This window comes from Janthinobacterium sp., from assembly GCF_031995485.1.
Lineage (GTDB): Bacteria > Pseudomonadota > Gammaproteobacteria > Burkholderiales > Burkholderiaceae_D > Janthinobacterium.
Map to the genome: position 1 here is coordinate 1 of NZ_DAMAGB010000013.1, position 94,249 is coordinate 94,249.

A 94,249-nucleotide genomic window follows, 5' to 3' on the forward strand; every position below is an offset into this window, starting at 1 on the left:
ATTGTCGCCATCGTGGCCGTCGTCGCCGCCGCGAGCCTGAACAGGGCGAAGGCGCCGGAAGTCGCCAGCACCCCAACGCCGGTGGCGGCCAGCGCCAATGCCGCTGCTGCCGCCTCTGCGACACATGTGGTCCATGTCAGCGCCAGGCGCCTGAGCGCCGAAGAAAAAGCCGTGCTGTAACAGCGCATGAAGAACTGGACCAGAACCATCATCGGCCTGCTCGCGGCGTGGTCCGCACTGCCCTTCACCGCGCAGGCACAGGTCGACCTGACAACGCTCGATCGCGACATGGCCGGCCCCCGGGCGCAGGTACTGGTGCTGGGCACCATGCACCTGAACGCCATGCCGGCCGGTTTCAATCCGGCGGCGCTCGACGGCGTGCTTGACCGGCTGGCGGCATTCAGGCCCGGCATCATCACGATCGAAATGGAGTCCGGCGAAGAGTGCGATCTGGCGGCGCGGCACCCGGCAAAATACGGCGCCGACTATTGCGCATCGACCGCACTGGCGCAGGCCGCCACCGGGCTCGATGTGCCGGCCGCGCTGGCCGAAGTGGACAAGATCCTCAAGGCATGGCCTGCACAGGCCACGCCAGCGCAGCGGCGCCGCCTGGCGGCACTGTTCCTGGCGGCGAACGACGTGGCCTCGGCCTATGTGCAATGGCTGCAGCTGCCTGAAGCCGAGCGCCGCGCCGGCGACTGCCTGGATAGCGCGCTGGTGGAAAAACTCGCGCAACTGGCAACGCGCAACAACGAGAATTACCAGCTGGCGGCACGCCTGTCCGCGCGCCTGGGCTTGCCGCGCGTGCACGCCATCGACAACCATACGGGCGACCGCATGGATATCGCCGATATCAAGCCCTTCGTGCAGGCGATCGAGGCGGCGTGGGCTGCCGGCGGCGCGGCATTGGAGGACAGCGAAAAACGGCAGGACGCGCTGCGCCATGCACCGGACTTGCTGCCGCTGTATCGCCAGCTCAACAGCCCCGCCAGCCTGCAGATGTACGCCGAGGCCAATGTCAGCGCGGCCATGCGCGCCAGATCGCCGCAAGGCTATCCGCAGATGTGGGTAGCGGGCTGGGAAATCCGCAACCTGCGCATGGTGGCCAATATCCGCGAAACGTTCCGCGAACAGCCGGGCGCGCGCGTGCTGTCGATCGTCGGCGTGTCGCACAAGCCGTGGTTCGATGGCTGGCTGGGCCAGTTGCAGGGCGTGGATGTGGTCGACGTGGCGCAGGTCCTGAAGTAACGCTACTGGCGCATTTCCGCCAGCGCCCAGCGTACTTCGCTGGCCACTTCCGGATCCGTATCATCGAGGTGCCGTTGCAGCATGGGGATGGCGGTGGCAGCCTGCAGATCGCCGAGCGCATGCGCGGCGCGGGTGCGCACCACGGCGTGCGGCTCATTCAGCATGGCGATCATCGGCGCCAGCCAGCGCCTCTCTTCCATGTCGCCCAGGGCGCCCACCGCTTCGGCGCGCACCGCCGCATCGGGATCGGCCAGCAGCGCGGCGACGGCCGGCGCCGTTTCAGCAAAACGCATTTCGCTCAGGGCCCAGGCGGCAAGCTGGCGCACCACGGGCCGGGAATCGCGCAGCGCCAGCATCAGCGGCGGGATCGCGGCGCGCTGGCGGAACGACTCCACCTGCACCGCATGGCGCAGCGTGAAATCCTGTGCGCGCATGGCATGGGCCAGCTGGGTGAAGTTCGGGTTGTCCAGCGCTGCCAGCATCGCCATCGGGTCGTCGCTCGCCGTGCTGGCGGCCGGCAGCAGGCTGTCCGGCCACAGCACCGGTTCGCCGCGCAGCGTCAGGCTGCCCAGTGCGCACAGCAGCATCAGCGTCGCCAGCGCGCCGCCCCACCATTGCAAGGCTGTCACGCGCCCGCGCGGCCGATGCGCTGCCAGCAGCGCTGCGATACGCGCGCGCAGCATGGCGCCGTGGCTGGCGATATGGTTTTCAGCCAGCCCTGCGGTTCCCGCAGCACCGCCGCCGAAGGCCTGGCGCGACACCGTCAGCAAGGTGTGTGCATAGTGCGATGGCGTGCTGCCCGCCGCCAGCACGGCGTCATCGGCGGCGCATTCCGTGTCGTGTTCCAGCGTGCGCAGCAGGCCGTACATCAGCGGGTGCCACCAGTACAGGGCGAGCAGCACGCGCGCCAGCATCAGCATCGGCCAGTCGCGTGCGCGGACATGGGCCAGCTCGTGGGCCAGCACGGCGCGTGCATCGGCAGTCTCGATGCTGTGCCGGTCCAGCACGATGACGGGATGCCGCCAGCCCCAGCTGTACGGAGAGGAGGCCGTATCGGACGCCAGCAGGGCGACCTGCCGGCGCGGCCCGCACGTGCGCTGCAGATTGTGCAGCGCAGTCGTCCATGCCGGAGCCGCCACGGCCCGCGCGGCGACGGCTTCCCGGCGCAGTTGCAGCAGGTTCAGCGCCAGGCGCAGCAGATGGCACAGCACACCGGTCGCATACACGGCCAGCAGCGCGCGCCCCAGCTGGGTGGCGCGCGAGGGCAGGGCCACGGCGTCGTCAAGCAGGGGCACGTCGGCCGTCGTCACGCCGGCGGGTATCGCCAGCGGCGGGTCGAACAGGGCAGAGACGGCCAATGGCGCGCGCAGCGAGATCGGGGGCAGCGACAGCCAGAACAGGGGCATCAGCAGCAGCGCCACCAGGCCGCAGCGCGTGGCAAACACGCGCCGCGCCGCCGATGCTCCGACCAGCAGCCGCAGCACGCACAGCAACAGCAGCACCGTCACGCCATGCTTGAGCAGAAGCTGCGCCAGATCGGTTCCCGCCATCAGCGCCCTTCCTTGCGCGCCTTTGCAATCATCGCTTCGAGGTCATCGAGTTCCTGCGAACTGAGTTTGCCGGACATGCCGAGCAAGGCCGTGGCGGCGCTGGCCTTGGAGTTGTTGAAGAAGGTGCCGACCAGTTTTTTCAATGCCGATTCGCGCACCTGCGCCTGCGGCGCCACGGCGCTGTACAGATAGCGCTGGCCATCGACGCGATGCTGGAGCAGGCCCTTCGCTTCCAGCCGCCCCAGCATGGCGCGCACGGCCGAGTTGCTCAGGTCCGGTCCCAGCGCTGCCTGGATCTGCGCCGCGGTGGCTTCCTGCATTTGGTACACGCACTCGGCGACCTGCCGCTCGCGCGGCGCCAGGTCTTCCAGGCCGGGCATGGCGGCTGCGGTATCAATCGGAGGCGATTTTTTTGTCATGGTTGTGTCAATGCTTGCTGTGCTGATAAAAGATGCTGGCGGTAGCCGGCCATGGCCTGCTCGCGCGCGCCGCCAGCCTGTCCGAGCGCAATCGCCCGTTCGAACTGGCGCTGCGCTTCTGCCGGACGGCCCAGCGCCAGCAAGGCTTCGCCATGGCTGTCCGCCGCGTTGTGGGACTGCGCCCAGGCCTGGCTATTGTACGCCAGCACCAGCGCCGCCAATGCAGGCTGTTTGGCCTTGCCCAGCAAATCAAACCCCAGCGTATTGATCTCGGCTTCATTCAACTGGCTGGCTTTCAACGCTGCCGCGACACGGCTGGCGGCAGCGTCCTGCTGCTGCTTGCCCAGCAGGGCGGCGCCCAGTTCCAGCTCGCCCATCAGTGTCTGCCTTGCCTGCGCCCTGGCCACGCGCGCCGCATTCTGCGTGGCCGACGCCATGACCTGGCCGATGGCGGCGATCACCAGTTCCGGTTCCTGCATCTGGATGCCATGGCCGCTGTTGGGCGTGTAAACATGCGCGCCGCTGGAGAACTGCGTCATGAAGGCGGCATGGCGCTCGCGCTTGATCTTGATGGCCTCCGGGGTCTCCTGGAAAAAGTCCGAACCGGCGCGCGACTGCACCGAGGTGATCAGTACCGCCGGCACGTCGGGCAGCTCGGGCGTGGCCGGCAGCCGGCCCGCATCCAGGATTTTCTGGATCGTCTGCAGTTCGCCCTGCCATTTGGGTGGAATGCTGGCGGCAAGCATGCGTTGGTCCTGCTGCACGCGGGTCGCATCGACACGCTTGAGCACCGTCTCCAGGCCTTCGTCGGCCGGATCGACGAAGACCAGACCGGCTACCCGTTGCGGATGGGTAGCCGCAAAATGGCGGATCAAAAAGCCGCCGTAGGAGTGGCCGACCAGGATCAGCGGACCTGCCACCTTGCGCTGGCTGAGTACTTCGGCCAGTTCGGCCGCGCTCTGCTCCATGCTGAGCGGCTGCGCGCGGGCCGGCGATTGGCCGTAGCCGGCGCGCGAATAAACCAGCACTGCCGCCTGTTTCGCGATCTGCGGCGCCACCTTGCGCCACACCGACTGGTCGCTGGCAAAGCCTGCCTCGAACACCACGGTGTATGGCCCATCGCCGGCCTGCGCCACCTGCAGCTGGTGCTGGCCAACGCTGACCATGCCGTCGAAATCGGCAGCCGCAGCCGACGTTGTCAAAGCCGCTGCAGACAGCAGGCTGGCCAGTTTCCACTTCCATGCGAACGAGAACATAATTTCCTTGTCGGTTGTGATTGCTACAAATGTAGCATGCCACATTTGTAGCACCCCCGCAAGAAATAGTTGGCCATGACATTCCATCGTGTCAGTTTGTATCCTGTCCCGCCTTTTGCGCGTTTTGTCGCAATCCGGTGGTGATGGCGCGGTGATGCGTCTACAGTTCAATCATCGCAACACACAACCACCACCCGAAAGGACACATCATGAACATCGCCAAAAACATGGAAGCCATCGTCGTTGCCATCATCGCCATCGCCGCTGCCACCAGCCTGGCTACCGCTTCGGTACCAGCGTCGCGCAGCGCGCCAGCGGTCATCGCGGCCAGTGCCGATGCGCTCACCACCCACGTTGTCTACGTCAGCGCCAAGCGCCTGAGCGCAGAAGAAAAAGCCGCACTGTAAGCGCGGCCATGCAATGCAGGCGGCAACAGCAGTGACAGCAGCAGCACACCGCAATAGCTCATCACCGGCATCCGGAACGGGCGGCGCCCCCGGTTCTCTCCAGCCCTGGTGACAACAGCGTCAAAAAGGCCGATGATCGTGTTTTCCACGACAGCCGCGCCAGTGCCATGCCACCTTTGACGATCAGCACCGACAAGACGGAACTCGACGTTCCGGCCATCCACCATTTCCTCAGTACCCAATCGACCTGGGCCATCGGCATTCCGCTGGCCACCGTACAGCGCGCGATCGACCATTCGCTGTGCTTTGGCGGCTTTGTGGACGCACGCCAGGTGGCGTTCGCCCGCGTGGTGACCGACTGCGCCACGTTTGCCTACCTGGTCGATGTGTATGTACTCGATGACTATCGCGGCAGGGGCTACGGCAGGCAGCTGATGGATGCCGTGATGGCGCATCCCGACCTGCAGGGCCTGCGCCGCTTCATGCTGGCCACCAGCACGGCGCACGGACTGTATGCGCAGTATGGCTTTACGGCACCGCTGCGGCCGGCGTCGCTGAGGGAAAAATATGTGGCGGATATTTACCTGCGCTGAGGTGCGCGATGACTGCTGTCATGGCAGCTGCACCCGCGCCTGCCACTGACAACCGTTCCATCGCGGCGTTGGGTATTCTGTTCCGCGATTTTCGCATTTGGTCGCAATCCGGTGGCGATGGCGCGGTGACGAGCCTAAAGTTCAATCATCGCAGCACACAACCCACCACCCAAAGGACAGATCATGAACATCGCCAAAAACATGGAAGCCATCTTCGTCGCCATCGTCGCCATCGCCGCTGCCACCAGCCTGGCTACCGCCGCCGTACCGAAGTTCCGCGCCGCACCGGCAACCATGGTAGCCAGTTCCGATGCGGTGACCACCCACGTCGTCTACGTCAGCGCCAGGCGCCTGAGCGCCGCAGAAAAAGCCGCGCTGTAAGCGTGGTGGCACGATGCAAGTGACAGTAACGGCAGTAACGGCAGTAACAGCAGCAAGCAGCAGAACCCCATCACCGACAACCAGAACGGGCGGCGCCCCCGGTTCTTTCCAGCCCTGGTGATACCAGCAGGCCAGTCTTCCCTCCGCTCATCCTCTTCCGTTTGCCGACGCAAGCGCAGATAGTCACACTTTCGGTGGCGATCCCCATTCCCAATTGTTGCAATGCGGCACTTTTTAACGGGTATATAATCTTGCGCCACATGCCTGTACACAGCATGTACTTCAACATGAAGTCTCACTCACATCAAAGGAATCTTCGTGCATCGTTCGCTTATCAGCGCCGCCTGCTGCGCCCTGTTTGCCCTGTCCGCCCCCTCGCTGCATGCCCAGCAAGTGCCGAATGCCGCCGCTGCCGCACCGGTAGCCGCATCGACGCTCGTTTCGGGCATCGACATGGCCACCCTCGATACGGCTGTTCGTCCCCAGGACGATTTCTACGGCTACGTCAACGGCATCTGGACCCGCAGCACCGAGATCCCGGCCGACAAATCGGTCTGGGGCACGTATATCGAATTGCGCGAAATCGCGCAGGGCCAGCTGCGGGCGCTGATCGAGGCGACGCTGAAAAATCCCGGCAAGGCCGGCAGCGAGACCCACAAGATCGCCGACCTGTACACCAGCTTCATGAACCAGAAGGCACGCGATGCCGCCGGCTTCAAGCCGCTGCACGTTGAACTGGGGCGCGTGGCCGCCATCAAGGACAAGAAGGACCTGCCGGCGCTGTTCGCCTATTTGCAGCGCAGCGGCATCCAGACCGCGTTCTCGGCCGGCGTTGCGCCCGATGCGCAGGATCCGGAAAACTACACCGTCAACGTCAGCCAGTCGGGCCTGGGCCTGCCGGACCGCGACTATTACCTGAAGGACGACGACGCCAAACTGGTGGCCGTGCGCGCCAAATACCTGAAGCATATCGAGACCATGCTGGCCATGAGCGGCGACAAGGCAGCCGCCGCGCACGCGGCCCAGGTGCTCGACATCGAAACGCGCCTGGCCGCGGCGCAATGGACGCGCGTGCAGATGCGCGATCCGGTCAAGTCGTACAACCGCGTCGCCTTCGACAAGTTCGGCGAGCTGGCGCCGGCGTTTGACTGGCAGGCGTATTTTGCCGCTGCCGGTTTTGCGCCGAAAGCCGCGTCGGCGGTGGTGCGCCAGCCGGGTTTCCTGACCGGTTTTTCCGAGGCCGTGGCCGCGATGCCGCTGGAATCCTGGAAGAGCTACCTGAACTGGCGCATCGTCGAAAGCTATGGCTCTTTCCTCGACAGCGCCAGCGTCAAGGAGCGCTTTGCCTTCGAAGGCACCGTGCTGCGCGGCGTGCCGCAAAGCGAACCGCAGTGGCAGCTGGCGCTGCGCTTTACCGACAACGCCATCAGCGACGCCGTCGGCAAGCGCTATGTGGAAACGTACCTGCCGCCGGAAACCAAGCCGCGCGTGATGGCCATGTTCAATAACTTCGTGGCCTCGTTCAAGGAAGGTATCGACAAGCTCGATTGGATGAGCCCGGAGACCAAAAAAGAAGCCCAGCTCAAGCTGGCCGGCCTCAAACCCAAGATCGCCTACCCTGAAACATGGCGCGACTACAGCAGCATGAAGACCCGGCCGAACGACCTGATCGCCAACGTGCGCGCGGCGCGCGCGTGGGGTCGCCAGAACAATCTGGACAAGCTGGGCAAGCCGGTCGACCGCGACGAATGGTCGATGACGCCGCAAACCGTCAACGCCAGCTACAGCCCGGCCTTGAATTCCATCACGATTCCGGCCGCCATCCTGCAGCCGCCGTTCTTCAACGTGAAGGCCGAGGACGCGGTCAACTACGGCCTGCTCGGCATCACTTTCGGCCATGAGATCAGCCATGCGTTCGACGACTCCGGCAGCCAGTATGACGCCCACGGCCGCCTGCGCAACTGGTGGACCGCCGAAGACCGCACCGCCTTCAAGGCGCGCGCCGCCGGCCTGGTCAAGCAGTACGGCGCCTACAGCCCGGTACCCGGCTACTACATCAACGGCGAGCTGACGCTGGGCGAGAACATCGGCGACAACTCCGGCCTGTCGCTGACCTACAACGCCTACCAGCGCTCGCTGGGCGGCAAGCCGTCGCCGGTGATCGACGGCCTGACCGGCGAGCAGCGTTTGTACATCGGCTTCGCGCAGAAATGGCGCGCCAAGCTGCGTCCGGAAGCGGCCATCGCGCAGATCAAGAGCGACCCGCATTCGCCCGGCGAATTCCGCGCCAAGGGCACCGTGATGAACCAGCCAGGTTTCTATGAGGCGTTCGACATCAAGCCGGGCGACGGCATGTATCTGCCGCCGGAGCAGCGCGTGATCATGTGGTAAGGGTGTAAAGATGGCTTTAAGGCCGTCAAGTTAAGCTGGCTCAACCCGAAAGGCGAAAGTGCCAGGGTCGGACCCTGAGGGTCCGACCCCAGTCCTTGCTTTTGGGGTGAAAGGGACGCTAAGTTGATGGCGGGAGAAGCACGCCGTGCTGCTCCCGCAGATGGCGCGCCAGATGCCGGCCATGTCCGGCGGCGATCACCTGCGCGGCAGTCGGCAGGTACCTGTCCACTATGCCTTCCATCAGATGGCAGGCATCCTCGAACGGCACGCTGCAGTGCGGACACGCCAGCCGCTCATCATCAGATAAATAAGCGCTCTCCATCCTGCCGGTATCCGCCAGATCGACATACCACGTCTCGCACTCGTAGCACTGCACCGAAAGATGGCCGCAGGCGGGGCAGCGCAGGAAGATCAGGTCTTCATCGCCGCAGCAGCTGAAGTTGGCGTAGTCGACATCGCTGTCGGTCAGCAGATCAGGATTAATGGGCTTGATATGAGCCATGGTCATGTCTCCTGCAGTCGCTGCAAGCTTCCTTCAAATGGGCCCTCATTGCCACTGCATCAAGCAAGGCGGTATCAGCAACAGCAGTGCCAGCACCAGGTAGATCAGCTGCAGCGGGATCATCCACCTGGCCCAGGTAATCCACGGCACGCGTGCCAGCGCCAGCACGCCGACGGTGATGCCGGAGGTGGGGATCATCGGCGTGGTGAATTCGCCGAACTGGAATGCCAGGATGGCCGTCTGGCGCGTCACGCCCACGAGATCCGCCAGCGGCGCCATGATCGGCATGGTCAGCGCTGCCTGGCCGCTGCCGGAGTGGATGAAGAAGTTGATCACCGACTGCATGAAGAACATCTTCTGGGCGGCGAACACGGGGCTGGACGAGGCCACCAGCGGCGTGAGCGCATGCAGCATGGTGTCGATGATCTGCGCGTCGCGCGCGAGGATCATGGTGGCGCGGGCGAGCGCAATCACCAGCGCCACGCCGACCATGTCGCGCGCGCCCTGCACGAAGGCGGCGACCAGGCTGTCGGCATCGAGCCGCCCCACCAGGCCCACCACGATGGCCATGACCAGAAACAGGGCGGCGATTTCATCGATGAACCAGTCGTACTTGACCACGCCCACCACCATCGTCAACAGCGTGCCCAGGAAGATCCACAGCACCGCGCGGTGCGTGCCCGTCATGCCGGCAAAGCTGTCCAGGTCCATCGTGTGCTCGCTGCGCTTTTCGATATCGAGCTGGTAGGTGGGGCTTTTTTCGGGATGGCGCTTGATGCGCGCCGCATACCACATCAGGAACACGATGCTGACCGCGGTGGCGATGGTCCAGACGATCAGGCGGTAGCCGATGCCGGAAAAGATCGGCACGCCGGCAATGCCCTGTGCGATGCCGACATTGAAGGGGTTCAGGAAGGCGGCGGAAAAGCCCACCTGCGAGCCGAGGAACGGAATCGACACGCCGGTGATCGTGTCGTAGCCCAGCGCAAGCGCCAGCGGCACGAAGATCAAAATGAACGGGATCGCTTCCTCGTTCATGCCGAAGGTGGCGCCGCCGAGCGAAAACATGGTGAAGAAGACGGGAATGATGGCGGCGCGCACGAAGCGCGAACTGGTGTGGGCCTTGGCGATGGCCTTGATCAGCGAGTCGAACGCCTCGGTTTTCTGCAGCACCGAAAAGGCGCCGCCGACGATCAATACAAAGCCGATGATCAGGCTGGCGTCGACAAAGCCCTTGATGGGCGACATCATCAGCGCGGCCAGGCCCTGCGGCTTGTTGGCGACATAGTGAAACGTGCCGGGGATGATCAGCTGCTTGCCGTTGACCAGCTGCGTGTCGAATTTGCCGCCCGGGACCAGCCAGGTGGCCAGCGCGATCATGGCCAGGATGCCGCACAACAGGACAAAAGTATTGGGCAGCTTGAACGATTTTTTCATGGAGGTTTTCTTCTTATTGGCTCAGCAGGCTGCCGCCGCGGTAGGCCACGCTGCCGGCTACCTTGCCGACGTTCATGCCGCGCAGGACGTGGCGGTGCGCGCTGCGCGCAAAGAACACGCCGGCCACCGTGCAGCGCAGGGTGGTGGTGTCGCCGCTGACCGGGTCGATCAGGTCGGCGACGGCGTCGCCGGCCGCCAGCGTGTCGCCCATTTCGCGCAGGTACACCAGCACGCCAGCATGGGGTGCCAGGATCGGTTCCACGCCGGCCAGCGGCGTCGGCACGCATTGCGGCGCAGGCAGGTCGTCGGCCGCGCCGGGAATGTCCAATACCCCTTCGATGGCGAGAAAACGCAGCAGGGCATTCGCGTCGCGTTCGGCCAGCCCATAGTCGACCTGCACTTCGCCGCGCAATTCCACCGTCACCGACAGGCAGGCGGCCGGTATCGGATAGCGGCCCTGGAAGTGCGCGTCCAGGTCCCACCACAGGCGGCTGCACGCTTCGTCGAACGGCTCTTCGCCGGCCGCCAGCTCCAGCAAGACTGCGCGTGCACCCAGCAGGGCCGTCAATGGCGCCAGCTGCGCGGCCAGCGGCGTGCCGGTGTACAGGTGCAGCGCGGCCTCATTGTCGCAATGCAGGTCGAGCACGATGTCGGCGTCGATCGCCATGCCGAGCAGGGTTTTTTTCAGGGTTTCGGCATCGGTGCGCGGCTCCCACGAGGCGACAGAGGCGCGCGCCTGCTGGCGGATCAGCGCCACGTTGGCCGCCGTGTCCGGCCCCAGCTGGCCGTCGAGCGTGGTTTTCAGCTCATCGGCCACATGGCGGTAGGCGCGGTTGAAGTTGATGCCGGTCGACAGGTCGAAACGGCCGAACGGCGCGCCGTGGATGGCCTGCGCCAGGCCGATCGGATTGGCGGCCGGCACCAAGATGATTTCGCCATGGATCTTGCCGGCAGCTTCCAGCGCCAGCAGTTCGCGCCGCAGGAATTGCGACACCAGCATGCCCGGCACTTCGTCCGCATGCAGGGCGGCCTGGATATACACTTTTTTTCCACTGCGGCTGCTGGCAGCGTCGATACCGAAGTGAAAACTGCTGAGTTGATAGGCAACGCTGGCGTGCGGCGTGGAGATGGGATGCTGGCGAACTTGCATGATGATGCGCTCCAAAACGGGGCAGAATGGGTGGATTTTGGTCGATTATGTAGCATTATTTTCACTAAGTAAATAAATGAAAATCCTTTTACAAAAATTCATTGAGTTTTGTTTTTGATATGAGTACAGTGGATTCCAGCAGCCGTTTTTCGAACCTGGTTCGACAGGCGCTGCATGTCACTACATGCAAAATCACAGGCCGCCAGCACCATGAAGTCAACCGCCAGTCCTGCCTCCAGCGTCCCCGGCGTGCATGCGCCGGATGCGGCGTTTGCGCAGTCTGTGCTGGGGCAGACGCTGATGCGCGTGCTGGCCAGCGGCTCGGCGTCGCACCGGCAGATCGCCGACTATTTGCTGCGCAACCAGCTGCGCGTCACGGCGCTGGGCATCGAGGAGCTGGCCGACAGCTGCCAGGTATCGACCGCCACCATCAGCCGCTTTGCGCGCGATATCGGCCAGAAGAATTATTCGGCCATGCGCGGCGCCATGGCCGAAACGCTGCAGTCGCTGTTGCAGCCGGTCGACAAGCTGCGCCACACCATCGCACATCGCGCGCGCGCCACCTCGCCCGTCACGCAAAGCCTGGAATATGCCGCCGCCAATATCGCCGCCACGGCCGATGGCCTGTCGCTGGCGCAGATGCAGGCGGTGGTACAGCGCCTGACGCGCGCCAAGGTCGTGTATGTGATGGGTTTTGGCCTGTCGGCCAACCTGGCCGGCATGCTGGTGCAGCATCTGCAGCCATTCTGCCCGCATGTGGTGGAAGTGGTGGGCATCGGCGGCTCGGAAGTGGCGGCCGGCCACCTGGTCAACCTGACGGCGCACGATGTGCTGGTGGTGATCTCGTTCCCGCGCTATACGCTCGACTGCATCGGCCTGGCCAGCTTCGCGCGCGACCGTGGCGCCCATATCGTGGCGCTGACCGATTCGCCGGCCTCGCCGCTGGCCGAACTGGCCGACCAGGCGCTGTATGCGCAAAGCACCCATCCCGTCTTGCCCAGCAGCGCCAGCACGGCGCTGGCCATGATCGAGGCGCTGGCGGTGGCGCTGATGGTGTCGAACAAGGGCAATGTCGAAAAGGCCGCGCGCCTGAGCGATGTCATTGCCGCCTATCTGTATGGCGGCGAACATGGCGTGCAGGGCCCCAGGAAATCCGCAGTAAAGCAGGGCAACAGCAGTGCAAAAAAAAAGCAGTCCATATAAAAAATCAGGGTTACCACCATTGGGAGCATACATATGCAAGTAGAACATCAAGGCAAGCGCAGCCTGCCGCGCGAATCCGAGCTGGCACGCTCGGTGCGCCTGGCGCTGGGCATGCTGGGCGTGACGGCGGCGCTGGGAATGCTGGGCACCAACGCACTGGCGCAAACGCTGGAAAACGACATCGATCCGGCCTTGCGCCGCGTGGAAATCACCGGCTCGGCCATCAAGCGGCTCGAATCGGAAACCGCGCTGCCGGTGCAGGTGATCACGCGCGCCGATATCGAAAAGGCCGGCGTGACGACGGCGGCCGAACTGATGGCGCGCGTGTCGGCCAACGTGGGCGGCCTGACCGATGGCGCCAGCATCAACGTGGGCGGCGACCAGCGCGGCTTCAACAGCGCCAACCTGCGCGGCGTGGGCACCTCGTCGACGCTGGTGCTGCTCAATGGCCGGCGCATGGCCAACTTCGCCTCGCCCGGCGACGACACGGGGGTGGACCTGAACAATATTCCGGCCGCCGCGCTGCAGCGCGTGGAAGTGCTGCTCGACGGCGCCTCCGCGCTGTACGGCACCGACGCCATCGGCGGCGTGATCAACTTCATCACGCGCAAGGATTACCAGGGCGTGGACCTGAACGTGTATGGCAGCCGCACCGACGAAGGCGGCGCCGGCAAGCGCACGGCCAGCATCACGGCCGGCTTCGGCAATGTGGAGACTGACGGCTACAATGTGTTCGCCGTGCTGGACTTGCAGAAGACCGACCGCCTCAGCACCTCGCAGCGCAAGTTCATCCCGAACCTGCAGATACCGCAGCGCCTCGGCCACTTGCTGTCGAGCTTTACCAGCCCGGCCAATATCCGCCTGACCAGCGCCCAGCGCACGCACCTGCAGGACAACGGCTTTTTGCTCAACGGCCAGCCGGTCACGAACCGCCAGATCAACTTCGCGATCCCGAACTGCGCGCCGCCGGCCAATCTGTACCTGCCGAACGGCACCGGCGGCGTCGATGGCTGTACCTATGACTACATGGGCGACACCGAGCTGTATCCGAAGTCGGACAAGCAGAACCTGCTCACGCGCGGCGTGTTCAAGATCAACAACGATCACCAGCTGTATGCGGAAGCGGCATTGAGCCGCTCGCGCACCTATTACGTGGGCTCGTCGGCGCGCGTAATCGGCTATCTCGATGCGAGCCGCGTTCCCCAGCTGGCCAATGCCGGTTTCGATACCGCGCTCGACGAGGACGGCGAACCGGTGGGCAGCGAACTGGAACTGCGCATGCGCCTCAATGAAGCGGGCATGCGCACCAGCGAGCTGACCAGCGAAAGCCAGCGCTATGTGGTGGGCGCCACCGGCACCGTGGCCGGCTGGGACTACGACGTGGGCCTGAACCACAGCGTCAACGTGGTCAAGGACCGCGACACGCACGGCTATGTGCTGTACGACCAGCTGCTCGAAGGCATCGCGGACGGCCGCATCAATCCGTTCGGCCCGTCCAGTGCGGAAGGCAAGGCACTGCTCGACAGCATCCAGGTCAACGACGAAGTGCGCCATGCGCGCGGCACCATGGATTCGCTCGACTTCAAGGTCTCGCGCGCCTTGACCGCGATGGGTGGCGGCGACCTGGCGCTGGCGGTGGGTGGCGAAGTGCGGCGCGAGCGCACCGAGTTTCGTCCTTCGGCGCTGCTGATGAGCGACAATATCAACAACGACGCGGCGCCCGAAGGCGGCGTGGCCACCAGCGACAGCCGCAACGTGCAGGCCATCTACAGCGAGCTGCTGCTGCCGTTCACCAAGCAGTGGCAGGCGCAATTGTCCGGCCGCTACGACCATTACCAGCAGGTGGGCGGCGCCCTGAGTCCGAAGATCGGTCTCACCTTCATGCCGAACAAGCAGGTGCTGATGCGCGCCTCGGCCGGCAAGGGCTTCCGCGCGCCGTCGATGTCGGACCTGCACCGTCCTACCGTCTACAGCAGCACGGCGACCCTGCCCGATCCGGTCTACTGCGCCGAAGAAGGCAATGACTATTCCGTCTGCGCCGACAACTGGGATACGCGGCGCTACAGCAACGACAAGCTCAAACCAGAGCGCAGCCGCCAGTTTTCGGCCGGCCTGGTGCTCGAACCGAGCAAGAACTGGACCTTCAGTGCGGATTACTGGAACATCAAGCGCACCAACCTGATCAGCGAGATCGGCGACGATATCATCCTGGCCAACCTGGAAAAATACGGCGAGCTGGTGCACCGCGATGAAGATGGCCTGATCGACTATATCGAACTGCGCAAGGAAAACCGCGGCGCGCAGAAAGCCTCGGGCATCGACCTGACGGCGGACCTGCACGGCGTGAAAACGGCGTGGGGACGTTTTGGCGGGCACCTGAGCGGCACCTATGTGCTGGCCTCGAAAATCCAGACCAGCCCTGGCGACTCGTATATCAGCAATCTCAATACCTTCGTCACCGACGGCGTGGTGCAGCGCTGGCGCCATACGATCACCCTGGACTGGGACCTGGGTCCGTACTCGGCCAGCCTGTCGAACACCTATTCGACCGGCTACCGCGACCAGAACTCGGCCATCAATATCGATGATGGCAGCGTGGTGGCGGCCAACCGGGTCAAGGCCTACACGATCTGGGACATGTCCGGCGCCTATGCCGTCAGCAAGCAGTTCAAGCTGCGCGCGGGCATACAGAATCTGTTCAACACCAGCCCGCCCTATTCGAATCAGGCGTATTTCTTTATCTCGGGCTATGATCCGAGTTATACGGATCCGCGCGGCCGGCGTTTTTATGCCAGCGCAAACTACAGTTTCAAATAACAAGGCAGTTGCAGTTTGCGGCGCGCGTGCTGCGCGCGCCGTTTTCCAGGCATTTGAAAGGCATCATGAAACCCATCGCAATCCCGTTTCAAAAAATGTGCACCGCCTTTGTGCTGACGGTGGCGCTGGCCGTCACCGGCATGCAGGCCGTGCTGGCCGCCCCCGCGCCAGCCGTCCCCGCCAATGCACCGCAAGGCACGCTGGTGATCATCGGCGGCGGCCTGCGCGCCGACAATGCGGAAGTGTGGCAGCGCATCGTCGATCTGGCCGGCGGCAAGGGCGCGCGCATCGCCGTGATGGCGTCCGCTTCGATCAATCCCGAAAAATCGGGCGCCAGCATCATGGCCAAGCTCAATCAGTATGGCGCCGATGCCTTCTTTGTGCCGCTGGGCGTGAAGCTGGCCAACAGCGACTACCGCAAGGCGGCCGAAGATCCGGCCATCGTCACCCAGATCAAGTCGGCCAGCGGTATCTATTTTGCCGGCGGCGACCAGGGCCGCATCACGCAGGCGCTGCTGCGCCCGGACGGCAGCCGCACGGCGGCACTGGAGGCCATCTGGTCGGTGTACCGCAATGGCGGCGTGATCGCCGGTTCCAGCGCGGGCGCCGCCATCATGAGCACCACCATGTTCTACGACGCGCGCCCGGTGCTCGACATGCTGAAAATGGGGGTGACGGACGGCCGCGAGATCGCGCCGGGCCTCGGCTTTATCGGCAGCGACGTGTTTGTCGACCAGCACTTGCTGGTGCGCGGACGCTTTGCGCGCATGATTCCCGTGATGCTGAAAAAGGGCTATCACATCGGCCTTGGCATCGATGAAAACAGCGCCATGATCGTCGACGCCAAACGTGAAGTGGAAGTGATCGGCTACAGCGGCGCGCTGCTGATCGACCTGTCCGGCGCCATCAGCGACCGTGGCGTGAAGAACTTCAATATCAGCAATGCGGCCATCAGCTACCTGGACCGGGGCGACAAATTCAATCTGATCACCAAGGCATTCACGCCGTCGCCGGACAAGGCCGACAACAAGCTCGATCCGAACCAGCCCGACATGCGCGAACCGGTGTTTACCAACGATATCCTGGGCAATAACGCGGTGCTCGACCTGATGGGCAACCTGATCGACAACGCCCAGCAGGAAGCGATCGGCATCGCCTTCGGCAATCCGCGCGACCCGTATCCAGACCTCGGTTTCGAGTTCAGGTTCAGCAAGACCGTCAACAGCGTTGGCTACAGCTCGACCGAAGCGGAAGCCTATTCGGTGCTGAAGCTGCGCCTCGATATCCGTCCGATCCAGCTGCGCCAGCCTTTGTACCGCTACAAATAAGACTCAGGATATAGCGAGGGTATCGAGCAGTTCCATCAGCCTGGCGGTCTCGATCGGCTTGACGAAGTGATGGTCGAAGCCGGCCGCGCTGGCCTCCTGCCTGGCCTGCTCGTCGCCATAGCCGGTAATCGCCACCAGCACCGCGCCGGCCAGCTTTGGTACGGCGCGGATCTGGCGCGCCAGCGCATAGCCGTCCAGGTCGGGCAGGCCGATATCGAGCAGGAAGACATCGGGCGGCGCCGCCTGCGCGCGTTCGATGACCTCCAGCGCATGGTGTTCGATGGCCACCTGGTGCCCCGTGGTCTCCAGGAACATGGCCAGCATCTCGGCCGCATCGACGTTATCGTCGACTACCATCACCTGAAGCGCCGCCCAGCCGGCTGCGCGCTCCTGCCTGGCTGCCGCCTGCAAGGCAGTTCGCTCCTCCTCTTCCTGCAGATGCGGCAGGCAAATCGTGAAGCGGCTGCCCAGGCCCAGGCCATCGCTGCAGGCCGCTACCTCGCCACCATGCAGCTCCACCAGGCTTTTCACCAGCGCCAGGCCGATCCCCAGGCCACCTTGCGAGCGGTCGGTTTCGCGCTCGGCCTGCACGAACAGGTCGAACGCGTGTTCGAGCACCCTGGCCGTCATGCCGATGCCGTTGTCGATCACGGCCAGCCGGACATGCTCGCCATCGACATCGAGATTGAGCGCTATATCGCCGCCATGCGGCGTGTACTTGGCTGCGTTGTTGAGCAGGTTGGCGACGACCTGCACCAGCCGTTTCGGGTCGCCCGAAACCAGCGCCGAGGCGGCCGGCGTCTGCACGGTCAGGCGGTGGCCGCGGCTTTCGATCAGCGGGCGCACCTGCTCGATCGCGTCGGCCATCACGCGCTTGATATCGGTGCGCACTTTAACCAGCGGTATCATGCCGCGCGTGACGCGCGACACATCGAGCAGGTCGTCGATCAGGCCACTGATATGGCGCACCTGGCGGCCGATCACGGCGCTGGCCTGCTGCACCCGGGCCGGGTCGGTGCTGGCCAGCTGCAGCAGGTTGGCCGCCGCCGAAATCGGCGCCAGCGGATTGCGCAATTCATGCGCCAGCATGGCCAGGAATTCGTCCTTGCGCCGGTCCGCTTCGCGCAGCGCCTGTTCGGTGCGCGTGCGCTCGCTCACGTCGCGAAACATCAGCGCGACCTTTTTGTCGGCCGCCGGCCCGACGCGGATGGCGTAGACGTCGAACCAGCGGTTCATCGGCTCCGAGCCTTCCATGAAGCGGATCGGTTCGCCCGTCAGCCCCACCTTGCCGTAGATCTGGAACCAGCGCTCCTCCAGGTTCGGCACCAGTTGCCTGGCGGTCTTGCCGAGCGCGTCGACCAGGCCGGTCTGCCGTTCGAACGCCGGATTGACTTCCAAAAACAGGTAGTCGACGGGCGCGCCGGCGTCGTCGACGATAATCTGGATCACTGCCAGCCCTTCGTCCATCGAATCGATCACCGCCGCATACGATTGCTTCATGCCTTCGCGAATGCGGATTTCCTCGGTGACGTCGGTGCAGACTACCAGCACGCCCTGCACCCGATCTTCGTCCTGTATCGGGCTGTAGCCGTAGGTCCAGTACACATCTTCGTGCTTGCCGTGGCGGATCACGGGCACCAGCGCATTTTCATGCCAGGTCGCACCCTTGCCGGCCATGACGTAGTCGATCTCGGGACCGATGATGTGCCAGGCCTCGGTCCAGCAGTCGCGTCCGCGCTGGCCCAGGGCCGCCTGCTGGCGCTCCGGTCCCAGCGTGCGCCGGTAGGCGTCGTTGTAGAACTGGTACAAGTCGTCGTCCCACCAGATGAACATCGGGTGATTGCTGGTCAACAGCAGGCGCAGCGTCGATTTGAGCAGCGACGGCCAGTGTTCGGGCACGCCCATTGGGTGGGAGGCCCAGTCGTGCTGGCGCATCAGCGCACCCATGTCGCCGCCGCCGTCGAGAAAGCCGGGCAGGGGTGAGGTATTCAACAAGTCCGTTTGCTTCACATCATTACCTTTCAGTATCAAACGGCCTGAAACCGGGCCATCGCCCTGCAATTGTAGCAAGCTCTTCAATCAAAACCGCCGCCTTTGTCGCTACAATGTGCCGCAGCGAACGATTGCCGTTTGCCGTGTCCAACTCCGTCTTCAGGAATGCCATGCAGCCCACTTTCATCCGATCTTTCCTCTCCGCGCTGGCGCTGGCCGCCTGCATCGTTCCCGCAGCGCAGGCGGCGCAGCCGGCCACCATGCGCCTCGACTACCAGCACAGCGGCAATGTGCTGGGCGAGCACTATGCGGTCGAGCGCGTGCTGGTCGAGCCCTTGCCGTGGCCGGGCAATATGGCGCGCACCGTCGACGACAGCAACCGTGGCGTGAACATGGTGGAAGTGGTCGACATCAAGACGGGCAAGCTGCTGTATTCGCGCGGCTTTTCCACCATCTTCGGCGAATGGAGCAGTACCGACGAAGCGAAAACCACCACCCGCGCGTTCCAGGAATCGGTGCGCTTTCCGCAGCCCGAGCAGCCGGTGCGCGTGCGCATATTGAAGCGCGACGAGCGCGGCCTGTTTTCCATCGTCTGGTCCACCGATGTCGACCCGAAGGCGCAGGACGTGATCCGCCAGCAGCCGTCGGCACCCGTCAGGCCGATCCCGATCCGCGTCAGCGGCGCCTCGCCCGACAAGGTCGATCTGCTGATCCTGGGCGACGGCTATACGGCGGCCGAAATGGGCAAGTTTGAAGCAACGGCGCGCAAGCTGGCCGACCATCTGTTTACCGTCTCGCCATTCCGCGAGCGGGCGCAGGACTTCAATGTGTGGGCCATGGCCGCGCCGACCCGGGAGTCGGGCGTGTCGCGTCCTTCGACCGGCGTGCATCACGCCTCGCCGCTGGGCACGCGCTACGATATTTTCGGCAGCGAGCGCTATGTACTGACCACCGACAACCGTGCGCTGCGCGACCTGGCGCAGTATGCCCCATATGAATTCATCGAAATCCTCGTCAACAACGACACCTATGGCGGCGGCGGCATCTTCGGCCAGTTCAGTACGGCGGCGGCCAATAACGACTGGGCCAACTACCTGTTCGTGCACGAATTCGGCCACCATTTTGCGGGCCTGGCCGACGAGTACTACACTTCGCCGGTGGCCTACCAGTCGAATGGCGAACGCCAGGAACCGTGGGAGCCAAACGCCACCGCGCTGCGCGACCCGGCCAGGCTGAAATGGAAAAGCCATGTGAAGGCCGGCACGCCGCTACCCACGCCATGGCCCAAGGAAGTCTATGACGAGCATGCACGCGAATACCAGAAGCAACGCGCCGCCCTGCGCGCGGCCAACCGCCCGGAAAGCGAAATGAGCGCGCTGTTCAAAGCCGACCTGGCGCACACGGAGCAGCTGTTTTCCAAGGCGCCGCAGCGCCATGCGGTGGGCGCGTTCGAAGGCGCCAACTACGAATCGACCGGCTACTACCGCCCCGAGATGCAGTGCATCATGTTCGACCGCAGCGAGACCTTCTGCTCGGTCTGCCAGGACGGCATCAGCACCATTATCGACCTGTATGCCGGCACACCGAAGCGCTGAGCCGCCATGAAAAAAATACTGATAATCGCGATTGTCGCCCTGATCGCCGTGTATGCCATCAAGCGCATGGTGGTGGACCCGTACTTGTGGAAAAAAGCGATTGCCACGCCTGAACATGCGTTGAAACTGGGGAGCTTTGTGTTCAGCAAGCGCCGCGGGCATAACGGCAGCCAGAGCATGGAAAATCAGTATTTCGTATTCAAGGTCACCGAAATCCACGGCGACCATGTGCGCCTTGCCGTGATTCGAAAAATGCAGCAGGGCGAGGAAATTGTCAGTGGCGAGTTTGCCACCACCAAACAGGGATATGCGCAGTTGAAAGACACGGTCAGGAGCCTGCAGATCACGGGCATATCGCGCGACGATCTGTTCAGCCGCAGTCGCAGCCACGATGGTAGCCCCTATAAACTCGATGCTTACTTGCTGGAGAAATATCCGGCGCTAAACACATCGCGCTATTATTTCGAGGATGTTCCCGAAAACCAGCGCAATCGCCCGGTGCCGGAAGATCAGATGGAGCGCATGGAGTATTTCACCCTGGTCTATTCAAGAAAGGAAATCGTCGAACACGGCAGGCTGGTGGCATGGATACTGAATAACAGCCCGGAGCCTGAATTGTCGAATATATCGGAAGACATCGATCTGATACTCAATTAGTGCGTTGGACAGTGCGCCGCACAATAGGCGCACTGTCATGGCACGGTCATGGTATTGCGGTAGAATTTGATTCAGATCAATGTTGCATTGCCGCAAACGCCGTTATAGTTGCCCCGTATCAAGGTATCTTGACCGTGCGCACCATGCCTTCCGGACGCACCGTCAAGCTGTTGCCAATTTTTGGAACCCAGACGGAAAAGCCACAGACATGAAGATGCACGACAGCGCGCCTGGCGCGTTCGACCAACTCAATCCCCACACGCCCATTTTGCTGCCGTATGCCTGCATCGGCAGCGTCACCCTGGCTACCTGTGCCCGCAAGCTCAATACCGGCGCCCCGCGCTGCATCAGCGCCGCCACGCCGTGGCCGGCGCTGCTGCCGCAGCGACCGTGAGGGCAGGCATATGACACAGCCACTATTCGGTTTGCAGGGAAAACGCGGCCTGGTGGTCGGCATCGCCAATGACCAGAGCATCGCCTGGGGCTGCGCGCGGTCCTTGCGTGCGGCCGGTGCGGATCTGGCGCTGACCTGGCTGAACGACAAGGCGCGCCCGCATGTGGAGCCGCTGGCGCAGCAGCTGGGTGCGGCCATCACGGCGCCGCTCGACGTGTCCGTGCCGGGCCAGCTTGACGCGCTGTTCGCGCAGATCGAACGGCAGTGGGGCGGCCTCGATTTCCTGGTGCACTCGATCGCGTTTGCGCCGAAACAGGACCTGCACGGCCGCGTGACGGACAGCTCGGCCGACGGTTTTGCGCAGGCGATGGATATCTCGTGCCACTCGTTCATGCGCATGGCGAAACTGGCCGAGCCGCTGATGAAACAGGGCGGCAGCCTGATGGCGATGACCTACCTTGGCGCCGAAGAGGTGATCGCCGATTACGGCCTGATGGGTCCCGTCAAAGCCGCGCTGGAAGCGTCGGTGCGCTACCTGGCGGCCGAACTCGGTCCGGCCGGCATCCGCGTCAATGCGATTTCACCGGGGCCGCTGGCCACGCGGGCCGCCTCCGGCATCGCCCATTTCGACCGCCTGCTGGCCGACGCCGAAGCGCGCTCGCCGATGCGCCGCCTGGCCAGCATCGATGACGTCGGCGCCCTGTGCGCCTTCCTGGCCGGCGACGGCGCACGCTCGATCACGGGCGGCACGCTGTATGTCGACGGCGGCTACAACATCCTCAACTAATCGATTGCAGCAGCATCTGCCTGGCCAGCTGGCCGGGCACGGCAATGTCAAGCAACGCTGAAAGCATCAATAAAGGATACCCATGAAAACACCAGCCTCACCATTTTTCGCCACCGGTGGCGTGCCTTCGCTGGGCATGCTGGGCGACTACGCGCGCGACTCGTGGCAGCGCATCGTGCTGTACGCGGACGTGATGCGCAAGCGCGGCAACCAGTACCAGGAACACCTGGTCGAAGACATACCGAACGTGCTCGATTTTCCGGCCGCCATCGTGATGACGGGCGCGGACCTGCCGCGCCCCGTCAACTATGGCCTGGTGCGCATCCTGGCGCCGGACCTGCCCGAACCCGATCCATCGAAACGCCCGTTCGTGGTGGTCGATCCGCGCGCCGGCCACGGTCCCGGCATCGGCGGCTTCAAGCCCGAGAGCGAGATCGGCGTGGCGCTGCGCGCCGGCCATCCGTGCTACTTCGTCGGCTTCCTGCCCGACCCCGTGCCGGGCCAGACGGTGGAAGACGTGATGCATGCGGAGGTCGCGTTCCTGGAAAAAGTCATCGCCCTGCATCCGCACAGCGGAGGTAAACCTGCCGTGATCGGCAACTGCCAGGCCGGCTGGCAGATATTGATGACCGCCGCCATGCGTCCGGACCTGTTTGGCCCGATTATTGTGGCCGGCGCGCCCGTCTCGTACTGGGCCGGCTGGCATGGCCGCAATCCGATGCGCTATTCGGGCGGCATGATGGGCGGCAGCTGGGCCACCGCGCTGGCGGGCGACCTCGGCAACGGCCACTTCGACGGCGCCAACCTGGTGCAGAATTTCGAAAAGCTCAATCCGGCCAATACCCACTGGAGCAAGCAGTACAACCTGTATGCCAACATCGACACGGAAGCGCCGCGCTACCTGGAATTTGAAAAATACTGGGGCGGCCATGTGTTCCTGAACGCCGTCGAGATGCAGTACATCGTCGACAATCTGTTTATCGGCAACCGCCTGGCGACCGCCCAGCTGATCACCTCCGAGGGCGTGCGCCTGGACCTGCGCAATATCCGCTCGCCGATCGTCGTGTTCTGCTCGAACGGCGACAACATCACGCCGCCGCCGCAGGCGTTGGGCTGGATCACGGACCTGTACCGCGACGATGACGAAGTGCGGCTGCACGACCAGACCATCGTCTATTCCGTGCACGACAGCATCGGCCATCTGGGCATTTTCGTCTCCGGCAAGGTGGGCCACAAGGAACACCAGAAATTCGCCAGCAATATCGACCTGATCAACCTGCTGCCGGCCGGCGTGTATGAAGCGAAGATCGTCGACAAGACGGCCGACACGCCCAACGCGGACCTGGCCAGCGGCGACTATGTGCTGTCGGTCGAACACCGCAGCGTGGACGATGTGCGCGCCATCGTGCAGCCGGATGAAGCAAGCGACCGCAAGTTCGCCACCGCCGCGCGCATCTCGGAAGTGAACCTGTCGCTGTACCGCAACTTCATGCAGCCGTGGGTGCGCGCCGTGGTGACGCCGCAATCGGCACGCATGCTCGAACTGATGCACCCGCTGCGCATGTCGTACGAGCGCTGGAACGACCGCAACCCGCTGGCCAAACTGGTGGCAAAGGAAGCGGACAAGGTACGCGCCCGGCGCGCGCCGGTGGCGGCCGACAATCCGCTGCTGGCGATGCAGCAGGCATTTTCCACCGCCATCACGGCGGGCCTGAACAGCTGGCGCGACTGGCGCGACACGGCCACCGAACAGACCTTCGACCTGGTCTACGGCAATCCGCTGCTGCAGGCACTGGCGGGGCAGGGGGCCGGCGTGGCGCCGCGCCCCCATCCCGGCATCACGGCTGAACACAGCGCGCTGGCAAGCAGTGCGGCACTGGCGCTCGATGACGAGGTGTACCAGGGCGGGCTGGTGGAGGCGGGCGTGCGCGCGCTGTTCTTCATCCACCGCTTCCGTGCGGCGGCCGACGAGCGCCGCTTCAACCTGACCCTGAAACTGCTGCAGCCGCTGTTTGAACAGGGCCTGCGCATGGATGATTTTCGCGCCATCCTGCGCCGCCAGGCGCGATTGATGCAGCACGATGCCGATGCCACGATGGCGGCCATCCCCGTGCTGCTGTCGCGCGCCCACCCGCAGGCGGTGCGCGAGATGGCCGCCGGCCTGGAACAGGTGACCGCGATGTTCGACGCACCCACCCCGGACGAGCAGGACAGCCTGGCGCAGATGCTGGACGTGTTCGGCCGCGCCGCAGCCAGCCAGGCCGAAAAGAAACACGCAGTGTCCGGCAAGGCGCCGGCCATATCCGCAGCTACCGCATGAAGGATCAGATGACGACAACCAATGAATTGAATATCGTGCGCAACCGCATCTTCGAGCAGATCGCCATCGGCGACAGCGCCAGCATCCAGCGCACCCTGAGCGCCGACGATATCGCGCTGTTTGCCGTGATGTCGGGCGACGACAATCCGCAGCACCTGGACGCCGAATTTGGCGCCTCGTCGCGCTACCAGGGCGTGATCGCGCACGGCATGTGGGGCGCGGCCCTGATCTCGGCCGTGCTGGGCACGCGCCTGCCCGGCGCCGGCACCGTCTATACGGGCCAGACCTTGCGCTTTTTGCTGCCGGTGCGCGTCGGCGACACGCTCGATATCGGCGTCACCGTCACCGAGCGCGAAGCGGCCACGCGCAAGGTGACGCTGGCCTGCCGCTGCGTCAACCAGCATGGCGAGATCGTGCTCGATGGCGTGGCCGAAGTGATTGCACCGGCCGAGCAGATAGAGCGCACGCGCGCCACCCTGCCGGAAGTGCGGCTGCACAATGGCGACGGCACGCGCCGCCTGGTGGAGCAGGCGCGCAGCAAGGGTCCGATCAAGGTGGCGGTGGTGCACCCGTGCGACGAACTGAGCCTGGCCGGCGCGCTTGACGCGCATGCGGCCGGCCTGATCACGCCGATCCTGGTGGCGCCGCGTGCGCGCCTGGAAGCGGTGGCCGCCGCTGCGGGCCTGAGCCTGGAAGCCATCGCCATCGACGACGTCGAGCACAGCCATGCGGCCGCCGCGCGCGGCGCCGAACTGGCCGGCAAGGGCGAAGTGGAAGCGCTGATGAAGGGCAGCCTGCATACGGACGAACTGATGTCGGCCGTGCTGGTGGCCACTGCGGGCCTGCGCACCAAGCGGCGCGTCAGCCACTGCTTTTTGATGCAGACGCCGGCCTATCCGCGCCCGTTCATCATCACTGACGCCGCCGTCAATATCGTGCCGACCCTGGAAATCAAGGCCGACATCGTGCGCAACGCGATCGACCTGGCGCACGTGATCGGCGTGGCCTGCCCACGCGTGGCGATCCTGGCCGCGGTGGAAACGGTGAATCCGGCCATGCCGGCCACCTTGGACGCGGCCGCCCTGTGCAAGATGGCCGACCGTGGCCAGATCACGGGCGCTATCCTCGACGGCCCGCTGGCGTTCGATAACGCCGTGTCGATCGCGGCGGCCACCGTCAAGGGCATCGTGTCCGAGGTGGCCGGACGCGCCGATATCCTGCTGGTGCCGGACCTGGAAAGCGGCAATATGCTGGCCAAGCAGCTCGAATACATGGGCGACGCCGATACCGCCGGCATCGTGCTGGGCGCGAAGATTCCCATTATTCTCACCAGCCGCGCCGACTCGCGCGCCAGCCGCATCGCCTCGTGCGCGCTGGCCGTGCTGCTGGCCAGCCACTACCGGAGCACGCCGCCATGAGCGACCATCACACCGACGGCGCGCTGATCCTGGTGCTCAACTGCGGCTCGTCGAGCATCAAGTTCGCGCTGTTTGCGGCGAATGACGGCGGCGTGGCGCAGCAGCCCGAATGGAGCGGCAAGGTCGAAGGCATCGGCCGTGAAAAAACCATTTACCGGGCCGGCGGCCTGCCCCCTGAAACGCTGGTGTTCGCCCAGGAGCAGGCGCACCACGAGGCGCTCGCGCATATCCGCGAAAAAGTGGTGGCGCAGCTGGCGGGGCGGCGGCTGCACGCGGTGGCGCACCGCGTGGTGCATGGCGGCAGCAAGTATTTTGCGCCGGTGCTGATCGACGCCGCCGTGCTGGCGGACCTGAAGGCCTATGTGCCGCTGGCGCCGCTGCACCAGCCGTTCGCGCTGGAGGCGATCGAGGTGCTGCTCGAATCGCGCCCCGATATCGCCCAGGTGGCGTGCTTCGACACGGCGTTTCACCACACGGTGCCGCAGGTCGAGCAGATGCTGGCGCTGCCCTACGACGCCTGGGAGCGGGGACTGCGCCGCTATGGTTTCCATGGCCTGTCGTACGAATACCAGTCGCTGGTGCTGGAGCAGCGCTTTGGCAGCATTGCGCGCGGCAAGGTGATCGTGGCCCACCTGGGCAGCGGCGCCAGCCTGTGCGCGATGGAGAACCTGGCCAGCGTCGGCACCACCATGGGCTTTTCCGCGCTCGACGGGCTGATGATGGGCACGCGCTGCGGCGCGCTCGATCCGGGCGCCGTGATCTACCTGATGGAAATCGAAAAGCTGTCGCTGGAAAAAGTGGCGCATGTGCTGTACCACGAGTCGGGCCTGCTGGGCATTTCGGGCGTGTCGGCCGATCCTCCCGTGCTGCTGGCGCAGGAGGACCGCGATGACGCAACCGGCGAGCGCATCCGTGCCGCGCTGGCGCTGTACGTGCGCCGCATCGTGCGCGAGATCGGCGCGCTGACGGCGGTGCTCGGCGGGCTGGACATGCTGGTATTTACGGCCGGGATCGGCGAGCACAGCGCCGTGCTGCGCCAGCGCATCTGCGATGAACTGCGTTTCGTCGGCCCGGAGCTCGATGGCGAGGCCAATGCGGGCAACGCCAGCGTGATTTCCACGCCGGAGAGCCGCATCGTGGTGGGCGTGGAGCCGGCCAATGAAGAGTGGGTGGCGGCGCGCCATGCGGCGAAGGCGGTGCTGTCATAAGGTGGCGGCGATATCGTACCCGATGGAGAGCAATTGCCTGTTTGCATAGTTTTCTCTCTTGGGTGCGCTAGCGCACTGTCTGGTTTTTGATTTATCTCTACTATGAAGTCATGCCACTGCGGTGTTTCAACAGAAACCAGCGCAGTGCCTGGCAAATTTTGAACATTTTGCCCGCCTTTAGTAAGAATAATTTAAACCATATTGAAAGGTCACATCATGAACAAATTACTCGCCGCTCTGATCGCTACCGTATTTGCTACCGCTGCCATGGCTCAAACCACGGCCCCAGTTGCCAACGCACAGAACTCCGCACAAAAAGACGTGAACAAGGCTGTCAACAAGGAAGCCAAAGTCGCTGCCGACGCTAACGAAGACGTCGCCAAGGCACAAGCCAAGGCTGACGAAAAGAAAGCTGACGCCAGCAACAAGGCCGCCAAAACCAAAGCCAAGGCACACGACAATGTCGTTGACGCCGATGCGGAAGATAAAATGAAAGAACAGGCCAAGGCTGACAAGAAAGCCGCCAAAGCCGACGCCAAAGCCCATAAAGCGGCCGTGAAAGCGGACGAAAAACTGGCCAAGGAAAAAGTCGAAGCGAACGCTGACAAAGCCGTTGCCGCAACCAAAACCGCGGAAGTGAAAGCCAAGGCTGACGCGGAAGTCAAAGCTGCTGCAGCCAAGTAATTCGTAGTTCCCGCCTGCAGGCCACTCCTGCAGCATGAAAGACAGCTTCGGCTGTCTTTTTTTTCGTCCGTGCCTTTCGCCGGCAGTCCATGCCAGTCTTGATGCTGGTCAAATCCCCCCCTATTCGCCATGCCATAGTGATTTTCCTGACTGACTGAAAGGGAAATATCATGCGCACCTCGAACACGAAACACATGCCGGACGACGGCGATGGCAACGGTGGCGGCGGTGGCGGGCCGGCGCCCGCGACGCCGCAGGTGCGCCGCTGCGCTACCATGGACGTGCACCGCCGCCTGCTGAACGACAGCCCCGCCTACGCACGCGTACGCGACGATATCGAAAACATGGCGCTGCTGTACCAGGAAGGCCGTGGCATGGTGGGCCGCACGGGCGTGACGCATATTCCCGTGGTGGTGCATGTGGTATGGAATACGGCCGCGCAGAATATCTCCGACGAACAGATCGCCAGCCAGATCGAGGTGCTGAACCGCGATTTCCGCCGCACCAACTCCGATGTCGACAGTACGCCAGCGCCATTCCTGCCGTTCACGGCCGACGCGCGCGTCGAATTCGCGCTGGCGACCGTGGCGCCCGACGGCACGCCGACCAGCGGCATCGAGCGGCGCCAGACCAGCGTGACGTCGTTTGGCGCGGACGACGCCGTCAAGTCGCACGCAACAGGCGGGCTCGATGCGTGGCCGGCTGCGTCCTACCTCAATATCTGGGCCTGCCAGCTCGGTGGCGGCCTGCTCGGCTATGCGCAGTTCCCCGGCGGCCCCGATGACACCGACGGCGTCGTGATCCTGCAGTCGGCGTTCGGCACCATCGGCACGGCCGCGCCGCCATTTCACCTGGGCCGCACGGCCACGCATGAAGTGGGACACTGGCTGAACCTGAACCATATCTGGGGCGACGACGGCACCGGCTGCGCCGGCACCGACAATGTGGACGACACGCCGAACCAGGGCGGTCCGAATACGGGCCAGCCATCGTTTCCGCAAGTGTCGTGCAACAATGGTCCGGATGGCGACATGTTCATGAACTACATGGATTATGTCGACGATCCGGCCATGTTCATGTTTACAGAAGGCCAGGTGACGCGCATGCAGGCCTGTCTCGATGGTCCGCGCGCGGCCATCGGCACAGGCGGCGGTGGCGGCGGGACCGGCGCCACGCCGCGCCAGAACTCCTCGCCCGTGGTGGCATGGGGCGCGGACCGGCTCGACATTTTTGTGCTGGGCACCGACCGCGCGCTGTATCACAAGGCCTGGGATGGCGCGGCCTGGCAGCCGTCCGTCACGGGCTTCGAGGCACAGGGCGGCATCTGCACCAGCGCGCCGCAGGCGGTGGCCTGGGGACCCGGCCGGCTCGATATTTTTGTCACCGGCACCGACAGCGCGCTGTACCACAAGTGGTGGAACGGCTCGGCCTGGGGGCCGTCCGATACCGGTTTTGAAGCGCTGGGCGGCTTGTGCACGGGCGAGCCGCGGGCAGTCAGCTGGGGAGCGAACCGCCTCGACGTGTTTGTCGTCGGTACCGACCGCGCGCTGTATCACAAATGGTGGGGTGGCACGGCGTGGGGACCGTCGCTGACCGGCTTCGATGCCATGGGCGGCGTTTGCCTGGGACAGCCGGAAGCGGTATCGTGGGGGCCGGACCGCCTCGACGTGTTCGTTATCGGCACTGACCGCGCGCTGTACCACAAGTGGTGGGATGGCGCCGCCTGGGGAACGGCGCTGGCCGGTTATGAACGGCTCGGCGGCGTGTGCCTGTCGTCGCCAAAAGCGGTGGCCTGGGGCGCGAACCGCCTCGACGTGTTCGTCGTTGGCACCGATGGCGCGCTGTATCACAAGTGGTGGGATGGCGCGCAATGGGGGCCGTCGATGGATGGCTTCGAGCGCCTGGGCGGCGTCTGCGTGGGCGAGGTGGAAGCGGTATCGTGGGCGCACAACCGGCTCGACGTGTTCGTGATCGGTACCGACAGCGCGCTGTACCACAAGGCCTGGGACGGCGCCGCATGGGCGCCTTCACCGGATGGTTTTGAACGCCTGGGCGGCGTCTGCACCTCGCGCCCGCGCGCCGTCAGCTGGGGACCTGACCGCCTCGACGTGTTCGTCACCGGCACCAACGGCGCGCTGTGCCACAAGGCCTGTGATGGCACGGCATGGTCGCCGTCCGGCGATGGCCTTGAAGACCTGGGTGGCATGATCGCGCAATTCTGACAGGGAGGACAAGATGACATTATCGGCGCAACACACGCTGCCCGTTGCGGGCAGCTGGACCCATTCCTTTGAGGAAGATGAAGCTGGCGTGCTGGTTTATCGTCCCACCCACGCCTTTGCTTTTCCACCGGCGAGGCGCGGCCGCGAAACCCTGGAGTTTGGCGCGGACGGCCAGCTGACGACGCTGATGCCCGGCCCCGATGACAGGCCGCTGGCCACCAGGCCGACGGGACAGCTGAAAGCCGTGGGCAGCAACCGCTACGCCCTGATGGACGAAATGGCCAGCGTGCCGCAGCGCGTGATTGAAGTGATCGAGGCCACGCCTGAAATACTGAAGCTGGCCAGGCATTGACGCACCGAAACCTTTCGGTCAGCTTGCCACGCGCAGCTTGTATGCCAGCGCCGTGCGGTTTGCCACGTCCAGCTTCTGGTACACGGCGTGCAACTGGTTGCGTACGGTAGCTGGCGACTTGCCCAGCATCTTTGCGATGGTTTTATACGGCGCGCCGTTGGCCGCCATGATGGCGACCTGCCGTTCGGCCGGGGTAAGGCTGCATGGGGAAGTGCTTGCAACTGCGATGGCCATGCCGGTTCTCCTGTCATTGTGCAGGCATGCCGATGCATGCCATGCAGGGATAACGGGGAACGGCGGTCAATATGCAAAATTATTTGAATGAGGTGCAATAAACCCAACGGCAAGGTCTGGGGTCGGACCCTCAGGGTCCGACCCCAGTGGTTGCTGCGGGGTAAAAATTACCCGATCTGCGAATGCCGCGTAGGTCGGATCAGGCCGCAGGCCGTACTCCGACAGCATTGTTAACGCGGCCAGCGGTGTTGTCGGATTACGCGCTTGCGCGCTAATCCGACCTGCGGGACCTACGCGAGCCACGTGATGACGATCAGCCGATGGCGGTCATCTTGGCCGGCTTCAGCTTCGACGCCAGCGCCTTGCCTTTCTTCGCGCGCTTGCCGAAATGCTCGGCCAGGCCGCTGGCCACCAGCGGCAGATCCTGCGGCTTGGCGCCGCGGCCGATGCCGGACACGGTCACGCCGCGCTGGGTGATCGGCTGCACGGCCAGCAGCTTGTCCTTGCCTTCCAGTTCGATCAGCTTGACGCCGGTGCCGCCCTTGGTCAGGATTTTCATTTCGTCCAGGCCAAATACCAGCAGGCGCGCGCCCTCGGTTACGCAGGCCACGGCGCTGGCTGCATCGAGGATGACTTTCGGTTCGAGCGGCACGTCGCCGTCGTCCAGCGTGATGAAGGACTTGCCGCCTTTCAGCCGGCTGACCATGTCGCCTGCCTTGGCCACGAAGCCGTAGCCGGCGCTGGTGGCCAGCAGCAGGCTGGTGGCGCCATTGCCTGCAAAGTAGTGCAGGATGCGCACGGCGTTGCCGGGCGTGCCGCCGCTCATGTCGCACAAGGTCGTGATCGGCACGCCGTCGCCGCGTGCGTTGGGCAGCGCGGATACGGGCACCGAATAGATCTTGCCGTTGTTGCCGAAGCCGAGCAGGGTGTCGACCGTGCGGCATTCGAACGCGCCATGCAGCGCGTCGCCGGCCTTGAACGTGAACTGGGCCGCGTCGTGGCCGATGCCGGTGCGCGCGCGCACCCAGCCTTTTTCGGAAATGATGACGGTGACCGCTTCATCGACCACCTTCTGTTCGGCCACGGCTTTCTGGGCTTCTTCGATCAGCGTGCGGCGCGCATCGCCGAACTGCCTGGCGTCCGCTTCGATCTCGCGGATGATGGCGCGCTTCATCGAGCCCGGGTTGTCGAGCAGGTCCTGCAGCGACTTTTCTTCCTTGCGCAGCTCGGCCAGCTCCTGCTGGATCTTGATCGTTTCCAGGCGCGCCAGCTGGCGCAGGCGGATTTCCAGGATATCGTCGGCCTGGCGCTCGGACAGGCTGAACGCCTCGATCAGCGCCGCCTTCGGTTCGTCCGAATTGCGGATGATGGAAATGACCTTGTCGATATTGAGCAGGATCGCTTCACGGCCTTCCAGGATATGGATGCGGTCACGCACCTTGCCCAGCTTGTAGCCGGTGCGGCGCGTGACGGTTTCGAAACGGAAGGCGATCCATTCGCGCAGGATGTCGCCCAGCCCTTTCTGGCGCGGACGGCCGTCGCCGCCGATCATCACCAGGTTGATCGAGGTCGACGATTCGAGCGAGGTATGCGCCAGCAGCATCAGCATGAATTCGGTCTGGTCCTGGTTTTTCGACTTCGGTTCGAACACCAGGCGCACCGGCGCGGCGCGGCCCGATTCGTCGCGAATGGTGTCGAGCGAATTGAGGACCATCGCTTTCAGCGCCACCTGTTCTGGCGACAGCGCTTTCTTGCCCAGCTTGATTTTCGGATTGGTCAGCTCTTCGATCTCTTCGAGCACCTTTTGCGACGAGGTGCCGGGCGGCAGTTCGGTGACGACCGCCTGCCACTGGCCGCGCGCCAGCTCTTCGATCTTCCAGCGTGCGCGCACTTTCATGCTGCCACGCCCGCTCGCATACATGTCCTGGATCTGCGTGGCCGGGGTGATGATCTGGCCGCCGCCCGGAAAGTCCGGGCCGGGAATAAAGGTCATCAGCTCGGCGTGCGTCATCTTCGGATCGCGGATCAGCGCCACCGCCGCCTTGGCCACTTCCGCCAGGTTGTGCGACGGGATCTCGGTGGCCAGCCCCACGGCGATGCCGGAGGCGCCATTGAGCAGCACCATCGGCAGGCGCGCCGGCAGCAGCTTCGGCTCTTCCGTCGAACCATCGTAGTTGGGCTGGAAGTCCACCGTGCCCATGCCGATTTCGTCCATCAGCAGCTTGGCGATCGGCGTCAGGCGCGCTTCCGTGTAACGCATGGCGGCGGCGCCGTCGCCGTCGCGCGAGCCGAAGTTGCCCTGGCCGTCGATCAGCGGATAGCGCAGCGAAAAGTCCTGCGCCATGCGCACCAGCGCGTCGTACACCGACTGGTCGCCGTGCGGATGCAGTTTGCCCAGCACGTCGCCGACCACGGCGGCCGACTTGCGCGGCTTGGCGGTGGCGTTCAGGCCCAGTTCATTCATCGCGTACAGGATGCGGCGCTGCACCGGCTTCTGGCCGTCGCAGACGTCGGGCAGGGCACGGCCCTTGACCACCGAGATGGCGTAGTCGAGATAGGCGCGCTCGGCAAAGGTGGACAGGGTCAGTGCTTCGCCGTCGAACACCACCGGCGCATCGGGTTCGGTCGGTTCGGGCTGGGGATCGTCAAATAAATTCGTTTGTGTGGACATGGTGCAGGCTTCAATGTTGAATGGTTGCGTTGAACTCGTGGACTGATTATGACAGCCCGTTTCCGGCTTTCGATAGCCGGTAAATGCGGTACAGGTGCAGCAAGGTGAAATACAGGACCGCCAGCGCCAGCACGGCGCCCAGCTTGACCATGGTGGGCGATGGCGCGCCAGATGGCTGGCCGGCCAGCAGAAAGGTGGCCAGCGCCGGCGTCACCACCAGCGGCCAGGCCGACTTCCAGCGCAGGTCGACGGGGGCAAACAGCATGCCCACGCAGGCCCACACGAACAGCAGGGCGCCCAGCACGTTTGCGTTCGCCGGATGGACGTATAGCGCCGTCAATCCGGTCAGGCAGCCGATACCCCACGCGGCGCGCAAGCGCGGCAGCATGGCCTCCGGCCAGCCGCATTGCGCATACAGGCCATTGGCCGTGCGCAGCGACAGCACCAGCAGGCAGAACACCAGCATCATGCTGTCGCTGATCGCCAGTCCCTCCGATCCCTTGCCGCTCATGAAGATGCTGGCAAACAGCGACACGCCCACCGCGTAGCCGAGCAAGCCTTGCAGCAGCGCGCGGTTGGCGGCAAACGCCAGCAGGGCCAGCACGCACAGCGCGCCGGCGGTGGCGATACGCAGGGCAGGGTCCGCGCCGCGCACGAACAATAGCTGCGACACCAGCATGAACGGGACGATCCAGGCCAGCTGCAGCAGGCCGGGACGCGCCTGCAATGCAGGCATGCGCTGGTCCGCCCACTGCTTGGCTGCCTGCAGCTTGTCGAACAGGGGCGCCGGCCATCGGAACGCCAGCATGGCCAGCAGCGCAAACGCCAGCGCCTGGAAGCCGAACAGGCTGGCCTTGCTGCCGATGTCGTCGAGTTTCATGCCGGCCACGCTGAGCACCCCCGACAGCATGAAATGCAGCACCATGCCCAGGCCGGCCGATTGCAAGGCCGTCTGCCTGAAATAGCGCTTGGAAAAGACCGCATGCTCCCAGCGCTCGAACTGTTCGGTATCGAGCTTGTAGGCCAGCATCTCGCCGTGATGCCAGCGTATCGTGTACAGCAGCTCGCGCAGCTGTTTCGTGAATTTTTCATCGAACAGCTGGCGCGCATAGGCCGATGGCGGCTTTTGCGACATGATGCAGTCGAGGCCCGGATAGTTCTGGCCGAAATCGATGAAGTGCATGAACGACTGGTCGGCCCGGTAGCGCTGCACGGCGCTGCGCACCAGGTCGCCATGGCTGCGCGCCAGGTAGGAAAAGTCGTGGTTCCAGCCCAGCGCTTCAAATACTGTGTCGCGCAGGTCGATGTTGTAGTTTTCGCTGGCGCAGTAGCGCAGCGCGCACAGTTCGAATTCCTCGCGCACGTCGAGTTTCAGCAGGGCCTGGTCTTGCAGGACATGCGCCAGCGCCTGCTCGGCGTCAAGCTGCTGCAGCTGGTCGAGGCAGGACTGCCAGATACTGGCCGCTTCTTCGGCCGGGTCGATCTCGACCACGCCCCACAATTCAGGAGGCGGCGGCGTATCGATCACGCCCCATAGCTCGGCTGGAGGTGGGAGGATGGTGTTTTCAACGATGCCCCACAGTTCGGCTGGCGGCTGATGTTCTGGCAAGGAGGCCGTTGGACCTTCGTCCGCTTTCAACCCAACGGCAAGAACTGGGGTCAGTCCCTGCGGGATCGGAGTGCGTTCCATTGGAACGCGCTCCCCCGACGGGTCTGACCCCGGCATTTCCGCCACTGGTCCGGAACGCTCGTCTTCGGCATCAGGCAGTGACGAATTGTCCTGCATTTCCGCCAGCTCCGCGGCAAAGCGCGGCGCATGGTGCAGCGCATATTCATACGCGTCGCGCAGTTCCTGGAACGCTTGCGGGTCGTCTTCGGGCCGCGTGACCTTCAGGCGTTTCGCATAGGCGCGCTTGATGGCGCGCTCGTCGCCGGTCGGCTCCGTGCCCAGGATGTCCCACAGGCTGCGCCGCTTGTCGATGCCGCCGTCCATTTACAGGAAGCTCTCGCTCTCGACCTGGCGCAAGACCTCGTCCAGCGCCGCGCGCGCCTTGCGGATGGTGGAAGGGTCCTGTGTTTCCAGCGCGGCCTGGAAGTTGGCCGTATGCGCGGCCAGGTACTGGCGCACGTCGCCCAGCGACTGCTCGTACAGCCGGTCGGCGCGCGAGACCAGGGTGCGGTTTTCCAGCTGGTCGCGCGGGTGGATCTTCAGGTCGGCCAGTTCAGCGAAGCGCTGTTCGATCTGCTCGGCCGTCATCACGCCGGCGTTGTCGCTGATGACCATCTTGTGGCGTTCCTGCGTGGCCAGCACCGTCACTTCGGCTTCCAGCACGCCGCTGATATCGTAGGTAAAACGCACGTCGATACCCACTTCGCCCGCTTTTTTTGCGGGAATCGGAAACGTGATCTTGCCGAGGAAGACATTGTCGGCTACCAGTCGCGATTCGCCCTGGTAGATCGCCACGTTGATTTCCTTCTGGTTGTCGTGGATGGTGACGATGTTTTCCGTGCGCGACACCGGCACCACCGAGTTGCGCTCGATAATCGGCAGGTAATGGCCGCCTTCGTACTGGTTCGGGCCCACCTGGCGCGAAATGCCGATGCCCAGCGAATACGGCGCCACGTCCGTCATCACCACCTCATCGAGCGCCGCGTCGCGCATTTTCAGGCCCGCCTGCACGGCCGCGCCCAGCGCAATCGCTTCGTCCGGATCGAGGTGGATGGCCGGGAAGCGGCCGAACATGCGCGACACCAGCTTGCGTACCAGCGGCATGCGCGTGGCGCCGCCGGCCAGCACCACTTCGTTCAATTCGGCGGCGCGGATGGTGGCGTCGCGCAGCGCACGCTCCACCGGCAGGCGCAAACGTGTCAGCAGCGGCTCGCACAGCTGCGCCAGTTTCTCTTCGCCGATTTCCCAGCTGTAGTCGGTGTTTTCAAAACGCGTGTTCATGCGTACCGGCGACTGGTCGGACAATAATCGCTTGACGCGTTCCGCCTCGTCGCGCAGCACCTGCTGCTGGCGCGCGTCGAACTGGCGGCTGCCCAGCGCCGTGCGCAAGCCGCTGTGCTCCAGGAAGGCGTCGACCAGCACCGTGACGAAATCCTCGCCACCGAGGAAATTGTCGCCGGCCGAGGCGCGCACTTCCATCACGCCTTCGAACAGTTCCAGGATCGATACGTCGAAGGTGCCGCCGCCCAGGTCGAACACGAGGAATTTGCTTTCCTGCTCCTTGTCACGGATGCCGTACGCCAGCGCGGCGGCGGTCGGCTCGTTGAGCAACCGCTCGACACGCAGGCCCGCCAGCTGGCCCGCGATGCGGGTGGCCTTGCGCTGCGCATCGCTGAAGTAGGCCGGCACCGTGATGATGGCCTCTTCGACCTTCTCGCCCAAAAACGCTTCGGCATCTTCCTTCAGTGCGCGCAGCACCATCGACGACAGTTCCTCGGGGCGGAACTGCTGCGTGCCCAGCGTGATCTTCTTCTCGCTGCCCATATAGCGCTTGAAGACGGAGGCGGTCAGCTGCGAGTGCGTCTGCAGGCGCTCGCGCGCGGCGCGGCCCACCAGCACGGTGCCGTCTTCATCGATGCTGACGCACGACGGCGTCAGGTGCTCGCCCAGTGCATTCGGAATGATCGAAGCCTTGCCGTCGCGCCAGATGGCGACCAGGCTGTTGGTGGTGCCCAGGTCGATGCCGATAATCATCAGATGTCCGCCTCCGCTTCGTTGCCGTGTTCTTCGATCCAGGCGCGGCGACCCGCAGCCTCTCCTTTGCCCATCAACATGTTAAAGCGCGAGGAAGACGCCATATGGTCGACCGCGCCCAGCATCACCGGCAGCAGGCGGCGCGTGTCCGGGTTCATGGTGGTTTCCCACAGCTGTTCGGCGTTCATCTCGCCCAGGCCCTTGAAGCGCGAGATCGCCCAGGCGCCTTGTTTTACGCCTTCCTTGCGCAGCTTGTCTTCGATGGCCACCAGTTCGCCGTCGTCGAGCGCATAGATCTTCTGGATCGGCTTCTTGCCACGCGCCGGCGCGTCCACGCGGTAAAGCGGCGGACGGGCGATGCAGATATGGCCCTTGGCGATCAGCGCGGGGAAGTGCTTGAAGAACAGCGTCAGCAGCAGCACCTGGATGTGCGAGCCGTCGACGTCCGCATCGGACAGGATGCACACCTTGCCATAGCGCAGGCCGGACAGGTCGGGCGTGTCGCCCGCGCTGTGCGGATCGACGCCGATCGCCACCGCGATATCGTGGATCTCGTTATTGGCGAACAGGCGGTCGCGGTCGGTTTCCCACGAGTTCAGCACCTTGCCGCGCAGCGGCAGGATGGCCTGGAATTCCTTGTCGCGGCCCATCTTGGCCGAACCGCCGGCCGAATCGCCCTCGACCAGGAACAGTTCATTGCGCGTGATGTCCGACGATTCGCAGTCGGTCAGCTTGCCCGGCAAGACGGCCACGCCCGACGATTTTTTCTTCTCCACTTTCTGCAGCGAGCGCTGGCGCGACTGCGCCTGCTTGATCACCAGCTCGGCCAGCTTCTTGCCGTAATCGACGTGCTGGTTCAGCCACAGTTCCAGCGGCGGCTTGGTATAGGTCGACACCAGCTTGACGGCGTCGCGCGAATTGAGGCGCTCCTTGATCTGGCCCTGGAATTGCGGGTCCAGCACTTTTGCCGACAGCACGAACGAGGCGCGCGCAAACACGTCTTCGGGCAGCAATTTGACGCCTTTCGGCAGCAGCGAATGCATCTCGACGAAGTTTTTCACGGCGCCGAACAGGCCTTCGCGCAAGCCCGATTCGTGCGTGCCGCCGTTCGAGGTGGGGATCAGGTTGACATAGGATTCGCGCACGATGGCGCCTTCTTCTGTCCACGCCACCACCCAGGCCGCGCCTTCGCCTTCGGCAAAGCCTTCCGATTCGCTGCTGGCGTACTGCGCGCCTTCGAACAGGGGGATCAGCGTTTCGCCATTCGACACTTGCGCCAGCGATTCGGTCAGGTAGCCGCGCAGGCCTTCGGCGTACAGCCAGGTCTGCGTGTCGCCGGTTTTCGCGTTGGTCAGCGTGACGGTGACGCCCGGCAGCAGCACCGCTTTCGAGCGCAGCAGGCGCTGCAGCTCGGGCTGCGAGATATTCGGCGAATCAAAATACTTGGCGTTCGGCCAGGCGGTCACGCGCGTGCCCGACTTCTTGCCGTCGCGCGGGGCAGGGCGCGAATTGAGCGGTTCGATCACGTCGCCGTCGGCAAACACCATGTGGTGCAGGCCGTTGCCGTCGCTTTCCTTGCGCCAGACGGTAATTTCCAGGCGCGACGACAGCGCATTGGTGACGGATACGCCAACGCCGTGCAGGCCACCGGAGAACGCATAGGCGCCGCCCGAGCCCTTGTCGAACTTGCCGCCCGCGTGCAGGCGCGTAAACACGATTTCCACGGTCGGCACGCCTTCCTCGGGGTGCAGGCCGACGGGGATGCCGCGGCCATTGTCTTCGACCGTGATGCTGCCGTCGGCGTTTTGCGTCACGGCGATATGGGTGCAATGGCCGCCCAGCGCCTCGTCGGAGGCATTGTCGATCACTTCCTGGATGATGTGCAGCGGATTTTCAGTGCGGGTATACATCCCCGGGCGCTGCTTGACGGGTTCCAGTCCTTTCAGGACACGGATGGATGATTCGCTGTAGTCGGATGCTGGTTTTTTAGTGGCCATACGTGTTCAAGCTAAATAAAGACAGTGGTTGGAACGCCAGGCGCGCTTGCTGTGCAGCGTCATGACAAAGTGACAGCGGCGGCAATAACTGTATGAATATACAGTATATCGCGCTTCGCGTCACTGTGGGAGCGCATCGCGGCAGGCCCGGCGTCCTTGTGCGGACGCTCGCGCATTCTATCGTGATCGGCGCGCAATGGCGCTACTCCTTGGCAACTATGGTGCAAACGCCAGCGCATCGAGCGATGGTATACGGCAATTTTTACATCCTGTTTACACCGGCCATCCCAGTCTTTACGAATTTTTTAGACCCTTCTGGCTAAGCTTCACACCATCAAAAACAAACCTGAATGAGGGTGGGAATGGATCTCGTATACCTGGGCCTGATGGCCGTCTTTTATGTCGTGGTGGCCGGCTTTGCCGGCGCCTGCGACAAGCTCGGAGGCGCGCAATGAACGCCTTTTATGTGCTGGGCGCCGTGGTCTCGGCCGGCCTGCTGGTCTACCTGCTGGTGGCGCTGCTGAAAGCCGAGGAGCTGTAATGACGACGCAATCGATACTGTTGCTGGTGCTGTTCCTGGCCGTGCTGCTGGCAGCCGGCTATCCGCTGGGCCTGTACATGGCCAAGGTTGCGGGCGATGCCCCGATCCGTGGCCTGGGCTGGCTGCAGAAATGTGAAGACCTGCTGTATCGCCTGGCCGGCGTCAAGGCGGGACCCGACCGCGCCATGGGCTGGAAGCGCTACGCCATCGCGCTGGTGGTGTTCAATACCGTCGGCGCCTTCTTTGTGTATGGCCTGCAGCGCCTGCAGGGCTTCTTGCCGTTCAACCCGCAGGGCCTGGGCAACGTGGGTCCGGATTCTTCGTTCAATACGGCCATCAGCTTTGTCGCCAATACCAACTGGCAGGGCTACTCGGGCGAGCAGACCATGAGCTACCTGACGCAGATGCTGGGCCTGGCCTGCCAGAACTTCTTTTCGGCCGCCACCGGCATCGCCGTGATCTTTGCGCTGGTACGCGGCTTTTCTGCGAAATCCAGCAAATCGATCGGCAATTTCTGGGTCGACCTGGTGCGCTCGACCCTGTACATCCTGCTGCCGCTGTCGCTGGCCCTGTCGGTGGTGTTCATGGGCGAAGGCGTGATCCAGAATTTTTCGCCGTACAAGGAAGTCACGCTGCTCGACCAAGTGCAGTATGAAACGCCGAAAGCCGATGCCGCCGGCCAGCCCGTGCTGGACGCGGCCGGCAAGCCGGTGATGGAAGCGCAGGTCGCGGCCACGCAGACCATCGCCATGGGGCCGGTCGCCTCGCAGGAAGCGATCAAGCTGCTGGGCACGAATGGCGGCGGTTTTTTCAATGCCAATTCCGCCCATCCGTATGAAAATCCGACGGTGCTGTCGAACTTCCTGCAGATGCTGGCCATCTTCATTATCCCCGCCGGTCTGTGCTTCACGTTTGGCCGCATGGTGGGCGATTATCGCCAGGGCTGGGCCGTGCTGGCGGCGATGACGCTGATCTTTGTCGTCATGACGGCCGGCGTATTCCAGGCCGAGCAGCAGGCCAATCCTGCGCTGCAGGCGCTGGGCGTCGACCAGCAGCAAAGCACCCTGCAGGCGGGCGGCAATATGGAAGGCAAGGAAACGCGTTTCGGCATCAGTTCGTCAGCGCTGTTTGCGGCCGTCACCACCGCTGCCTCGTGCGGCGCCGTCAACTCCATGCACGACTCCTACATGCCCCTGGGCGGCATGGTGCCGCTGCTGCTGATGCAGTTCGGCGAAGTGGTGTTCGGCGGTGTCGGCACGGGTTTGTACGGCATGCTGATGTTCGCCATCCTGGCCGTCTTTATGGCCGGCCTGATGATAGGGCGCACGCCGGAATACCTGGGCAAGAAAATCCAGGCGCATGAAATGAAGATGGTCTCGCTGGCCATCCTGGTCACGCCAACGCTGGTACTGGTGGGCACGGCAATCGCCGTCATGCTGGAACAGGGCACGGTAGGCGTTGCCAATCCGGGCGCGCACGGTTTTTCGGAAATCCTGTACGCGTTCACCTCGGCCGCCAACAACAACGGCAGCGCGTTTGCCGGCCTGTCCGCCAATACGCCGTTCTATAACGTGATGCTGGCAATCGCCATGTGGTTCGGCCGCTTTGCCGTGATTGTGCCGGTGCTGGCCGTGGCAGGTTCCCTGGCCGCCAAGCAGCGCCTGTCGGCCAACGCCGGCACCATGCCCACGCATGGCCCCATGTTCATTGGCCTCCTGGTCGGCGTGGTGATCCTGGTGGGCGTATTGAACTACGTGCCGGCGCTGGCCCTGGGCCCCGTGATCGAACATCTGCAACTCTTTACTCAACTGCCATGAAAACCAGAACTTTGACCTTGTTCGACCCCGCCTTGCTGCTGCCCGCCATCGGCGACGCCTTCAAGAAACTCGACCCGCGCACGCAGTGGCGCAGCCCCGTGATGTTCGTGGTCTACGTGGGCAGCATCATCACCACCTTGCTGGCGATCCAGGCGCTCAATGGCCAGGGCGAAGCGCCGTTCGGCTTTATCGCCGCGATTTCTGTCTGGCTGTGGTTTACCGTGCTGTTCGCGAACTTTGCCGAAGCGCTGGCCGAAGGACGCAGCAAGGCGCAGGCGGCGTCCTTGCGCGCCCTGAAGCAGACCGTGATGGCCAAGAAAATGCAGGTGCCGAAATACGGTACCTCGTGGCTGCCGACGCCGGCGACCGACCTGCGCAAAGGCATGACGGTGCTGGTCGAAGCGGGCGACGTGATCCCCGCCGACGGCGAAGTGACGGCCGGCGTGGCCTCGGTCGACGAAAGCGCCATCACCGGCGAATCGGCGCCCGTGATCCGCGAGTCGGGTGGCGACTTCTCGGCCGTCACCGGCGGCACCCGCGTGCTGTCGGACTGGCTGCTGGTGCGCGTTTCCGTCAATCCTGGCGAGGCTTTCATCGACCGCATGATCGCCATGGTCGAAGGCGCCAAGCGCCAGAAGACGCCGAATGAAATCGCGCTCACCATCCTGCTGGTCGCGCTGTCGATCGTGTTTTTGATCGTCACCGTCACCTTGCTGCCGTATTCGCTGTTCGCGGTGGCGGCCGCCGGCAGCGGCTCGCCGGTGACGATCACCGTGCTGATCGCGCTGCTGGTGTGCCTGATTCCAACCACCATCGGCGGGTTGTTGTCCGCCATCGGCGTGGCCGGCATGAGCCGCATGATGCAGGCCAATGTGATCGCCACTTCCGGCCGCGCGGTGGAAGCGGCCGGCGACGTCGACGTGCTGTTGCTCGACAAGACCGGCACCATCACCCTGGGCAACCGCCAGGCATCGAGCTTCGTGGCGGCGCCCGGCGTCACCGAGCAGCAGCTGGCCGATGCGGCGCAACTGGCCTCGCTGGCCGATGAAACGCCGGAAGGGCGCAGCATCGTGGTGCTGGCCAAGCAGCAGTTCAATATCCGCGAACGCGAGATGGCCAGCTTGCAGGCGACGTTTGTCCCGTTCACGGCGCAGACGCGCATGAGCGGCGTCGATATAGCCGATCGCCAGGTGCGCAAGGGCGCCGCCGATTCCGTCAAAAAGTATGTGGAAGCGCTGGGCCAGCCGTATCCGGCCGACGTGGCGCGCACCGTGGACGATATCGCGCGCCGCGGCAGCACGCCGCTGGTGGTGGTCGATGCCGGCCGCGTGATGGGCGTGGTGGAGCTGAAGGATATCGTCAAGGGCGGCATCAAGGAGCGCTTTGCGGAACTGCGCCGCATGGGCATCAAGACGGTGATGATCACCGGCGACAACAAGCTGACGGCGGCGGCGATTGCGGCCGAAGCGGGCGTCGACGACTTCCTGGCCGAAGCGACGCCGGAAGACAAGCTGAAACTGATCCGCAGCTACCAGTCCGAAGGACGGCTGGTGGCGATGACGGGCGACGGCACCAACGACGCGCCGGCGCTGGCCCAGGCCGACGTGGCCGTGGCCATGAACTCGGGCACGCAGGCGGCAAAAGAAGCGGGCAATATGGTCGATCTCGATTCGAACCCGACCAAGCTGCTGGAAATCGTTGAAATCGGCAAGCAGATGCTGATGACGCGGGGCTCGCTCACCACGTTCTCGATCTCGAACGATATCGCCAAGTATTTCGCGATCATTCCGGCAGCGTTTGTCGGCACCTATCCGCAGTTGAAGGCGCTCGACATCATGCACCTGGCCAGCCCGTCGTCGGCCATCATGTCGGCCGTGATCTTCAACGCGCTGATCATCGTCGTGCTGATTCCGCTGGCCCTGAAAGGCGTGCAGTACCGGGCCATCGGCGCGGCCAGCCTGCTGCGCCGCAACCTGCTGGTATATGGCCTGGGCGGCATCGTGCTGCCGTTTGTCGGCATCAAGCTGATCGACATGGCGCTGTCGGCGCTGAACTTCATTTAAAGGATTATCATGAGCACCATCGTACGTCCCGCCCTGGTCCTGTTTGCCGCGCTGACCGTCATCTGCGGCGTGGCCTATCCGCTGGCCACGGCCGGCATCGGGCAGCTGGCTTTCAGCCATGAAGTCAACGGCAGCATCGTCGAGCGCGGTGGCAAGCCGGTCGGCTCGGCCCTGATCGGCCAGTCGTTCACCTCGCCGAAATACTTCTGGGGCCGTCCGTCGGCCACCGCGCCGATGGCCAACAATGGCGCCGGCTCCGGCGGCTCGAACCAGGGGCCGACCAATCCGGCGCTGGTCGATGCCGTCAAGGCGCGCATCGCCGCGCTGAAGGAAGCCGACCCCGATAACCAGCGCGCCATTCCGGTCGACCTGGTGACGGCGTCGGGCAGCGGCCTGGACCCGGAAATCAGCCTGGCCGCCGCCCTGTACCAGGCGCCGCGCGTGGCCCGCGTGCGCGCCGTGCCGCTGGCGCAGGTGGAAAACGCCATCGCCAAGGTGCAGAAAACCGCGTATATCGGCTTTTTCGGCGAAGCGCGCGTCAATGTGCTGGAGCTGAATCTGGCGCTCGATGCAATGCAGAAGTAAGATGAAATCATTTTTTTAACCCAACGGCGAAATACCGGGGTCGGACCCTCAGGGTCCGACCCCAGGTTTAGCCTCGGGTTTGGTTCAAATTTAAAAGACCCCATGCCCTCCAACGACCAACGCCCCGACCCCGACGCCCTGCTGGCCCAGGTCCAGGCGCAGGAACACAAAGCCACGCGTGGCCGCTTGCGCATCTACTTCGGCGCCTCGGCCGGCGTCGGCAAGACCTATGCCATGCTGGCGGCCGCGCGCAAGCTGCTGGCCGATGGCCAGGACGTGCTGGCGGGCGTGGTGGAAACGCACAGCCGCCAGGAGACCATGGCCATGCTCGATGGCCTGCCGCTGCTGCCGGCAAAAAATCTGGAATACCGCGGCAAGACCCTGCCCGAATTCGATCTCGACGCGGCCCTGCTGCGCGCACCTGCCATTATCCTGATCGACGAACTGGCCCACTCGAACGTGGCCGGCTCGCGCCACCCGAAGCGCTGGCAGGATGTCGAGGAGCTGCTGGCGGCCGGCATCGACGTGTTCACCACTGTCAATGTGCAGCACCTGGAAAGCCTGAACGATGTGGTGGGAGGGATTACCGGCGTGCGCGTGGCTGAAACTTTGCCCGACACCGTGTTCGACCGCGCCGATGAAGTGGTGCTGGTCGATCTGCCGGCTGACGAACTGCTGCTGCGCCTGAAGCAGGGCAAGGTGTATCAGCCGCAGCAGGCGCAGAGGGCCTCGCAGCATTTTTTCCGCAAGGGTAACCTGATCGCCCTGCGCGAGCTGGCGCTGCGCCGCACGGCCGACCGGGTGCAGGACGATGTGCAGGCCTACCGCGTCGAGAAATCGATCAATCCGGTCTGGAAGACGGGGGCGGCGCTCCTGGCCTGCGTGGGACCGCACGCGGGTGGCGAGCAGGTGGTGCGCAGCGCGGCGCGCCTGGCCAGCCAGCTGAACGCCGAATGGCATGCCGTCTACGTGGAAACGCCGCGCCTGCAGCGCCTGCCGGCACGCGAGCGCGAACGCATCCTCAACACGCTGAAACTGGCGCAGGACCTCGGTGCGCGCACGGCCATCGTGGCGTCGCCCGATATCGCCGGCGCCATCGTCGCGCATGCGCGCGGCGAGAATATTGCCAAAGTGATCGTCGGGCGCAGCCGCAGCGGCACACTGGCGCGCCTGTGGCATGCGCCACCGGCCTTCCGTATCGCGCAGCTGGCCTCCGATATCGACCTGATCGAAGTGGGGCAGCCGGCGCTCGACGCGACGCCACGCAAGGCGCAAGAAGAAGCGTCGCTGCCGCGCCCGGCGCGCCACTGGCGCTATGCGCTCGCTGCCGGCGCCAGCCTGGCCACGGCGTTCGCTTCGGTGCCGCTGCTGCCGTATATCGACCTGGCCAATATCGCCATGCTGTCCCTGCTGACGGTGGTGCTGGTGGCGGTGCGGCTGGGGCGCGGTCCCGCCGCGCTGGCCAGCCTGGTGGGCGTGGCCATTTTCGACTTTGCCTTCGTGCCGCCGCGCTTTTCCTTCGCAGTGGGCGATTTTCAGTACGTGATCACTTTCGGTGTGATGCTGGCCGTGGGCCTGATCACGGGCCACCTGACTGCCGGCCTGCGCTTCCAGGCGAAGGTTGCCTCGCACCGCGAAGCGCGCGCCCGCGCCCTGTACGAATTCTCGCGCGAGCTGTCCGGCGTACTGCAGACCGAGGAGATTTTCGAGATCACGCGGCGCGCCATCGAACACGCTTTCCGTGCACGCGCCACCCTGCTGCTGCCGGACGGTGACGGCCGCCTGCAGGCGCCAGCCAACGCCGGCCAGCTGGACCTCGGCATCGCGCAATGGGCGTTCGACCATGCGCAGGCGGCCGGCACCGGCACCGACACCTTGCCCGGTTCCGATATCTTTTATCTGCCGCTGATCGCGCCGATGCGCACGCGCGGCGTGCTGGCGCTGCTGCCCTTGAGCACGTCGGGACACCGGCGCGCGCTGCTGGTGCCGGAACAGCGCCAGCAGCTCGACACCTTTGCCGCACTGGCGGCGATTGCCCTGGAGCGCGTGCACTATATCGACGTGGCGCAGGACGCGCTGGTGCAGATGGAGTCCGAGCGCTTGCGCAATTCGCTGCTGGCGGCCCTGTCGCACGACCTGCGCACGCCATTGACGTCGCTGGTGGGACTGGCCGAATCGCTGACGCTGTCGAAGCCATTGCTATCGGATGCGCAGCTGGAAATGGCGCGCGCGCTGCAGTCGGAAACCGTGCGCATGAGCGCCCTGGTGGCCAACCTGCTCGACATGGCGCGCATCGAAAGCGGCCATGTGCGGCTCAACCTGCAATGGCAGGCGCTGGAAGAAGTGGTCGGCAGCGCCCTGCGCGCGAGCGGAGCGCAACTGGCGCGGCACCAGCTGCGCACCGTGCTGGCGCCGGACTTGCCCCTGGTGCGCTACGACGCCGTGCTGATCGAGCGCGTGCTGTGCAACCTGCTGGAAAACGCGGCCAAGTACACGCCGGAGCACAGCACCATCACGATTGCCGCCGGCGTGCATGGCCAGTGGCTGCAGGTGACGGTGCAGGACGACGGCCCGGGCCTGCCGCCCGGCCGCGAAGAAGCGATCTTTGAAAAATTCACGCGCGGCGAACGCGAGTCGAACCTGCCCGGCGTGGGCCTGGGGCTGGCGATCTGCCGCGCCATCGTCGAAGCGCATGGCGGCACGATTGCGGCGCAGGCACCCGCCCCGGCGCACGGCGCGGCGATTGTCTTTACGCTGCCATTGGGCACGCCGCCGGCGCCGCCCGAGGAGCTCGACCTGACAGAACCTGGAACCGATCATGAATGACACTGTTGCCAACGCCCCCACCGCCTTGCTGGTCGAGGATGAACCGCAGATCCGCCGTTTCGTGCGCGCCGCGCTGGAAGCCGAAGGCTGGCAGGTGCATGAATCTGCCACCTTGCAGCGCGGCCTGATCGACGCCGGCACGCGCCGGCCCGATCTTGTCGTGCTCGACCTGGGCCTGCCCGACGGCGACGGCATCGATTTTATTGCCGACCTGCGCAAATGGTCGGCCGTGCCGGTCATCGTGCTGTCGGCGCGTATCAATGAGGACGAAAAAATCCGCGCCCTCGACGCCGGCGCCGACGACTACCTGACCAAGCCGTTCGGCGTGGGCGAATTGCTGGCCCGCGTGCGCGCCACCCTGCGCCGCCAGCGCCAGCCGAATGCGCCCGACGACGGCGTGGTGCGCTTCGGCGACGTCTCGGTCGACGTGAAAAATCGCCTGGTCATGCGCGACAAGCAGCTGGTGCATATCACGCCGACCGAGTTCCGCCTGCTGTCGGTGCTGGTGAAAAACGCGGGCAGGGTGGTCACCAATCCGCAGCTGCTGCGCGAAGTATGGGGGCCGTCGAACCTGGACAACGGCCATTACCTGCGCATCTACATGGGCCACTTGCGCCAGAAACTGGAAGCCGATCCGGCCCAGCCGCAGTACCTGCTGACGGAAACGGCAGTCGGTTACAGGTTGCTGCTGCCCCTCTAAAACTACTGCCGTCCTCCGTCTGGAAAACGGGCGCCGCGCGCGCCAGGGGGACGCTTTACCCCAATTTTTGCAGCAAGGGGCCAGCTGCGCCATTCCGGCAAAGGCCCAACCACCAATGAAGACGTACTTACCATGAACAAAATCGTATTTGCCATCGCCGCCACGTTTGCCTCCGCCTCCGGCCTGCTCCACGCACAGGAAGCCAAGCCGGACCATGAAGTCAGCTTCAACGTCGCCGGCGTATCCGACTACCGCTTCCGCGGCATTTCGCAGACCCGCCTGAAACCGGCGCTGCAGGGCGGGCTTGACTACGTCAACAACCCCACCGGCCTGTACGTGGGCGCCTGGGCCTCGACCATCAAATGGACAAAAGACGCGGGCGGCAGCGGCGACGTGGAAATGGATTTGTACGCGGGCAAGCGCGGCCAGATCAATGCCGATATCGGCTACGACGTCGGCGTGCTGGCCTATGTGTATGCCGACAACGGCCTGAAGCATGTCGCCGGCTTTGCCGACGCGGACACGCAGGAAGTCTACGGCCAGCTGTCGTACGGCCCGGCGTACATCAAGTATTCGCACGCCGTCTCGAACCTGTTCGGCATCGTCGACAGCAAGAACAGCGGCTACCTCGACCTGGGCGCGAATATCGACCTCACCAACGGCTGGACCGGCAACCTGCACGCGGGCCGCCAGAAAGTGCGCAACAACGATGCGGCCAGCTACACCGACTGGAAAGTGGGCGTCACGCGCGACTTCGGCGTGGTGACCGGTGCGCTGGCCGTGATCGGCACCAATGCCTCGAAGTCGGCTTATGCCTCCCCCGTGAATGGCAAATTCATGGGCAAGACGGCGCTGGTGCTGACGGTCAGCAAGGTGTTTTAAACAGTTGGAATGAACGGCGCAATGCCGTGTAATCCGCCTGTATTGTTGGCGGCACTGGCGGTGTCGGATTACGCGTTGCGCTAATCCGATCTGCGCCTGCGGCCATAACGCGCGGCTTCGGTGCGCTGACAAGTCAGCAACATATCTCGTAGGTCGGATTAGCGGCGGAACGCCGCGTAATCCGACAATAGTGTTGGCTGCACTGGCGATGTCGATTCACGCGTTCCCCTGTGCCGACCTGAGCCTGCCAGAATAGTGGTTGTTGCGGTTATGCCATACCTGTACGTTTTTGTTACAAAATTGAATCGTGCTTTCCGGAACGGAGGTTTATATTGAAATCGTCCCCGCCATCGAGCAAGCCAAGTTATGTCAGACGACAAAGCCTCCCACGTTTCCCCAGCCGCCCCGGATTCTGCTCCCCGTGCTGCACGTCCCGACCGTGTCGGCCGCGCGCCCGATGCCGACGAGCGCGAGCGCCGTTCGCGCGAAGCGGCGCCGCGCTATCTGAAGGCCAACGACACGCCGCTGGCGCTGGCCTGGCGCGTGCTGACCTCGCGCTATCGCTCGATGCGCGACAAGGCGGGGCGCGACTTCATGCGGCGTACCTTGCGCATCGGTATCTCGGCGCGCATTTTCCATCCCGAGCCGGGTGCCACCGGCCTGCGCAGCAAGAACCTGCAGTACCTGGAAGAGTCGATCGCGCAGTGGGTGATGTCGCGCGACGTGCTGGTGTTCATGATCCCGACCGTCAATACCAGCGGCCTGCTGCATCCCAGCAATATCACCTTGCGCCACTATGCGCGCCACCTCGACGGCCTGGTGCTGCAGGGCGGCGCGGACGTGTCGCCGCAGACCTATTCGGAGGCGGCCACGCGGCCCGAATGGAGCGGCGACCGCGCGCGCGACCTGTATGAACTGGAACTGCTGCACGAATTCGTCGATGCGGGCAAACCGGTGCTGGGCATCTGCCGTGGCTGCCAGCTGATCAATGTCGGTTTTGGCGGCACCTTGTACCAGGATATCGCGTCGGACGTGGAAGGCGCGTCGGCCCACGTGAACGACCTGTATGACCGCCACCGCCATACCATCGTCTTCCCGAAAGGCTCGACCCTGGCCGGGCTGTTTCCCAAAACCGGCGAGGCGCTGGTCAATTCGATCCACCACCAGTCGGTGAAAGACCTGGGGCGCGACATCACGGTGGAAGCGTATTCGCATGGCGACAATATCGTCGAGGCGATCCGCTACCAGCGCGCGCGCTTCGTGATGGGCCTGCAGTGGCACCCGGAATTCCATTCGGCCGGCGGCGTCGAGCTGCTCGACTGCACGCCCATCCTCGACAACTTCCTGCGCGCCGCGCGCGAGACCCGCTTTTGATTACCCGGCGCGGTATCCTGGGAAGCATGCTGGCGCTGCCGTTCGCGGGCGCGTTTGCGGCACCGCGCGGCGATACACTGCCGTTTGCCCTGACATCGCCAGCGCGTGCTGCTGCCTTGAAAACGCAGGTGCCGGCCAACATCGCCGCGCAGGTGATCCGCGCGGCGCACAAGGCCGTGCAGCGGCCCGTGCACCTGATGAAGGAAGTGCGCACTGGAGGATTGCTGGACGGCGAAGACGGGCGTGCGCAAAGCCAGCAGGCGCAGGAGGACTGGCGCCAGGCGCGGCTGCAGGCGCTGGCCTGGCGCCTGTCGGGCGACGCGGCATACCTGGACAAGGCACGCAAGCTGGTGCTGGCCTGGAGCAAAGAGTATCAGCCCTCGTTCAGCCCGGTCGACGAAACCGAGCTGGCCAGCCTGCTGATGGGCGTGGACCTGATCCAGGAGCGTTTGAATGCGGGCGAGCTCGCGCAGTTCGACGCGTTCTGCCGCACGCTGGCCGGGGGATACCTGAGCGATCCGGTCAAGGTGGGCGGTCCCTCGACGGCGCGCAACAACTGGCATAGCCACCGCATCAAGATCGGCACGGCAGCCGCCTGTCTGTCGGGCGACGCCGCGCTGGTAGCGCGTGCCAGGGACCGCTTCATGGCGCATGTGCCGCGCAATATCGGGCAGGGCGGCGTGCCGTTCGACTTCGAGCAGCGCGACGCCCTGCATTACACCACCTACAGCCTGGAGCCGCTGCTGACGGCCGCGCTGATGGCGCAAGCCCATGGCGACGACTGGTATGGCGCAGCCGGCGCGCAGCGCCTGAAAGAGGCGTTGGCCTGGCTGGCGCCGTACGCGCAAGGGAAACAGACGCACGAGGAATTCGCGAAGAGCGCGGTGCCGTTCGACCGCAAGCGCGTAGCCGCGGGCCAGAAGGGATTTACGGGCAACTGGGAGCGGCAAGGCGCGGCCAATGTGTATCTGCTGGCGTCGCGCTTCGACGCCTCCTATGCGCCGCTGGCGCGGGAATTGCAGCCGCCGGCCTGGGCGCTGGCGCTGTTCTGATGAACATTGGCGGCGCTGGTGTTGTCGGATTACGCGAGGCCTTGCCCCGCTAATCCGACCTACGCAAATGGCACGGGCATGTAGGTCGGGTTAGCGCGCAGCGCGTAAGCCGACACCATGGTTGATGTCCCGTCGATTCAATAATTCATCGGCTCGCCCCGGAAGCAGCGAATCGCCGAATCGACCATGCCCTCGGCGCTGCCCTGCAGGTTGTACTGCTTGCGCAGATACTGCGCGTCGCTCCACTGCTTGGCCACGTCGGACAGGTGTTTGAGCGCCTGCGTGCTGCCCAGCGCTTCGCCGTGCGGCTCCATCTTGCGCAGGGTGGTCATGATGTCTTCGCGCAGCGACATGGTCTCGTAGGTTTTCGGATGCGTGATGGCGCCGTCCAGGCCGAAGCGGCAGGCCTGGAAGCGGTTGTAGTTGTAGACCAGGTAATCGTCTTCCACCGGCGGCACCTCGCGGCGCTCAAGCAGGTAGCGGCACAGCGCCTGCAGATAGGCGGCCAGCGCGGCGGCTCGTTCCACCGTCAGCGGGGTGTCGCACACGCGCAGTTCGATGGTGCCGAATTCCGGCTTGGGGCGGATATCCCAGTAAAAATCCTTCATGCTCTTGATGATGCCGGTGTTCTCCATCTTGGCGAAATACTCGTTCGAGAACTGGTCCCAGCTCAAGGTGAACGGTGCGCGTCCGCTCATCGGGAACGCGAACACGGAATTCAGGCGGGCCGAATCGAACAGCGTATCGCGCCCCTGTACGTACGGCGACGAGGCCGACAGGGCGATGAAGTGGGGGATGTAGCGGTTCAGCGAGTGCAGCAGAAACATCGCGTCGTCGCCCGAGGCGCAGCCGATATGCACGTGCTGGCCGAAGATGGTGAACTGCTTGGCCAGGTAGCCGTACAGTTCCGAGATCTCCTGGAAGCGCGCCTTGGAAAAGATCTTTTGCGACGACCATTGCTGGAACGGGTGAGTACCGCCGCCGGCGATGCCGATATTGAGCTTGTCGCCGGCCGCGACCAGCGTGTCGCGGATCTCCTGCAATTGCGCCAGCAGCGGTTCATGGTGCGTGTGCACGCTCGAATTAATCTCGATCATGCTCTCGGTGATTTCCGGCGTCACGTTGCCGGGAAACGGCTTCTTGCCCAGCAGGTGCAGCAGGTCCGGGCTGGCCGCTGTCAGGTCGTAGTCCGACAGGTTCACCAGTTGCAGTTCGAGTTCGACGCCGAAGGTCAGCGCGGCCGATTGGCCAAAGGGTTCCAGCGGCATTTAGCGCTCCTTGATTTCATGGGTTTCTTTTGCCAGCATCAGCACGCGCTGCACCAGCACGGGGCCGAGCAGTTCGAGCATCAGCGTGATGGCGGCCAGTGCATTCAGTTCGTCGCCGAAGTTCACGCCCAGCTGGCGCGCGTGTTCCAGCAGCAGGATGATAAAGACCGACACGGGCGTGAGCGCCACGCCGGTCAGGATGCCCTTGCGCCACGAGATGCCGCTGACATGCGAAAACGCGGCCACGCCGACCGTCTTGGCCAGCAGGCGTCCGGCGATCACGGCGCCGGCCAGCGCCGCGCCGGCCGTCACGCTGGCCCATTCCAGGGTCGAGGCGGCGTACACGAACAGCAGCACCGTCAGCAGTTCGCCCAGCGCGCCGAAATTGCGCTGCGCCTGGCTGAAGGCCACGCGGCGGTGGCGCGCCACCAGGCCGAAGGTCAGGGTAGCCAGGAGCGGCGACAGGCTGGTGGTGTAGGTCAGGGCGACCAGCAGCATCACCGACAGGGCAAAGGCGACGGTGGCGTCCTGCGCCATATTGCCCAGGCGGCGCAGCATGGCCGGCACGATGATGCCGAACACGGTGCCGGCGCCCACCGAGGCGGCCAGCACGGCGGCGCTGCTGCTGGTCGCTTCGACCAGGTCGGTCGAGCTGTGGAACATCCAGAAGCCGACGATGATATTGAAGGTAAACACGGCCAGCACGCAGTTGAGCGCCGTCAGGTGCACCAGGCGTTCCGTCACCTGGCCCGAGCTGCGCTCTTCATTGATGACGCGCATGATGGTGGCGGGCGAGGTCGACATCGACAGCGACGCCAGCAGCAGCGCCGTCATGCGCGAGGTATCGAATTCCAGCGCGATGAAATACACGATGGCAAAGGTGCCCAGTGCTTCGACCAGGCCGGCCACGGCGATCCACGGATTGTTCTTCAGCCAGCGCAGGTTGATGCGGTAGCCGACCTCGAACAGGATCAAACCGAACGCCACGTCGGCCAGCACCAGCATGGGGCCGGCGTCCGTCTGCGGCAGGATGCCCACCTGCGTCTGCGCCAGGATAAAGCCGATCACGCCATAAAAGCTGATGCGCGGCAGGCCGGTCCAGCGGTGGCCGAATTCGCCGATGACCCAGGCCAGCGTGATGGCGAACGGCCAGGACAGGTCGGCGGCGATAGCGAGGAGACTTTGCATGCTGATTCCTTTGAAGTAGCGCTGGCACCGGCCGGCAGCGCCAATGCTGGCGCCGCAAGAACAGAGGTGCAGCGGTAATGCATGGTTGCGCGAGCGTTGCCGGGTGCTCTGATGCGCCGATTCTACCGGAGCCAAGCGCGCGCACGCTGTACGCAATCGAACGGTGCGACGGCCCAGGGCGGGCATGCACGCGGGTGCTGCAAGGGGGCGCAAACCTGGGGCGCCCGGTGATGTTGTGCAGCAGTGTACGGCATGGCGGCCTGATGCCGCCATGGACTTTTTGTTATACGGCCCTGGTAACTTATTTATTTACTGAGCAGCCGCATGCCCCGTTCCAGCCCGTCGATCGACAGCGGGAACATGCGGTCGTTCATCAACTGGCGCATCACGCCGATCGACTGGCGGTACTGCCACAGGCCTTCCTGCTCCGGATTGAGCCAGATAAATTTCGGGAAAGCGGCCGTGAAACGGGCCAGCCAGGCCGATCCCGCTTCCTCGTTGTTGTACTCGACCGAGCCGCCCGGATGCAGGATTTCATACGGGCTCATGGTGGCGTCGCCGACAAAAATCAGCTTGGTGTCGGCCGGGTACTTGCGCAGCACGTCCCAGGTGGGAAAACGCTCGGCATTGCGGCGCCGGTTGTTCTTCCACAGGTAGTCGTAGACGCAGTTATGGAAATAGAAGAATTCCATGTTCTTGAATTCGGTCTTCGCCGCCGAGAACAGCTCTTCGGTGCGCTCGATATGGTCGTCCATGCTGCCGCCCACGTCGAACAGCATCAGCACCTTGATGCGGTTGCGGCGCTCGGGCCGCATCTTGATGTCGAGATAGCCGGCGTTATTGGCGGTGGCGGCGATGGTGGCGTCGAGCGCCAGTTCGTCTTCCGCGCCTTCGCGCGCGAACTTGCGCAGGCGCCGCAGCGCCACCTTCAGGTTGCGCGTGCCCAGTTCGCGCTCGCCGTCGTAATCCTTGTAGCTGCGCGCTTCCCACACTTTGACGGCCGTGCGGTTGCCGCCCTTGCCGCCGATGCGGATGCCTTCCGGATTGGTGCCGCCATTGCCGAATGGCGAAGTGCCGCCGGTGCCGATCCACTTGCTGCCGCCTTCGTGGCGTTCCTTCTGCTCCTTCAGCAGTTCGTTCAGGCGGTCCATCAGCTTGTCGTAGCCGAATTTTTCCAGCTGCGCCTTCTGCTCATCGGTCAGCTCGCGCTGCATGCGTTTCAGCAGCCAGTCGAGCGGAATCGCCGCATTGGTGTCGAACGCCGCATTGACGCCCTTGAAATACTGCGCAAAGGCGCGGTCGAACTTGTCGAAATGGGCTTCGTCCTTGACCAGGGTCAGGCGCGACAGATAATAGAAGTCGTCCATCGAGGCGCCGATCACGTTCTTCTGCAGGGCTTCCAACAGCGTCAGGAACTCCTTGATCGAAACGGGGATCTTCGCATCCTTGAGCGTGAAGAAAAAGTCGATCAGCATAAGGAGTCCCCTGGCGGCGGCAGCGGCGCGATCGGCCGCTGCGCCAGCTTGTAGCGCAGGTGCGCGGCGATCTCGGGCCATTCGCCGCGCGTGATGCTGTACATGACCGTGTCGCGCACGGTGCCGTCGCGGCGCAAGGCATGGTGGCGCAGCACGCCGTCCTTTTTCGCGCCCAGGCGCTCGATGGCGGCCTGCGAAGCGTGGTTGAAATTATCGGTGCGAAAACCGACCAGCGCGCAGTCCAGGGTCTCGAACGCATGCGCCAGCAGCAGCAGTTTGCAGGTGGTGTTGACATGGCTGCGCTGGCAGCGTTTCGCATACCAGGTGTAGCCGATCTCCACCCGGCCCACCGCCGGCAGCACGTCGTGGTAGCTGGTGCTGCCCAATACGTCGCCGCTGGCGATATCGATCACCGCAAAGGCAAAGCGCGAGGGTCGCATCTCGATCGCCTTGAAGATGTACTGTTCCACCTGGTCGGGTTCGGGCACGGAGGTGACGCGCAATTGCCACAGCTGGCCGTCGCTGGCGGCGGCGCGCAGGCCTTCGGCATGGTGCGGCGCCAGCGGTTCGAGGCGGATGCCGTGCAGGGCCAGCGTGATGGGGGCGATCTCGTTCACCGGCGCTCCCTAGCGGTTGGTGCGCGACATGAACATCAGCCGCTCGAACAGGTGCAGGTCCTGCTCGTTTTTCAGCAGCGCGCCATGCAGCGGCGGCACCACGGCCTTGTTGTCGGGGCTGCGCAGTGCCTCCGCAGGAATGTCCTCGGCCAGCAGCAGCTTGAGCCAGTCGAGAAACTCCGAGGTCGACGGCTTTTTCTTCAGGCCCGGCACGTCGCGCACGTCGTAGAAGGTCTGCAGCGCCTGCGCCAGCAGCTCGCGCTTGAGGTGCGGGTAGTGGACGGCGACGATCTGCTCCATCGTGTCCTTGTCCGGGAATTTGATGTAATGGAAGAAGCAGCGGCGCAGGAACGCGTCCGGCAGTTCCTTCTCGTTGTTCGAGGTGATGATGACCAGCGGGCGGTGCAGCGCGGTGACCATCTGGCGCGTTTCATACACATAGAATTCCATGCGGTCGAGTTCGCGCAGCAGATCGTTGGGGAACTCGATATCGGCCTTGTCAATCTCGTCGATCAGCAGCACCACCGGCTCGGGCGCCGTGAAGGCCTGCCACAGCACGCCCTTGACGATGTAGTTCTGGATATCGCGCACGCGCTCGTCGCCCAGCTGCGAGTCGCGCAGGCGCGAGACGGCATCGTATTCGTACAGCCCCTGCTGCGCTTTGGTGGTCGATTTGATATGCCACTGCATCAAAGGCATGTTCAGCGCGGCCGCCACTTCTTCGGCCAGCATGGTCTTGCCGGTGCCCGGCTCGCCCTTGATCAGCAGCGGGCGCTGCAGGGTCAATGCCGCATTCACGGCCAGTTTCAGGTCGGCGGTGGCGACATAGCTGTCGGAGCCTTCGAAGCGTTGGCCTTGCTGGGGGTGCTTTGCTTGCATGAGCGGTTCTGCCGGACGGTTGAAAGGATTCGAGTATAAACAGAACTGTGCCACACTGCCATGCCGGGCGCCGTGGCGCGCCGTGTACCGCCCCGCACACACGCTGTTTTATGTAAGTAGACTTGCAAGATTATCTTGGTTAGAATCGGCAACTATCAGCCGTCAATATATAACATCAAAAAAAACCAGCCTTCGCGTTTCTCCGATTACCTTTGTTCACTTTGTGCCAATATGAAAAAAATAATTGCACTTCTCGTGCTTGCCGGCATCGCCAATGCCGCCACAGCAGCTGACATCGTAGGAAACGCCAAGGCCGGGACAGCCAAGGTGGAAATGTGCATCGGCTGCCACGGCATCCCCGGATACAAGGCAACCTTCCCGGAAGTGTTCCAGGTGCCGATGATCGGCGGCCAGAGCGCCAAATACATTGAAAACGCCCTCAAGGCGTACCAGAAGGGCGACCGCAAGCATCCGAGCATGAAGGGCATCGCGGCCAGCCTGTCCGACCAGGATATCGCCGACGTGGCCGCCTATTATTCGCAACAAGCCAAGCCCAACTGAGGACCAGCCAGATGAAAAGACTACTCGCCTCCCTGTTGTGCTCGCTCGTCTCCTTCGGCGCTGTGGCCGCCGGCAATGTCAATACCGGCAAGGCGCTGGCCGAAAAATACAGCTGCGCCACCTGCCACGGCAAGGACTACGCCTCGCCGATCGATCCTTCGTACCCGAAACTGGCCGGCCAGCACCGCGACTACCTGGAGCACGCGCTGACCGCCTACAAGCGCGGCGACGCCGCCAATGGCCGCAACAACGCCATCATGACGGGCCAGGTGAAACCGCTGAGCAACCAGGATATCAAGGACCTGGCGGCATATTTCCACAGCCTGCCGAAAAGCCTGGTCATTCACCGCTGAGCGCTCAGGCTTTCAGGCCCACCCGGCGCGCCAGCTTGTGCAGATTGCTGGCGTTCAGTCCCAGCTGGCGTGCGCTGGCCGCCCAGTTGCCGTGATGTGCATCGAGTGCCTGGCGGATGGCCTGGCGCTGGCAGCTTTCCACCCTCTGCTGCAGGGTGGCCGGTGGCGCATCCGAAGTGCGGGTTTGCTGGTCCGTCGCGGCCGGCGGCGCCAGGCCATCCGCGCCATCGAGGTCCAGCATGCCTGGCTCCAGCGTCACGATCTGCCTGCGGTCCGCGCCCCGTATCACGGCCTTCAGCGCGGCGCGGCTGATCACATGTTCCAGTTCCCTGACATTGCCGGGCCAGCGATAGCGGCGCAGCGCGTCTTCGGCGTCGCCTGACAGGCGCAGGCTGCGCAGGCCCAGGCGCGCGCGGTTCAGCTCCAGGAAGCGTCCGGCCAGCAGCAGCACGTCGTTGCCCCGTTCGCGCAGCGGCGCAATCTGCAACGGATAGACCGACAGGCGGTGATACAAGTCGGCGCGGAAGGTGCCGTCGCGCACATGCGCGCGCAGGCAGCGGTTGGTGGCGGCGATCACGCGCACATTGACGCGCCGTGGCTGATCCGCGCCCAGTCGCTGGATTTCGCCATTCTGCAGGGTGCGCAGCAGCTTGGCCTGGATCGCCAGGGGCAGCTCTCCCACTTCATCGAGAAACAGCGTGCCGCCGTCGGCCGCTTCGAAACGGCCGGGCCGCTCGCTGACGGCGCCCGAGAACGCGCCGCGCGCATGGCCGAACAGTTCGCTCTCGGCCAGCGACTCGGGCAGGGCGGCGCAATTGACATGTACCAGCGGTTTGCCGGCGCGCCGCGACAAACGGTGCAGCCGGTGCGCGCACAATTCCTTGCCTACGCCCGTCTCGCCCAGCAGCAGCACCGGCAGTTCGGCATCGGCCACCCCGTCCAGTTCGCGCAGCAGCTGCGTGATGGCCACGCTCTGGCCCAGCAATTCGCTTTCTTCACGCGGTGCGCCGGTCGCGGCCCGGGCCGCGCCGTTCGACACGCGCAGCGCGCGGATTTCCGCTTCCAGGCGCGTCACGCGCACGGCCGCTTCGATCGCGCAGGCCAGCTCGCCCAAGTCGCGCCGTGCTTGCGCGTCAAAGGCGCCGACCTGCAGCGAGTCGAGCGTGACCACGCCCCAGCGCTCGCCCTCGACATCGAGCGCCATGCCCATGCAGTCGTGCACCGGCACCGGCGCGCCGGGATGGCCCGGTATCAGGCCGTCATACGGATCGGGCAGCGGGCTGTCGTGATGAAAGCAGGTGACGCCGCGCTGGCGCACGATGGCCTGCAGGCGCGGATGGTCGGCCAGCCGGAAGCGGCGCCCCAGCGCGTCGCTCGCCAGGCCAGCCATCGCCACCGGCCGCAGATGGTCGCCATCGAGTTTCAGCAGGGCCACCGCGCCGCAGCCGAAGTGCGCGCGCAGGCTGCCCACCAGGCGCTGCAGGCGCTGCAGGCGCACCGCCACCGGCAGGTCGGCCACCAGGTCGGGCAACAGCAGCGGGTGCAGGGAAGATGGGGTCATGATCACCACAAATGGTACATCGGACCCTCTGGCACCAGGGTCATTTGCACCCTGGGCTTTTCAAATCATTGATTTAAAACAAGTATTTCCTGGCACGTCGTTTGCGAGGCTGATACTGCCGATCCGGCGTAACAGATCAAGGAAAGCTTCATGAAACCGTCATTGTCTCTCGGCGCGATTGGCGCCGCCATCTGTCTCCTGTCCCTTCACGTGCCGGTGCAGGCCGCCGCTGCGCCCGTCGCCAGGTCTGCCACCGCAGCTGCCACGCGCCACTATGAACTGCAGACCAATATCGTTGACGGCAAGATGGTGTTTGTCGATGCCAAGGGGCAGGTCAACCCGCAGCTGACCGCGAACACGGGCGACACGGTCGAGCTGGTGCTGAAAAGCGGCGAGGGCGCCGAGCATGACCTGGTGATCCCCGAACTGAAGGTGGCGTCCGCCAAATTCAGCGCCGGCAGCGGCAAGGTAACGCTGCGCTTCAAGGTCACGCGCGCCGGCAGCTTTACTTATTACTGCTCGATTCCCGGCCATCGCCAGATCGGCATGGAGGGAAAACTGCAGGTCAGCGGGCCCGCGCTGGCCGCCGCCGGCACCGCTGCCGCGCCTGCCGCCACGCCCGCCAGCGAATCGAGCCAGGCCGCGCTGGCGCTGTACACGCCGGCACCGTCGCCGATGCGCGGTCCGGACCCCGCTGCCGTCAGCGTGGCGGCCAACCCGGCAAGTGTGCCCGCCGCCATCGGCGCGCGCGCGCCGCAGCTGCTCAAGTACCGCATGGAGACGGTGGAGCTGCCCGGCAAACTCGATGACGGTACCACGTTCACCTACTGGACCTTCAACCGGCAGGTGCCCGGCCCCATGCTGCGCGCGCGCGTGGGCGACACGGTCGAGCTGACCCTGGCCAACGCCCATGACAGCAAGATGATCCACTCGATCGACCTGCATGCGGTGACCGGCGGCCATGGCGGCGGCCAGCATACCCAGGTCGCACCGGGCCAGGAAAAAACCATCACCTTCAAGGCACTGAACCCCGGCCTGTATGTGTACCACTGCGCCACGCCGCTGGTGCCGCAGCATATCGCGGCCGGCATGTACGGCATGATCCTGGTCGAGCCGGAAAATGGCCTGGCCAGGGTCGACCGCGAGTATTACGTGATGCAGGGCGAGATGTACACGGGCCGTCCGCACGGCGCCCCCGTGCACCAGGAGCCGAACCTGGAAAAGATGGCCAACGAACTGCCCGACTACTACGTCTTCAATGGCGAAGTGGGGGCGCTCAGCAAGACGCACAAGCTGCAGGCGACAGTGGGCGAGACGGTGCGCATCTACTTTGGCGTTGGCGGCCCGAACAAGATCGCGTCCTTTCACATCATCGGCGAGATCTTCGACAAGGTGTACAGCGAAGGCTCGATCAGCAGCCCGAAACACGATGTGCAGACCACGCTGGTGGCGCCCGGCGGCGCAACCATCGTCGAACTGACCGTCCAGCATCCGGGCAGCTACCTGCTGGTCGACCATGCGCTGTCGCGCGCGGGCAAGGGCGCCGTCGGCGTGCTGGAAGTCACCGGCCAAGCCGTGCCGGGCGTATTCCACGCGGGCGCCGCGCAGTGAACACGGGAGAGAGCGAAATGGAAGCCTTGGAAGAGATGTCAGCCGCGCAGCTGGTCGCGCATGTGCTGGCGCGCTACCACACCGTGCACCGCCAGCAGCTGCCCGAGCTGCTGCGCCTGGCGCGCAAGGTCGAGCAGGTGCATGGCGAGCATGCCGATTGTCCGCATGGGCTGGCAGAGCAGCTGTCGGCCATGGTGCAGGAACTGGAAAGCCATATGCGCAAGGAGGAAAACGTGCTGTTTCCGATGATCTTGGCCGGCCGTGGCGCCCTGGCCGCGGTGCCGATCCGCGTGATGCGCATGGAGCACGACGATCATGGCCTGGCCGTGCGCGCGCTGGAAAAAATCAGCAATGGCATGCAGGCGCCGTCGGATGCGTGCGCCACCTGGCGCGCGCTGTACGCAGGCTTGCGCACCTTCCGCGACGACCTGCTGGCACATATCGATACCGAGAACAATCTGCTGTTCGAGCGTTTTGCGCCGGCTGCGGCGCCTTGATCAGCGGCGCCGCACGCAGTCGATATACGCGTCCGTATCGGGCGGCAGGCCCGAGCGCTGCGAGGCCCAGATCATCTGGCCCAGGCATTCCATCACTTCGTGCTGGGCCGCGTGGGCCGAGTCGAGCCGCTGGGCCAGCTGCTGGACGGCCGTGCGGATGCCGCGCGGCTGGTCGACCTGCACCTGTTCGGTGATCGACAGGTGCATGGACAGGTGCAGAAACGGGTTCGCCTGGCCGCCTTCGACCGAATAGTCGCGCGCCAGCGCCGCTTCCACGTCGCTCAGTTCGTTTTCATATTCGGGATGCTCGAGGATCCAGTCGATCGCGATCGCTTCCATCGGCGACAGGATTTCGCGGGCGTGGTGCTTGCGCAAGGTGTCGCAAAAGAAGCGGCGCACATCGTCGGAAGAAGGATTGAACATCGTGTTGGCACAGGGCTGGAAAAGGGCAGGCGATATTGTACCGCGTACCCGGAATGTGTACCTGAACCCCTGCTCAAGCCCGCTCGACGCGGGCCGCGTAGCAGCCGCGCCGCGCGTTGTGCACATGGATATAACGCACTGCCGGGTCGGCAAACAGCCGTTCGATCACGGTTTCGATGGCTTTTCCCTCCACCACGTCGGCGTCGAGCATCATGCCATGCTCATCGTAGGCGCGCAGCGACAGCAGGCGGATGCGCAGCGAGTCCGGCACCCGGCCGACGGCGTCGTACTGCTGCATGGCGCCTTCGCGGACAAAGATCGCATGCGAGGCGCGGTAGGGCGTGTCGGCGCTTTGACAGACGTGATTGAGCAGCAGCACGGTCTCTCCCGGCTCGGCATCTTCCATCGTGATGCGGTCGGGATAGCCGGGCTTGTGATCGACCGTGCAGCGCACCACGCCGAGCGACTTCAGTTCGGCCTCGGGCAGGCCATATAAATGTTGAAACGGCAGCGGCGACAGGCCGGAAATGCGGAAAGACATGACAGACTCCTGTGGGCAAAAGCCCCATCAGACCCGTTTCCTGGCATGCCCGCCATCCGCTTCTTGCTATGGCAATCGGAAGTGGGCCACGATGCGCGCCGCGTCGCGCGCTGGCGGCAGGCCGAAGGCGCGCGCATATTCGCGGCTGAACTGGGTCGCGCTTTCATAGCCCACCTCGAACGCGGCGGCCGTGACGTTCTTGCCACCCGCCGTCAGCAGGGTGCGCGCGCGCAGCAGGCGGATGCGCTTCTGGTACTGCAGGGGGCTCATGGCGGTGACGGCCTTGAAGTGGCGGTGGAAGGCCGACACGCTCATCACGGCCTGTTCGGCCAGCGTTTCCACCGGCAGCGGCTGGGCAAAGTCGCGCCGTATCACGGTAATGGCGCGGCCCACGCGCGCCATGGCCGTATCGGGCGTGGCGATCTCGCGCAGCATGGCGCCGTGCGGGCCTTGCAATACCCGATACAGGATTTCGCGCTCATACGCCGGCGCCAGCGCGGCAATGTCGGCGGGCCGGTCCATCAGGCGCAGCATGCGCACCCAGGCATCCATCAGTTCTTCGGTCACGGCCGCCACGGAAAACCCTGCCACGGCACGTTCGCCATGTGCAGGTTCGGGCAGGTCGGCCAGCAGGCCGGCAATGATGGACGGCTCCAGCGTCAGCGCCACCGCCAGATACGGTTCGCCCGTGGCCGCCGGCCAGATGGTGCCGATGGCGGGCAGGTCGACCGACATCACGAAATAATTGGCGGGGCAGTAGTGCAGCACGCGTTCGCCCACCGTCATCGACTTGCTGCCCCGCAGGATCAGGTTGACCATCGGCTGATACACGGCCGCCAGCTCGTGTTCGGGGACGGCGCCCTGCACCATGGCCACGCGCGGGATGCCGGTTTCCGTCAGCCGGTTCTGCGCCCTGGCGGCCAGGGTCCTGAGTTCGTTCAGTTGGGTATCCATGGCGCCATCTAATCGCAAGCCGCACAAATACGCAAGCAAGGAAACAGGCTGAAAGCAGAATCAGGCAGGTTTGCGGCAGGAACCGGTATGCAGGACCTGGCCCTGGCGCCTACGATGGCTGCACTACCCCACACCTCAAGGAGCTTCAACATGACCATCATCGTGATTACCGGCAGCAGCCGCGGCATCGGCGCCAGCACCGCAGTGCAATGTGCCAGCAAGGGCATGGGCGTCGTCGTGACCTATAACAGCCACCCGGCCGGCGCCGACGCGGTGGTGCGGCAAATTACTGCGGCGGGCGGCAAGGCCGTGGCGCTGGCGCTGGACGTGGGCGATATCGGCTCGTTCGCCGGTTTTCGTACCCGGCTGGCTGGCGCACTGCAAGCGACCTGGGGCCGCGACAGTTTCGACGGCCTGGTCAACAATGCCGGCTATGGCAACTTCAACGCCATCGAGTCCGTCACCGAAGCCGAGTTCGATGGCTTGCTGAATGTGCACCTGAAAGGGCCGTTCTTCCTGACCCAGGCCTTGCTGCCGCTGATGGCCGATGGCGGCCATATCGTTAACCTGACCAGCGCCACCACACGCGTGGCCACGCCGGGCGCCGCGCCATATGCGGCCTTCAAGGGCGGCCTGGAAGTGCTGACCCGCTATATGGCCAAGGAATTCGGCGCGCGCGGCATCCGCGCCAATGCCGTTTCTCCGGGCGCGATCCGCACCGAGATGACCGGCGCGACATTCGACCAGCATCCGGAATTTGAAACCATGCTGGCTGGCCAGACGGCGCTGGGCCGGATCGGCGCGGCCGACGATGTGGGCAAGGCGATCGCCAGCCTGTTATTGGAGGACAATGGGTGGGTCAATGCGCAGACCATCGAAGTCGGCGGTGGCTACAACATCTAAAAAAGGAGCTGGCCCATGCTCGACCATGTGTTTATCAGCGTTAGCAATCTCGACCGTTCCATCGCGTTCTACGGCGCCGTATTCGCGCCGCTCGGCATCACCACCCGCGTCGACTACGACGGCAAGGATGGCCCGCCGGGCCATCCCGACCTGAAAGGCTTCGGCGCCAACGGCCGCATCTTTTTCTGGTTAAGGGCGGGCCATGTCGATGCGCGCGCGGCCCATGTCGGCTTCGTGGCCAGTAGTCACGCCGAGGTCGACGCGGCATACAAGGCGGCCATGAAAGCCGGTGCCACCGACAATGGCGCACCGGGTGCGCGGCTGTATTACGATCCACGCTACTATGCCGCCAGTTTCTTCGATCCCGATGGCTACAGCATCGAAATCGTCTATAAAAGCTGGCAACATCCACAGAAATAAACATCTTTTTGCGGCTTGCCGGCAGCGTTTGAACGCGTTGCCGGTATCACCGCGGACCAGCGTTTTTGACGCATGGTTAACTAAAATTAATACTTTACAGTAAGTATTATCCACGATCCTTTCCCCTCCAAAAGCGCCAAATAACGGTGCTAAAATCGCTGCTCTTGACATTTGCTATGGACACGAACGCGATTTTGTAGCTGGTTTTGCCCTGCGGCAGAACTGCCCAGCCTGGCGCCGTGCCTCCCATTCCGCACCCTTGCCACCAGATTCCAGCTCCCGATAAGCGGGAGCGCAGCAGCATGCTTGCCTCACACCATCGACATCGCGTCCGGGCGCTTTTGCGCACCGGTGGCCTGCCGTTTTCTGCTGATGCCGTGCTGATGCCATGGTGGCGTGCAAGCAATCCTTCAGTCTTCATAAACGGAGTTACCCATGCGTAAATCGCTATTAATTTTGATGTCGTGCCTGATGCTGGCGGCATGTGACAAGACGCCGCCGGCGTCGACGGACAAGCCGCTCGACGTGCTGCTGGTGGGCGCCGGCACCATGAGCGCCACCCTGGGCAGCATGCTCAAGGAACTTGATCCGTCGCTGACGATGGAAATGGTCGAACGCATGGATAGCGTGTCGGCCGAAAGTTCGGACGCGATGAACAATGCGGGCACGGGCCACTCGGCATTTGCCGAACTGAACTACACCCCGGAAGCGGCCGACGGCAGCATCGAAACCAAGAAAGCCGTTGCCATCAACGAGCAGTTCGAAGTGTCGAAGCAGTTTTGGGCCTATCAGGTTGCCAACAAGCACCTGGGCGCGCCACAGACCTTCATCAACAATGTGCCGCACATGAGCTTTGTGTGGGGCGACGACAATATTGCCTTCCTGAAAAAGCGCTACGCCGCGCTGCAGCAGGAAAACCTGTTCAAGGGCATGCTGTTCTCGGAAGACTTTAACCAGATCGAACAGTGGGCGCCGCTGGTCATGCAAGGCCGTGACAAGAACCAGAAAGTGGCGGCAACGCGCATGGAAATCGGTACCGATGTCAACTTCGGCAACCTGACGCGCGGCCTGGTCAAGTATCTGACCGACAGCCATGGCATGACCCTGCACCTGCGCCACCAGGTGGAAGACATCAAGCGCGGCGCCGACGGCGTGTGGAACGTCACCGTCAAGAACCTGGCCGACGGCACGGAAAAGAACGTGCGCGCCAAGTTCGTGTTTATCGGTGCAGGCGGCGGCTCGCTGCCGCTGCTGGAAAAATCGGGCATTCCTGAAGCCAGGGGCTTCGGCGGCGTGCCGGTCGGCGGCCAATGGCTGGTGACCACCAATCCGGCCCTGGTCGAAGCGCATGCCGCCAAGGTCTACGGCAAGGCGTCGGTCGGTTCGCCACCGATGTCGGTGCCGCACCTGGACACCCGCATTATCGATGGCAAGAAAGCGCTGCTGTTTGGCCCGTTCGCCACCTTCTCGACCAAGTTCCTGAAAAACGGTTCGTGGATCGACCTGCCGGCCTCGATCGGCACCGGCAATATCAAGCCGATGTTCCAGGCCGGCTACGACAATATCCCGCTGACCAAGTACCTGGTGCAGCAAGTGATGAACTCGCCGGAAGACCGCCTGGCCACCTTGCGCGAATACCTGCCGAACGCGAAGATGGAAGACTGGACCCTGCAGAACGCCGGCCAGCGCGTACAGATCGTCAAGGATGATCCGGTCAAAGGCGGCCTGCTGCAGTTCGGCACCGAAGTGGTCGGCGCCGCCGATGGCAGCATCGTGGCCCTGCTCGGTGCTTCGCCAGGCGCTTCGACCGCGCCACCGATCATGATCAAGGTGCTGCAAACGGCCTTCAAGGATCGCCTGGCCACGCCGCAATGGCAAGCCAAGATGCTGGAAATGGTGCCGTCGTATGGCCAGAAGCTCAACAGCGACCCTGCGCTGGCGAACAAGATCCGCCACTACAGCAGCGATATCCTGGGCCTGAAAGCGTTCACGCTGGATGTACCGGCTGCCGCTGCCGCACCAGCGGTCGCCGCAGCGCAGTAAGCATTACGCCGGCGGCAAGTTTGCCGGCAATAAAAAAGGGCAGCCTGCGAGGGCTGCCCTTTTTGCGTGGGACGCTGATGGTGATGCCAGGCTACGTTTTGCCCGGCAGTATCAGTTCCGGCGTGGCGATCTCCAGCTTGCCATCCTCGCCTGCCTTGGCCGGTGCGGCGGCCTCCTGCGCACGGGGCGCGTGAGGCTGGCGCAGGTAGCGCGAGGTATGGCGGTGCGGCTGCTGTGCACCGCCATGGCCGCCATGCGCGGGCCAGGTCAGGAAGCGGGACAGCTCCTGCAAGGCACGCTGATACACATCGCGCTTGAATTCAATCACGACATCGAGCGGGACCCAGTACTCATGCCAGCGCCAGGCGTCGAACTCGGGATGGTCGGTCAGGCGCAGGTTGACGTCATTGTCGCGCGCGCACATTCTCAGCAGAAACCAAATCTGCTTCTGACCACGGTAGTGGCCGCGAATCTCGCGCTTGATGAAGTGATCCGGCACTTCATAGCGCAGCCAGTCGCGGGTGCGGCCGACAATTTTGACGTGTTCCTGTCTGAGTCCGATTTCCTCTTCAAGTTCGCGAAACATGGCTTGTTCCGGTGTTTCGCCATATTTGATACCGCCTTGCGGAAACTGCCATGAGTGCTCGCGCACCCGCTTGCCCCACCACACCTCGTTCTGGGCGTTTAGCAGGATGATGCCGACGTTGGGCCGAAACCCTTCACGGTCGAGCATAAAACACCTCAAACTTTCTGCGACAGCGCGTCTTTTTTTACATAATTGCCTACAACTCCGCGAGCCAGCGGTCTTTTCGGGGTGCGAAAAGGGCCGGAATCGCACCAATTGAGCGCATTTGTATAAAGTATGGACGCATCAGCCAGCTAATCCTTTAAAATTAGGTTGATTATAACCCTCTCTTTTTAAAAAGAATTCACCGTTATGCGCGCCTCCCGTTTTTTTATCTCGACACTCAAAGATGCTCCTTCTGACGCGGAAATCGTCAGCCACCAATTGATGATGCGTGCAGGCATGATCAAACGCCTCGGTTCCGGCATCTATACCTACATGCCGATGGGCCTGCGCGTGATCCGCAAGGTGGAAGCCATCGTGCGCGAGGAGATGAACCAGGCCGCCGCCATCGAACTGCTGATGCCGCTCGTGCAGCCGGCCGAACTGTGGCAGGAAACCGGCCGCTGGGACAAGATGGGCGCCGAACTGATGCGCGTGAAAGACCGCCACGGCCGCGAATACGCGATCCAGCCGACCTCGGAAGAAGTCATTACCGACGTGGTGCGCACGGAAATCAAGTCCTACCGCCAGCTGCCGCTCAATTTCTATCATATCCAGACCAAGTTCCGCGACGAGCGCCGTCCGCGCTTCGGCCTGATGCGCGGCCGCGAATTCACCATGAAGGACGCCTACTCGTTCGACCGCGATCTGGCCGGCATGCAGGCCTCGTACAAGGTCATGTTCGACGCCTACACCCGCATCTTCACGCGCTTCGGCCTGAAGTTCCGCGCGGTGGCGGCCGACAACGGCGCCATCGGCGGCTCCGGCTCGCATGAATTCCACGTTATCGCCCACACCGGCGAAGACGCGCTGGTGTACTGCCCGACGTCCGACTACGCGGCCAACATGGAAGCGGCCGAAGCGCTGCCGTTGACCGGCGAGCGTCCGGCCGCCACCCAGGCGCTGACGAAAACGGCGACGCCGGACACCGTCAAGTGCGAAACCGTGGCCGCCTTGCTGGGCATCGACCTGGCGCAGACCGTGAAAACCATCGCTTTGACGAGCGAAACGGAAAAAGACGGCAAGGTCACCAAGCAGCACTTCATGCTGCTGCTGCGCGGCGACCATGAACTGAACGAGATCAAGGTCGGCAAGGTGGCCGGCCTGGCCAATCACCGCTTCACCACCGAAGAAGAGCTGCTGGAAGTGTACGGCTCGATCCCCGGCTACCTGGGTCCGGTCGGCACCAGACTGCCGGTCACCGTGGTGGCCGACCGCACGGTCGACAAGATGAGCGACTTTGTCTGCGGCGCGAACGACGCCGGTTTCCACTACACGGGCGCCAACTGGGGCCGCGACCTGCCGGAACCGGCCATCGTGGCCGACCTGCGCAATGTGGTTGCCGGCGACGCGTCGCCGGACGGCCAGGGCGTGCTGGCGATCGAGCGCGGCATCGAAGTCGGTCACGTGTTCCAGCTGGGCACGGCCTACTCGGAAAGCATGAAAGCCACCTTCCTCGACGAAAACGGCAAGCCTGCGCCGCTGCAGATGGGCTGCTACGGTATCGGCATCACGCGCATCCTGGGCGCCGCCATCGAACAGAACTTCGACGACAAGGGCATTATCTGGCCGGCCTCGATCGCGCCATTCGAGGTGGTGCTGTGCCCGATGGGCATGGACCGCAGCGAATTGGTCAAGGAACAGACGGAACAGCTCTACGCGGCCCTGCAAGCTGTCGGCGTGGACGTGATCCTCGACGACCGTGGCCAGCGTCCTGGCGCCATGTTCGCCGACTGGGAGCTGATCGGCGTGCCGCACCGCATCGTCATCGGCGAGCGCGGCCTGAAAGAAGGCAAGCTGGAATACCAGGGCCGCCGCGATACGGAAGCCACTGGCGTGGCGCCCGACGACATCGTCGCCTTTATCCAGGCCAAAATGGCACAGTGAGCGTGCCTGTAATGAAAACGGCCGGCGCGCTCGCGCTGGCCGCCTGCCTGGCCTGCGCCCCGCTTGCGCAGGCCGGCAACCAGAAGGAAGAGGCGCTGGCGGACTCGGTTCGCCTGGCCTTGTCGCATGCGATCCGCGACGAACGTCCACCACAACCCACGTTTGCCAATCCCGAACAGTTGCAGCGCTACCGGCAATGGCTGGCGCAGATGTCGCAGCGCCTGCAGCGCAAACTGCCGGACACCCAGCTGCGCACGGAATTCCTGGAAACCGTCTGGTACGAATCGCGCCGCGCGGGCCTGGAGCCGGCGCTGGTGCTGGGCCTGATCCAGGTCGAATCCGCCTACCGCAAATACGCGGTGTCACTGGCCGGCGCGCGCGGCTACATGCAGGTGATGCCCTTCTGGACCGGCGTCATCGGCGACCATGACCGCAGCAAGCTGTTTCACATGCAGACCAACCTGCGCTACGGCTGCGCGATCCTGCGCATGTACCTGGACATGGAAAAGGGCGATCTGTACCTGGCGCTGGGGCGGTATAACGGCAGCCGGGGCCGGCCCGAGTATCCGAATGCGGTGCGGGCGGCGTGGCGGAACTGGGAATTCAAATAGGGTAGGGTCTGACCCTGCTGTCCTTGAGTCAGGCTGTGCTATGAATTGCAAGCGCAAGGCGTAAAAATGGCGGGCCAGGAGACGCGGACCTGAGAAAATGCCGATGGCGGCGTTGCAGCTCCTCGCCGTACATGCGTACTGTCTTCGTCGCTGCGCCTTGCCCTCGACATTTTTCAGGCCCGCTTGGCCCGACTTGCCATTGCGGGCGACTGCGATTCTCGTGCCTTTGCTGGTGTGCTTGTGGAGCAGGGGCGCTAATTTATGACATGAACGGATGACGGGGTCGTTGCGACCAAAAAAATACCCCGCTCGCAGTAAAGCGGCGGGGCACTCGCTCGGCCAAAAAGCCGGCGCGTAACTGATTATTTCAAATGATCGGAGATCAGCTTCGTCATTTCAAACATGGAGACTTGGGCTTTGCCGCCAAAAACGGCTTTCAGTTTGTCGTCTGCATTGATCATGCGGCGGTTGGCCGGATCTTGCAGGTCGAGTTTTTTGATGTAATCCCAGACCTTCTTGGTCACTTCAGTGCGCGGCAACGGTGCTGCGCCAACGACGGCCGCCAGATCTTTCGATGGCGTCATTTCTTTCATGAATGCTGCGTTTGGCTTGCGTGGTGTTGCCGGTGCTGCCGCTTTCTTCGCCGCTGCCGGTTTCGCAGCCGGTTTGGCTGCTGCTTTAGCTGCTGGTGCGGCTTTGGCTGCGGGTGCTGCTTTCTTGGCTGCGGCAGGCTTGGCTGCTGCTGCTTTGGCTGGCGCTGCTACTGGGGTTTTTTTGGCTGTTGCCATCTTCGAGCCTCCTTAACAAACACATGGGAAATTGCGCAATTAATCGCACGGCTAATATTGGTGGGGATTTACACAGTATGCAAGCGATTTTCACGTTTTCACGAGGAAAAAGCAGGTAAATCTCCCCTATGTCGCCCGGGCGCAGCGTGGAAGAGCCGGGAAGTGTGTTTTTGCCTGAAAACGGCATGGTTGCTGGCTATGCGGGGAGGGGGATTGCCGGGCTGGGGAAAATGCTGCCCGGCATTATTCAACATACTGTTTTGCTGCTTTTTGCGGTCCGAAAATGCCCTCCGGACCGCCGGTCCGGACGGGCCATAGGCCTTACTTCAGACCAGGCATCATGCCTTTCATACTGCGCATCATCTTCATCATGCCGCCGCCCGACAATTTCTTCATCATCGTCTGCATCTGCTCGAACTGGTTCAGCATGCGATTGACTTCCTGCACCTGCACGCCGGCGCCGGCGGCGATGCGGCGCTTGCGGGTGGCCTTGATCAGTTCAGGCTTGGCGCGCTCCTGCGGCGTCATCGAGTCGATGATGCCGCACATGCGGCGCACCTGCTTGTCCGCCTGGTCCATGTTCTTGCCGCCGGCAGCCTGCTGGAACTGCGCCGGCAGCTTGTCCATCAGGTTGGCCATGCCGCCCATTTTCTTCATCTGCCCCAGTTGCGCCTTGAAGTCGTTCATGTCGAACTTGCCGCCGACCTTCATCTTCTGCGCCAGGTCGGCTGCCGCCTTGCTGTCGACGCCCTTGCGCGCTTCTTCGACCAGCGCCAGGATGTCGCCCATGCCCAGAATGCGGTTGGCCATGCGGGTCGGGTCGAATGCTTCCAGGCCGTCCAGTTTTTCCGACACGCCGGCAAACTTGATCGGCTTGCCCGTGATGTGGCGTACCGACAGGGCCGCGCCGCCGCGTGCATCGCCATCGAGCTTGGTCAGTACGATGCCGGTCAGCGGCAGCGCGTCGTTGAAGGCCTTGGCCGTGTTGATGGCGTCCTGGCCCAGCATGGCATCGACCACAAACAGGGTTTCGATCGGTTTCACGGCCGCGTGGACGGCGGCGATTTCGCGCATCATCTCTTCGTCGATACCGAGACGGCCGGCCGTATCGATGATCAGCACGTCGTGATAGTGCTTCTTGGCCCAGTCCAGCGCAGCGAGCGCGATATCGACCGGCTTGTCGCTGGCGGTGGACGGGAAGAAGTCGGCGCCGACCTGGCTGGTTACCGATTGCAGCTGGGCGATCGCGGCAGGGCGATACACGTCGGCCGAGACGGTCAGCACTTTCTTTTTCTTTTCTTCCTTCAGGTATTTCGCCAGCTTGCCGACGGTGGTGGTTTTACCCACACCCTGCAGGCCGGCCATCAGGATAATGGCGGGCGGCTGCTGCGCAAAGCTGATCTGCGACGCTTCGGGGCCGAGGTCGGCGCCCATGATGGCGGCCAGCTCGCGCTGCACCACGCCGACCAGCGCCTGGCCCGGCGACAGCGAGGACAGCACTTCCTCGCCCATGGATTTTTCCTTGACGCGGGCGATGAATTCGCGCACGGCAGGCAGGGCGACGTCGGCCTCGAGCAGCGCCAGGCGCACTTCGCGCAGCATTTCGGCGGTATTGGCTTCGGTCAGGCGCGCCTCGCCGCGCATGGTCTTGACGACTTTGGCAAGCCGTTGGGTAAGATTATCTAGCATGATCAACCTGCAGTGGAAAGCTTGAGAGTGGGCGGCACCAGGCCGGACGATGGCCGTCATTTTACTCTATCGCGCGGCTGCGGCGGCCTGGCGCAGCGATCGATACCTTGTCATTTATGGCAATGCCATGATTGCATGCAGGGACATTTCAAGGTTAAAATGAGAATAATTCTTATTTACATGGATTTCACTGACGGGTGCCGCGCACCTGGCGGGAAAGGATGTCATGGCGGCCGCCGATTTTGCCCAGCAACAGGAACTGCACGCGCTCTACAGCAGCCATCATGGCTGGCTGCAGGGCTGGCTGCGGCATAAGCTGGGCCATGCAGGCGAAGCGGCCGACCTGGCGCAGGATACCTTTATCAGTGTCCTGACCAGCGGCAGCGCGCCGCAGATCCGCGAAGCACGGCCTTTCCTGGCCACCATTGCGCGCCGCCTGCTGGCGCACCGCTACCGCCGGCAGGTACTGGAAGACGCCTACCTGGCGGCACTGGCCTGCCTGCCGCCGGCCGTGGCGCCCGCGCCCGAAGAACGGCTGCTGGCGCTGGAAGCGCTGCAGGAAATCGATGCGGCGCTCGACGGCTTGCCGCTGCCCGTGCGCACGGCATTCCTGCTGGCGCAGCTCGAAGGCTTGAGTTATGCGCAGATCGCCGAGCGCCTGAACGTGTCGGCCAGCTCGGTGAAACAGTACCTGACGCGCGCCAACCGGCACGTGTTTTTTTCACTGCCGTCGTGAGCAGGGCCGCGCTACCGGCCATCAGCGACGCCGTGGCGCAGCAGGCGGCCGACTGGCTGACCGTGCTGATGTCGGACGAGGCGGGCGGGCAGCAGCGCCGCGACTGGCAGCACTGGCGCGACGCCGACCCGGAACATGCACGGGCCTGGCAGCAGATCGAAGCGTTTTCGCAGCGTTTTGGCCAGGTGCACAAGGGCGCGGCCACGCAGGCATTGGCCGGCGCGGCGCCGCCTGCAGCCAGTCACAAGCGCCGCCAGCTGCTGGTCTGGCTGGGCGTGGCCGGCGGCGCCGGCATGCTGGCCGCGCAGACTGGTGCCTGGGACGAGGTGCGCACGCTGCGTGCCGACTACCGCACCGCCACCGGCGAGCGGCGCGATATCACGCTGGCTGACGGCAGCGCGCTGAGCCTGAACACCGGTTCGGCCGTCAATGTGCGCTTCGATGGCAAACGCCGCCTGATCGAACTGCTGGCCGGCGAAATCCTGATTGTCAGCGGCCATGGCGCGGGCACTGGGGTTGCCAGTAACGCGCCACTGGTGGTGGCCACGCGCGAAGGCCTGGTGCGTGCGCTGGGCACGCGCTTTTCCGTGCGCCAGCAGGATGGCCAGAGCTACGTGGCGGTATTTGAAAGCGCGGTGGAGATCCGGCCGCTGGACGGCATTGGTGCGTCCTTGCTGCTGCCGGCCGGGCGCAGCACGACTTTCACGCGCCGGCACGCCGCTGCGCCGCATGCCGTCGGCATCTATGCAGATGCCTGGTCGCGCGGGCAGATGATCGTCGATGACGTGACCCTGGGCGAATTCCTGACCGACCTGTCGCGCTACCGCCCCGGTGTGATCCGCTGCGCGCCGGAGGTGGCGCAGCTGCGGCTGTCGGGCGTGTTCCCGCTGTTCGATACGGAGCGCATCCTCAATATGCTGCCCAATTCGCTGCCGGTGCAGGTGCGCAGCCGCACGCGCTACTGGGTGTCGGTCGAACCGGCACCGTAGCATCCCCCCTCCCTCAAAAAATAGTTTGCCATATGGCTGCCCGATTTCGATTCTCGCGGCACCTGTAGGTGAGGGATGAAGTATTCATCAAAATAACAGGCTTGCCGCCCGGCGTATTTCGGGCCGGCAGCGCCGCCATCATCAATTTGACGCAGAGAGGCAGTGATGCAATTGAAACAAATAATTCATGGAGTATCACAGCCATGAAGCCGGTTCACATGATGTTGCTGTCGCGCGTGCTGGCGGCTATTTTCGGCGGCTATGCCTTGACTTCCGGCGTGGCGGTGCTGTTGTCGGCCGTGCTGCCGCTGTCGCGCGTGGAAGCCGTGCAGACTGCCACCCTGAGCGCGTTCGTGGTGTATACCTGCGCCGTGATCTGGGTATTCGCGGTGCAGGACCTGCGCCGCGCCTGGCTCGGCATGCTGCTGCCGGCGATACTGTGCGGCGGCATCGGCCTGCTGCTGTCGCGGGGTGCCGCATGAGCGTCAATCCGAAAAAGACGGTGAAGTCGCCGCAGTCGGGCGGCCTGCGCCAGGCGATGGCCTGGCTGCATACGTGGAGCGGGCTATGGATCTCGTGGCTGCTGTTTGCGATTTTCCTGACCGGCACCCTGTCCGTGTTCGAAGAGCCGATCGGCCACTGGATGCAGCCCGAGCATGCATTGGAAGAAGCGGCGCACGCCAATGAGCCGCCACCGCCCAAAGTGACGGACCGCGCGCACCGGCTGCAGCTGGCGCTGGCCTTCATGGACAAGGCGCATCCGAAGGCGGACATGTGGGAAATCTGGCCGGTGCAGCGCCCGGAGCAGGGCTTGTCGGCCTACTGGTTCCAGCCGCAGGGCGGCTATGGTTCGGCCGATCTGGATACGCTGACAGGCAAGCAGATCGAACATGGCCACGCCGGCGTGCAGCGCGCCACGCAAGGCGGCCACCATTTCGTCGATTTCCATTATGAGCTGCATGCGGGGCGCATCGGCGTGTGGATCGTCGGCATTACCACCATGATCATGCTGGTGGCACTGGTCAGCGGCGTGATCACGCACAAGCGCATTTTCAAGGATTTCTTTACCTTTCGCCCCGCCAAGGGCCAGCGTTCCTGGCTCGACGCGCACAATGCGGTGGCCGTACTGACCCTGCCGTTCCAGTTCATGATCGCCTATACGGGCCTGGTGTTTTACGCCGACGACTATGTGCCGGCGCCGGTGGTGGCGCAGTACGGCATGCAGAACACCAAGAAGCTGTTCATGGCCGACTGGAACGATGTCGGCAAACCGGCGCGCACGGGGCAGCCGCTGGCGATCCCTGACCTGGAGCCGTTCGCGCTGCGCGCCGAGCAAAGCATTGGCCAGGAGATCCGCGCCGTGGTGCTGGACAACCCGAACGATGCCTCGATGCGCGTGTGCATGTATGGCTGGAACGAAGACAGCGAACTGCTGGAGCGCATCAGCGCCAATACAGGCCGCGCCTGCTATGCGCTGGCCACCGGCGTGGAAACCGCAGTGCGCCGGCCTGGCGACTCGGATACGGGCGGCGCGGCGCTGACGCGCACCGTCATGTCGAACCTGCACATGGTCGGTTTTGGCGGGATTTCCATGCGTTGGCTGTATTTCCTGTGCGGCCTGGCCGGCACCGCCATGATGGGCACCGGCGCCATCCTGTTCCTGGTCAAGCGGCGCCAGAAGTCGCTCGGCGAATTCGGCGCCGCCACGCCGCGCGTATACCGCCTGGTGGCCTGCCTGAATATCGCCGCGATTGCCGGCCTGGCGATCGCCTGCATCGGCTTTTTGTGGGCCAGTCGCCTGATCCCCGTCGGCCTGGAACAGCGTGCCGGCTGGGAAGTGAAAGCCTTTTTCGGCATCTGGTTCGTCACCCTGCTGCACGCCTGCCTGCGCAGCGAAAAACGCGCCTGGATCGAGCAACTGGGGCTCCTGGCCGCACTGTGCCTGCTGCTGCCCGTGCTCAATGTGCTGAGCACCGGCGACAGCCTGCTGGCGCAGTTTGCGCGTGGCGACCTGGAAAGCGCGGGCGTCGAATTGTGCGCCATCGCCTTTGGCCTTTTGGCCGCGCTGGGCGCCTGGAAGGTTCATATGCGCAAGGACAAGCCGGCGCGCGCGGCCAAATCGCTGGCCAGGTCAGGCCTCCGCACCCCCAATACCACCACGGAGAACAACGCATGATCACCACCATCTTGTGCGCACTGGGTTTGACCTATGCCGGCATGGCCAGCCTGTCGCTGGCGATGGACCGCCACCACGGCCAGGTGTTCGGACGCGACGCGGCGCCCTCGGTGCGGCGCGCGCTGCAACTGGCCGGCAGCGTGCTGCTGGCGCTGGCCATCTGGCCCTGCGTGGCTGGCTGGAGCGCCACCGTCGGCGTGGTGGCCTGGCTCGGTTTTTTGTCTGCCGGCGCGCTGGCCGTGGCCCTGCTGCTGCCGTATGCCCCTCAATTGCTGTTTCGTAGTTCCCTGCTGGCAGCCGTCGCCGCGCTGGCAGGTCTGGCAATCCTCCTGCAGTAATCTTCACTTCAAGGACAGACTGATGCATGTTTCACCCAAGGCGACCCCGTTTTACTCTTCCCGCCGCGCGGCCATCATCGGAGGCGTGGCAGTGCTGGCGCTGATCGGCGTCGGCGCCCTGTGGGCCACGCGCGGCCCGGCGACCATTTTCGAGACCACTCCGGTCAAGCGCGGCAGCATCGAGGCCAGCGTGACGGCCATCGGCACCCTGCAGCCGCAGACCTATGTCGACGTGGGCGCGCAGGTATCGGGCCAGATCACGCGCCTGCACGTGCAGCCCGGCACGGTGGTGGAAAAAGGCCAGTTGCTGGCCGAGATCGACCCCAGCGTGCAGCAGGCAACCGTGGACGCGGGCCGCGCCGCGCTGGCCGGCCTGCGCGCGCAGCTGGCCGATCAACAGGCGCAGCACCGCCTGGCCGGCCAGCAGCATGTGCGCCAGGCGCAGATGGCCAAATTCGATTCGACCCCGCTGGCCGAGCTGGAAACGGCGGTAGCCACGCTGGCCTCGGCCGCCGCCAAGATCGACCACCTGAAGGCGCAGATAGACCAGACCCAGGCCAGCCTGAAGGCCGACGAAGCGCGCCTGGGCTATACGCGCATCTACGCGCCGATGGCCGGCAGCGTGGTGGGCCTCGACGCCAAGGAAGGGCAGACCCTGAACGCGACCTACCAGACGCCGAATATCCTGCGCATCGCCGATCTGTCGGCCATGACCGTCTGGACGGAAGTGTCGGAAGCGGACGTGCGCCGGGTGCGCGCCAACATGCCCGTGTATTTCACCACCCTGGGCGGCGACCAGCGGCGCTGGAGCGGCAAGGTGCGGCAGGTACTGCCGGCGCCGCCGGTCCCGGGCGGCACCAGCGCCGGCACCGCCTTGGCGCCATCGACCAGCAAGGTGATTCTGTATACCGTGCTGTTCGATGTCGATAACGCCGACGGCGAACTGATGCCGCAGATGACGGCGCAGGTGGTATTCGTCACGGCGGCCGCCAGCAATGTGCTGGCCGTGCCGCTGCCGGCCCTGAAAGCGTCGACCGTCGACGGCGCCAAACCGGGCGAATTCACGGCCCGCGTGATGAATGCGGATGGGCAGGTGGCCGAGCGCGCCGTGACGGTGGGCGTGCGCAACCGCTTGAGCGCCGAAGTGCTGAAAGGCTTGAAAGAAGGCGAACTGCTGGTGACGGGCGAGCAGCCGGCCGGCAATGGCCCGGGCAGGTTCCAGTTATGAGTGAATCTTTAATTGAGCTGCACGGCATCCGCAAGCGCTACGGCGGCCATGACGGCGCGCCGGCCGTCGAGGTGCTGCGCGGCGTGACGCTGGCTATCGGCGCCGGCGAATTTGTCGCCATCGTCGGCGCGTCCGGTTCCGGCAAGTCGACCCTGATGCACCTGCTGGGCTGTCTGGACCGGCCCAGCGACGGCACGTATCGCTTTGCCGGCCAGGACGTGGCCAGCCTCAATGCCGACGAACTGGCCTGGCTGCGGCGCGAGGCGTTCGGCTTCGTGTTCCAGGGCTATCACCTGATCGCCACCGAATCGGCGCGCGAAAACGTCGAAGTGCCGGCCTTGTATGCGGGCATGCCGGCGGCCGAGCGCCATGCGCGTTCCGCGGCGCTGCTGCAGCGCCTGGGGCTGGGAGAGCGCTTCGACCATCGGCCGAACCAGTTGTCGGGCGGGCAGCAGCAGCGCGTGTCGATCGCGCGTGCGCTGATGAACGGCGGGCGCATTATCCTCGCCGACGAGCCGACCGGCGCCCTGGACAGCAGCAGCGGCGCCGAAGTCATGGCGCTGCTGGGCGAGCTGGCCGACGCCGGCCACACCATCATCCTGATTACCCACGACCGCAAGGTGGCGGCCCAGGCGCGGCGCGTGATCGAGATCCGCGACGGCGAAATCATCGAAGACTCGGGTGCGCTGGCCATTCCCGACACGGCGGCCACGCTGGCGCCGCTCGACATGTCGCGCGCATCCAACGACACCGGGGCGTCGCTGGGCACCGAGCTGCTGGACGCCGCGCGCGCCGCCTGGCGCGTACTATGGATCAACCGCTTTCGCACGGGCCTCACCTTGCTGGGCATCGTGATCGGCGTCGCCTCGGTGATCGTGATGCTGGCCATCGGCCTGGGCACGCGCCAGCAGGTGATGGCGCAGCTGGGCGCGTTCGGCTCGAACCTGCTGTACATGTCCTCGCGCGGTGAAAGTTCGCGCATCCCGGGGCGCAGCATCACGCTGGCCGACCTGGAAGCGTTGAGGGACGTGCCGGGCATTTCGCATGTGCTGCCGAATGTCACCGGCAACAAGGTGATCCGCCACGGCAACCTGGACGTGCAGACCTATGTGCGCGGCACCGGGCCGGCGCTGCCGCAGATCCAGACCTGGCCGGTGGCCAAAGGCGGCTTTTTTACGGAGCAGGACGAGCGCGAGATGGCCACCGTGGCGGTTCTCGGCGCGCGCCTGGCTGAAAAACTGCTGCCGGACGTGCCCAATCCGGTCGGGCAGAGCATCCTGATCGGCAACGTGCCGTTCCAGGTGATCGGCGTAATGAGCTCCAAGGGCGCGCTGACGGGCGAGAAGGATGAAGACGACGTGCTGCTGCTGCCGTTTTCCACCGCCGGCATCCGCGTGTTCGGCCAGCGCGAACCGACCTACACCGTGCTGGCGGCGGCGGATGTAAAACGCGTGACCGAAGTCGAAGCGGCGGTCGACGCCGTGCTGTTCGAGCGCCACCGCATCCGCGACTACGGCATCAGCAACGCCGCCGCCTCGATCGCGGCGGAAGCGAAAACGCAGGACAACATGACCATGATGCTCAGCCTGATCGCCGCCGTCTCGCTGGTAGTGGGCGGCATCGGCGTGATGAACGTGATGCTGATGACGGTGCGCGAACGCACGCGCGAAATCGGCATCCGCATGGCCACCGGCGCGCGCCGGCGCGACATCCTGCGCCAGTTCCTGACCGAAGCGGTGCTGGTGTCGGTGGTGGGCGGCGTGGCCGGCATCGTGGTCGGCATCGCGTTCGCGGCGCTGCTGCTGGTATGGGAGGTGCCGGTGATCTTTTCGCTCAGCGCCATCGGCGGCGCGTTTGCCTGCGCCGTGGTGACGGGGCTGGTATTCGGCTTTATGCCGGCGCGCAAGGCATCGGGCCTGGATCCGGTGGTGGCGCTGGCGGGGCAATAAAAAATTTGTTGCTCCTGCTCCAACACACGGTACTATCTCTGCATAATAAAAAAGCAGTGTTTCCTTGCCTGCAGGGCAGGCGATCCCCACCACCGTGATAACAGGAGAAGCAGATGCGCCAGTACAGTATCTTGAAAACCACCATTGCCGCCGCCGTCATGCTGACGTTCAGCATGGGCGCGGCGCAAGCCCAGGACGTCGTTCGGTTGGGCAACCTGAAATTTGCCCACTACGGCGCCGTGTCGTATATCAAGGAAATCGCGCCCAAGTGCGGCATCAAGGTCGAAGAGCATGTGTTTGCCAAGGGCCTGGACGTGATGCAGGCGATTATCGCCGGCGAACTGGACGTGGGCGCGACGGCGTCCGAGGCGGCCATTTCCGGGCGCGCCGGCGGTGCGCCGATTTATGTGGTGGCCGGCTTTGCCAAGGGCGGCGCGCGGCTGGTGGGGGGCGCAGGGCAGAAGATCGCCAGCGTCAAGGACCTGAAAGGCAAGCGCGTGGGCGTGACGCGCGGCGGCATCCAGGAAGTGCTGCTGCTGGCCGAGCTGTCGCAGGCGGGGCTGACGTATTCCGAAACCAAGGGCAAGGACGTGCAATTGGTGTTTCTGGCGTATGCCGACCTGAACCAGGCGCTGATGGGCAAGAATATCGACGCCATGATGCAGTCCGAGCCGCAGTCGTCGCAGGCGATCAACAAGGGTTTTGGTACCGAAGTGATCAAGCCGTACGACACGCCGATCGGCGAGCCGGTGCGCACCATGGTAATGACGGAAAAATTCTACAAGGAACGCCGTCCGGTGGCCGAGAAATTCATGCGCTGCTTTGTCGAAGCGACCAGGACCTTTATCGACAGCAAGCCGACGGCGGAAAAATACGTGCGCGACGTGGTGTTCCGCGGCCAGATCACCAAGGATGACTTCGACGACGCGATCAGCAATTCCCCGTATTCGTACGACATCACGCCCGAACATATCCAGACCACCACCGATGTGATGGTAAAAACCGGCGTGGGCCGCATGAGCAAGCCGCCGGTAGCGAAAGACTGGGTCAAGACGGATCTGCTCGACCAGGCCAAGAAAAGCCTGAACGTCAAGTAAGCCGCAGCAAAGAAAGCCCTCCGCAGCCAGATCGGCGCGGAGGGCTTTTTTCATGTCCGGATCAGCGCTTGGCGGCGGCCGCGAGGATCACTTCCGCCACCTGTTTCGGCTGCGACAGCATCGGCACATGGCTGGTCTGCAGCACGGTGGTGGTGGCGTTGATCTTTTTGGCAAACGCCTGTTCCAGTTCCGGCGCGATCATGCGGTCCTTGCCGGCCACGATGTAATAGCTCGGTTTGTTTTTCCAGGCGGCCACGGTGGTCTTGTCGGCAAACGCCTTGCCGTGGATCGGGCCCTGGGTGGCGGCCATCAGGCGCGTCGTTGCGGCCGGCAGGTCCTGCGCGAAATTGACGCGCACCGACTCTGCCGGCAGGTACAGGAAACCGGCGGCGTCAGGCACCAGCGTGGCGATGCCTGGCGGCGTCGGGTAGTCCTTGCCCAGGTCGCCCGATGCTTCGCCTTCGGACGGCGCAAAGGCCGCCACGTAGACCAGCGCCTTGACCTTGTCGCTGGTGCCCGCTTCGGTAATCACGGTGCCGCCCCACGAGTGGCCCACCAGGATGACGCGGCCCGTCTGTGCATCGATCACGCGCTGGGCGGCGGCCACATCGTCGGCCAGCGAGGTCAGCGGATTTTGCACGGCCACCACTTTCAAGCCTTTTGCCTGCAGCAGCGGGATCACCTTGTCCCAGCTGGAACCGTCGGCAAACGCGCCGTGCACCAGCACCACGGTGGTATCGGCATTTTTTTCAACAGCGGTAGCGGCATGCACCGGCGCCAGAGCAGTGGTGGAAGCGAGGGCGGCGGCGAGCAGGGTGGCTTTGAATGGGGTGGACGACATGGCAGGATTCCTTGAGTTTGATAGCTAGCTATTGTTTAGCGCGCTAAGTATTTATGAAAAAAATGACCGGTACATTCGGCACCGCCCTCTGGCAGCAGTGCCAGCAGGTAGTCAGTGAATTAAGAATAGCGCACTAATCATTAGTGTGCAATATATTTTTATGAAATCTTTCGCGCACTGGCGCCATCAGGCGCCCAGCTTGCCGTTCAATTTGCGCAAGCCTGCCATCATGACCTCGAATTCCGGCGCGATCACGCTGCAGTTGTCGGCGATGGCCTGGTCGATGGCTGTGCTGGCCTCGCGCAGCTTGCGCCCGGCCGGCGTCAGGGTCAGCACGCGGTGGCGTTCGTCGCGCGGATCGCGTGCGCGCAGCAGATAGCCTTCCGCTTCGAGCCGCTTGACCAGCGGCGTGATCGAGCCCGAGTCCTGCTGCAGGCGCTCGGCCAGGTCCTTGATGCCCAGGCCTTCCTGGTCCCACAGCACCAGCATCACCAGGTATTGCGGATACGTCAGTTTGAGTGCGGTCAGCATCGGCTTGTAGAGCTGGGTCATTTTCAGCGAGGTGGCATACAGCTGGAAACACAATTTATCGTCGAGGCTGGAGGAGGGCATGGCAAGGCAATCAGGAAGCGGTGATGCCGCCAGCCTAACGATAATTGCCGCTTTAAGCAAACCAGTGGGATGCCAGTGACGATGCATGCCTGTAAACATAGGGAAAATCTTGAGGCCCGGCCACCCGGTCGCGCCTCAGGCACGATATCATGGCAGGCTCTTTCGCATTGCGGGTGGCCCGCTGGCCCGGCCGTCCGTGCCGCTGCGCGGTTCGCGCTGGCCAGCTATGGTGTAAACTTACAACATGCAGACTTATTTTTTCCTGATTGCCGCCGTGGCGTATGCGGTGTGCGCGTTTCTTCCCTCGTCGCAGGGCAGGCTGATCGCCGGGCTGACCGGCCTGGCGTGGCTGTCCCATGCTGCCACGCTGTGGTTCGACCTGATGGCGCCGGGCACCCTGCGCTTCGGTTTTTCCGCCATGCTGTCGGCCGCGCTGTGGGTGTCGGTGGGGGCGTATTGGATAGAAAACCGCAACTTCAGCCTCGACGGCCTGCGACGCATGGTGATGCCGTGCGCGGTGCTGGCGATCGGCCTGGCGTGGGCGTTTCCCGGCAACCAGGTGGTACTGGAAGGCAAGTCGGCCGTGTTCGGCTGGCATATCACGGTGGCGGTGCTGGCCTACAGCACGCTGACCATCGCCGCCTTTCACGCCGTGCTGATGGCGCTGCAGGAGTCGCGCCTGCATACGCGCAGCGAGCGGCGCGGTTTCTTGTCGGGCGCGCTGGACCAGCTGCCGGCGCTGCTGACGATGGAAAAGCTGCTTTTCCGCATGATCGGCCTGGGCTTCGTTCTGCTCAGCCTGACGGTCCTGTCTGGCATCGTGTTTTCCGAAAAATTATTTGGCAAGGTCCTGACCTGGGACCACAAGTCGGTATTTACCATGCTGTCGTGGCTGCTGTTTGCCGTGCTGCTGGCCGGCCGGCGCTTCCGCGGCTGGCGCGGCAAGACGGCGCTGACGTTTACCCTGGCCGGCTTTGCCACCTTGCTGCTGGCCTATGTCGGCAGCCGTTTTGTACTGGAAGTGGTTTTGCACCGAGGATATTTATGACCCGTATTTTGTTCTGGCTGGCGCTGGTGTTCCTGGTGGTGTTTGCCATCCGCAGCAAGATTCGCGGCTTGCAGCAGCGCGCCCAGCAACAGCGCCAGCAGCAGGCGCCCAATCCGTTTACGCCGCCCGGCCGCGTGGCCGAATTGCCCGATGCCGAGCTGATGCTGTGTTGCGCCCACTGCGGCGTGTATTACCCCGCGTCTGAAAACGTGCAGGCCAAAGGCCACGATTACTGCAGCCACGCGCACGCCACCGTGTAACGGCAGACTGCCGCTCCTTCCTGCATTGCTCATCCGTATCGTACCGTCCTCCGCTGCCTGCCAGGGGTAGCATGGTCCTGGCAGTGATCGTCTCTCGCTGCCGATCACTATCTTTGCAGAAAGAAAGGCCAGCCATGTCCAGCTCGCGCAGCCACGCCGCCGGCGGCAATGTCGCGCCCATGCTAACCGTTGCGTCTCCACCGCTGAGCGGCAATTCGGCCGCCATGCAGACGCTGCGCGCGCAGATCAGCCGCATCGCCGCGTCCTGCGCGCCGGTGGCCATTCACGGGGAATCGGGCAGTGGCAAGGAACTGGTGGCGCGTGCGATCCACGCCCAGGGCACGCGTGCCCACGGTCCGTTTATCGCCGTCAATTGCGGCGCGATCCCTGAATCGTTGATGGAAGCGGAGCTGTTCGGCTGCCGGCCCGGCGCGTATACGGGCGCGCTGCACGAGCGGCAGGGTCTGTTCCAGGCGGCCGATGGCGGCAGCCTGCTGCTCGACGAAGTCGACGACCTGCCGTTGGCGATGCAGGTCAAGCTGCTGCGCGCGCTGCAGGAGCGCCGCGTGCGCAAACTGGGCGGAAGCACCGATGAGCCGGTCGACGTGCGCATTTTGTGCGCCAGCCAGCAGGGCCTGGCGCGCGGCGTGGCGGCTGGCACGTTTCGCGAGGATCTGTATTACCGCCTGAACGTGATCGAGCTGGCCGTGCCGCCGCTGCGCGAACGGCTGGGCGACCTGCCGCTGCTGTGTGACGCCATCTTGGCGCGGCTGGCGCCGCGGCGCGGGATCGGGCTGGCGCCGGCCGTGCTGGCGACGCTGGCGCGCCATGCGTTTCCTGGCAATGTGCGCGAACTGGAAAACCTGCTGGAACGGGCGCTGGCGTTTGCCGATGGCGGCGTGATCACGGTTGAAGGGCTGGGGCTGCCGGCTGCGCCATTGTTGCTGAAAGGCGTGGCGCCCGGGCGCCAGCTGCCGCTGCCGGGCATGGAACACGGCGCCATATCCGAGGGCTCGCTGGCGCAGTATCTGCTGCAGGCCGAGCGCGCCATGATCCTGCAGGCGCTGGTGCAGGCGCGCTATCACCGTGCGCGGGCGGCGCAGCAGCTGGGCCTGAGCGTGCGCCAGCTGCGCTATCGCATGCAAAAACTGCAGTTGTGCGAACCGGCGGGCTGAGCGGAAAAAGGCGGCGCCGGGACCGAAGCGGCGCGGTAGATTATAATGCCGGTCCCGGTTTCGCCAGTCTGGCTGGAGCGCTGTTCCAGTAGTGCTTTGACGTAAATATTGCTTTCAGAGCAAGGCAAAATCAGGCGGGTATTGACCTGGATTAAGATCAGGATGATGGCGTGCAGCGGTCCGCAGCGGCCTGCGTTAGTGCTTACTATGCGGGCGCCGGGCCTGTTATCCATGCCCTGAAAAGTCAATCGAATTCGTGCGGAAAATCGGAAAAATTAAGCAGGACACAGGCGGGAAAAGTATTGCGCCTGCCATCGATGGGTACTACAATTAGTGCATAAATTAGATGTAGTTACTAAATGTAGTGCCATCACAGATGTTTTCAGAATTAGTGTCAAGCCAGCGCCAACACCTTCTGCGTGCTCAACTGGCAAGCTGACACTGGCGGTTTATCACCCTTCGAGACATGTTTCGCGCCATCCGTGGCCGTGAGGGCAGGCTGTTTTCATTCGTATCATCTGATGCATTAAAAATGTAGGTTTTTAATAATAAATACCGGAAGAAGCCCGGACCACCGGGCGTTCTATTCAATCACCAACGCGGCAGCAAAACTGCAGGCTGACTTTAGCTGACAACGGGAGCTTCAATGCAATCACCTCAAGATATTTCCATCCATCCAACGCCAGTACCGCCAGCGCCAGGCGCGGCGCACAGTGTGGCAAGCATCGGCACGGCCATGGGCGACTATCGCATCATCCGCCGCAACGGTGCGGTGGTAGCATTTGAGCCTTCGAAGATCGCGATCGCCATGACCAAGGCGTTTTTGGCCGTTAACGGCGGCCAGGGCGCCGCTTCGGCCCGCGTGCGCGAGCTGGTGGAACAGCTGACGGCCGGCGTGGTCGCGGCGCTGGTGCGCCGCCAGCCGGGCGGCGGCACCTTCCATATCGAAGACGTGCAGGACCAGGTGGAACTGTCGCTGATGCGTTCGGGCGAACACGACGTGGCGCGTGCTTACGTGCTGTACCGCGCCAAGCACATGGAAGAGCGCCGCCTGCAGAAGGAAGCGCTGGGCGCCGCCGCGCAAGTGGCGGCACCGCAACTGAACGTGCTGGACAACGGCGTGCGCCGCCCGCTCGACATGCAGCAGGTGCGCGACCTGATCAACGCCGCCTGCGCCGGCCTGGAAAAGCACGTCGATGCCGACGCCATCCTCGCTGAAACCGTGAAAAACCTGTACGACGGCGTGCCGGTCGAAGAACTGCACAAGTCGGCCATCCTGGCAGCGCGCGCGCTGATGGAAAAAGACCCTGCCTACTCGCAAGTGACGGCCCGCATCCTGCTGCACACGGTGCGCAAGGAAGTGTTCGGCAAGGAAGTGCCGCAAGCGGCTGCCGCTGCCGAATACCTGACGTATTTCCCGGCGTATATCGCCAAAGGTATCTCCGCCGAGCTGCTGAACCCGGTACTGGCCACGTTCGACCTGGAGCGCCTGGCAAAAGCCATTGTCGCCGACCGCGACCTGCAATTCGGCTATATCGGCCTGCAAACCCTGTACGACCGCTACTTCCTGCACATCCAGGACGTGCGCATCGAAATGCCGCAGGCGTTCTACATGCGTGTGGCGATGGGCCTGGCCCTGAACGAGTCGGACCGCGAAGCGCGCGCCATCGAATTCTACAGCCTGCTGTCCTCGTTCGACTTCATGAGCTCGACGCCGACCCTGTTCAACTCGGGCACCCTGCGCTCGCAGCTGTCGTCGTGCTACCTGAGCACCGTCTCGGATGACCTGGAAGGCATCTACGACGCCATCAAGGACAACGCGCTGCTGGCCAAGTATGCAGGCGGCCTGGGCAATGACTGGACGCCAGTGCGCGCCCTGGGCGCCCACATCAAGGGCACCAACGGCAAGTCGCAAGGCGTGGTGCCGTTCCTGAAAGTGGTGAACGACACGGCCGTGGCCGTGAACCAGGGCGGCAAGCGCAAGGGCGCCGTCTGCGCCTACCTGGAAACCTGGCACATGGACATCGAGGAATTCCTCGACCTGCGCAAGAACACGGGCGACGACCGCCGCCGCACCCACGACATGAACACGGCGAACTGGATTCCCGACATGTTCATGAAGCGCGTGATGGAAAAAGGCGAGTGGACCCTGTTCTCGCCATCGGAAACGCCGGACCTGCACGACAAGGTCGGCAAGGCCTTCGAGACCGCCTACCTGGGCTACGAAGCGAAAGCGGCCGCCGGCGAAATCCGTTCGTTCAAGAAAGTGCAAGCGCTGGACCTGTGGCGCAAGATGCTGTCGATGCTGTTTGAAACCGGCCATCCATGGATCACCTTCAAGGACCCGTGCAACATCCGCAGCCCGCAGTCGCACGTCGGCGTGGTCCACAGCTCGAACCTGTGCACGGAAATCACCCTGAACACCAGCGCCGATGAAATCGCCGTCTGCAACCTCGGTTCCGTGAACATGCCGGCGCACATGAAAGAAGGCAAGCTCGACCACGTCAAGCTGGCGAAGACCGTGCGCACCGCCATGCGCATGCTCGACAACGTGATCGACATCAACTACTACGCCGTCGACAAGGCGCGCAATTCGAACATGCGCCACCGTCCGGTCGGCATGGGCATCATGGGCTTCCAGGATTGCCTGCACATGATGCGCATCCCGTTCGCCTCGGACGCTGCCGTGTCGTTTGCCGACACCTCGATGGAAGCGGTGTGCTACTACGCCTACCTGGCTTCGACCGAGCTGGCCGAAGAGCGCGGCCGCTACGAGTCGTACGCTGGTTCCTTGTGGGACCGCGGCATCCTGCCACAGGATTCGGTGAAACTGCTGCTTGAGGAGCGCGGCGGCTACCTGGAAGTCGATACCTCGTCGGCGATGGACTGGACTCCGGTGCGCGAACGCATCGCCAGGTTCGGCATGCGCAACTCGAACTGCGTGGCGATTGCTCCGACCGCCACCATCTCGAACATCATCGGCGTGTCGGCCTGTATCGAGCCGACGTTCCAGAACCTGTACGTGAAATCGAACCTGTCGGGCGAATTCACCGAGATCAACGGCTACCTGGTGCGCGACCTGAAGGCGCGCGACCTGTGGGATGAAGTCATGATCTCGGACCTGAAATACTTCGACGGCTCGCTGGTGAAGATCGACCGCATCCCGCAAGACCTGCGCGACATCTACGCTACCGCCTTTGAAGTGTCGCCAAGCTGGCTGGTGGAAGCTGCCTCGCGCCGCCAGAAGTGGATCGACCAGGCCCAGTCGCTGAACATCTACATGGCTGGCGCATCGGGCAAGAAGCTGGACGAAACCTACAAGCTGGCATGGCTGCGCGGCCTGAAAACCACCTACTACCTGCGTACCATTGCCGCCACCCACATGGAGAAATCGACCTCCAAGACGGGCGCCCTGAACGCCGTGGCAGTCGATGGCGGCATGTCGGCCAGCGCCCAAAGCGCACAAAACAGCGCCCAGGCAGCGGCCATCGCAGCAGCCGCCGTGGCCGTGGCGCCAGTGGTGGCCACAGCAGCGGACGACGCCGATGGCGAAGCGTGCTACCTGCGTCCGGGCGATGACGGCTTTGAAGAGTGCGAAGCCTGCCAATAATAATGAGTGGTCGGCCCGCCATGCGCGGGCTGATTCAATGTCGTAAATATCTGTATTTAGAGAGAAATAATTATGTCCTTATCCTGGGATGATGAAACCACGCCGGCAGCCGTGCCGCGTCCGGCGCAGCAGGCGCCACTGGGCAATACCGGATTGAATCTGCCGGCCGGCGCCGAGCCGTCCGAAGCGAACGCCGAGCAGGTGGCGCGCCGCGTCAACGCCGATGACAAGCGCATCATCAACGGCAAGACCGACGTCAACCAGCTGGTGCCGTTCAAGTACAAATGGGCGTGGGACAAATACCTGGCCGGCTGCGCCAACCACTGGATGCCGCAGGAAGTGAACATGCAGCGCGATATCGAGCTGTGGAAAAACCCGAACGGCCTGACGGAAGACGAACGCCGCCTGGTCAAGCGCAACCTGGGTTTCTTCGTGACCGCCGACTCGCTGGCCGCCAACAACATCGTACTGGGCACCTACCGCCATATCACCGCGCCGGAATGCCGCCAGTACCTGCTGCGCCAAGCGTTCGAGGAAGCGATCCACACGCACGCCTACCAGTACATCGTCGAATCGCTGGGCCTGGACGAAGCCGAGATCTTCAACGCCTACAACGAAGTCAAGTCGATCCGCGACAAGGATGAATTCCTGATCCCGTTCATCGACATGCTGACCGACCCGACGTTTACCACCGGTACCACGGAAAACGACCAGAAGCTGCTCAAGTCCCTGATCGTGTTCGCCTGCCTGATGGAAGGCCTGTTCTTCTACGTCGGCTTCACGCAGATCCTGGCGCTGGGGCGCCAGAACAAGATGATGGGCGCTGCCGAGCAGTACCAGTACATCCTGCGCGACGAATCGATGCACTGCAACTTCGGTATCGACCTGATCAACACGATCAAGATGGAAAACCCGCAGCTGTGGACGGCCGAATTCCGCGAAGAGATCAAGGCGCTGTTCCTGCGCGCGGTCGATCTGGAATACGCCTACGCCGAAGACACCATGCCACGCGGCGTGCTGGGCCTGAACGCGCCGATGTTCAAGGGCTACCTGCGCTTTATCGCCAACCGCCGTGCCCAGCAGATCGGCATCGAGCCGCTGTTCGCGCAGGAAGAAAATCCGTTCCCGTGGATGAGCGAAATGATCGACATGAAGAAGGAACGCAATTTCTTCGAAACGCGCGTGACGGAATACCAGACCGGTGGCGCGCTGAACTGGGAATAAGCAGCCGCTGCATGAAAAAACCCCGCCAGCTGGAATCGAGCTGGCGGGGTTTTTTTATGGGTACAGCGAACTGTTACTGCAAGCCGCCGGCGCTGACGAAGTGCTGGCGCGCAAAGGCCAGCAGCTGCGCGTCGGACGGATGGTCGACTGTTTCCACGGCCTTGATCTTGTCGGCGACAGCCGGCACGTTGGCGGTCAGGTGCTTGGCAAATGCGTTCTTCTCGCCGGCCGGGCCGACCACCAGGATTTGCTGGCTGTCTTTCAGCGCCTCGGCGATATCGTTGTAGAAGCGCGTGTTGTCGTCTTCATTGGCATGGCTGTCGCCATGCTTGACGTGTGGGTGCGGATGCGTCGAGTGCGTTTTCAGCGACTCGGATTCGGACGCGTCCTTGTCGAAATGGATGACATGGGCTTTGACATGGTCGAGCCAGACGACGGCGTTATTGAATGACATGGGATACTTTCGTGGGGAATGCGTGAGGACGCATGAGCGCCGCGGGGAGAAGCATGTCGCCCGGACGCATCCGGGCGATTCGGCAACATACCCATCGTAGGCGCATGGCGGTCCTTGATCGGTGCGGTACCACACGCAGGCCTGGCTGGGTCGGATCAAGCCACCGTCAGCACCAGCTTGCCCTGGAGATTGCCGCGCGCCGCCCGTTCGTGCGCCTGGCGCGCCTCGGCCAGCGGGTAGGTGCTGTCGATCACCACGCGGATGGTGCCATCATCAAGCAGCCCCGCCAGTTGCGCCAGCTGCGCGCCGCTGGAACGTACCTGGGTCGAGGACACCGTGACACCGCGCTGCGCCGCTTCGTCAAACCCGTCGAACCCCAGCGGGAAGATCGGGAACAGGGCGCCGCCGCGTTTGAGCGTGCGCAGGAAGCGGCCGGAGGCGGGGCCGCCGACCGCATCGATCACCAGATCGGCGTCGCGCACCAGTTCCTCGGGAACCTCTTGCGTGTAGTCGATGAACCGGTCCACGCCCAGCTCGCGCAGCAGCGCCTCATGCCGGCCGGAGGCGACCGCGATCACGCGCGCGCCCTGCCATTTGGCGATCTGTACCAGCAAGTGGCCGACGCCGCCTGCGGCGCCGTTCACCAGCACGGTCTTGTCCTTGAGCGGCACCGGCACATGTTGCTGCGGCTGCAGCGGATTCGGTGCATCGTGCCCCAGCGCGATCAGGAACTGCCAGGCGGTCAGCAGCGACATCGGCGCCCCCGCCGCATGCACATGGCCGATGCCGGCCGGCTTGCGCGCCAGGTCAGTCGCCGGCACGCTCACATATTCGGCATAGGCCCGGCTGTCACCGGCCAGCCCGTCGGGAAAGCGCACCATCGCATACACTTCGTCGCCCACCGCAAAATGGGTCACATCGTCTGCCAGCGCCTCGACCACGCCCGATATGTCCGTGCCCAGGATGACAGGAAACGCTACCTGCGGCTGCCATTCGGGCGGCAGCATCTTGTAGCCGTCGCGCAGATACCAGTCGGGCGGATTGATGCCGGCCGCGTGCACGCGCACCAGCACTTCGCCGGCTTTCAGTTCAGGCACCGGCGCCTCTTCGTAACGCAGTACTTCGGGTCCGCCGAACTGGTGCTGGCGTATCGCTTTCATGTGCTTGCTGGTCATTGCGTTCCCTTTCCACAGGATGGATAATCACGAACGGAGCAATGCTCCAAATAAAAGGAGCGATGCTCCGTTTGATTTAAAATATACGGAGCAATGCTCCGATTGTCAAGGCCATGCATGCGAGCTGACGCACAGAAAAACTACGATCATTTGCTGGAAACGGGGCGCGAGGTGGTCGCGGAGCAGGGCGCCGAGGCTTCGATGCGTGAAGTGGCGCGCCGGGCGGGGGTTGGCATCGGCACCTTATACCGCCACTTTCCCACGCGCGAGGCGCTGCTCGAAGCCTTGCTGCGCGAGAGTTTTGATGCGTTGACGGCCAAGGCGGGAGCGTTCGAAGCGTTGGCATCAAGCGGCGATGCGCTGGTGTCGTGGCTGCGCGAGATGGTCGCGCTGACGCACAGTCATCGCGGCGTGATTGCGGCGATGACGGCTGCCATTGCCGAACCGGATTCGGCGCTGCATGCGTCGTGCGTATCGATGCGCGCCTCGGGCGCGCATTTGCTGGCACGCGCGCAGGCGGATGGCGAAGCGCGGACGGATATCGATGGCACCGATCTGCTGGCGCTGGTCAGCGCGCTGGCGTGGCTCAACGACCAGCCGCCGTTCGCCGCGCGCGTGGACCGGCTGTTCGGCATCATTGCCAGCGCCATCCTGGTGCAGCCACCCCGCACCTGACAGCTGCCTGGTTTACCCCGGCAGCGGCGCCGCCGGCATGCGCTTGCCACGTTGCGCCGTCACCGAGCTGCCGACCGAAGCCGCCACGATCAGCGCGATGGCCAGCCATTGCATGGCGTCCAGGTATTCATCGAGCAGCACCAGCGCCAGCAGCGCCGCCACCGCCGGCTCCATACTGACCATGATGCCGAACGCCTGTGGCGGCAGGCGTTTGAGGGCTACCATCTCGAGCGAGATCGGAATCGCGCTCGAGACCAGGGCGATGCCCAGGCCCGCCGCCAGTACCACGGGCGACAGCAGGGCGCTGCCCGCATGCGCCACGCCGACTGGCACGACCACCATTGCGGCGGCAAGCAGGCCCAGCGATACGGACTGGCCCGCATGCAGATGGCTGGCGCGCTTGCCGAAGAGGATGTAGGTAGCCCAGAAGACCGCAGCGGCCAGCGCGAACAGCACGCCGGTGGGATCGAGCGCGCTCATGTCGTGACCCAGCGGCAGCAGCAGCGCCAGACCCGCAGCGGCCAGCAATACCCAGACGAAGTCGAACGGGCGGCGCGAAGAAAGCAGGGCGACGGCCAGCGGTCCGGCAAATTCGATCGCTACCGCGATGCCGAACGGGATGGTGCGCAAGGCGAGGTAGAACGACAGGTTGGTCGCCCCCAGCGCGGCGCCGTACAGCGCCACGGCGCGCGCATCGGCGCGGCTCAATGACCAGCGCCACGGACGCCAGAATAGCAGCAGCAACAGCGCGGAAAAACCGACCCGCACGGCGGTGGTGCCCTGCGCTCCGACCAGGGGAAACAGGGTGTGCTTGGCCCACGACGTACCGATGCCGAGGCAGGTGACGGCACCCAGGATGGCCAGTAGCGGGATGAAGGAGGCATGGCGCGACAGATTCATGGCAGGTTCGATGACAGTGGAGGTGGTGAAATTTTATGGTGTGTGGCCTGTTATTTGCACTGCATTTGCCGCATGATCACGCAACTTTCGCTCGCCGCCACTATCATGACACTCGATCCTTTTGACCTCGCCATCCTCGATATCCTTCAACGCGACAGCACGACCTCGCAGCGGCAGATCGCGCAAGCCGTGCATCTGTCGGCGCCGGCCGTGCAGCGCCGCATCCGGCGCTTGCGCGACAGCGGCGTGATCCGCGCGCAGGTGGCTGTGCTTGATGCCAACCTGCTGGGCCGGCCCCTGACCTTGATCGTGGAAGTGTATTTGCATGACGAGCACCCGCGCCACACGCTGGCCATGCGCGAGCGCTTCCTGGCCGAAGCGGCGGTGCAGCAGTGCTATCCGATTACCGGCGAAGCGGACTATCTGCTGGTACTCACCGCCACCAACATGGCGGAGTATGAAGTGCTCAGTGCCAGGCTGTTTGGTGGCGACGACAATATCCGGCGCTTTCGCACCTCGGTGGTAATGGGCTGCCTGAAGGCCGGCTTGCAGGTGCCGCTGTAACGGCGTGCATGAAGGGTAATATGATCGCGTTCTGCCGTCAGTGGCCAGCCCATTTCCGGTGGCCGCGCCGTTCGTTTTTTGCGCGCTGACGAAAGCGGTGGCGCGAAAAAAACCACCAGCGCAGACTGCACGAAACGGTGCCTCGCGGGCCTGTAAAAATCCTGCTTAACGCCTGAAAAAACCGTATTGCCGGTATCGCGGAAGACGATGGAAAAATGCGTCGAAGATCACGCGTGTCCGGGTAAAACCGGCGTTTGGCACAGGTTTGTGCGTTAGCGCGCCTATCCCTTCAAAAAAGCCCTTTAAAACGTATCGTGCCGGTTGCGCATCGACAAGGTTTTCGTGTACTTTAGGAGATTGGAAATGCGAGTGGTAGTATGCGGGGTTTTTTGACCAGCGCGACGCCGAAAAAAGCTCGCAAAACAGGGATACAGATTTACACGGATATGCACAAAACCACACCGTTTTCGTCTGCCGCCGTGCCCGAATTTTTTCAGGCATGGCGGTTTTTTATTTGACGATACGCAGTGGTGGAGAACGCGATGCGAGGAGCGGAACAAACGCACGGCATCGAAAACGACACACCCGAATTCAGACTTTGCCACCAGCTGCGAGATAAAGCAGGGTGGCACCGACGATGGCTGAAGTGCTGCAAACGTGAGGAGTTGCAGCAGTTCAGCTGGTGCCGAATTCATTAGCGCAAACGACCGTTTGTGCCGATGAATAATTCGCCTGGCCCATCCCTGTGGTGGGTTGGACGGGTTTAAATCTTGTAGCTTAAATTTCTCATCTCAGATGAAGGAGAGACAAATGGCAACAGCCGCTAAGAAATCAGAAGTAAAGAAACCAGCCGCCAAAGCTGCTCCTGCCGCGAAGACGCCGGCAGCCGCAGCCAAACCGGTTGCCGCCAAACCAGCAGCCAAAGCTGCAGCAAAACCAGCAGCCAAGCCAGTAGCCAAAGCGGCAGCAAAACCTGATGCCAAGCCAGCAGCGAAAGCAGCCGCCAAGCCAGCGGCCAAGGCCGTGGCAAAACCTGCGGCCAAAGCAGCAGCCAAGCCAGCAGCCAAGCCGGCAGCCAAAGCAGCCGCCAAGCCTGCAGCAAAAGCAGCCGCCAAGCCAGCAGCAAAAGCCGCAGCGAAACCTGCCGCCAAGCCGGCAGCAAAGGCAGTAGCCAAGCCGGCAGCAAAAGCCGCGGCGAAACCTGCAGCAAAAGCGGCAGCAAAACCTGCCGCCAAGCCAGCAGCGAAAGCTGCAGCAAAACCTGCCGCCAAGCCAGCAACAAAAGCAGCAGCCAAGCCAGCAACAAAAGCAGCAGCCAAGCCAGCAGCAAAAGCCGCGGCGAAACCTGCAGCCAAGCCAGCGGCCAAAGCAGCAGCCAAGCCGGCA

General features: G+C 63.9%; 82 protein-coding genes. 52 read left to right on the forward strand and 30 right to left on the reverse strand.

Going from position 1 to position 94,249, the window contains the following annotated elements; all coding sequences use genetic code 11:
* Both RTQ46_RS10295 and RTQ46_RS10300 read left to right on the forward strand, forming a co-directional pair.
* Positions 1-180, forward strand: a 180-nt coding sequence (locus tag RTQ46_RS10295; protein WP_312436345.1) for a hypothetical protein, incomplete at its 5' end; no start/stop codon positions are given.
* Positions 181-186: 6 nt separating this feature from the next.
* Entirely contained in the window at positions 187-1,248 is a 1,062-nt protein-coding gene (locus tag RTQ46_RS10300; protein ID WP_312436346.1) for a DUF5694 domain-containing protein, read from the forward strand.
* Positions 1,249-1,250: 2 nt separating this feature from the next.
* Here the strand turns inward: RTQ46_RS10300 and RTQ46_RS10305 are convergent, their stop codons facing one another.
* From RTQ46_RS10305 to RTQ46_RS10315, 3 genes are read right to left on the reverse strand one after another with little or no spacing between them, the layout of a single operon-like run.
* Entirely contained in the window at positions 1,251-2,798 is a 1,548-nt protein-coding gene (locus tag RTQ46_RS10305) for a M56 family metallopeptidase (RefSeq protein ID WP_312436348.1), read from the reverse strand.
* Positions 2,798-3,217 carry a BlaI/MecI/CopY family transcriptional regulator gene (locus RTQ46_RS10310; protein ID WP_312436350.1) on the reverse strand — a complete coding sequence of 140 codons (420 nt, stop codon included), beginning with the start codon at positions 3,215-3,217 and terminating at the stop codon, positions 2,798-2,800. Before RTQ46_RS10310 ends, RTQ46_RS10305 begins: the two co-directional genes overlap by 1 nt.
* Positions 3,214-4,473, reverse strand: coding sequence for an alpha/beta hydrolase (locus RTQ46_RS10315; RefSeq protein WP_312436352.1), 1,260 nt, complete (start codon positions 4,471-4,473; stop codon positions 3,214-3,216). The genes RTQ46_RS10310 and RTQ46_RS10315 overlap by 4 nt, the downstream gene beginning before the upstream one ends.
* Before the next feature lie 209 nt (positions 4,474-4,682).
* On the opposite strand from RTQ46_RS10315, the gene RTQ46_RS10320 reads away from it, so the two are divergent.
* From RTQ46_RS10320 to RTQ46_RS10335, 4 genes are all read left to right on the forward strand, one after another.
* Positions 4,683-4,880, forward strand: coding sequence for a hypothetical protein (locus RTQ46_RS10320; protein ID WP_312436353.1), 198 nt, complete (start codon positions 4,683-4,685; stop codon positions 4,878-4,880).
* A gap of 167 nt (positions 4,881-5,047) precedes the next feature.
* On the forward strand, positions 5,048-5,473 hold the full coding sequence (locus RTQ46_RS10325; protein ID WP_312436355.1) for a GNAT family N-acetyltransferase: 426 nt from the start codon (positions 5,048-5,050) through the stop codon (positions 5,471-5,473).
* Between the two features lie 183 nt (positions 5,474-5,656).
* On the forward strand, positions 5,657-5,854 hold the full coding sequence (locus RTQ46_RS10330) for a hypothetical protein (RefSeq protein ID WP_312436356.1): 198 nt from the start codon (positions 5,657-5,659) through the stop codon (positions 5,852-5,854).
* A gap of 318 nt (positions 5,855-6,172) precedes the next feature.
* Positions 6,173-8,245, forward strand: coding sequence for a M13 family metallopeptidase (locus RTQ46_RS10335; protein ID WP_312436357.1), 2,073 nt, complete (start codon positions 6,173-6,175; stop codon positions 8,243-8,245).
* 118 nt (positions 8,246-8,363) lie between these two features.
* Here RTQ46_RS10335 and RTQ46_RS10340 read toward each other — a convergent pair whose 3' ends face one another.
* From RTQ46_RS10340 to RTQ46_RS10350, 3 genes are read right to left on the reverse strand one after another with little or no spacing between them, the layout of a single operon-like run.
* Positions 8,364-8,747 carry a hypothetical protein gene (locus RTQ46_RS10340; RefSeq protein WP_312436359.1) on the reverse strand — a complete coding sequence of 128 codons (384 nt, stop codon included), beginning with the start codon at positions 8,745-8,747 and terminating at the stop codon, positions 8,364-8,366.
* A 45-nt stretch (positions 8,748-8,792) separates the two neighbouring features.
* Positions 8,793-10,184: a YfcC family protein gene (locus RTQ46_RS10345; RefSeq protein WP_312436360.1), complete on the reverse strand. Its 1,392-nt coding sequence runs from the start codon at positions 10,182-10,184 to the stop codon at positions 8,793-8,795.
* Between the two features lie 13 nt (positions 10,185-10,197).
* Positions 10,198-11,334, reverse strand: coding sequence for a M14 family metallopeptidase (locus RTQ46_RS10350; protein WP_312436362.1), 1,137 nt, complete (start codon positions 11,332-11,334; stop codon positions 10,198-10,200).
* 210 nt (positions 11,335-11,544) lie between these two features.
* Between RTQ46_RS10350 and RTQ46_RS10355 the strand changes: the two genes are divergently transcribed.
* The 3 genes from RTQ46_RS10355 (at position 11,545) to RTQ46_RS10365 (ending at position 16,682) form a co-directional block, all read left to right on the forward strand.
* A complete protein-coding gene (locus RTQ46_RS10355; protein ID WP_312436363.1) occupies positions 11,545-12,537 on the forward strand; it encodes a MurR/RpiR family transcriptional regulator in 993 nt (330 codons plus the stop codon).
* Between the two features lie 33 nt (positions 12,538-12,570).
* The gene (locus tag RTQ46_RS10360; RefSeq protein ID WP_312436365.1) at positions 12,571-15,354 is read left to right on the forward strand and encodes a TonB-dependent receptor; all 2,784 of its coding nucleotides are present in this window, start codon (positions 12,571-12,573) and stop codon (positions 15,352-15,354) included.
* Between the two features lie 140 nt (positions 15,355-15,494).
* A complete protein-coding gene (locus tag RTQ46_RS10365) occupies positions 15,495-16,682 on the forward strand; it encodes a cyanophycinase (protein WP_312436462.1) in 1,188 nt (395 codons plus the stop codon).
* A 3-nt stretch (positions 16,683-16,685) separates the two neighbouring features.
* Here the strand turns inward: RTQ46_RS10365 and RTQ46_RS10370 are convergent, their stop codons facing one another.
* Positions 16,686-18,674 carry an ATP-binding protein gene (locus RTQ46_RS10370; protein WP_312436366.1) on the reverse strand — a complete coding sequence of 663 codons (1,989 nt, stop codon included), beginning with the start codon at positions 18,672-18,674 and terminating at the stop codon, positions 16,686-16,688.
* Positions 18,675-18,844: 170 nt separating this feature from the next.
* Between RTQ46_RS10370 and RTQ46_RS10375 the strand changes: the two genes are divergently transcribed.
* From RTQ46_RS10375 to RTQ46_RS10420, 10 genes are all read left to right on the forward strand, one after another.
* Positions 18,845-20,269 carry a M64 family metallopeptidase gene (locus tag RTQ46_RS10375; protein ID WP_312436367.1) on the forward strand — a complete coding sequence of 475 codons (1,425 nt, stop codon included), beginning with the start codon at positions 18,845-18,847 and terminating at the stop codon, positions 20,267-20,269.
* 6 nt (positions 20,270-20,275) lie between these two features.
* Positions 20,276-20,926: a hypothetical protein gene (locus RTQ46_RS10380; protein WP_312436369.1), complete on the forward strand. Its 651-nt coding sequence runs from the start codon at positions 20,276-20,278 to the stop codon at positions 20,924-20,926.
* Positions 20,927-21,134: 208 nt separating this feature from the next.
* Positions 21,135-21,320, forward strand: a complete 186-nt coding sequence (locus RTQ46_RS10385; RefSeq protein WP_312436371.1) for a hypothetical protein — start codon at positions 21,135-21,137, stop codon at positions 21,318-21,320.
* Positions 21,321-21,330: 10 nt separating this feature from the next.
* A complete protein-coding gene (gene fabI / locus RTQ46_RS10390) occupies positions 21,331-22,107 on the forward strand; it encodes an enoyl-ACP reductase FabI (RefSeq protein WP_312436372.1) in 777 nt (258 codons plus the stop codon).
* Between the two features lie 136 nt (positions 22,108-22,243).
* A complete protein-coding gene (locus RTQ46_RS10395; protein WP_312436463.1) occupies positions 22,244-24,427 on the forward strand; it encodes a DUF3141 domain-containing protein in 2,184 nt (727 codons plus the stop codon).
* Positions 24,428-24,435: 8 nt separating this feature from the next.
* On the forward strand, positions 24,436-25,845 hold the full coding sequence (locus RTQ46_RS10400) for a bifunctional enoyl-CoA hydratase/phosphate acetyltransferase (RefSeq protein ID WP_312436373.1): 1,410 nt from the start codon (positions 24,436-24,438) through the stop codon (positions 25,843-25,845).
* Positions 25,842-27,053, forward strand: coding sequence for an acetate/propionate family kinase (locus RTQ46_RS10405; protein ID WP_312436374.1), 1,212 nt, complete (start codon positions 25,842-25,844; stop codon positions 27,051-27,053). The genes RTQ46_RS10400 and RTQ46_RS10405 overlap by 4 nt, the downstream gene beginning before the upstream one ends.
* A gap of 216 nt (positions 27,054-27,269) precedes the next feature.
* On the forward strand, positions 27,270-27,737 hold the full coding sequence (locus RTQ46_RS10410) for a hypothetical protein (protein ID WP_312436376.1): 468 nt from the start codon (positions 27,270-27,272) through the stop codon (positions 27,735-27,737).
* Positions 27,738-27,907: 170 nt separating this feature from the next.
* The gene (locus RTQ46_RS10415) at positions 27,908-29,959 is read left to right on the forward strand and encodes a M43 family zinc metalloprotease (protein WP_312436378.1); all 2,052 of its coding nucleotides are present in this window, start codon (positions 27,908-27,910) and stop codon (positions 29,957-29,959) included.
* Between the two features lie 13 nt (positions 29,960-29,972).
* Positions 29,973-30,311 (forward strand): hypothetical protein, encoded by a 339-nt coding sequence (locus RTQ46_RS10420; RefSeq protein WP_312436379.1) that lies wholly within the window; start codon positions 29,973-29,975, stop codon positions 30,309-30,311.
* Positions 30,312-30,329: 18 nt separating this feature from the next.
* Here the strand turns inward: RTQ46_RS10420 and RTQ46_RS10425 are convergent, their stop codons facing one another.
* The 5 genes from RTQ46_RS10425 to RTQ46_RS10445 form a co-directional block, all read right to left on the reverse strand.
* Positions 30,330-30,545: a helix-turn-helix transcriptional regulator gene (locus RTQ46_RS10425; RefSeq protein WP_312436380.1), complete on the reverse strand. Its 216-nt coding sequence runs from the start codon at positions 30,543-30,545 to the stop codon at positions 30,330-30,332.
* A gap of 313 nt (positions 30,546-30,858) precedes the next feature.
* Positions 30,859-33,216 carry a DNA topoisomerase IV subunit A gene (gene parC, locus RTQ46_RS10430; protein WP_312436381.1) on the reverse strand — a complete coding sequence of 786 codons (2,358 nt, stop codon included), beginning with the start codon at positions 33,214-33,216 and terminating at the stop codon, positions 30,859-30,861.
* A 46-nt stretch (positions 33,217-33,262) separates the two neighbouring features.
* Positions 33,263-35,209 carry a hypothetical protein gene (locus tag RTQ46_RS10435; RefSeq protein ID WP_312436383.1) on the reverse strand — a complete coding sequence of 649 codons (1,947 nt, stop codon included), beginning with the start codon at positions 35,207-35,209 and terminating at the stop codon, positions 33,263-33,265.
* Positions 35,210-36,919: a molecular chaperone HscC gene (locus RTQ46_RS10440; protein ID WP_312436384.1), complete on the reverse strand. Its 1,710-nt coding sequence runs from the start codon at positions 36,917-36,919 to the stop codon at positions 35,210-35,212.
* Positions 36,919-38,916, reverse strand: coding sequence for a DNA topoisomerase IV subunit B (locus RTQ46_RS10445; protein ID WP_312436385.1), 1,998 nt, complete (start codon positions 38,914-38,916; stop codon positions 36,919-36,921). Before RTQ46_RS10445 ends, RTQ46_RS10440 begins: the two co-directional genes overlap by 1 nt.
* A gap of 451 nt (positions 38,917-39,367) precedes the next feature.
* On the opposite strand from RTQ46_RS10445, the gene kdpF reads away from it, so the two are divergent.
* From kdpF to RTQ46_RS10490, 9 genes are all read left to right on the forward strand, one after another.
* The gene (gene kdpF, locus RTQ46_RS10450) at positions 39,368-39,457 is read left to right on the forward strand and encodes a K(+)-transporting ATPase subunit F (protein WP_034746483.1); all 90 of its coding nucleotides are present in this window, start codon (positions 39,368-39,370) and stop codon (positions 39,455-39,457) included.
* Positions 39,457-41,274: a potassium-transporting ATPase subunit KdpA gene (gene kdpA / locus RTQ46_RS10455; protein ID WP_312436389.1), complete on the forward strand. Its 1,818-nt coding sequence runs from the start codon at positions 39,457-39,459 to the stop codon at positions 41,272-41,274. The genes kdpF and kdpA overlap by 1 nt, the downstream gene beginning before the upstream one ends.
* Positions 41,271-43,337 carry a potassium-transporting ATPase subunit KdpB gene (kdpB, locus tag RTQ46_RS10460; protein WP_312436391.1) on the forward strand — a complete coding sequence of 689 codons (2,067 nt, stop codon included), beginning with the start codon at positions 41,271-41,273 and terminating at the stop codon, positions 43,335-43,337. The genes kdpA and kdpB overlap by 4 nt, the downstream gene beginning before the upstream one ends.
* A 9-nt stretch (positions 43,338-43,346) precedes the next feature.
* The gene (gene kdpC, locus RTQ46_RS10465; protein WP_312436392.1) at positions 43,347-43,922 is read left to right on the forward strand and encodes a potassium-transporting ATPase subunit KdpC; all 576 of its coding nucleotides are present in this window, start codon (positions 43,347-43,349) and stop codon (positions 43,920-43,922) included.
* Positions 43,923-44,024: 102 nt separating this feature from the next.
* Positions 44,025-46,748, forward strand: coding sequence for a DUF4118 domain-containing protein (locus RTQ46_RS10470; RefSeq protein ID WP_312436394.1), 2,724 nt, complete (start codon positions 44,025-44,027; stop codon positions 46,746-46,748).
* Positions 46,741-47,448, forward strand: coding sequence for a two-component system response regulator KdpE (kdpE, locus tag RTQ46_RS10475; RefSeq protein WP_312436395.1), 708 nt, complete (start codon positions 46,741-46,743; stop codon positions 47,446-47,448). Before RTQ46_RS10470 ends, kdpE begins: the two co-directional genes overlap by 8 nt.
* A gap of 132 nt (positions 47,449-47,580) precedes the next feature.
* On the forward strand, positions 47,581-48,330 hold the full coding sequence (locus tag RTQ46_RS10480) for a TorF family putative porin (RefSeq protein WP_312436397.1): 750 nt from the start codon (positions 47,581-47,583) through the stop codon (positions 48,328-48,330).
* Between the two features lie 366 nt (positions 48,331-48,696).
* Positions 48,697-49,704 (forward strand): type 1 glutamine amidotransferase, encoded by a 1,008-nt coding sequence (locus tag RTQ46_RS10485; protein WP_312436399.1) that lies wholly within the window; start codon positions 48,697-48,699, stop codon positions 49,702-49,704.
* Positions 49,705-49,730: 26 nt separating this feature from the next.
* On the forward strand, positions 49,731-50,756 hold the full coding sequence (locus tag RTQ46_RS10490) for an alginate lyase family protein (protein WP_312436400.1): 1,026 nt from the start codon (positions 49,731-49,733) through the stop codon (positions 50,754-50,756).
* Positions 50,757-50,893: 137 nt separating this feature from the next.
* Here RTQ46_RS10490 and RTQ46_RS10495 read toward each other — a convergent pair whose 3' ends face one another.
* From RTQ46_RS10495 to RTQ46_RS10515, 5 genes are all read right to left on the reverse strand, one after another.
* Positions 50,894-52,024, reverse strand: coding sequence for a YbdK family carboxylate-amine ligase (locus RTQ46_RS10495; protein WP_312436401.1), 1,131 nt, complete (start codon positions 52,022-52,024; stop codon positions 50,894-50,896).
* Positions 52,025-53,212, reverse strand: a complete 1,188-nt coding sequence (locus RTQ46_RS10500) for a cation:proton antiporter (protein ID WP_312436402.1) — start codon at positions 53,210-53,212, stop codon at positions 52,025-52,027.
* Between the two features lie 305 nt (positions 53,213-53,517).
* Positions 53,518-54,687 carry a hypothetical protein gene (locus tag RTQ46_RS10505; RefSeq protein WP_312436404.1) on the reverse strand — a complete coding sequence of 390 codons (1,170 nt, stop codon included), beginning with the start codon at positions 54,685-54,687 and terminating at the stop codon, positions 53,518-53,520.
* Complete coding sequence (locus RTQ46_RS10510; RefSeq protein WP_312436405.1) at positions 54,681-55,304, reverse strand: GNAT family protein; 624 nt, start codon at positions 55,302-55,304, stop codon at positions 54,681-54,683. Before RTQ46_RS10510 ends, RTQ46_RS10505 begins: the two co-directional genes overlap by 7 nt.
* A 9-nt stretch (positions 55,305-55,313) precedes the next feature.
* A complete protein-coding gene (locus RTQ46_RS10515) occupies positions 55,314-56,183 on the reverse strand; it encodes a MoxR family ATPase (protein WP_312436406.1) in 870 nt (289 codons plus the stop codon).
* A gap of 231 nt (positions 56,184-56,414) precedes the next feature.
* Between RTQ46_RS10515 and RTQ46_RS10520 the strand changes: the two genes are divergently transcribed.
* Positions 56,415-56,744 (forward strand): cytochrome c, encoded by a 330-nt coding sequence (locus RTQ46_RS10520; protein WP_312436465.1) that lies wholly within the window; start codon positions 56,415-56,417, stop codon positions 56,742-56,744.
* An 11-nt stretch (positions 56,745-56,755) separates the two neighbouring features.
* Complete coding sequence (locus RTQ46_RS10525) at positions 56,756-57,097, forward strand: cytochrome c (protein ID WP_312436407.1); 342 nt, start codon at positions 56,756-56,758, stop codon at positions 57,095-57,097.
* A gap of 4 nt (positions 57,098-57,101) precedes the next feature.
* Here RTQ46_RS10525 and norR read toward each other — a convergent pair whose 3' ends face one another.
* Positions 57,102-58,658 carry a nitric oxide reductase transcriptional regulator NorR gene (gene norR, locus RTQ46_RS10530; RefSeq protein ID WP_312436408.1) on the reverse strand — a complete coding sequence of 519 codons (1,557 nt, stop codon included), beginning with the start codon at positions 58,656-58,658 and terminating at the stop codon, positions 57,102-57,104.
* Between the two features lie 150 nt (positions 58,659-58,808).
* Between norR and nirK the strand changes: the two genes are divergently transcribed.
* Positions 58,809-60,269 (forward strand): copper-containing nitrite reductase, encoded by a 1,461-nt coding sequence (nirK, locus tag RTQ46_RS10535; protein ID WP_312436409.1) that lies wholly within the window; start codon positions 58,809-58,811, stop codon positions 60,267-60,269.
* A gap of 17 nt (positions 60,270-60,286) precedes the next feature.
* Complete coding sequence (locus RTQ46_RS10540) at positions 60,287-60,766, forward strand: hemerythrin domain-containing protein (RefSeq protein WP_312436410.1); 480 nt, start codon at positions 60,287-60,289, stop codon at positions 60,764-60,766.
* Here the strand turns inward: RTQ46_RS10540 and RTQ46_RS10545 are convergent, their stop codons facing one another.
* The 3 genes from RTQ46_RS10545 to RTQ46_RS10555 all read right to left on the reverse strand — a co-directional run bounded on the left by RTQ46_RS10545 (position 60,767) and on the right by RTQ46_RS10555 (position 62,684).
* Positions 60,767-61,189 (reverse strand): DUF1841 family protein, encoded by a 423-nt coding sequence (locus RTQ46_RS10545; RefSeq protein WP_312436412.1) that lies wholly within the window; start codon positions 61,187-61,189, stop codon positions 60,767-60,769.
* A 73-nt stretch (positions 61,190-61,262) separates the two neighbouring features.
* Positions 61,263-61,730 (reverse strand): DUF1203 domain-containing protein, encoded by a 468-nt coding sequence (locus RTQ46_RS10550; protein WP_312436413.1) that lies wholly within the window; start codon positions 61,728-61,730, stop codon positions 61,263-61,265.
* A gap of 66 nt (positions 61,731-61,796) precedes the next feature.
* A complete protein-coding gene (locus RTQ46_RS10555; RefSeq protein WP_312436415.1) occupies positions 61,797-62,684 on the reverse strand; it encodes an AraC family transcriptional regulator in 888 nt (295 codons plus the stop codon).
* Positions 62,685-62,834: 150 nt separating this feature from the next.
* On the opposite strand from RTQ46_RS10555, the gene RTQ46_RS10560 reads away from it, so the two are divergent.
* From RTQ46_RS10560 to mqo, 3 genes are all read left to right on the forward strand, one after another.
* A complete protein-coding gene (locus tag RTQ46_RS10560; protein ID WP_312436416.1) occupies positions 62,835-63,587 on the forward strand; it encodes an SDR family oxidoreductase in 753 nt (250 codons plus the stop codon).
* A 15-nt stretch (positions 63,588-63,602) separates the two neighbouring features.
* Positions 63,603-64,007, forward strand: coding sequence for a VOC family protein (locus RTQ46_RS10565; RefSeq protein WP_312436418.1), 405 nt, complete (start codon positions 63,603-63,605; stop codon positions 64,005-64,007).
* 435 nt (positions 64,008-64,442) lie between these two features.
* Entirely contained in the window at positions 64,443-66,050 is a 1,608-nt protein-coding gene (gene mqo / locus RTQ46_RS10570) for a malate dehydrogenase (quinone) (protein WP_312436420.1), read from the forward strand.
* Between the two features lie 91 nt (positions 66,051-66,141).
* Here the strand turns inward: mqo and RTQ46_RS10575 are convergent, their stop codons facing one another.
* On the reverse strand, positions 66,142-66,783 hold the full coding sequence (locus RTQ46_RS10575) for an RNA pyrophosphohydrolase (protein WP_312436422.1): 642 nt from the start codon (positions 66,781-66,783) through the stop codon (positions 66,142-66,144).
* Between the two features lie 204 nt (positions 66,784-66,987).
* On the opposite strand from RTQ46_RS10575, the gene RTQ46_RS10580 reads away from it, so the two are divergent.
* Positions 66,988-68,724 (forward strand): proline--tRNA ligase, encoded by a 1,737-nt coding sequence (locus RTQ46_RS10580; protein ID WP_312436423.1) that lies wholly within the window; start codon positions 66,988-66,990, stop codon positions 68,722-68,724.
* Between the two features lie 11 nt (positions 68,725-68,735).
* Positions 68,736-69,335 carry a lytic transglycosylase domain-containing protein gene (locus RTQ46_RS10585; protein WP_312436467.1) on the forward strand — a complete coding sequence of 200 codons (600 nt, stop codon included), beginning with the start codon at positions 68,736-68,738 and terminating at the stop codon, positions 69,333-69,335.
* Positions 69,336-69,697: 362 nt separating this feature from the next.
* Here RTQ46_RS10585 and RTQ46_RS10590 read toward each other — a convergent pair whose 3' ends face one another.
* Both RTQ46_RS10590 and ffh read right to left on the reverse strand, forming a co-directional pair.
* The gene (locus tag RTQ46_RS10590; protein ID WP_312436425.1) at positions 69,698-70,123 is read right to left on the reverse strand and encodes an SWIB/MDM2 domain-containing protein; all 426 of its coding nucleotides are present in this window, start codon (positions 70,121-70,123) and stop codon (positions 69,698-69,700) included.
* A 321-nt stretch (positions 70,124-70,444) separates the two neighbouring features.
* Positions 70,445-71,812: a signal recognition particle protein gene (ffh, locus tag RTQ46_RS10595; protein ID WP_312436426.1), complete on the reverse strand. Its 1,368-nt coding sequence runs from the start codon at positions 71,810-71,812 to the stop codon at positions 70,445-70,447.
* Positions 71,813-72,038: 226 nt separating this feature from the next.
* Between ffh and RTQ46_RS10600 the strand changes: the two genes are divergently transcribed.
* From RTQ46_RS10600 to RTQ46_RS10635, 8 genes are all read left to right on the forward strand, one after another.
* Positions 72,039-72,548, forward strand: a complete 510-nt coding sequence (locus tag RTQ46_RS10600) for a sigma-70 family RNA polymerase sigma factor (protein ID WP_312436428.1) — start codon at positions 72,039-72,041, stop codon at positions 72,546-72,548.
* Positions 72,545-73,537: a FecR domain-containing protein gene (locus RTQ46_RS10605; RefSeq protein ID WP_312436430.1), complete on the forward strand. Its 993-nt coding sequence runs from the start codon at positions 72,545-72,547 to the stop codon at positions 73,535-73,537. Before RTQ46_RS10600 ends, RTQ46_RS10605 begins: the two co-directional genes overlap by 4 nt.
* 203 nt (positions 73,538-73,740) lie before the next feature.
* Positions 73,741-74,019, forward strand: coding sequence for a hypothetical protein (locus RTQ46_RS10610; protein ID WP_312436431.1), 279 nt, complete (start codon positions 73,741-73,743; stop codon positions 74,017-74,019).
* Positions 74,016-75,713 carry a PepSY-associated TM helix domain-containing protein gene (locus RTQ46_RS10615; protein WP_312436433.1) on the forward strand — a complete coding sequence of 566 codons (1,698 nt, stop codon included), beginning with the start codon at positions 74,016-74,018 and terminating at the stop codon, positions 75,711-75,713. The genes RTQ46_RS10610 and RTQ46_RS10615 overlap by 4 nt, the downstream gene beginning before the upstream one ends.
* Positions 75,710-76,051, forward strand: coding sequence for a DUF3325 domain-containing protein (locus tag RTQ46_RS10620; protein ID WP_312436435.1), 342 nt, complete (start codon positions 75,710-75,712; stop codon positions 76,049-76,051). The genes RTQ46_RS10615 and RTQ46_RS10620 overlap by 4 nt, the downstream gene beginning before the upstream one ends.
* Before the next feature lie 22 nt (positions 76,052-76,073).
* A complete protein-coding gene (locus tag RTQ46_RS10625) occupies positions 76,074-77,279 on the forward strand; it encodes an efflux RND transporter periplasmic adaptor subunit (protein ID WP_312436437.1) in 1,206 nt (401 codons plus the stop codon).
* A complete protein-coding gene (locus tag RTQ46_RS10630) occupies positions 77,276-79,228 on the forward strand; it encodes a MacB family efflux pump subunit (protein WP_312436438.1) in 1,953 nt (650 codons plus the stop codon). Before RTQ46_RS10625 ends, RTQ46_RS10630 begins: the two co-directional genes overlap by 4 nt.
* Positions 79,229-79,341: 113 nt before the next feature.
* Positions 79,342-80,325 (forward strand): ABC transporter substrate-binding protein, encoded by a 984-nt coding sequence (locus tag RTQ46_RS10635; protein WP_312436440.1) that lies wholly within the window; start codon positions 79,342-79,344, stop codon positions 80,323-80,325.
* A gap of 61 nt (positions 80,326-80,386) precedes the next feature.
* Here the strand turns inward: RTQ46_RS10635 and RTQ46_RS10640 are convergent, their stop codons facing one another.
* Together RTQ46_RS10640 and RTQ46_RS10645 are read right to left on the reverse strand one after the other, a co-directional pair.
* Positions 80,387-81,166, reverse strand: a complete 780-nt coding sequence (locus tag RTQ46_RS10640; protein WP_312436442.1) for an alpha/beta hydrolase — start codon at positions 81,164-81,166, stop codon at positions 80,387-80,389.
* Between the two features lie 186 nt (positions 81,167-81,352).
* The gene (locus tag RTQ46_RS10645) at positions 81,353-81,778 is read right to left on the reverse strand and encodes a MarR family transcriptional regulator (RefSeq protein ID WP_312436443.1); all 426 of its coding nucleotides are present in this window, start codon (positions 81,776-81,778) and stop codon (positions 81,353-81,355) included.
* Between the two features lie 244 nt (positions 81,779-82,022).
* On the opposite strand from RTQ46_RS10645, the gene RTQ46_RS10650 reads away from it, so the two are divergent.
* The 5 genes from RTQ46_RS10650 (at position 82,023) to RTQ46_RS10670 (ending at position 89,095) form a co-directional block, all read left to right on the forward strand.
* Entirely contained in the window at positions 82,023-82,826 is an 804-nt protein-coding gene (locus tag RTQ46_RS10650; RefSeq protein ID WP_312436445.1) for a cytochrome c biogenesis protein CcsA, read from the forward strand.
* Positions 82,823-83,086: a PP0621 family protein gene (locus tag RTQ46_RS10655; RefSeq protein ID WP_312436447.1), complete on the forward strand. Its 264-nt coding sequence runs from the start codon at positions 82,823-82,825 to the stop codon at positions 83,084-83,086. The genes RTQ46_RS10650 and RTQ46_RS10655 overlap by 4 nt, the downstream gene beginning before the upstream one ends.
* A 134-nt stretch (positions 83,087-83,220) precedes the next feature.
* Positions 83,221-84,261: a sigma 54-interacting transcriptional regulator gene (locus tag RTQ46_RS10660; protein WP_312436448.1), complete on the forward strand. Its 1,041-nt coding sequence runs from the start codon at positions 83,221-83,223 to the stop codon at positions 84,259-84,261.
* Positions 84,262-84,907: 646 nt separating this feature from the next.
* Positions 84,908-87,871: a ribonucleoside-diphosphate reductase subunit alpha gene (locus RTQ46_RS10665; RefSeq protein WP_312436450.1), complete on the forward strand. Its 2,964-nt coding sequence runs from the start codon at positions 84,908-84,910 to the stop codon at positions 87,869-87,871.
* Positions 87,872-87,943: 72 nt separating this feature from the next.
* Positions 87,944-89,095: a ribonucleotide-diphosphate reductase subunit beta gene (locus tag RTQ46_RS10670; RefSeq protein ID WP_312436451.1), complete on the forward strand. Its 1,152-nt coding sequence runs from the start codon at positions 87,944-87,946 to the stop codon at positions 89,093-89,095.
* Positions 89,096-89,168: 73 nt separating this feature from the next.
* Here the strand turns inward: RTQ46_RS10670 and RTQ46_RS10675 are convergent, their stop codons facing one another.
* Positions 89,169-89,549, reverse strand: a complete 381-nt coding sequence (locus tag RTQ46_RS10675; protein ID WP_312436453.1) for a translational machinery protein — start codon at positions 89,547-89,549, stop codon at positions 89,169-89,171.
* Positions 89,550-89,704: 155 nt separating this feature from the next.
* Positions 89,705-90,724 carry an NADP-dependent oxidoreductase gene (locus RTQ46_RS10680; RefSeq protein WP_312436454.1) on the reverse strand — a complete coding sequence of 340 codons (1,020 nt, stop codon included), beginning with the start codon at positions 90,722-90,724 and terminating at the stop codon, positions 89,705-89,707.
* Between the two features lie 117 nt (positions 90,725-90,841).
* Here RTQ46_RS10680 and RTQ46_RS10685 point away from each other — a divergent pair, with 117 nt between their 5' ends.
* Positions 90,842-91,399, forward strand: coding sequence for a helix-turn-helix domain-containing protein (locus RTQ46_RS10685; protein ID WP_312436456.1), 558 nt, complete (start codon positions 90,842-90,844; stop codon positions 91,397-91,399).
* 12 nt (positions 91,400-91,411) lie between these two features.
* Here the strand turns inward: RTQ46_RS10685 and RTQ46_RS10690 are convergent, their stop codons facing one another.
* Positions 91,412-92,299: an EamA family transporter gene (locus RTQ46_RS10690; RefSeq protein ID WP_312436458.1), complete on the reverse strand. Its 888-nt coding sequence runs from the start codon at positions 92,297-92,299 to the stop codon at positions 91,412-91,414.
* 105 nt (positions 92,300-92,404) lie between these two features.
* On the opposite strand from RTQ46_RS10690, the gene RTQ46_RS10695 reads away from it, so the two are divergent.
* Complete coding sequence (locus RTQ46_RS10695; RefSeq protein WP_312436459.1) at positions 92,405-92,863, forward strand: Lrp/AsnC family transcriptional regulator; 459 nt, start codon at positions 92,405-92,407, stop codon at positions 92,861-92,863.
* Positions 92,864-93,654: 791 nt separating this feature from the next.
* Here the strand turns inward: RTQ46_RS10695 and RTQ46_RS10700 are convergent.
* Positions 93,655-94,249: hypothetical protein (locus RTQ46_RS10700; RefSeq protein ID WP_312436460.1), on the reverse strand; the 595-nt coding region annotated here is incomplete at its 5' end.

What these genes read in the sequence shown, in the direction of transcription:
- RTQ46_RS10300 (WP_312436346.1), top strand. Translation starts at nt 187, where the DNA reads ATGAAGAACTGGACCAGAACCATCATCGGCCTGCTCGCGGCGTGGTCC.
- RTQ46_RS10305 (WP_312436348.1), bottom strand. Translation starts at nt 2,798, where the DNA reads ATGGCGGGAACCGATCTGGCGCAGCTTCTGCTCAAGCATGGCGTGACG.
- RTQ46_RS10310 (WP_312436350.1), bottom strand. Translation starts at nt 3,217, where the DNA reads ATGACAAAAAAATCGCCTCCGATTGATACCGCAGCCGCCATGCCCGGC.
- RTQ46_RS10315 (WP_312436352.1), bottom strand. Translation starts at nt 4,473, where the DNA reads ATGTTCTCGTTCGCATGGAAGTGGAAACTGGCCAGCCTGCTGTCTGCA.
- RTQ46_RS10320 (WP_312436353.1), top strand. Translation starts at nt 4,683, where the DNA reads ATGAACATCGCCAAAAACATGGAAGCCATCGTCGTTGCCATCATCGCC.
- RTQ46_RS10325 (WP_312436355.1), top strand. Translation starts at nt 5,048, where the DNA reads ATGCCACCTTTGACGATCAGCACCGACAAGACGGAACTCGACGTTCCG.
- RTQ46_RS10330 (WP_312436356.1), top strand. Translation starts at nt 5,657, where the DNA reads ATGAACATCGCCAAAAACATGGAAGCCATCTTCGTCGCCATCGTCGCC.
- RTQ46_RS10340 (WP_312436359.1), bottom strand. Translation starts at nt 8,747, where the DNA reads ATGGCTCATATCAAGCCCATTAATCCTGATCTGCTGACCGACAGCGAT.
- RTQ46_RS10345 (WP_312436360.1), bottom strand. Translation starts at nt 10,184, where the DNA reads ATGAAAAAATCGTTCAAGCTGCCCAATACTTTTGTCCTGTTGTGCGGC.
- RTQ46_RS10350 (WP_312436362.1), bottom strand. Translation starts at nt 11,334, where the DNA reads ATGCAAGTTCGCCAGCATCCCATCTCCACGCCGCACGCCAGCGTTGCC.
- RTQ46_RS10355 (WP_312436363.1), top strand. Translation starts at nt 11,545, where the DNA reads ATGAAGTCAACCGCCAGTCCTGCCTCCAGCGTCCCCGGCGTGCATGCG.
- RTQ46_RS10360 (WP_312436365.1), top strand. Translation starts at nt 12,571, where the DNA reads ATGCAAGTAGAACATCAAGGCAAGCGCAGCCTGCCGCGCGAATCCGAG.
- RTQ46_RS10365 (WP_312436462.1), top strand. Translation starts at nt 15,495, where the DNA reads ATGCAGGCCGTGCTGGCCGCCCCCGCGCCAGCCGTCCCCGCCAATGCA.
- RTQ46_RS10375 (WP_312436367.1), top strand. Translation starts at nt 18,845, where the DNA reads ATGCAGCCCACTTTCATCCGATCTTTCCTCTCCGCGCTGGCGCTGGCC.
- RTQ46_RS10380 (WP_312436369.1), top strand. Translation starts at nt 20,276, where the DNA reads ATGAAAAAAATACTGATAATCGCGATTGTCGCCCTGATCGCCGTGTAT.
- RTQ46_RS10385 (WP_312436371.1), top strand. Translation starts at nt 21,135, where the DNA reads ATGAAGATGCACGACAGCGCGCCTGGCGCGTTCGACCAACTCAATCCC.
- fabI (WP_312436372.1), top strand. Translation starts at nt 21,331, where the DNA reads ATGACACAGCCACTATTCGGTTTGCAGGGAAAACGCGGCCTGGTGGTC.
- RTQ46_RS10395 (WP_312436463.1), top strand. Translation starts at nt 22,244, where the DNA reads ATGCTGGGCGACTACGCGCGCGACTCGTGGCAGCGCATCGTGCTGTAC.
- RTQ46_RS10400 (WP_312436373.1), top strand. Translation starts at nt 24,436, where the DNA reads ATGACGACAACCAATGAATTGAATATCGTGCGCAACCGCATCTTCGAG.
- RTQ46_RS10405 (WP_312436374.1), top strand. Translation starts at nt 25,842, where the DNA reads ATGAGCGACCATCACACCGACGGCGCGCTGATCCTGGTGCTCAACTGC.
- RTQ46_RS10410 (WP_312436376.1), top strand. Translation starts at nt 27,270, where the DNA reads ATGAACAAATTACTCGCCGCTCTGATCGCTACCGTATTTGCTACCGCT.
- RTQ46_RS10415 (WP_312436378.1), top strand. Translation starts at nt 27,908, where the DNA reads ATGCGCACCTCGAACACGAAACACATGCCGGACGACGGCGATGGCAAC.
- RTQ46_RS10420 (WP_312436379.1), top strand. Translation starts at nt 29,973, where the DNA reads ATGACATTATCGGCGCAACACACGCTGCCCGTTGCGGGCAGCTGGACC.
- RTQ46_RS10425 (WP_312436380.1), bottom strand. Translation starts at nt 30,545, where the DNA reads ATGGCCATCGCAGTTGCAAGCACTTCCCCATGCAGCCTTACCCCGGCC.
- parC (WP_312436381.1), bottom strand. Translation starts at nt 33,216, where the DNA reads ATGTCCACACAAACGAATTTATTTGACGATCCCCAGCCCGAACCGACC.
- RTQ46_RS10435 (WP_312436383.1), bottom strand. Translation starts at nt 35,209, where the DNA reads ATGGACGGCGGCATCGACAAGCGGCGCAGCCTGTGGGACATCCTGGGC.
- RTQ46_RS10440 (WP_312436384.1), bottom strand. Translation starts at nt 36,919, where the DNA reads ATGATTATCGGCATCGACCTGGGCACCACCAACAGCCTGGTCGCCATC.
- RTQ46_RS10445 (WP_312436385.1), bottom strand. Translation starts at nt 38,916, where the DNA reads ATGGCCACTAAAAAACCAGCATCCGACTACAGCGAATCATCCATCCGT.
- kdpF (WP_034746483.1), top strand. Translation starts at nt 39,368, where the DNA reads ATGAACGCCTTTTATGTGCTGGGCGCCGTGGTCTCGGCCGGCCTGCTG.
- kdpA (WP_312436389.1), top strand. Translation starts at nt 39,457, where the DNA reads ATGACGACGCAATCGATACTGTTGCTGGTGCTGTTCCTGGCCGTGCTG.
- kdpB (WP_312436391.1), top strand. Translation starts at nt 41,271, where the DNA reads ATGAAAACCAGAACTTTGACCTTGTTCGACCCCGCCTTGCTGCTGCCC.
- kdpC (WP_312436392.1), top strand. Translation starts at nt 43,347, where the DNA reads ATGAGCACCATCGTACGTCCCGCCCTGGTCCTGTTTGCCGCGCTGACC.
- RTQ46_RS10470 (WP_312436394.1), top strand. Translation starts at nt 44,025, where the DNA reads ATGCCCTCCAACGACCAACGCCCCGACCCCGACGCCCTGCTGGCCCAG.
- kdpE (WP_312436395.1), top strand. Translation starts at nt 46,741, where the DNA reads ATGAATGACACTGTTGCCAACGCCCCCACCGCCTTGCTGGTCGAGGAT.
- RTQ46_RS10480 (WP_312436397.1), top strand. Translation starts at nt 47,581, where the DNA reads ATGAACAAAATCGTATTTGCCATCGCCGCCACGTTTGCCTCCGCCTCC.
- RTQ46_RS10485 (WP_312436399.1), top strand. Translation starts at nt 48,697, where the DNA reads ATGTCAGACGACAAAGCCTCCCACGTTTCCCCAGCCGCCCCGGATTCT.
- RTQ46_RS10490 (WP_312436400.1), top strand. Translation starts at nt 49,731, where the DNA reads ATGCTGGCGCTGCCGTTCGCGGGCGCGTTTGCGGCACCGCGCGGCGAT.
- RTQ46_RS10495 (WP_312436401.1), bottom strand. Translation starts at nt 52,024, where the DNA reads ATGCCGCTGGAACCCTTTGGCCAATCGGCCGCGCTGACCTTCGGCGTC.
- RTQ46_RS10500 (WP_312436402.1), bottom strand. Translation starts at nt 53,212, where the DNA reads ATGCAAAGTCTCCTCGCTATCGCCGCCGACCTGTCCTGGCCGTTCGCC.
- RTQ46_RS10505 (WP_312436404.1), bottom strand. Translation starts at nt 54,687, where the DNA reads ATGCTGATCGACTTTTTCTTCACGCTCAAGGATGCGAAGATCCCCGTT.
- RTQ46_RS10515 (WP_312436406.1), bottom strand. Translation starts at nt 56,183, where the DNA reads ATGCAAGCAAAGCACCCCCAGCAAGGCCAACGCTTCGAAGGCTCCGAC.
- RTQ46_RS10520 (WP_312436465.1), top strand. Translation starts at nt 56,415, where the DNA reads ATGAAAAAAATAATTGCACTTCTCGTGCTTGCCGGCATCGCCAATGCC.
- RTQ46_RS10525 (WP_312436407.1), top strand. Translation starts at nt 56,756, where the DNA reads ATGAAAAGACTACTCGCCTCCCTGTTGTGCTCGCTCGTCTCCTTCGGC.
- norR (WP_312436408.1), bottom strand. Translation starts at nt 58,658, where the DNA reads ATGACCCCATCTTCCCTGCACCCGCTGCTGTTGCCCGACCTGGTGGCC.
- nirK (WP_312436409.1), top strand. Translation starts at nt 58,809, where the DNA reads ATGAAACCGTCATTGTCTCTCGGCGCGATTGGCGCCGCCATCTGTCTC.
- RTQ46_RS10540 (WP_312436410.1), top strand. Translation starts at nt 60,287, where the DNA reads ATGGAAGCCTTGGAAGAGATGTCAGCCGCGCAGCTGGTCGCGCATGTG.
- RTQ46_RS10545 (WP_312436412.1), bottom strand. Translation starts at nt 61,189, where the DNA reads ATGTTCAATCCTTCTTCCGACGATGTGCGCCGCTTCTTTTGCGACACC.
- RTQ46_RS10550 (WP_312436413.1), bottom strand. Translation starts at nt 61,730, where the DNA reads ATGTCTTTCCGCATTTCCGGCCTGTCGCCGCTGCCGTTTCAACATTTA.
- RTQ46_RS10555 (WP_312436415.1), bottom strand. Translation starts at nt 62,684, where the DNA reads ATGGATACCCAACTGAACGAACTCAGGACCCTGGCCGCCAGGGCGCAG.
- RTQ46_RS10560 (WP_312436416.1), top strand. Translation starts at nt 62,835, where the DNA reads ATGACCATCATCGTGATTACCGGCAGCAGCCGCGGCATCGGCGCCAGC.
- RTQ46_RS10565 (WP_312436418.1), top strand. Translation starts at nt 63,603, where the DNA reads ATGCTCGACCATGTGTTTATCAGCGTTAGCAATCTCGACCGTTCCATC.
- mqo (WP_312436420.1), top strand. Translation starts at nt 64,443, where the DNA reads ATGCGTAAATCGCTATTAATTTTGATGTCGTGCCTGATGCTGGCGGCA.
- RTQ46_RS10575 (WP_312436422.1), bottom strand. Translation starts at nt 66,783, where the DNA reads ATGCTCGACCGTGAAGGGTTTCGGCCCAACGTCGGCATCATCCTGCTA.
- RTQ46_RS10580 (WP_312436423.1), top strand. Translation starts at nt 66,988, where the DNA reads ATGCGCGCCTCCCGTTTTTTTATCTCGACACTCAAAGATGCTCCTTCT.
- RTQ46_RS10585 (WP_312436467.1), top strand. Translation starts at nt 68,736, where the DNA reads ATGAAAACGGCCGGCGCGCTCGCGCTGGCCGCCTGCCTGGCCTGCGCC.
- RTQ46_RS10590 (WP_312436425.1), bottom strand. Translation starts at nt 70,123, where the DNA reads ATGGCAACAGCCAAAAAAACCCCAGTAGCAGCGCCAGCCAAAGCAGCA.
- ffh (WP_312436426.1), bottom strand. Translation starts at nt 71,812, where the DNA reads ATGCTAGATAATCTTACCCAACGGCTTGCCAAAGTCGTCAAGACCATG.
- RTQ46_RS10600 (WP_312436428.1), top strand. Translation starts at nt 72,039, where the DNA reads ATGGCGGCCGCCGATTTTGCCCAGCAACAGGAACTGCACGCGCTCTAC.
- RTQ46_RS10610 (WP_312436431.1), top strand. Translation starts at nt 73,741, where the DNA reads ATGAAGCCGGTTCACATGATGTTGCTGTCGCGCGTGCTGGCGGCTATT.
- RTQ46_RS10615 (WP_312436433.1), top strand. Translation starts at nt 74,016, where the DNA reads ATGAGCGTCAATCCGAAAAAGACGGTGAAGTCGCCGCAGTCGGGCGGC.
- RTQ46_RS10620 (WP_312436435.1), top strand. Translation starts at nt 75,710, where the DNA reads ATGATCACCACCATCTTGTGCGCACTGGGTTTGACCTATGCCGGCATG.
- RTQ46_RS10625 (WP_312436437.1), top strand. Translation starts at nt 76,074, where the DNA reads ATGCATGTTTCACCCAAGGCGACCCCGTTTTACTCTTCCCGCCGCGCG.
- RTQ46_RS10630 (WP_312436438.1), top strand. Translation starts at nt 77,276, where the DNA reads ATGAGTGAATCTTTAATTGAGCTGCACGGCATCCGCAAGCGCTACGGC.
- RTQ46_RS10635 (WP_312436440.1), top strand. Translation starts at nt 79,342, where the DNA reads ATGCGCCAGTACAGTATCTTGAAAACCACCATTGCCGCCGCCGTCATG.
- RTQ46_RS10640 (WP_312436442.1), bottom strand. Translation starts at nt 81,166, where the DNA reads ATGTCGTCCACCCCATTCAAAGCCACCCTGCTCGCCGCCGCCCTCGCT.
- RTQ46_RS10645 (WP_312436443.1), bottom strand. Translation starts at nt 81,778, where the DNA reads ATGCCCTCCTCCAGCCTCGACGATAAATTGTGTTTCCAGCTGTATGCC.
- RTQ46_RS10650 (WP_312436445.1), top strand. Translation starts at nt 82,023, where the DNA reads ATGCAGACTTATTTTTTCCTGATTGCCGCCGTGGCGTATGCGGTGTGC.
- RTQ46_RS10655 (WP_312436447.1), top strand. Translation starts at nt 82,823, where the DNA reads ATGACCCGTATTTTGTTCTGGCTGGCGCTGGTGTTCCTGGTGGTGTTT.
- RTQ46_RS10660 (WP_312436448.1), top strand. Translation starts at nt 83,221, where the DNA reads ATGTCCAGCTCGCGCAGCCACGCCGCCGGCGGCAATGTCGCGCCCATG.
- RTQ46_RS10665 (WP_312436450.1), top strand. Translation starts at nt 84,908, where the DNA reads ATGCAATCACCTCAAGATATTTCCATCCATCCAACGCCAGTACCGCCA.
- RTQ46_RS10670 (WP_312436451.1), top strand. Translation starts at nt 87,944, where the DNA reads ATGTCCTTATCCTGGGATGATGAAACCACGCCGGCAGCCGTGCCGCGT.
- RTQ46_RS10675 (WP_312436453.1), bottom strand. Translation starts at nt 89,549, where the DNA reads ATGTCATTCAATAACGCCGTCGTCTGGCTCGACCATGTCAAAGCCCAT.
- RTQ46_RS10680 (WP_312436454.1), bottom strand. Translation starts at nt 90,724, where the DNA reads ATGACCAGCAAGCACATGAAAGCGATACGCCAGCACCAGTTCGGCGGA.
- RTQ46_RS10685 (WP_312436456.1), top strand. Translation starts at nt 90,842, where the DNA reads ATGCGAGCTGACGCACAGAAAAACTACGATCATTTGCTGGAAACGGGG.
- RTQ46_RS10690 (WP_312436458.1), bottom strand. Translation starts at nt 92,299, where the DNA reads ATGAATCTGTCGCGCCATGCCTCCTTCATCCCGCTACTGGCCATCCTG.
- RTQ46_RS10695 (WP_312436459.1), top strand. Translation starts at nt 92,405, where the DNA reads ATGACACTCGATCCTTTTGACCTCGCCATCCTCGATATCCTTCAACGC.